This is a genomic window from Streptomyces cavernae (assembly GCF_004023625.1).
GTDB lineage: Bacteria > Actinomycetota > Actinomycetes > Streptomycetales > Streptomycetaceae > Streptomyces > Streptomyces cavernae.
Genome location: NZ_RPDJ01000026.1, coordinates 57672 through 173014, shown reverse-complemented (window position 1 = coordinate 173014; position 115343 = coordinate 57672). Strand labels below are relative to the sequence as shown.

The 115343-nt window shown below is 70.8% G+C and carries 93 protein-coding genes and 4 pseudogenes (1 of these 97 only partly in view); 51 read left to right on the top strand and 46 right to left on the bottom strand.

Annotated features, from left to right (window positions below; genetic code table 11):
* From EF387_RS31405 to biuH, 9 genes are all read right to left on the bottom strand, one after another.
* Positions 1 to 1584, bottom strand: partial view of an allophanate hydrolase gene (locus EF387_RS31405; protein WP_128380079.1) — the 5' portion only. 165 nt of this gene lie to the left of the window's left edge; only the first 1584 of its 1749 coding nucleotides appear in the window; the start codon lies at positions 1582 to 1584; its stop codon lies off the left edge, out of view.
* A gap of 5 nt (positions 1585 to 1589) precedes the next feature.
* On the bottom strand, positions 1590 to 5186 hold the full coding sequence (gene uca / locus EF387_RS31400; RefSeq protein WP_128380021.1) for an urea carboxylase: 3597 nt from the start codon (positions 5184 to 5186) through the stop codon (positions 1590 to 1592).
* Positions 5183 to 6013: an urea amidolyase associated protein UAAP2 gene (locus EF387_RS31395; protein ID WP_338058141.1), complete on the bottom strand. Its 831-nt coding sequence runs from the start codon at positions 6011 to 6013 to the stop codon at positions 5183 to 5185. Before EF387_RS31395 ends, uca begins: the two co-directional genes overlap by 4 nt.
* 1 nt (position 6014) lies before the next feature.
* Positions 6015 to 6965, bottom strand: coding sequence for an urea amidolyase associated protein UAAP1 (locus tag EF387_RS31390; protein ID WP_128380020.1), 951 nt, complete (start codon positions 6963 to 6965; stop codon positions 6015 to 6017).
* A gap of 74 nt (positions 6966 to 7039) precedes the next feature.
* Positions 7040 to 8635 carry an amino acid permease gene (locus tag EF387_RS31385; protein WP_128380019.1) on the bottom strand — a complete coding sequence of 532 codons (1596 nt, stop codon included), beginning with the start codon at positions 8633 to 8635 and terminating at the stop codon, positions 7040 to 7042.
* A gap of 291 nt (positions 8636 to 8926) precedes the next feature.
* The gene (locus EF387_RS31380) at positions 8927 to 9403 is read right to left on the bottom strand and encodes an AtzH-like domain-containing protein (protein ID WP_238431809.1); all 477 of its coding nucleotides are present in this window, start codon (positions 9401 to 9403) and stop codon (positions 8927 to 8929) included.
* A gap of 21 nt (positions 9404 to 9424) precedes the next feature.
* Positions 9425 to 11164 carry a SulP family inorganic anion transporter gene (locus EF387_RS31375; protein WP_128380018.1) on the bottom strand — a complete coding sequence of 580 codons (1740 nt, stop codon included), beginning with the start codon at positions 11162 to 11164 and terminating at the stop codon, positions 9425 to 9427.
* Positions 11165 to 11554: 390 nt separating this feature from the next.
* Complete coding sequence (locus EF387_RS31370) at positions 11555 to 12259, bottom strand: cysteine hydrolase family protein (RefSeq protein ID WP_128380017.1); 705 nt, start codon at positions 12257 to 12259, stop codon at positions 11555 to 11557.
* A 33-nt stretch (positions 12260 to 12292) separates the two neighbouring features.
* The gene (gene biuH / locus EF387_RS31365) at positions 12293 to 13003 is read right to left on the bottom strand and encodes a biuret amidohydrolase (protein ID WP_128380016.1); all 711 of its coding nucleotides are present in this window, start codon (positions 13001 to 13003) and stop codon (positions 12293 to 12295) included.
* Positions 13004 to 13362: 359 nt separating this feature from the next.
* Here biuH and EF387_RS31360 point away from each other — a divergent pair, with 359 nt between their 5' ends.
* The gene (locus tag EF387_RS31360; RefSeq protein WP_128380015.1) at positions 13363 to 14481 is read left to right on the top strand and encodes a substrate-binding domain-containing protein; all 1119 of its coding nucleotides are present in this window, start codon (positions 13363 to 13365) and stop codon (positions 14479 to 14481) included.
* On the opposite strand, the gene EF387_RS31355 is transcribed toward EF387_RS31360, so the two are convergent.
* On the bottom strand, positions 14438 to 14905 hold the full coding sequence (locus EF387_RS31355; protein ID WP_128380014.1) for a MarR family winged helix-turn-helix transcriptional regulator: 468 nt from the start codon (positions 14903 to 14905) through the stop codon (positions 14438 to 14440). The genes EF387_RS31360 and EF387_RS31355 overlap by 44 nt on opposite strands.
* Positions 14906 to 15462: 557 nt before the next feature.
* Between EF387_RS31355 and urtA the strand changes: the two genes are divergently transcribed.
* The 5 genes from urtA to urtE all read left to right on the top strand — a co-directional run bounded on the left by urtA (position 15463) and on the right by urtE (position 20379).
* Positions 15463 to 16713: an urea ABC transporter substrate-binding protein gene (urtA, locus tag EF387_RS31350; RefSeq protein WP_128380013.1), complete on the top strand. Its 1251-nt coding sequence runs from the start codon at positions 15463 to 15465 to the stop codon at positions 16711 to 16713.
* Between the two features lie 115 nt (positions 16714 to 16828).
* Entirely contained in the window at positions 16829 to 17716 is an 888-nt protein-coding gene (gene urtB, locus EF387_RS31345; protein ID WP_128380012.1) for an urea ABC transporter permease subunit UrtB, read from the top strand.
* Entirely contained in the window at positions 17713 to 18837 is a 1125-nt protein-coding gene (gene urtC / locus EF387_RS31340; protein WP_128380011.1) for an urea ABC transporter permease subunit UrtC, read from the top strand. Before urtB ends, urtC begins: the two co-directional genes overlap by 4 nt.
* Positions 18834 to 19652, top strand: a complete 819-nt coding sequence (urtD, locus tag EF387_RS31335; protein WP_128380010.1) for an urea ABC transporter ATP-binding protein UrtD — start codon at positions 18834 to 18836, stop codon at positions 19650 to 19652. The genes urtC and urtD overlap by 4 nt, the downstream gene beginning before the upstream one ends.
* A gap of 4 nt (positions 19653 to 19656) precedes the next feature.
* Positions 19657 to 20379, top strand: coding sequence for an urea ABC transporter ATP-binding subunit UrtE (gene urtE, locus EF387_RS31330; RefSeq protein WP_128380009.1), 723 nt, complete (start codon positions 19657 to 19659; stop codon positions 20377 to 20379).
* A gap of 107 nt (positions 20380 to 20486) precedes the next feature.
* On the opposite strand, the pseudogene EF387_RS31325 reads toward urtE, so the two are convergent.
* Together EF387_RS31325 and EF387_RS31320 are read right to left on the bottom strand one after the other, a co-directional pair.
* A pseudogene (locus EF387_RS31325) lies at positions 20487 to 20798 on the bottom strand (hypothetical protein); the annotation flags it as partial.
* Positions 20799 to 20930: 132 nt separating this feature from the next.
* A complete protein-coding gene (locus tag EF387_RS31320) occupies positions 20931 to 21869 on the bottom strand; it encodes an alpha/beta fold hydrolase (protein WP_128380008.1) in 939 nt (312 codons plus the stop codon).
* Positions 21870 to 21971: 102 nt separating this feature from the next.
* Here EF387_RS31320 and EF387_RS31315 point away from each other — a divergent pair, with 102 nt between their 5' ends.
* Positions 21972 to 22586 (top strand): TetR/AcrR family transcriptional regulator, encoded by a 615-nt coding sequence (locus EF387_RS31315; RefSeq protein ID WP_128380007.1) that lies wholly within the window; start codon positions 21972 to 21974, stop codon positions 22584 to 22586.
* A gap of 54 nt (positions 22587 to 22640) precedes the next feature.
* Here EF387_RS31315 and EF387_RS31310 read toward each other — a convergent pair whose 3' ends face one another.
* The 3 genes from EF387_RS31310 to EF387_RS31300 form a co-directional block, all read right to left on the bottom strand.
* Complete coding sequence (locus EF387_RS31310) at positions 22641 to 23546, bottom strand: helix-turn-helix domain-containing protein (RefSeq protein WP_128380006.1); 906 nt, start codon at positions 23544 to 23546, stop codon at positions 22641 to 22643.
* A gap of 22 nt (positions 23547 to 23568) precedes the next feature.
* Positions 23569 to 23916: a hypothetical protein gene (locus EF387_RS31305; protein ID WP_128380005.1), complete on the bottom strand. Its 348-nt coding sequence runs from the start codon at positions 23914 to 23916 to the stop codon at positions 23569 to 23571.
* A gap of 286 nt (positions 23917 to 24202) precedes the next feature.
* Positions 24203 to 24586 (bottom strand): hypothetical protein, encoded by a 384-nt coding sequence (locus EF387_RS31300; RefSeq protein WP_238431808.1) that lies wholly within the window; start codon positions 24584 to 24586, stop codon positions 24203 to 24205.
* 355 nt (positions 24587 to 24941) lie between these two features.
* Here EF387_RS31300 and kdpF point away from each other — a divergent pair, with 355 nt between their 5' ends.
* From kdpF to EF387_RS31260, 7 genes are all read left to right on the top strand, one after another.
* Positions 24942 to 25031 (top strand): K(+)-transporting ATPase subunit F, encoded by a 90-nt coding sequence (gene kdpF / locus EF387_RS31290; RefSeq protein ID WP_018566520.1) that lies wholly within the window; start codon positions 24942 to 24944, stop codon positions 25029 to 25031.
* Between the two features lie 7 nt (positions 25032 to 25038).
* Entirely contained in the window at positions 25039 to 26700 is a 1662-nt protein-coding gene (gene kdpA, locus EF387_RS31285; protein ID WP_128380003.1) for a potassium-transporting ATPase subunit KdpA, read from the top strand.
* Complete coding sequence (gene kdpB, locus EF387_RS31280) at positions 26700 to 28841, top strand: potassium-transporting ATPase subunit KdpB (RefSeq protein ID WP_128380002.1); 2142 nt, start codon at positions 26700 to 26702, stop codon at positions 28839 to 28841. Before kdpA ends, kdpB begins: the two co-directional genes overlap by 1 nt.
* 5 nt (positions 28842 to 28846) lie before the next feature.
* On the top strand, positions 28847 to 29458 hold the full coding sequence (kdpC, locus tag EF387_RS31275; protein ID WP_128380001.1) for a potassium-transporting ATPase subunit KdpC: 612 nt from the start codon (positions 28847 to 28849) through the stop codon (positions 29456 to 29458).
* A gap of 115 nt (positions 29459 to 29573) precedes the next feature.
* Positions 29574 to 30257, top strand: a complete 684-nt coding sequence (locus tag EF387_RS31270) for a response regulator (RefSeq protein ID WP_128380077.1) — start codon at positions 29574 to 29576, stop codon at positions 30255 to 30257.
* A 22-nt stretch (positions 30258 to 30279) separates the two neighbouring features.
* The gene (locus tag EF387_RS31265) at positions 30280 to 32868 is read left to right on the top strand and encodes a sensor histidine kinase (protein ID WP_128380000.1); all 2589 of its coding nucleotides are present in this window, start codon (positions 30280 to 30282) and stop codon (positions 32866 to 32868) included.
* On the top strand, positions 32865 to 33548 hold the full coding sequence (locus tag EF387_RS31260; RefSeq protein WP_128379999.1) for a response regulator: 684 nt from the start codon (positions 32865 to 32867) through the stop codon (positions 33546 to 33548). The genes EF387_RS31265 and EF387_RS31260 overlap by 4 nt, the downstream gene beginning before the upstream one ends.
* Here EF387_RS31260 and EF387_RS31255 read toward each other — a convergent pair.
* A complete protein-coding gene (locus EF387_RS31255) occupies positions 33530 to 33817 on the bottom strand; it encodes a potassium channel family protein (RefSeq protein WP_238431807.1) in 288 nt (95 codons plus the stop codon). The two genes, EF387_RS31260 and EF387_RS31255, sit on opposite strands and share 19 nt — an antisense overlap.
* A gap of 436 nt (positions 33818 to 34253) precedes the next feature.
* Between EF387_RS31255 and EF387_RS31250 the strand changes: the two genes are divergently transcribed.
* The 6 genes from EF387_RS31250 (at position 34254) to EF387_RS31225 (ending at position 44130) form a co-directional block, all read left to right on the top strand.
* The gene (locus EF387_RS31250; RefSeq protein ID WP_202918421.1) at positions 34254 to 34775 is read left to right on the top strand and encodes a hypothetical protein; all 522 of its coding nucleotides are present in this window, start codon (positions 34254 to 34256) and stop codon (positions 34773 to 34775) included.
* Between the two features lie 76 nt (positions 34776 to 34851).
* Positions 34852 to 36885 (top strand): SPFH domain-containing protein, encoded by a 2034-nt coding sequence (locus EF387_RS31245; protein ID WP_162467241.1) that lies wholly within the window; start codon positions 34852 to 34854, stop codon positions 36883 to 36885.
* 142 nt (positions 36886 to 37027) lie between these two features.
* Positions 37028 to 42007, top strand: a complete 4980-nt coding sequence (locus EF387_RS31240) for a DNA repair ATPase (RefSeq protein WP_128379998.1) — start codon at positions 37028 to 37030, stop codon at positions 42005 to 42007.
* Positions 42004 to 42207, top strand: coding sequence for a hypothetical protein (locus EF387_RS31235; RefSeq protein ID WP_128379997.1), 204 nt, complete (start codon positions 42004 to 42006; stop codon positions 42205 to 42207). Before EF387_RS31240 ends, EF387_RS31235 begins: the two co-directional genes overlap by 4 nt.
* Before the next feature lie 295 nt (positions 42208 to 42502).
* Positions 42503 to 42889: a hypothetical protein gene (locus EF387_RS31230; protein ID WP_128379996.1), complete on the top strand. Its 387-nt coding sequence runs from the start codon at positions 42503 to 42505 to the stop codon at positions 42887 to 42889.
* Between the two features lie 170 nt (positions 42890 to 43059).
* Positions 43060 to 44130: a PucR family transcriptional regulator gene (locus EF387_RS31225; protein ID WP_128379995.1), complete on the top strand. Its 1071-nt coding sequence runs from the start codon at positions 43060 to 43062 to the stop codon at positions 44128 to 44130.
* 260 nt (positions 44131 to 44390) lie between these two features.
* Here EF387_RS31225 and EF387_RS31220 read toward each other — a convergent pair whose 3' ends face one another.
* Positions 44391 to 45548 (bottom strand): magnesium and cobalt transport protein CorA, encoded by a 1158-nt coding sequence (locus EF387_RS31220; RefSeq protein ID WP_128379994.1) that lies wholly within the window; start codon positions 45546 to 45548, stop codon positions 44391 to 44393.
* A gap of 217 nt (positions 45549 to 45765) precedes the next feature.
* Between EF387_RS31220 and EF387_RS31215 the strand changes: the two genes are divergently transcribed.
* Positions 45766 to 46863, top strand: a complete 1098-nt coding sequence (locus tag EF387_RS31215; RefSeq protein WP_128379993.1) for a winged helix DNA-binding domain-containing protein — start codon at positions 45766 to 45768, stop codon at positions 46861 to 46863.
* A gap of 214 nt (positions 46864 to 47077) precedes the next feature.
* Here EF387_RS31215 and EF387_RS31210 read toward each other — a convergent pair whose 3' ends face one another.
* The 3 genes from EF387_RS31210 to EF387_RS31200 all read right to left on the bottom strand — a co-directional run bounded on the left by EF387_RS31210 (position 47078) and on the right by EF387_RS31200 (position 52506).
* On the bottom strand, positions 47078 to 47869 hold the full coding sequence (locus EF387_RS31210) for a S1 family peptidase (RefSeq protein ID WP_128379992.1): 792 nt from the start codon (positions 47867 to 47869) through the stop codon (positions 47078 to 47080).
* A 225-nt stretch (positions 47870 to 48094) separates the two neighbouring features.
* Positions 48095 to 50923 (bottom strand): helix-turn-helix transcriptional regulator, encoded by a 2829-nt coding sequence (locus tag EF387_RS31205; protein ID WP_420802647.1) that lies wholly within the window; start codon positions 50921 to 50923, stop codon positions 48095 to 48097.
* Between the two features lie 740 nt (positions 50924 to 51663).
* Entirely contained in the window at positions 51664 to 52506 is an 843-nt protein-coding gene (locus EF387_RS31200) for a response regulator transcription factor (protein WP_128379991.1), read from the bottom strand.
* Positions 52507 to 52615: 109 nt separating this feature from the next.
* On the opposite strand from EF387_RS31200, the gene EF387_RS31195 reads away from it, so the two are divergent.
* A complete protein-coding gene (locus EF387_RS31195) occupies positions 52616 to 54286 on the top strand; it encodes an AMP-binding protein (protein WP_128379990.1) in 1671 nt (556 codons plus the stop codon).
* A 5-nt stretch (positions 54287 to 54291) separates the two neighbouring features.
* Positions 54292 to 55905, top strand: coding sequence for an AMP-binding protein (locus EF387_RS31190; protein WP_238431815.1), 1614 nt, complete (start codon positions 54292 to 54294; stop codon positions 55903 to 55905).
* A 185-nt stretch (positions 55906 to 56090) separates the two neighbouring features.
* Here the strand turns inward: EF387_RS31190 and EF387_RS31185 are convergent, their stop codons facing one another.
* The 3 genes and pseudogenes from EF387_RS31185 to EF387_RS31175 all read right to left on the bottom strand — a co-directional run.
* Positions 56091 to 56639 (bottom strand): GNAT family N-acetyltransferase, encoded by a 549-nt coding sequence (locus EF387_RS31185; RefSeq protein ID WP_128380074.1) that lies wholly within the window; start codon positions 56637 to 56639, stop codon positions 56091 to 56093.
* Between the two features lie 2 nt (positions 56640 to 56641).
* Positions 56642 to 57037 (bottom strand): annotated as a pseudogene (locus EF387_RS31180) (hypothetical protein); the annotation flags it as partial.
* A 594-nt stretch (positions 57038 to 57631) separates the two neighbouring features.
* A pseudogene (locus EF387_RS31175) lies at positions 57632 to 57889 on the bottom strand (hypothetical protein); the annotation flags it as partial.
* 237 nt (positions 57890 to 58126) lie between these two features.
* Between EF387_RS31175 and gcl the strand changes: the two are divergent.
* The gene (gcl, locus tag EF387_RS31170; protein ID WP_128379988.1) at positions 58127 to 59911 is read left to right on the top strand and encodes a glyoxylate carboligase; all 1785 of its coding nucleotides are present in this window, start codon (positions 58127 to 58129) and stop codon (positions 59909 to 59911) included.
* A gap of 405 nt (positions 59912 to 60316) precedes the next feature.
* Here gcl and EF387_RS31160 read toward each other — a convergent pair whose 3' ends face one another.
* The 6 genes from EF387_RS31160 to EF387_RS31130 form a co-directional block, all read right to left on the bottom strand.
* Positions 60317 to 60898, bottom strand: coding sequence for a hypothetical protein (locus tag EF387_RS31160; protein WP_238431806.1), 582 nt, complete (start codon positions 60896 to 60898; stop codon positions 60317 to 60319).
* The gene (locus tag EF387_RS31155) at positions 60892 to 61545 is read right to left on the bottom strand and encodes a hypothetical protein (protein WP_128379986.1); all 654 of its coding nucleotides are present in this window, start codon (positions 61543 to 61545) and stop codon (positions 60892 to 60894) included. Before EF387_RS31155 ends, EF387_RS31160 begins: the two co-directional genes overlap by 7 nt.
* A gap of 5 nt (positions 61546 to 61550) precedes the next feature.
* A complete protein-coding gene (locus EF387_RS31150) occupies positions 61551 to 62435 on the bottom strand; it encodes a hypothetical protein (RefSeq protein WP_238431805.1) in 885 nt (294 codons plus the stop codon).
* Positions 62402 to 62665, bottom strand: coding sequence for a hypothetical protein (locus EF387_RS31145; RefSeq protein WP_128379985.1), 264 nt, complete (start codon positions 62663 to 62665; stop codon positions 62402 to 62404). The genes EF387_RS31150 and EF387_RS31145 overlap by 34 nt, the downstream gene beginning before the upstream one ends.
* 311 nt (positions 62666 to 62976) lie before the next feature.
* Positions 62977 to 63885 carry a 2-hydroxy-3-oxopropionate reductase gene (locus tag EF387_RS31135; RefSeq protein WP_128379983.1) on the bottom strand — a complete coding sequence of 303 codons (909 nt, stop codon included), beginning with the start codon at positions 63883 to 63885 and terminating at the stop codon, positions 62977 to 62979.
* 149 nt (positions 63886 to 64034) lie between these two features.
* Positions 64035 to 64874 (bottom strand): TIM barrel protein, encoded by an 840-nt coding sequence (locus EF387_RS31130; RefSeq protein WP_128379982.1) that lies wholly within the window; start codon positions 64872 to 64874, stop codon positions 64035 to 64037.
* Positions 64875 to 65045: 171 nt separating this feature from the next.
* Here EF387_RS31130 and EF387_RS31125 point away from each other — a divergent pair, with 171 nt between their 5' ends.
* A complete protein-coding gene (locus EF387_RS31125; protein WP_128379981.1) occupies positions 65046 to 66077 on the top strand; it encodes a universal stress protein in 1032 nt (343 codons plus the stop codon).
* A gap of 171 nt (positions 66078 to 66248) precedes the next feature.
* On the opposite strand, the gene EF387_RS31120 is transcribed toward EF387_RS31125, so the two are convergent.
* Positions 66249 to 67277 carry a 6-phosphofructokinase gene (locus EF387_RS31120; protein ID WP_128379980.1) on the bottom strand — a complete coding sequence of 343 codons (1029 nt, stop codon included), beginning with the start codon at positions 67275 to 67277 and terminating at the stop codon, positions 66249 to 66251.
* Positions 67278 to 67455: 178 nt separating this feature from the next.
* On the opposite strand from EF387_RS31120, the gene EF387_RS31115 reads away from it, so the two are divergent.
* The 6 genes from EF387_RS31115 to EF387_RS31090 all read left to right on the top strand — a co-directional run bounded on the left by EF387_RS31115 (position 67456) and on the right by EF387_RS31090 (position 71376).
* Positions 67456 to 67707 carry a hypothetical protein gene (locus EF387_RS31115; RefSeq protein ID WP_128379979.1) on the top strand — a complete coding sequence of 84 codons (252 nt, stop codon included), beginning with the start codon at positions 67456 to 67458 and terminating at the stop codon, positions 67705 to 67707.
* The gene (locus tag EF387_RS31110; RefSeq protein ID WP_128379978.1) at positions 67704 to 68081 is read left to right on the top strand and encodes a helix-turn-helix domain-containing protein; all 378 of its coding nucleotides are present in this window, start codon (positions 67704 to 67706) and stop codon (positions 68079 to 68081) included. The genes EF387_RS31115 and EF387_RS31110 overlap by 4 nt, the downstream gene beginning before the upstream one ends.
* 118 nt (positions 68082 to 68199) lie before the next feature.
* Positions 68200 to 68724: a 2-oxo-4-hydroxy-4-carboxy-5-ureidoimidazoline decarboxylase gene (uraD, locus tag EF387_RS31105; protein ID WP_128379977.1), complete on the top strand. Its 525-nt coding sequence runs from the start codon at positions 68200 to 68202 to the stop codon at positions 68722 to 68724.
* Positions 68724 to 69074, top strand: coding sequence for a hydroxyisourate hydrolase (gene uraH, locus EF387_RS31100; RefSeq protein WP_128379976.1), 351 nt, complete (start codon positions 68724 to 68726; stop codon positions 69072 to 69074). The genes uraD and uraH overlap by 1 nt, the downstream gene beginning before the upstream one ends.
* Positions 69075 to 69080: 6 nt before the next feature.
* The gene (pucL, locus tag EF387_RS31095) at positions 69081 to 69986 is read left to right on the top strand and encodes a factor-independent urate hydroxylase (RefSeq protein WP_128379975.1); all 906 of its coding nucleotides are present in this window, start codon (positions 69081 to 69083) and stop codon (positions 69984 to 69986) included.
* A 16-nt stretch (positions 69987 to 70002) separates the two neighbouring features.
* The gene (locus tag EF387_RS31090) at positions 70003 to 71376 is read left to right on the top strand and encodes an 8-oxoguanine deaminase (protein WP_202918420.1); all 1374 of its coding nucleotides are present in this window, start codon (positions 70003 to 70005) and stop codon (positions 71374 to 71376) included.
* Between the two features lie 112 nt (positions 71377 to 71488).
* Here the strand turns inward: EF387_RS31090 and EF387_RS31085 are convergent, their stop codons facing one another.
* The 6 genes from EF387_RS31085 to EF387_RS31060 all read right to left on the bottom strand — a co-directional run bounded on the left by EF387_RS31085 (position 71489) and on the right by EF387_RS31060 (position 78173).
* The gene (locus EF387_RS31085; RefSeq protein ID WP_128380071.1) at positions 71489 to 72232 is read right to left on the bottom strand and encodes a chitosanase; all 744 of its coding nucleotides are present in this window, start codon (positions 72230 to 72232) and stop codon (positions 71489 to 71491) included.
* 231 nt (positions 72233 to 72463) lie between these two features.
* Positions 72464 to 74689, bottom strand: coding sequence for an alpha-N-acetylglucosaminidase (locus EF387_RS31080; RefSeq protein ID WP_128379974.1), 2226 nt, complete (start codon positions 74687 to 74689; stop codon positions 72464 to 72466).
* A gap of 304 nt (positions 74690 to 74993) precedes the next feature.
* Complete coding sequence (locus tag EF387_RS31075; RefSeq protein ID WP_128379973.1) at positions 74994 to 75416, bottom strand: acyl-CoA thioesterase; 423 nt, start codon at positions 75414 to 75416, stop codon at positions 74994 to 74996.
* A 144-nt stretch (positions 75417 to 75560) separates the two neighbouring features.
* A complete protein-coding gene (locus EF387_RS31070) occupies positions 75561 to 76211 on the bottom strand; it encodes a hypothetical protein (protein ID WP_128379972.1) in 651 nt (216 codons plus the stop codon).
* Between the two features lie 60 nt (positions 76212 to 76271).
* Positions 76272 to 76871, bottom strand: a complete 600-nt coding sequence (locus EF387_RS31065; protein ID WP_128379971.1) for a histidine phosphatase family protein — start codon at positions 76869 to 76871, stop codon at positions 76272 to 76274.
* 93 nt (positions 76872 to 76964) lie between these two features.
* Positions 76965 to 78173 (bottom strand): pyridoxal phosphate-dependent aminotransferase, encoded by a 1209-nt coding sequence (locus EF387_RS31060; protein WP_128379970.1) that lies wholly within the window; start codon positions 78171 to 78173, stop codon positions 76965 to 76967.
* Positions 78174 to 78258: 85 nt separating this feature from the next.
* On the opposite strand from EF387_RS31060, the gene EF387_RS31055 reads away from it, so the two are divergent.
* A complete protein-coding gene (locus EF387_RS31055) occupies positions 78259 to 78882 on the top strand; it encodes a winged helix-turn-helix transcriptional regulator (RefSeq protein ID WP_128379969.1) in 624 nt (207 codons plus the stop codon).
* Positions 78883 to 79113: 231 nt separating this feature from the next.
* Here EF387_RS31055 and EF387_RS31050 read toward each other — a convergent pair whose 3' ends face one another.
* The gene (locus EF387_RS31050) at positions 79114 to 80625 is read right to left on the bottom strand and encodes an IucA/IucC family protein (RefSeq protein ID WP_128379968.1); all 1512 of its coding nucleotides are present in this window, start codon (positions 80623 to 80625) and stop codon (positions 79114 to 79116) included.
* A 151-nt stretch (positions 80626 to 80776) separates the two neighbouring features.
* Here EF387_RS31050 and EF387_RS31045 point away from each other — a divergent pair, with 151 nt between their 5' ends.
* From EF387_RS31045 to EF387_RS31035, 3 genes are read left to right on the top strand one after another with little or no spacing between them, the layout of a single operon-like run.
* Positions 80777 to 82291 (top strand): IucA/IucC family protein, encoded by a 1515-nt coding sequence (locus EF387_RS31045; RefSeq protein WP_128379967.1) that lies wholly within the window; start codon positions 80777 to 80779, stop codon positions 82289 to 82291.
* A gap of 41 nt (positions 82292 to 82332) precedes the next feature.
* Positions 82333 to 83247: a HipA family kinase gene (locus EF387_RS31040; protein WP_128379966.1), complete on the top strand. Its 915-nt coding sequence runs from the start codon at positions 82333 to 82335 to the stop codon at positions 83245 to 83247.
* A gap of 5 nt (positions 83248 to 83252) precedes the next feature.
* Positions 83253 to 83624, top strand: a complete 372-nt coding sequence (locus EF387_RS31035) for an Rdx family protein (protein WP_420802646.1) — start codon at positions 83253 to 83255, stop codon at positions 83622 to 83624.
* 55 nt (positions 83625 to 83679) lie between these two features.
* Here the strand turns inward: EF387_RS31035 and aceB are convergent, their stop codons facing one another.
* Positions 83680 to 85299 (bottom strand): malate synthase A, encoded by a 1620-nt coding sequence (aceB, locus tag EF387_RS31030; protein ID WP_128379964.1) that lies wholly within the window; start codon positions 85297 to 85299, stop codon positions 83680 to 83682.
* A 251-nt stretch (positions 85300 to 85550) separates the two neighbouring features.
* On the bottom strand, positions 85551 to 86153 hold the full coding sequence (locus tag EF387_RS31025) for a nucleotidyltransferase family protein (protein WP_128380070.1): 603 nt from the start codon (positions 86151 to 86153) through the stop codon (positions 85551 to 85553).
* A gap of 202 nt (positions 86154 to 86355) precedes the next feature.
* Between EF387_RS31025 and EF387_RS31020 the strand changes: the two genes are divergently transcribed.
* Positions 86356 to 86643: a DUF5955 family protein gene (locus EF387_RS31020; protein ID WP_202918419.1), complete on the top strand. Its 288-nt coding sequence runs from the start codon at positions 86356 to 86358 to the stop codon at positions 86641 to 86643.
* A 417-nt stretch (positions 86644 to 87060) separates the two neighbouring features.
* Here EF387_RS31020 and EF387_RS31015 read toward each other — a convergent pair whose 3' ends face one another.
* Entirely contained in the window at positions 87061 to 87861 is an 801-nt protein-coding gene (locus EF387_RS31015; protein ID WP_128379962.1) for an IclR family transcriptional regulator, read from the bottom strand.
* Positions 87862 to 88065: 204 nt separating this feature from the next.
* Between EF387_RS31015 and allB the strand changes: the two genes are divergently transcribed.
* Both allB and alc read left to right on the top strand, forming a co-directional pair.
* Positions 88066 to 89397 (top strand): allantoinase AllB, encoded by a 1332-nt coding sequence (gene allB, locus EF387_RS31010; protein WP_238431803.1) that lies wholly within the window; start codon positions 88066 to 88068, stop codon positions 89395 to 89397.
* A gap of 74 nt (positions 89398 to 89471) precedes the next feature.
* Complete coding sequence (gene alc, locus EF387_RS31005) at positions 89472 to 90593, top strand: allantoicase (protein WP_128379960.1); 1122 nt, start codon at positions 89472 to 89474, stop codon at positions 90591 to 90593.
* A 53-nt stretch (positions 90594 to 90646) separates the two neighbouring features.
* Here the strand turns inward: alc and EF387_RS31000 are convergent, their stop codons facing one another.
* Both EF387_RS31000 and EF387_RS30995 read right to left on the bottom strand, forming a co-directional pair.
* A complete protein-coding gene (locus tag EF387_RS31000) occupies positions 90647 to 91378 on the bottom strand; it encodes an SDR family oxidoreductase (RefSeq protein ID WP_202918418.1) in 732 nt (243 codons plus the stop codon).
* A gap of 132 nt (positions 91379 to 91510) precedes the next feature.
* A complete protein-coding gene (locus EF387_RS30995; protein WP_128379958.1) occupies positions 91511 to 91711 on the bottom strand; it encodes a hypothetical protein in 201 nt (66 codons plus the stop codon).
* A 177-nt stretch (positions 91712 to 91888) separates the two neighbouring features.
* On the opposite strand from EF387_RS30995, the gene EF387_RS30990 reads away from it, so the two are divergent.
* The 3 genes and pseudogenes from EF387_RS30990 to EF387_RS30980 all read left to right on the top strand — a co-directional run bounded on the left by EF387_RS30990 (position 91889) and on the right by EF387_RS30980 (position 95190).
* Positions 91889 to 93136, top strand: a complete 1248-nt coding sequence (locus EF387_RS30990; protein ID WP_128379957.1) for a sensor histidine kinase — start codon at positions 91889 to 91891, stop codon at positions 93134 to 93136.
* Between the two features lie 115 nt (positions 93137 to 93251).
* A complete protein-coding gene (locus EF387_RS30985) occupies positions 93252 to 93923 on the top strand; it encodes a response regulator transcription factor (protein ID WP_128379956.1) in 672 nt (223 codons plus the stop codon).
* A gap of 82 nt (positions 93924 to 94005) precedes the next feature.
* Positions 94006 to 95190 (top strand): annotated as a pseudogene (locus EF387_RS30980) (cytochrome P450 family protein).
* A gap of 75 nt (positions 95191 to 95265) precedes the next feature.
* Here the strand turns inward: EF387_RS30980 and EF387_RS30975 are convergent.
* Positions 95266 to 96336 carry a Gfo/Idh/MocA family protein gene (locus tag EF387_RS30975; RefSeq protein WP_128379955.1) on the bottom strand — a complete coding sequence of 357 codons (1071 nt, stop codon included), beginning with the start codon at positions 96334 to 96336 and terminating at the stop codon, positions 95266 to 95268.
* Between the two features lie 138 nt (positions 96337 to 96474).
* On the opposite strand from EF387_RS30975, the gene EF387_RS30970 reads away from it, so the two are divergent.
* The 8 genes from EF387_RS30970 (at position 96475) to EF387_RS30935 (ending at position 108114) form a co-directional block, all read left to right on the top strand.
* Positions 96475 to 97224, top strand: a complete 750-nt coding sequence (locus EF387_RS30970; RefSeq protein WP_128380069.1) for a GntR family transcriptional regulator — start codon at positions 96475 to 96477, stop codon at positions 97222 to 97224.
* Between the two features lie 101 nt (positions 97225 to 97325).
* Positions 97326 to 98510 (top strand): ROK family glucokinase, encoded by a 1185-nt coding sequence (locus EF387_RS30965; protein WP_128379954.1) that lies wholly within the window; start codon positions 97326 to 97328, stop codon positions 98508 to 98510.
* Between the two features lie 82 nt (positions 98511 to 98592).
* Positions 98593 to 99183 (top strand): sugar kinase, encoded by a 591-nt coding sequence (locus EF387_RS30960; RefSeq protein ID WP_128379953.1) that lies wholly within the window; start codon positions 98593 to 98595, stop codon positions 99181 to 99183.
* A 96-nt stretch (positions 99184 to 99279) separates the two neighbouring features.
* Entirely contained in the window at positions 99280 to 102291 is a 3012-nt protein-coding gene (locus EF387_RS30955; protein ID WP_128380068.1) for a DEAD/DEAH box helicase, read from the top strand.
* 452 nt (positions 102292 to 102743) lie between these two features.
* Positions 102744 to 105029 (top strand): SWIM zinc finger family protein, encoded by a 2286-nt coding sequence (locus EF387_RS30950; protein ID WP_420802648.1) that lies wholly within the window; start codon positions 102744 to 102746, stop codon positions 105027 to 105029.
* 280 nt (positions 105030 to 105309) lie between these two features.
* On the top strand, positions 105310 to 106608 hold the full coding sequence (gene pcaDC, locus EF387_RS30945) for a bifunctional 3-oxoadipate enol-lactonase/4-carboxymuconolactone decarboxylase PcaDC (RefSeq protein WP_128379952.1): 1299 nt from the start codon (positions 105310 to 105312) through the stop codon (positions 106606 to 106608).
* 32 nt (positions 106609 to 106640) lie between these two features.
* Positions 106641 to 107276: an MBL fold metallo-hydrolase gene (locus EF387_RS30940; protein ID WP_128379951.1), complete on the top strand. Its 636-nt coding sequence runs from the start codon at positions 106641 to 106643 to the stop codon at positions 107274 to 107276.
* Between the two features lie 58 nt (positions 107277 to 107334).
* Complete coding sequence (locus EF387_RS30935; RefSeq protein ID WP_128379950.1) at positions 107335 to 108114, top strand: exodeoxyribonuclease III; 780 nt, start codon at positions 107335 to 107337, stop codon at positions 108112 to 108114.
* A 130-nt stretch (positions 108115 to 108244) separates the two neighbouring features.
* On the opposite strand, the gene EF387_RS30930 is transcribed toward EF387_RS30935, so the two are convergent.
* On the bottom strand, positions 108245 to 110008 hold the full coding sequence (locus EF387_RS30930; RefSeq protein ID WP_420802645.1) for an SGNH/GDSL hydrolase family protein: 1764 nt from the start codon (positions 110006 to 110008) through the stop codon (positions 108245 to 108247).
* Positions 110009 to 110189: 181 nt separating this feature from the next.
* Here EF387_RS30930 and EF387_RS30925 point away from each other — a divergent pair, with 181 nt between their 5' ends.
* Positions 110190 to 110630 (top strand): DUF6278 family protein, encoded by a 441-nt coding sequence (locus EF387_RS30925; RefSeq protein ID WP_128379949.1) that lies wholly within the window; start codon positions 110190 to 110192, stop codon positions 110628 to 110630.
* 222 nt (positions 110631 to 110852) lie between these two features.
* On the opposite strand, the gene EF387_RS30920 is transcribed toward EF387_RS30925, so the two are convergent.
* Together EF387_RS30920 and EF387_RS30915 are read right to left on the bottom strand one after the other, a co-directional pair.
* A complete protein-coding gene (locus EF387_RS30920) occupies positions 110853 to 112421 on the bottom strand; it encodes an alpha/beta fold hydrolase (RefSeq protein WP_128379948.1) in 1569 nt (522 codons plus the stop codon).
* A gap of 114 nt (positions 112422 to 112535) precedes the next feature.
* Entirely contained in the window at positions 112536 to 113291 is a 756-nt protein-coding gene (locus EF387_RS30915; RefSeq protein WP_202918417.1) for a hypothetical protein, read from the bottom strand.
* Positions 113292 to 113405: 114 nt separating this feature from the next.
* Between EF387_RS30915 and ggt the strand changes: the two genes are divergently transcribed.
* On the top strand, positions 113406 to 115232 hold the full coding sequence (ggt, locus tag EF387_RS30910) for a gamma-glutamyltransferase (RefSeq protein WP_128379947.1): 1827 nt from the start codon (positions 113406 to 113408) through the stop codon (positions 115230 to 115232).
* Positions 115233 to 115343 lie beyond the last annotated feature (111 nt).

The window sequence follows — 115343 nt, the reverse complement described above, 5'->3', positions numbered from 1 at the left end:
CCCCGCGGCCGGCAGCCTCCAGATCTCGCCCTCGATGCCTGTCTCATGGGCCCCGTCGCCTGCTCCGGCCACGAGGCCCGCCCCGTCGCCTGCTCCGGACCCTTGGCCCGTCCCGTCGCCTGCTCCGGTGCCGTCGTCCGGCCCGCCCTCGGGCACCCGGACCAGTCCCGGCTTGGGCGGCTCGGTGGCCAGGGCGTACAGCCGGTAGCCGCCGGCGGTGCGTGCCGGGCCCGCCAGCGTGCCGCCCGCCTGCACCAACTGCGCGTTGAGTGGCTGCCCCGTGAGGTGGGCGCCGACCACGAACAGGTCGAGTCCCGGGTTGGCCAACCGCTCTGCCAGGGCGGCCAGGGCGCGGTCGGAGAACGCCGGGCCGGTGAACATCACGCCGAACGGCAGGCCGTCCACGAACCCGGCCGGAACGGCGAGCGAGGCACAGTCCAGCAGGTTGGCGAAGTTGGTGAAGCGCCCCATCCGGGCATTGGCGCCGACCGGGTCGGCCGCCACCTCGTCGAGGGTGGGGTGCCAGGTGGTGGTCGGGGTCAGGAGCGCCGCGCAGCCGTCCAGGGCCGCGCGCCCGGCGGCGCCGAGGGCGGCGAGCCGGGCGGTGTCGGCGGCCCAGTCGGCGGCGGTCTTCTCCCGGCCGGCCAGCACGATCGAGGCGACGGTGGGGTCGAGGTCCGTACCGATCAGGTCGCGGTTCTTCTCCAGGTGCTCACCCACGGCGGCATACCGCTCGGCGACGAACGCGCCGCCGTACAGCAGTTGCGCGGCCTCCAGCAGCGGGGTGATGTCGGCCTCGACGATCTCCGCCCCGGTGCTCGCCAGCCGGGCGACCGCGGCGTCGAAGGCCTCGCGCCAGCCGTCGGCCATGCCCTTGAGGTGCCCCGGACCCGGGACGGCGACCCTGGGGCGCGCGGGTGGCGGCGGGAGCTGGGTGCCGGTACGGGACAGCGGGTCGGCCGGGTCGGGGCCCTCGGCGATCTCCGCGGCTATACGGGCGAGCCGCAGGTCGCGGGCGAAGACGGTCACGCAGTCGAGGGTGTAGCAGGCGGGGACCACCCCGGTCACGGGCACCAGGCCCTTGGTGGGCTTGACCCCGACGATGCCGTTGAGCGCGGCGGGCACCCGTCCGGAGCCGGCCGTGTCGGTGCCGAGCGCGATGTCGGCGATGCCCAGCGCGACCGCGACGGCCGAGCCGGAGGACGACCCGCCGGAGATACGGGCCGTGTCCCAGGCGTTGCGTACCGCGCCGAAGGGGCTGCGGGTGCCGACCAGGCCGGTGGCGAACTGGTCGAGGTTGGTCTTCCCGAGCACCACCGCGCCGGCCGCGCGCAGCCGCGCCACCGCGGGCGCGTCGGCCGCCGGCGGATAGCCGTACGACGGGGCGCCCGCGGTCGTGGGCAGGCCGGCCACATCGATGTTGTCCTTGACGGCCGCGACCAGGCCGGCCAGCGGCAGCGCCGGGTCGATCCCGGCCGCCTCGGCGAGCACCTCCTCACGGGGCCTCAAGTGGATCCAGATCTCGGGCCGGCCGGCGCTCTCGATGCGGTCGTAGGCGGCCTCGACGCGTGCGGCCGGTGTCATGGCGCTCATGCCCGCACCGCCGCGAGGACCTGGCCGGGAGCGACCTGTTCACCGGGTCTGACGTAGATCTCCAGCAGTGTCCCGGCGGCGGGGGCGCTCACCTTCGACTCCATCTTCATCGCCTCCAGGGAGAGGATCGGGTCACCCTCGGCGACGACGGCGCCCGGCTCGGCGACGGTCTGCCAGACGGTGGCGGTGAACGGCGCGGTGACCGGGACCGCGCCGTCCGGGACGGCGACCGCGACGGCACTCACGGTCGAGGGTTCGGGACCGTCGTCCCGGTCGAACTCGCCGGCGGCCCGCCAGCGGTCCTTCTCGGCCTCGAACGCGGCGCTCTGCCGCTTCCGGAAGGCGGCGATCGAGTCGGCCTCGGCGGACAGGAAGGCGTTGTACTCGGCGATCGAGAAGGTCCCCTCCTCGGTCTCGAAGACACCGCGGCCGGCGTCGGTCTCGGCGCGCAGTTCGAGCAGTTCCTCCGCCGTGACGGGGTACCACTCGATGCGGTCGAAGAAGCGCAGCGCCCACGGCGCGTCCTGGAACAGCCCGCCCCTGCGGAACCGGTTCCAGATCTGCACGGTGCGGCCGACGAACTGGTAGCCGCCGGGCCCCTCCATGCCGTAGATGCACAGGTAGGCGCCGCCGATGCCCACGGAATTCTCCGCGGTCCAGGTGCGTGCCGGGTTGTACTTGGTGGTCACCAGGCGGTGCCGCGGGTCGAGCGGGGTGGCGACGGGGGCACCGAGATAGACGTCGCCGAGGCCGAGCACCAGGTAGGAGGCGTCGAAGACGGTGCGGTAGACGTCGTCGGCGGTCTCGAGGCCGTTGACGCGGCGGATGAACTCGATGTTCCACGGACACCACGGGGCGTCGTCGCGCACCCCCGCCATGTACCGCTCGATGGCGAGCCGGGTCGCCGGATCGTCCCAGCTCAGTGGCAGCCGCACCGTGCGGGAGGGGACCACCAGTTCGTTGGTGGGCGGGACCTCGTCCTCCAACTCCCGCAGCAGGACGGTGAGATCGCGGGCCTTCAGCCGGCGGGCGTCGGTGTGGACCTGCAGCGAGCGGATGCCCGGGGTGACGTCGACGATGCCGTCGGGCGCGTGCGCGGCGAGGGTCTCCTGCAGGGCGTGCACGCGCATCCGCAGGCCGAGATCGAGTGCCATGGGGCCGTACTCGACGAGGACGTTGTCGTCGCCGTCCCGGCGGTAGGTGACGGAGGGGCGGGCATCGGTGGCCTCCAGACGGCCGAGTACGCCGTCGTCGCCGTCGCCGCCCGCGCTGATCAGGGTGGGCGAGGCACGGCGGGCGTCGAGGGCGGCCGCCTCGGCTTCCCTGACCGGTACGAAGCGGACGGTGTCGCCGGGGCGGAGCTGACCGAGCTTCCACAGTTCGCCGCTGGCGACCACCGCGGGGCAGACGAACCCGCCGAGTGACGGCCCGTCGGGGCCCAGGATGATCGGCGTGTCGCCGGTGAAGTCGAGAGCGCCCACCGCGTACGGCGTGTCGTGGATGTTGGAGGGGTGCAGCCCGGCCTCGCCGCCGTCCTGGCGGGCCCACCGGGGCTTGGGCCCGATCAGGCGGACACCGGTGCGGGCCGAGTTGTGGTGCACGCGATAGTCGGTGGCGTAGAGGGTGTCGATGTCCTCGCGGGTGAAGAACTCGGGCGCCGCGTGCGGGCCTTCGGTGACACCGACCTGCCAGTGCGAGGTGATCGCGGGCCGGCGCTCGGGCGGGGTCGGGCCGCCACCGGCGGCCCCGGCAACCCCCGGCCGCAGGACGTCGCCGGCGAGCAGGGCCCGCCCGCCGTGCCCGCCGAAGCCGCCGAGGGTGAACGTCGAGGCGCTGCCCAGGTATTCGGGTACGTCGACGCCGCCCCGGACGGCCACGTAAGCGCGCAGGCCGGGACCGTGGCAGGCGCCGAGAACCAGGGTGCCACCGGCCGGGACCGGCACCGGCTCCCACAGGGCCGCGGCGGTGCCGTCCACCGTGACCGGGACGGGGGCGCCGGTGACGGCGACCACGCAGGCGGCCGAGAAGCGCAGGGTCAGCCCGCCCGCGGTGACCTCCAGCGCGGGCACTTCGGCCGGGTTGCCGACGGCCAGGTTGGCCTCGGCGAAGGAGACGGGGTCGAAGGGCCCGCTCGGCGGCACGCCCACATGCCAGTAGCCGAGCCGGCCGGGAAGGTCCTGGACGGTGGTCATCGCTCCCGGCACCAGGACGTCGATGCGTGGCTCGGGGTCGGTGGTGGTGGCGAGGGTGCTGGTGCTGTGCACGGCCCCGCGCACCTCGCCCCGCACGGTCAGCGACCGCAGCAGGCCCAGGTTGGTGACGACGCCGTCGACCCGGCTCTCGGCCAGCGCCCGGCCGAGCACGTCGAACGCGGTGTCGCGGTCGGGGCCCTTGGCGATCACCTTGGCGAGCATGGGGTCGTAGTACGGCGAGACCTCCAGTCCGGTCTCGGCGAAGCCGTCGACGCGGACACCGGGGATCTCGTCGGCGCCCTGGCCGGGGAAGACCGCCCGGGTGATCAGGCCCGGGGAAGGAGCTGAGTCCTTTCCGGGGTCCTCGGCGTAGACGCGGGCCTCGACGGCATGTCCGGTGGGCGTCCACTTCCGCTCGAACACCGCGTCGTCGACCCTGCCGTCGCGGGCCAGGGTGAGCATGAGTTCGACGAGGTCGACACCGTACGCCTCCTCGGTCACCGGGTGCTCGACCTGGAGCCGGGTGTTGACCTCCAGGAAGGCGGCCTCCTCGCGCACCGGGTCGTAGACGAACTCCACGGTCCCCGCGCCGCGGTAGCCGACCGAGGCGAGCAGCCGGCGCGACGAGTCCCGCAGCAGTTCGCGGACCCGGGCGGGCAGGGCCGGGGCCGGGGCCTCCTCGATCACCTTCTGATTGCGGCGCTGCAGCGAGCAGTCGCGGTCGCCGAAGACGGCGATCCGGCCGGCGCCGTCGCCGAAGACCTGCACCTCCACATGGCGGGCCGGGCGCACCAGGCGCTCCAGGAACACCCCGCCCGAACCGAAGTTGGACTCGGCGAGCGCCGCCACGCGGGCGAAGGCCTCACGCACCTCGTCGGTGGTGGCGCAGGCCTGCATGCCGATGCCGCCGCCACCGCCCGTGGCCTTGACCATCACGGGCAGCCCGACCGACTCGACCGCGGTGACGGCCTCCTCGGCGCTCGCGAGCAACTCCGTCCCCGCCAGCAGCGGGACTCCGGCCGCCTTGGCCAGGGCGCGGGCGGTGTGCTTCTCGCCGAAGGCGGTGATCTGGTCGGCGGTCGGGCCCGCGAAACGCAGGCCGGCCTCCTCGACGGCACGGGCGAAGGCGGTGTTCTCGGAGAGGAAGCCGTAGCCCGGGTGGATGATTCCGGCGCCATGGGTGAGCGCGGCCTCGATGATCGCGTCGCCGCGCAGATACGAGTCGCGGGCGGGCGCCGGACCCAGGTGGACCGCGTGATCGGCCTCGCGGACGTGCGGGGCGGCCCGGTCGGCGTCGGAGAAGACGGCGACGGTGCCCAGGCCCATCTTCCGGGCGGTGCGGATGACGCGGCGGGCTATCTCACCGCGGTTGGCGACGAGAACGGCGGTGGGGCGGGTCACGCGGCGTCCCCCGGGGTGTGCGGGGTCTGCGTGGACTGTGGGCTGTCCGCTTCGGGGTCCGGGACCCCGGCGCGTGCCGGGTCCGGGTCCGGGTCCACGACGATCATCCGCAGCGGGGTCGGGTTGAAGTCGTTGCACGGGTTGTTCATCTGCGGGCAGTTGGACACCATCACCAGGACGTCCATCTCGGCACGCACGGCGACCCGGCGCCCGGGCGCCGACATGCCGTCCACGATGCCCAGCGCGCCGTCCGCCTCGACGGGCACGTTCATGAACCAGTTGAGGTTGGAGACGATGTCCCGCACCCCGAGACCGCGCCGGCCGGCCTCGGCGAGGAAGTTCTCCCGGCAGCCGTGATGGAACATCACGTGGTGGCCGTAGCGCAGGGTGTTGGACTCCTTGCCGCAGGCGCCGCCGATGGTGTCCTGCCGGTCGATCTCGTTGGCGACGACGGTCATCAGCGGGCGGCCCTCGCTGCTGCGCAGCACGGTGCCGGTGCGCACATAGGCGTTGCCCTGCCAGGCGAGGGTGTCGGGGACGCTGTAGCGCTCCTCGGGTTCGTCGGCGTTGTAGAGCAGGCAGTCGGCCGACTGGTTGCCGCCGACATCGACGATCGTCAGGACGTGTCCCTCCTTCACCACGGCCGACCAGGGCGCGTTGGGGGCCACTTTCTCGTCCCGGACGACGGTGCCCTCGACCAGGCTCGTTCCCCAGTCCAGGGTGGAGCCCTCGGCGTACACGGCGCCGACCGGGACGGTGGAGGCGACGGTGCCGTCCGAGGCGGTCGGGTAGGTGGCCAGGGTGCTCTCGGTCTGAGTGGTCGCCATGTCACAGCCCCCGGGCTTCGCAGTAGTCGACGGTGTTGAGGTACGCCCGGTGCAGCTCGGGCGCGGCGGTGAACCGCGGATCGTCCGGGCCGGTGGCGGTGGAGCGCCAGGCGTGCACCCGCAGCGGCCCGACGACGTAGCCGGGGCGCGGGTCCAACGGGTGGGCGGTGTTGGCGACCAGCATCAACAGGGGCATTTCCGCGACGAGTTCCACATGTGTGCCCGGGCCCGCGCTGCCCCACCAGGAGAGGGCGCCGTCCCCCTCGACGCGTACGCCCTGGAAGAAGGACAGGCTGGGCGGCAGGTCGCGCCGGCTCAGGCCGTGCTTGGCGGCCGCCTTGAGGAACAGTCCCCGGCCGGACGGTGACGGCCCCTCGGGGCGGGCGTCACCGTACTTGTGTTGGTTCCAGGCGTCGGTGGTGGCGCCGCAGAAGGCGTCGTGCCGGCCGGAGGAGTCACCGGTCACCACGGCCAGAACCCGGCCGTCACCGGACAGCAGCGGGTGGTTCTCGCCAAGGTAGGCCTGCCACGGGATCTTCTGGGTGTCGGCGACGTTGAGCCGCTCGACCGGTTCCAGGGCGTTGAACAGCAGCAGGTGGGCGCAGGCGTCACCGGTCGGGTCGTCGAAGCGCAGCCGGGTGCCGCGGGCGAGGACCTTGTGGGTGTAGCCGCCGGGTGCCACCGTCTCCGCCCACACCAGGGCGGCCGGGTCCACGCCCGGCGGGCAGTGCGGGCTGCCGGACGCCGGAAGGTACGGCATCCACTCGCTCGCCTGTCCGCCCTGGGCGCGGGCGTCGTCCCGGGCACTTCGGACAGTGTCGGTCAGGTGCAGATCACGGACTCCGGCGGAGGACTGCTCGCCGGGATCCTGGGCGCCGGCCCCACCGGACGGCTGTCCGGTGGGGTCCTGGGGTTGCGGTGTGATGGCCGTCGGCTCTTCGGCTGTGGACATGGATGTCCCGTCATCCCTTCGTCGGTACGTCAATCAGTGCGCCCGGTCGCGTCGCACGGGCCGCCGGACGGCTCTCAGGCGGGCTCGGCGACGGCCTCGGCCTGGGCAGGCGGCTCGACGTGCGTGTGCGGCACATGCCTCAGCTCGATGCGGTGGTGCAGCCGGCGGGCGAGGAAGTAGGCGGCGCCGACGGCGAGAGTGAGCCCGATGAAGAGCAGGGCGCTCCACCGCAGCCACCATGTGCCCTCAGTGAGGTCGTAGATCTCCGGACGGGGCCAGATCAGATTGACCGTCATACCGGCGCCGTAGAGCACGGCGAGCGTGTTGACCAACAGCCCCCACCGACCCAGCGAGAACAGCGGTCGGCCCGACTCGTCGACGCCCTCCGGGAGCCCCCGGTGTCGTATACGTGCGACCAACTGCGGCAGTGTCACGCCCAGATAGGCCAGATACAGCATGGCGATGCAGAGGCTGGCGAGAGCGGTGAAGATCGCCGCCTGGCGAAGGTTGACCACGAGCGCGATCGCGGCGCCCACGCCCACCACGACCGACGTGATGATCGGCGTACCGGTACGGTCCGAGACCTTGGCGAGGTGTCGGTGGAACGGCAGTGCGCCCTCGCGCGCCATGGAGTAGATCATCCGTGCGCCGGAGGTCTGCACGGCGAGGGTGCAGGCGAACACCGCGACGGCGACGCAGCACAGCAGCAGCCGGCCCAGGACGTCGCCGAGCCTGTCGGTGAGCACCCAGGAAAGGCCGCCGGTGGCCAGGTTTCCGTCGGTCAGGCTGCTCGCGGCCATCAGTCCCGAGAGGATCAGCAGGGCGCCGCCGATGCCCGAGATGATCAGCGCCCGCAGGATGGTCCGGGGAGTGGTCCGGCGCGGGCTGTGGGTCTCCTCCGCCAGTTCGCCCGCCGAGTCGAAGCCGACCATGACGTAGGCCGCCATCAGCGAGGACGCGAGGAAGGCCCCGATGTAGCCGCCGTTGCCCTCCCAGCCGGTGTGGTGGGTCACGACCTGCGGGCCCCGCTCGGGCAGGAAGAAGAGCACCAGCACGAGCGCGATCACACCGACGATCTCGATTGCGACTCCGATGCTGGTGGCGGCGGCCATCTGGCGGATGCCGAGGATGTTCACCACGGTGGTGATGACCAGCAGGACGCAGCCCAGAAGGACCGCGTTCTGCGCGCCGGTCGGGGAGCCGACGGACGGGTCGGCGCCCGCTCCGCCGACGATCTGGAAGCCGGACCAGATGCCCGGCAGCACCGCCTGCGCCGCGATCGCGGCGGCCGCGACGGTGAGGATCTGCCCAATGATCATGGTCCAGCCGACGAACCAGCCCGCCGTGGTGCCGGCCAGCCGGCTCGACCACTGGTAGATCGCCCCCGAGATGGGCCAGCGCGCCGCCAGTTCGGCGAAGCAGAGCGCGACCAGCAGCTGGCCCGCGAAGACCAGCGGCCAGGTCCAGAAGAACGCCGCCCCACCGAGGGCGAAGCCGAGGCCGAAGAGCTGGAAGACAGTGGTGAGTATCGACACGAAGGAGAAGCCCGCAGCGAATGACGCCAAGCTGCCCACCCCCCGGCGAAGTTCCTGCTGGTAGCCGACGGGAGCGGGACTGGTCATGACGCCACCGTCGGGGCTTTGCCCAGGGACGAGTTCAGGCCGGCTCATCACGGCACCTCCGATCGAGCAAGGATTACCTGTCGATTGACAGGTATTGCTGATGGTGGGGCGGACGGATCTCGCGCCTGAGTCGGAGAAGTTAACTTCGTGTGTCCCGGGGCCCCTTTCGGTGCGACCTCCCGTTTCACACCCGCTGTCCGGTTTCCGCCGCCTCCCGTGGCACCGGCCCGGAGGCCCGCCGGCGGGGCTCCGCATGGGTGTTGCCGGGAGCGTTCGGCACGGACAGGTCCGCCGGCCGGAGAGCCGGCCGGCGGACCTGTCCGCGTGCTTCCGGCCCTCTCAGTGGCTCCCCGTGGAGGCGTCGGGGGTGCCGGGGATCTCCGAGACATGGGCGCTGACGATCTTCCAGCCGACGGGGAAGCGCACCCAGGCCTGGGTCTGGCGGCCGACGAGCGTGCTCCCCGGGTAGACGAACAGGGTCGTGACCGTCGCGAAGTCGGTTCCGAACGTGCTGATCCTGGTGTCGAAGAGCTTGCGGCCCGGTGGCAGCGGGGGTTGCTGCCACCGCCAGCGGCGGATCTCCCCGGCACCCGTCTGCCGGTCGGCGATGCCGAAGCGGACCGTGTCGGGGGAGTCCCAGAAGTACCGCGTGATGGCTTCGCGGTCGTCGGAGACCAGGGCCTCCTCGTAGCCGCTGAAGGCCGCCGTCACCTCGGCGATCGTCCGGGGCAGGTCCAGCTCCGTCCGCGGTGTCGATTCCGTCCGCGGTGTCGGCTCCATCCGCTGCGTCGGCTCCATCGGCTGCGTCGGCTCCATCCGCTCGTCGTCCCTCCTTCGTCAGCCGGCGGCCGTCGGCTCGGGCGCCGCTTCGTCCGCCTCGCCCGGTTCGGCGGTGTCGTCCTCCGCGGGTGCGGCGGTGACGGACACGGAGTCCGGGACCGGCTCCGGTTCGGCCTTCGGAGCCGGCTCCGCAACCTCTGCCGCGGCGGGACCGCCGTGCAGTCGGTCGAGTGCGAGCTCCTCGGCGTCCGGGACACGGGGTTCCGGATGCGTCAGGGCGAAGGCGCCGCACAACACGGCGGCCAGGAGGTAGCCGAGGGAGACTCCGCCGTTCTCGTTCCAGCCGACCTGCGGGGCATGGATCAGTCCGACGAAGGAGAGCGCCGCGCCGGCCAGGGCCACGACTCCGGCGGACACGAACCGTTTGTCGATGACGAAGGCGACGAATGCGCCCAGAATCAGACCCGCGAGGATTGCGCCCTGCCCCAGGACCATCAACCCGTGGTAGACGACACCGGATGACTCCAGGCCGGCGTCCCCGACTTTCGCCGCGCTGGTGCCCGCCGCGGCGAGGGCGTTGTCCACCTGACTGACCGCCCAGGAAGCCAGGTTCGGTATCAGGGCGGCGACCACGGCCGCGGCGTGCGCCTTCGGTGAGAACTGGAACGCCTGGGCCCCGATGAGCAGACCGATGTAGAGCAGGATGGGCACGATCGCGGCGACCGGGAAGATCGCACCGAGCAGACCGAACATGCCCACGAAGCACATCAGGGCGATGACCGCGCCCGTGGCGAACGAGTAGCCGGTGCGCCCGCCGGCCGCCTTCCAGCCGGGGTGGCCGACGTAGACGGCGGGCGGGAAGGGCGAGCCCAGAGCGGCTCCGACGACGGCCCCCGCGCCGTCCGCCAGCAGGATGGAGCGCAGGTTGTAGGAGTCACCGGCGGCAGCGGCGCTCTCGACGTTGGTCATGCCCTCGGTGAAGTTGTAGACCCCCAGCGGGATGGCGGTGGCGAGCAGCGGAGCCACGTCGGACAGACCGGAGAACAGTGTGTCGAGGTGGAGTCCCGGCAGTGCGAAGGTGATGTCGTCGACGGCGGCCGAGACCGCCGAGCCGGACATCGCTCCGCCGGCCCAGCCGATCGCGGTGCCCACCAGCAGGGCGGCCAGTCCGATGGGGATGTTGCCGGGGAGTTTGATGTCGGTCATCAGTCCGACGAGAAGCAGCAGGAACACCGGGAGGGCGATCCAGAGCTGGTCCCACATCTGCCCGGCGGGCCGCATGGAGATGAACGAGACGGAGATGCCGGCGAGGGTGCCGAGCAGCGCGGCGCGGGGTGCGTAGCGGCGGATGTACGGGCCGATGAAGGCACCGATGAGCACGATCACGCCGATGATGAATGCCCAGGCGATACCTGCCTTCCATGCGAGCAGGGGGTCCTTGGTCTTGAGGTAGACCGGCAGCATGATGACGAACACGACGATGAACATGTGCGGCACGCTGGGGCCGTAGGGCATCGCGGTGACGTCGGGGCGTCCCTCGCGGCGGGCCAGCCTGCGGCCGAGGTAGGCGTAGTAGACGTTCCCGATGATCAGGGCGATACCGAGGGCCGGCAGGATCGTGTGGAAGACGTCGTCTCCGGGGATCTTGACGACGCCGATGCACAGTCCTGTCAGGGTGAGGACATTGACCAGGACGTTGACGCCGAGCCCGAAGAAGGCGTTGGTGTCACCCCGCACCCACAAGGGGAGGGGCATGAGGTCCTTCTCGGCTGTTGCGGTGCGGCGGAACCGGGGCATGGCGGGGTCACCCTTCGTCGGGCGGAGTGGTGGATGGCGCGGAAGGGAGAGAAACGGAGAACGAACGAGCGGGTACGGAGCGGCCGCTGGGGGCGGCCGGTGGGCGGGGACCGGGGGTTCGGGGCAGTCGGCGGGATGGGACCAGCGGCCTGTGGGGACCGGGGGTTCGGGGCAGTCGGCGGGATGCGGCTTGTGGGCACGGGACCTACTGCGGGCGCGAGGCGGCTTGTGGGGACGGGGACTTGGAGCGGGCGCGAGGCGGCTTGTGGGGACGGGGACTTGGAGCGGGCGCGAGGCGGCTTGTGGGGACGGGGACTTGGAGCGGGCGCGAGGCGGCTTGTGGGGACGGGGACTTGGAGCGGGCGCGAGGCGACCTGTGGGGACGGGGACTCAGACTGGCCGCGAGGTGGCCGGTGCCTCGGCCAGCGCGGCGAGGAAGACTTCGGACGGTGCGGTCCAGCCGAAGATGCCTCCCTGGGCGGCGATCATCTCCAGACCGGCCCGCTGGAACTCGGGGAAGTAGGAGCCGACGCAGTCGGAGAGCACCAGGCACTCGTACCCGCGGTCGTTGGCCTCGCGGACCGTGGTGTGTACGCACACCTCCGTGGTGACACCGGTGACCACGAGCTTGTGGACGCCCTGGGAGATGAGGAGGTCGCCGAACTCGGTGGCGTAGAAGGCGCCCTTGCCCGGCTTGTCGATCACCGGTTCGCCCGGCTCCGGACGGAGTTCGTCGATGATGTCGTGGCCCTCTTCCCCGCGGACCAGGATGCGCCCCTTGGGCCCCGGATCACCGATGCGTGCGCTGGGGCTGCCCCGTAGCAGTTTGGCCGGTGGGCAGTCGGACAGGTCGGGGAGATGACCCTCGCGGGTATGAATGACCGTCATGCCCGCCGCGCGGCAGGCGGCCAGGACGGCGCGCAGGGGGCCGATGACCTTGCGGAGCTGTCCGACGTCGTTGCCGAGGCTTTCCCCGAAACCGCCCGGTTCCAGGAAGTCCCGCTGCATGTCGATGACGACGAGCGCCGTTTCGGCGGGGTCGAAGGAGAACGGGTAGGGGGCGGCCTCGACCGCGAGCGGTTGGCGGACGTCCATGGGCGGTACCTGCCTTCGTCGAGGAGCGGTGCGTCAGGCGAGGGCCGGCGTGGTGGCGGCGATGAGGTCCTCGGACGTGGAGACACATCCGAAGACGCCGCCCTGCATGGTGACCATGTGGAGGGCGGCTTCATGGTTGGACGCGTCGGTCGCGCCGGTGCAGTCCGAAAGGATCAGGCACTCGTATCCGCGGTCGTTGGCCTCGCGCATGGTGGTGTGCACGCAGACGTCCGTGGTGATCCCGGTGAGGACGAGATGGGTGATACCGCGGGTGCGCAGGACGAGGTCCAGGTTGGTCGCGTAGAACGCGCCCTTGCCGGGCTTGTCCACAACCACTTCGCCGGGGGCCGGGGCCACTTCGGGGACGATCTCCCAGCCGGGCTCGCCCTTGATCAGGATGCGTCCGCAGGGGCCCGCTGAACCGATCTCCGCCCCGATCCGCGCCGATCGCCAGCGTTTGTTGGCCGGCAGGTCCGTCAGGTCCGGGTCGTGCCCCTCGCGGGTGTGCACGACGAGCATGCCCGTGCTGCGGGCGTGCGCGAGCAGCTTCTGTGTGGCGGGCAGCCCCGCGCGGCTCAATGAGATGTCGTATCCCATGGCGTCCACGTAGCCGCCGGGACCGCAGAAGTCCGTCTGCCAGTCGATACAGAGGAGGGCGACGCGGTCGGCGGGGACGGAGGTGTCGTACGGCCATGCGTACGGATTGGCGTTGACCGGGCCGATGACAGAGTGTTCGACAGCCATTGCTCCCCCTGGGAAGTAATGCGGGGAATGCGAAGGTGAGGCATGAACTTCGTAAAATCCGTACATCGCATTATTGAGTCGCATATTGCCGCTGATAGCTCAACGACGTTACGGGGCCATGACGCAGAGCGCACAGGCGCGCGGTGGATCAACTCCGCGTGGCTCGGGGGGTCCGGCGGACCTGAGAGGGCTCGTTCCCTCTCGGCCGACACCGAGGTCGTGTGCCGGTCGTCGGCCACGGTCGGCCGTGGCGGACACGAGCCGCCGACCGAGGGTCGCGATCCTGCGCCATGCCTACGAATGGGTTTCGATTCCGGCTGCCGCTTGGGTGCCGGGGGCCGTGCGGCAATCATGGGGCCATGCACCGGCCGCTTCGCTTCCACACCCCCGAGTGGTTCACGGCGGACGATTCAACCCTGAACGTCGCGCTCGTGTACCCGATGCAGGGGCCTGCTGGGATATTCGGTCCCACCTGCGAGGCATGTGCGCAACTGGCCGCCGAGGAGGTCAACCGGGCCGGCGGCGTACTCGGCAAGGAACTGCGGCTGCTGGAGGTCGACGGCGGCGCCGACCCTCGGCAGGTCGCCGAGAACGTCGAGGCCCTGGTGTCCACGGGCATGGTGCACGGAGTCACCGGGTGGCACATCTCGTCGGTTCGGCAGGCGGTGGCACCGAGGATCGCGCACCGGGTGCCGTACGTCTACACGGCGCTGTACGAGGGCGGCGAGCGTACTGAGGGCGTCTTCATGACGAGCGAGACGCCGGACGGGCAACTGCTGCCCGCCATGCGGCTGCTCGCCGAGACCCGACGCGTGCGGCGCTGGTTCGTCGTCGGCAACAACTACGTCTGGCCCCGCCGCACGGCTGTGGCCGCACGGCGCTATGCCCGCGCGTGCGGAGGCGGACGGGTCTGCGGAGAGACGTATCTCCCGCTCGGTACCGAGGACTTCGAGGGTGTGCTGCGGCGGATCGAGCGCACGGACGCGGACGGCGTTCTGATGCTGCTGGTCGGAAGTGACGCCGTGCGCTTCAACCGGGCCTTCGCCGCCTCCGGGCTCGACCAGCGGTGTCTCAGACTGAGCACGCTGATGGACGAGAACATGCTGATGGCCAGCGGCCCCGAGGCGACCGGTGGCCTGTTCAGCACGGCCGGGTTCTTCGCGTCCCTGGCCACCCAGGACACCCTGGACTTCCACGGCCAGTACGCCGCCCGGTTCGGTATCGACGCACCCGCACCGGGCAGCCTGGGCGAGTCCTGCTACGAAGGCGTCCTCCTGCTCGCGGCGCTCGTCGAACGCGCCCGCACCCTGGACGTCTCCGCGATCTCAGCTGCCGCCGACACCGTCTCCTACGAAGGTCCGCGCGGCCTCCTCCATCTCAGGGACCGGCATGTGCGCCAGCGCATCTACCTGGCCGAGGCGGACGGGCTCGACTTCAACGTGCTCGCCCAACTGCGCGCTCCCCAAAACCTGTTGTGACATCGCCTGCCAGGGCCGCAGCCAGCCGCTCCAGCAGGGCCTCCAGCTGCTCTCCGTCCTCGGTGAGGGTGAGGTCCAATTCCGCCCAGTCGGCTCGTACTTCACGGGCCAGCTGCTGCCGGCGCTGTCCGCCCCGTGGGGTGAGGTGAACCAGTATGCGGCGCCGGTCGGCGGGGTCGACGCGACGGTAGACCAGGTTCTGGTCGACGAGCTGGTCCACCAGCTTGGTGAGGCTCGGGGCGGGCAGGCAGGCGCGGTCGGCCAGAGCCGACATGTTGTGCCCCTGCCCGTCCGAGAGCAGGTCCAGGACTCGCCATGCCTCCACCGAGCAGGCGAACTCATCCAGTACGGACTGCACTCGGCGCACGGCGAGGCGCTCGGTCCGCGTCAGCAGGTGGAGCAGTTCCTGGGGCCGCCTCGCCATCGCACTCCTCTTCTCGATCCCTCGGCTCCCCGGGGCGGGGGATGTTCGGAGCCTACCGCCGTTCGCGTTGGGGCGTGACAGCGGAACTCAGGCGCGGCAAGGGAATGCGGCAAACAGATACTTCCCGCAGGAAGCAACAATCGCCATCGCCCGAGATGCCGTCAAGCCTGCCTCGGTAACGACCTCGGTCGTTTCCGCACGTCGGATCATTTCATCTGGAAACTATCCTTCAATTGCGTCGAAACGCCGTTGAAACAGTCTCCTTCCAGGCTGTGGTCGCACTTCAGCAACCAGCCCGGAGGTATCCGGAACGGCTGGGGGACCCGTGCGCCGATGGCGCAGCCTCTGAAGCGCCGTCCACGTATTTCGTCGCGAAGTCCTCAGGTTCTCACCGCAGTCGTCGGACCCTCGTCCTCAGAGCAGCAGTCCTCAGAGCAGCAGTCCTCAGAGCGGCAGTCCTCAGAGTCGCAGTCCTCAGAGTCGCAGTCCTCAGAACCGAAGTTCGCAAAGTCCTTCCGCTTTATTTCGCGTCGCCCTTCGGGGCAAGGAGGTTGTGCATGTCCGGGCTCAGCATCAGCAGACGTGGCCTGTTGGCCGGTGTATCGGCCATCGGTGCGTCCGCCGCCCTCAGCGCCTGCGGCGCCAAGACCGGCAGTGACACATCGTCAGGTTCCGGTGCCACGGCCGACACGTCCGGCAGCACGGTCAAGGTCGGTCTGCTGAACTCGCTGTCCGGCACGATGGCCATCAGCGAAGTCACCGTGCACAACGCGTTGTTGCTGGCCGTCAAGGAGATCAACGCCGCGGGCGGTGTGCTGGGCAAGAAGCTGAAGCCGATCAGCCAGGACGGCGCCTCCGACTGGCCGACCTTCGCGGAGAAGGCGGAGGCCCTGATCAAGAACGACGAGGTCGTGGCGACCTTCGGGTGCTGGACCTCGGCGAGCCGCAAGGCGGTCAAGCCGGTCTTCGAACGGTACAAGTCGCTGCTGTTCTACCCGGTGCAGTACGAAGGCCTGGAGCAGTCTCCGTACATCTTCTACATCGGCGCCACCACCAACCAGCAGATCGTGCCCGCCCTGGACTACCTCAAGAAGCAGGGCCTGACCAAGCTCTACCTGGTCGGCAGCGACTACGTCTTCCCGCGCACCGCCAATAAGATCATCAAGGCGTACGCGAAGGCCAACGGTATGGAGGTGCTGGGCGAGGACTACGCGCCGCTGGGCTCCACGGAGTTCAGCACCATCACCAACAAGGTCAAGGACTCCGGCGCGGACGCCGTGTTCAACACCCTCAACGGCGACAGCAACGTGGCCTTCTTCAAGGAGTACAAGTCCGCCGGTCTCACCGCCAAGAAGATGCCGGTGCTGTCGGTCTCCATCGCGGAGGAGGAGGTCAAGAGCATCGGCACCCAGTATCTTCAGGACCAGCTCACGGCCTGGAACTACTACCAGACCACGCCGGGCGCGGCCAACGAGACGTTCGTCAAGGCGTACCAGGCCGCGTACGGGGCGGGCAAGCCGACCAGTGACCCGATGGAGGCCGCGTACATCTCGGTGTACCTGTGGAAGGCGATGGTCGAGAAGGCCGGCTCCTTCGACGTGGCCAAGGTGAGGGCGGCCGCGGACGGCATCGTCCTCGACGCCCCCGAGGGCAAGGTGACCGTCGACGGCGCGACCCAGCACGTGTACAAGACGGCCCGGATCGGCAAGGTCGGCTCCGACGGACTGATCACCGAGGTGTGGAACTCGGGCAAGCCGGTCAAGCCGGACCCGTACCTGAAGGGCTACTCCTGGGCGAGCGGCCTCTGATCGGGCGATGGCCTCTCCGGAGTCCCATCAGCCAGCCCCGGACGGACCCGGCCCCTGACACAGGGCCGGGTCCCGTCCCGTGCCCGCACCTTCGTCCCCGATCCGGAGCCGCTTCATGACGGTCATCCTCAACCAGTCCTTCACCGGCATCAGCATCGGCGCCGTCCTGCTGCTCATCGCTCTCGGTCTGACCCTCACCTTCGGTCAGATGGGCGTGATCAACATGGCGCACGGCGAGTTCATCATGGCCGGCGCCTACACCACCTACGTCCTCCAGAAGTCCATCAGCAGCGCCGGAGTCTCACTGCTCGTCGCCCTGCCCGTGGCCTTCCTCGTCGCCGGAGCCATGGGCGCACTGCTGGAGTGGCTGCTGATCCGGCGCCTGTACACCCGGCCACTGGACACCCTGCTGGTCACCTGGGGCGTCTCCCTGATGCTGCAGCAACTCGCCCGTGACGTCTTCGGCGCCCCCAACGTGCAGACGCACGCCCCGGATCTGCTCACCGGCAACATCTCGCTGGGCGGCGGCATCACCCTCGCCAACAACCGGCTGTTCATCCTCGGCCTCGCCCTGCTGTGCGTCCTCGGCCTCACTCTCATCCTGCGGCTGACACCGCTCGGCCGCCGCGTGCGGGCCGTCGTGCAGAACCGGGACCTCGCGGAGGTGTCCGGCATCGCCACCGAGCGAGTGGACCGCACGACGTTCTTCATCGGCTCGGGCCTCGCGGGCGTGGCCGGTGTCGCACTCACCCTGGTCGGGCCGATCGGTCCGACGATGGGCACCAACTACATCGTCGACGCCTTCCTGGTCGTCGTCGTGGGCGGCATCGGGCAGTTGAAGGGCAGCGTCATCACCGCCTTCGTACTCGGTGTGCTTCAGTCGGTGCTGGAGTACTCGACGACGGTCAGCGTCGCCAAGGTCGCTGTCCTCGTGGCGATCGTCGCCTTCCTCCAATGGCGACCCCAGGGCCTGTACACACTGCGCACCCGGAGCCTGGCATGACGACATCGACCACATCCCCGGCCAAGAAGGTGTCCGTGGCGCAGCCGCCGGTGTCACCGCTGGAACGCTTCCGGGTACCCGCCGCCTTCCTCGCGGGCGCCGTGCTCCTCCTGGGCATCGCCCCGCTCGTGCTCTCCGACTTCCGCCTCAACCTCCTCGCCAAGTACCTGTGTTACGCGATCGTGGCCGTCGGTGTCAGCCTCGCCTGGGGGCGGGGCGGACTGCTCGTGCTCGGCCAGGGCGTCTTCTTCGGCCTCGGCGGCTACGCCATGGCCATGCACCTCAAGCTCGCCGACGCCGCCGACACCGGCCAGGCCCTGCCCGACTTCATGCAGCTGTACGGCACCTCCGACGCACTGCCCTGGTGGTGGAAACCGTTCGCCAACCCCGCCTTCGCGCTCGCCATGACCGTAGTGCTGCCCATGGCCGTCGCCGCGCTGCTCGGCTTCCTCGTGTTCCGCCGCCGGGTCAAGGGCGCCTACTTCGCCATCCTCAGCCAAGCCCTGGCCGCCGCGCTGTCCATCTGGCTCATCGGGCAGCAGGCCACCACGGGCGGCACCAACGGACTCACCGACATCCAGGGCTTCTTCGGCTACTCGCTCAACGACCCCGTCAACCAGCGCATGGTCTACCTCATCATCGTCGTGGTCCTGCTTCTGCTGATGGCCGCCGCCCGGCAGCTGTTCGTCAGCCGTTACGGCGAACTCCTCGTCGCCGTACGGGACTGCGAGGAGCGGGTGCGCTTCCTCGGCTACAACCCCGCCAACGTGAAACTGATCGCGTACGTCGTCGCGGCCGGTATGGCGGGACTCGCCGGAGCCCTGTTCGTACCGGCCGTCGGCATCATCTCCCCGGCCCTGATCGGGATCGTGCCGTCCATCGGCTTCGTCATCGGCGCGGCGGTCGGCGGCCGGGCGTCACTCGTGGGCGCGGTGCTCGGCGCGATCGCCGTCGCCTGGGCGCAGAGCACGCTGTCCGACGCCTTCCCCGCGGCCTGGACCTATGCGCAGGGGCTGTTGTTCATCGTGGCGGTCGGTTTCCTGCCGGGAGGCCTGGCCTCGCTGCCCACCGTCGTCCGCAACCGCCGTACCACCACGGCTCGTTCAGGAGAAGCAGCATGAGCGGCGAGGGACTGACCATCCGCGACCTCAGGGTCACCTTCGACGGGTTCACCGCCGTCGATGGCGTCAACCTGGACATCCAGCCCGGTGATCTGCGGTTCCTCATCGGCCCGAACGGCGCCGGGAAGACCACCCTCGTCGACGCGGTCACCGGACTGGTGAAGGCGGGCGGCTCGGTGCGCTTCGGCGACGAGGAACTCCTGGGCAGGCCCGTGCATCGCATCGCCCGCCTCGGGATCGGACGCACCTTCCAGACCGCCACCGTCTTCGAGCAGTTGACGGTCCTTCAGAACCTCGACATCGCCGCCGGCGCCGGGCGCGGACCGATGACGATGCTGCGCCGCCGCAAGGGCATCCCGGAGCCGGTGGCGAACGCTCTGCAGACCACTGGCCTGACCGACCTGCGCGACCGCGCGGCCGGAGTCCTGGCGCACGGCCAGAAGCAGTGGCTGGAGATCGGCATGCTCCTGGTCCAGGACGTCAAGCTGCTGCTCCTCGACGAACCGGTCGCCGGCATGAGTCACGAGGAACGCGAGGCGACGGGCGAACTGCTGAGGCGGATCAGCGCGGAGCGCACGGTCGTGGTCATCGAGCACGACATGGACTTCATGCGCTCCTTCGCCCGCAGCGTCAGCGTGCTGCACGCCGGCAAGGTACTCAGCGAAGGCACCGTCGCCGAAGTCCAGGCCGACCCACGGGTTCAGGAGGTCTACCTGGGTCGCGCCTCCGAACCCGAACCGGAACTCGCACCGGAGAGCGAGCCGCAGCCCGAGCCTTCGGCCCCCGCTGCCGCCACCGCCGCAGAGGAGGCATGATCCCATGCTGGACATCAAGACCATCCAGGCAGGCTACGAACGCACCACCGTGCTGCACGGCGTCACCGTCTCCGTCCCGAAGGACGGCGTCGCGGCCGTCCTCGGCCACAACGGCGCCGGCAAGAGCACCCTGCTGCGGGCCGCCATGGGCCTGCTGAAACCCGGCAGCGGCGCTGTGCTCCTGGACGGCGAGGACATCACCCGTCTCGCCCCGCACCAGCGAGTCGCCCGCGGTATGGCGTACGTACCGCAGGGCCAGCAGTCCTTCCCGCACCTCACCACGGCCGAGAACCTCCAACTCGTCGCGGACGGCCGCCTGGGGGTCCGCCCACGCCGTTCAGGCAGTGGGCGAGGCAAGGAGTCCATCGCCGAGGCGCTGGACCTCTTCCCTGCCCTGCGTGAGCTGTCCGGCCGCCGCGCCGGCCTCCTCTCCGGCGGCCAGCGCCAGCAACTCGCCATCGCCCGCGCCCTGATCACCCGCCCCCGGCTCCTCCTCCTCGACGAACCCACCGAGGGCATCCAGCCCTCCGTGGTCGCCGAGATCGAGGAGACGATCCTCGCCCTGACCCGGCGGGGTGGTCTGTCCGTCCTCCTCGTCGAACAACACGTCGGCTTCGCCATGCGCGCTGCCCAGCGCTACTACGTGCTGGAGGCGGGCCGGGTCACCTCCTCCGGCGAGGGAGGGACGAAGTCGGAGCAGACCGTCCGGGCAGCGCTGAGTGTGTGAAGCCGGCGTGAGAGCGAGCCTGACCACCCACTGTGGCGGGTGGTTGGAGAGCGCGCTGGAGGCGTGGATGCACATGTGCCCATGACGTCCGCGCTCCTGAAGGAATGTCAGGTGTGTGAGAGGGCGAAGGAGACCAGGAAGCCACTCACGGTGATCAGTCCGACGGCCAGGTGGGCGTCCTCGAAGGCCTCGGGGATCATCGTGTCGGCGCCCACCGCGCCCACCGCGCCCACCGCGCCCACCGCGGTCACCGCGCCCACCGCGGTCACCGCGCCCACCGCGGTCACCGCGCCCACCGCGGTCACCGCGGCGATCACGGCGGGGGAGAAGGAACCGACCACCGTGTAGCCGAGGACGGCCGACACCGTGGCGGCGGTGGCGATCGTCGCCCAGACGCCGAAGACATAGCGACGGCTGCGGATGATTGCCTGCCGGGGCAGTGGTGTGCCGAACGGCACCTGCCGGGTGCCGGGACGTCGGTGACATCGCGACACGCCTGGCACGTTCCTTGAACGGAATCGACCGGGCTCGTGAGGAGATCTCCTACAGAGTCATGCTTCTGTGCGCCCCGTGTGGTGCAGGATCTCGTCGGCCAGGCGGTCCTCCAGCGCCGTGGGCAGGGTGTGGCCCATGCCCTCGATCATGACGAGGCGGGCGTCGGGGATCGCGGCGGCGGTGGCTTCGGCGTGCGCGGGCGGGAACATCGGGTCTTCGGTGCCGTGCAGGACCAGCGTCGGTGCGGTGACGGACGCCAGGTCCGCCGTGGAGCCCATGCCGGCGGCCCCGGCGAACGTGTGGTTGAGCGCGGCTTGCAGATCGCGCGCCCGCTCGTACACCCGCTGCTCCATGGTGCGGTACTCGTCCTCGTGGAACGGCAGCGCCGGGCCGTGCAGGACACGCCACAGCGGCAGCCGGGCGGCGAGGTACTCCTCCAGGTCCGCCTCCGGCTTGGGGAAGGCCGAGACGAGGGCGGCGAGCAACTCGGGCCTGGGCGGAGGCAGTTCGCCGGGGAGCGGAGGCGCCCCCTCCAGTGCGCGCTGCACTGCTGCTGCCGTGTCCGTGCCGAGTGGCTGGGACGACAGGCTCGTCAGGGTCAGCACCCGGTGCGGGTGTTGGACGGCCAGCCGCTGGGCGATGAGGCCGCCGAGGGACACGCCCACCAGATGAGCTCGCTCAGTCCCGAACGCGTCCAGGACGGCGAGCGCGTCGGAGGCCATGTCGGCGACGGTGTACGGCTGGCTGGCGAAGTCGAGGGTCGAGGACCGTCCGGTGTCGCGGTGGTCGTAGCGGATGACCCGGCGCCCGCCGTCGACCAGGCGACGGACGATGCCGTCGTTCCACTGGACGCCCTGTGCCTGTGCACCCATCACCAACAGCACCGCCGGATGGTCCGGGTTGCCGAAGTCCTCCGCCCACAGCTCGAGGCCGTCTGCGCGGACGATCCGCTCGCGGCCCGTCAGGTACTCGTTCTGCGATCCATTTTCCTGCATGGTCGTTCAAGATAATGCTTTGGCGCGGATCCCGCACCTGCTTTGCCGACGCCGGCACATGTGAGTTGGACGCCGTGGACTCGTCCGGGCACCCTGATCCCCATGGCCGGAATCAAGGGGCAGGTGCAGAAGCGGGGCGTGGAGCGACGGCGCGCCATGGTCGACGCCGCTATCGGGCTGTTCGCACGGCAAGGGGTGCGCGGCACCGGTGTGGCCGCGATCGCCGAGCGCGCCGGCGCCACCCCTTCCGCGCTCATCCATCACTTCGGCAGCAAGGACGGACTCGTACAAGCCGTCCTGGAGGAGGCCGACCGGCGCGCCCTGGAGCGGCTGTCCATCACACCAGGGACCGAACCCACCCTTGACCAGGCGTTCGACTGGTTCGTGAGGGACGCCGAGCACACCGCCGCCACCGAACGGGAGCTGGCCGCCCTGCACACCACGCTCACCGCGGAGAATCTGGAGCCTGGTTCCGTGCTCCACACCTGGTTCCGGGACCGGGGGCGGGCGCTGCGGGCCCAGCTGGTCGCCCTGTTCACGCGCGCCGTGGCCGACGGTTCGGCCCGTGCCGGTCTGGACCCGGAAGTCCTGGCCACGGAGACGGCCGCGTTCATCGAGGGGGCGCACCTGCTGTGGTTGCTGGACCCCGAGCAGGTGGACCTGACCGCCGTGCACCGCAGCTACTTCGAGGGTCTGGCCTCCCGGCTTCGGCCATGACCGGGCCCGGCTCCGGCCGGCGGCCTTCGTCACATGTCACGCCCGTGCCATCGTTCATGCCGCCCGCTGGAGGTCGGCTCGCAGTGCCTGGCCGAGCCAGGTGTAGTCATCCGCGCGAGAGGGGCGCGGCTGGTGCCCCCTGACGACGGAGATGAGCTGCCGGTACCGCTCGGCCCCTGCGGCCAGGCCCACCTCCAGGCACTGCAGGATCGTGCGCCGGTCCGCGTCGCCGAACAGCTCGGACAGCACAGTGAAGGCCTCCGGCGCGTCGGGGGCCACCCCCCTTTCGCGGGCTTCGCCGACGACCTGCACCACGTGCCCGGCGAACCAGATCGAGCCGCCCGCATTCCGCCCGCGCGCACTCAGCTCCAGCAACGTTCGCATCCGGGCACGGAAACCCGGATCCTGGATCAGTTCGGCCAGTTCCAGCCAGGCGTCCACCTGCTCCGCCGTGGGGTTCTCGGGGAGTGCTAGCGGAGAACGTGACAGCCGCTCGCCGATGTCGGGGCCGGCCTCCAGTCCGCCGGCCACCTCTTTCAGGAAGTCCTCGATGATCTTCCTTCGTTCATCGACCGAGAGTCGTGCCAGCTTGTTCATCAGCGCTGTCTCCTTGGCGGTGGAACCGCGTTTCGCAACGGTGGCCAGCACGGCCCGGTTGACCTTCAGGGCGCCGATCCGGGCGTCCAGGGCGACGACATGTCTCGCGGCGACCTCCGCGATCGTCGCCTCGCTTTCCAGGATCTGGCTGATCGCGTCGAGGCCGAGCCCCAGCTCCCGCAGTGTGCGGACGAGCTCGAGACGGGCGATGGCCTCGGCTCCGTAGAGCCGGTAGCCCCCTTCCGTGCGTCCTTCGGGCGGCAGTACGCCGATGTCCGACCAGTAGCGGATGGTGGGGACGGCGACAGCGGTGCGTTCGGCGAGCTGCCCGATGGTGAGTCGGCTGGGCTGTTCGTCTTTCATGCAGAGAGTCTGAAGCCTCAAGTCACTTGAGACTCAAGCCTCGACGATGCTTCCCCGGATTCCGCCCAGCGTGTCCGAGATCAAAGCGCTGCTCGCGGCCATGGTGTTCAAAGTGCTCGACTGGGGCCCCGGCCGGCGGAGTTCCGCTCAGCAGCGGGCTGGTCATGAGCGCCGGGAACCCAGGGGAGGCTCCGGATGCTCGGCCGGTGCCGGGGGCTCGCCGCTGCGTCGCGTACGCCACCGACGACAGCGGGTCGGAGGCGAAGATCGGCAGAGCGAGCCGCTTGGGCAGCAGGGTCTCGTGCAGTTCCTCGCTGCGCATCGCCCGGCCGATCACCAGCCGCTTGAGCATTCCCGTCACGTTGAACACGTGCGCGAGGGTAAGCATGGAGTAGGGGCCTGGTGGAATGCCCGATCCGCCCATCGGGCGTTAAGGAGCCGTTAGGATTTCGCAAGATGCGTACAAATGGCGCATTAGGTCAGAGGTGTCGACAGGGCTACTCCTCCAGCCCGGACACCTTGAAGATCGCCAAAGCCGTCTCGCGGTCCACGGTGGGCCAATTGGTCCAGCACGGTCGAGCCCTCACGCAGGCAGCCTCGGCGCTGCGAGCCCCGGGCATCTGTGTCGAAACGGTGCCAGAGCGATGCGTTGTCGATCAGAACACGCGGGTCGAGCTCGACCCGGCCGCCGAGGGAGTCCCGCAGGACCAGGCGTTGCGCGGTCCTTCCCGTGGTGCGGGCGACACCAGGCGGTCGGTCCGCACCCGGTGGCCGGCCCAGGGCCCGCGCACCACCAGCCACCCCACCCCGGCTGTGATGCGCGGCGGAAAGAGGATGAGGAGAAGCAGCAGCGCGAGCCCGCACGAAAGGGCCGCACGCGTCGGAGTGAGCGTGTCGGCCAGGGCGTCCACCAGCAGCAGGAGGCCGAGGATCGTGCCGGTGCAGCGGATGGTGCTGCGCATCTCCGCGGCCCAGTGGCGGTCGTGGGCCCGGTTCCCGGGCGGCGCCGTGCGTTCGCCGGCCGCCGAGGACGCCGTCATTCCCGTGCCCGTCGACAGGGCGATCCATACCGGTGACGGTAAACCCGCAGAGCTCCCCTTTCGCGTTCACTGACGCGACGCTGACGCGCTGGTGATGCGGCCTTGACGGCTGGTCCCACGGCGCGCGGCTGCCGTCCCGACGCGTCGCGCGTATGGGGTGCGTCAAAGGTGCGCGGAACGCCGTCAGGGTTCCGTTAAGGGGAGTCGAATCCGTCCGGGAGAACAGGTTCCCTCGAGAGGTCCGTTCTTACCCGAACCTCACCCAGGAGCTTGCGATGGCCGATGTGGCCTTCGTCGTCGCCACGATCGCGGTGTTCGCATTGGTGGCTCTCGTCGCCAAGGGGGTGGCGAAGCTGTGACCGCCGAGAACGTCGTCGGCCTGATCGTGGCCGTCGCCCTGCTGGGCTACCTCGTCCTCGCCCTGATCTTCCCGGAGAGGTTCTGAGCACGAGATGAGTCCCGTCCTTGCCGACGTGCTCCTGGTGACCGCGCTGATCGGCGCGCTCGCCCTGGTGCACCGCCCGCTCGGCGACTACATGGCCGCCGTCTTCCAGTCCAGGAAGCACTTCTGGGTGGAGAAGTGGATCTACCGATCGGTGGGTGCCAACCCCGACGCGGAGATGCGCTGGCCCGCCTACCTTCGCGGGGTGCTGGCCTTCTCCGCGTTGAGCGTGCTCTTCCTCTACCTGCTGCAGCGGGTGCAGGACAAGCTGCCGCTGTCGCTCGGGTTCAAGCCGATCACCCCGGACCAGGCGTTCAACACCGCCGCCTCCTTCGTGTCCAACACGAACTGGCAGTCGTACTCGGGCGAGGTGGCGATGAGCCACGTCACCCAGACGATGGGCCTGGCCGTGCAGAACTTCGTGTCCGCCGCGGTCGGTATCGCCGTCGCGGTGGCGTTGGTGCGCGGCTTCGCCCGCTCGCGCACGGGTGACCTGGGCAACTTCTGGGCCGACCTGGTGCGCTGCACCATCCGCATCCTGATCCCGATCTCCGTGATCGCGGCCGTGATCCTGATCGCGGCCGGCGCCATCCAGAACTTCGGCGACATCCACACCGTCACCACGCTCACAGGTGACAAGCAGGCCATCAGCCCCGGTGCGGTCGCCTCCCAGGAGGCCATCAAGGACCTCGGCACCAACGGCGGTGGCTTCTTCAACGCCAACTCCGCCCACCCCTTCGAGAATCCCAACGGTTTCACCAACTGGCTGGAGATCTTCCTGCTCCTGGTGATCCCGTTCTCGCTGCCGCGCACCTTCGGCAAGATGGTCGGCAACGTCAAGCAGGGTTACGCCATCGTCGCCGCGATGGGGATCATCTGGTTCCTCGGCGTGGTCACGGTGACGTGGATCGAGTACGCCCACCCCGGCACCGCCTCGCAGCTGGCGGGCGGCGCGATGGAGGGCAAGGAGCAGCGCTTCGGCGAGGGCCCGTCGTCGTTGTTCGCAGTCTCGACGACCATGACCTCGACCGGCTCGGTCAACTCCTTCCACGACTCCTTCAGCGGACTGTCCGGCGGAGTCCTGCTGCTCGGGATGATGCTGGGCGAGATCGCGCCCGGCGGCGTCGGCTCCGGCCTCTACGGCATGCTGATCATGGCGATCATCGCAGTGTTCATCGCCGGTCTGATGGTGGGCCGTACGCCCGAGTACCTGGGCAAGAAGATCGGCACCCGCGAGATCAAGCTGGCTGCCTGCTACATCCTCATCACCCCGGCCCTGGTGCTGATCGGCACGGCGCTGGCGATGGCGCTGGGCAAGGGTGAGTCGTCGATGACGAACATCGGGGCGCACGGCTTCTCCGAGGTGCTGTACGCCTACACCTCTGCCAGCAACAACAACGGTTCCGCGTTCGCGGGCTTCGCGGCCAACACCGAGTACCACAACACGATGCTCGGCCTGTGCATGGTGCTGGGACGGTTCCTGCCGATGGTGTTCGTGCTGGCGCTGGCCGGCTCGCTCGCCGACCAGAAGCCGGTGCCGGCCACCGCGGGCACCCTGCGCACCGAGAAGCCGCTGTTCACCGGTCTGCTGGTCGGGGCGATCCTGATCATCACCGGTCTGACGTTCTTCCCGGCGCTTGCGCTGGGTCCGCTGGCCGAGGGTTTGGCGTGATGACGACCAACACTCAGAAGACCGACGCAAAGAAGCAGGACTCCATGTCCACTCCCACCCTCGCGCCGCATCAGGACGCGCCCACCGGGCACAAGCCGGACGGGCGGGTCGGCGGCGGGCTGTTCGACCCCAAGCAGCTGCTCAAGTCGCTGCCGGACGCGTTCCGCAAGCTCGACCCGCGGGTGATGGTCAAGTCCCCCGTGATGTTCGTGGTCCTCGTCGGCTCCGTGCTGACGACGTTCTTCTCATTCAAGGACCCGGGTGACTGGTTCGGCTGGACGATCAGCGCCTGGCTGTGGCTGACGGTGATCTTCGCCAACCTGGCGGAGGCGGTCGCCGAGGGCCGTGGCAAGGCGCAGGCCGACACGCTGCGCAAGGCCAAGACCGACACGGTCGCGCGCCGACTGCTCGCGGACGGCACGTCCGAGGAGCAGGTTCCGGGCACCGAGTTGACGATCGGTGACCTGGTGGTCTGCGAGGCGGGCGACATCATCCCCGGCGACGGTGACGTCGTCGAGGGCGTGGCCTCGGTCGACGAGTCGGCGATCACCGGTGAGTCGGCGCCGGTCATCCGTGAGTCGGGTGGCGACCGCTCGGCCGTCACCGGCGGTACGAAGGTGCTGTCCGACCGCATCGTCATCAAGATCACGACGAAGCCGGGCGAGACCTTCATCGACCGGATGATCAACCTCGTGGAGGGTGCGGCCCGGCAGAAGACGCCGAACGAGATCGCACTGAACATCCTGCTGGCGTCGCTGACGATCGTCTTCCTGCTGGCGGTGGCCACCCTGCCGCCGTTCGCCGACTACGCCGGCTCCGAGCTCGGCATGGTCGTCCTGGTGGCGCTGCTGGTCTGCCTCATCCCGACCACGATCGGCGCCCTGCTGTCTGCGATCGGGATCGCGGGCATGGACCGGCTGGTGCAGCGCAACGTGCTGGCGATGTCGGGCCGCGCGGTCGAGGCGGCCGGTGATGTCTCGACGCTGCTGCTGGACAAGACCGGCACCATCACCCTCGGCAACCGCCAGGCGTCCGAGTTCGTGCCGGTGCGGGGCACCACCGAGGCCGAGGTCGCCGACGCCGCCCAGCTCTCCTCGCTGGCGGACGAGACCCCGGAGGGCCGCTCCGTCGTGGTCCTGGCCAAGCAGAAGTACGGGCTGCGCGAGCGACACCAGGGCGAGCTGGCGCACGCCGAGTGGATCGAGTTCACCGCCCAGACTCGCATGTCGGGTGTGGACGTGGACGGCAGAAAGGTGCGCAAGGGCGCCACCGCCTCCGTCATCGCCTGGGTGCGGGAGGAGGGTGGCGAGGTCGCCGACGACGCGGACACGATCGCCAACGGCATCTCCGAGGCGGGCGGCACGCCGCTGCTGGTCGCCGTAAAGGACGAACGGGGCGCTCGCGTCCTGGGTGTCATCCACCTCAAGGACGTCGTCAAGGACGGCATGCGCGAGCGGTTCGAGGAACTGCGCCGCATGGGCATCAAGACCGTCATGATCACGGGTGACAACCCGCTGACCGCCAAGGCGATCGCCGAGGAGGCGGGCGTCGACGACTTCCTCGCGGAGGCGACTCCCGAGGACAAGATGGCGTTGATCAAGCGGGAGCAGGCCGGCGGCAAGCTGGTCGCGATGACCGGTGACGGTACGAACGACGCACCCGCGCTCGCGCAGGCCGACGTCGGCGTGGCGATGAACACCGGTACGTCGGCCGCCAAGGAGGCCGGCAACATGGTCGACCTCGACTCCAACCCGACCAAGCTCATCGAGATCGTCGAGATCGGCAAGCAACTGCTGATCACCCGGGGCGCGTTGACGACGTTCTCCATCGCCAACGACGTCGCGAAGTACTTCGCGATCATCCCGGCGCTGTTCGCGGCCGTGTACCCGGGCTTGGACAAGCTCAACATCATGGGGCTGTCCTCGCCGGACTCCGCGATCCTGGCCGCGGTCATCTTCAACGCGCTGATCATCATCGCCCTGGTGCCGCTGGCCCTGAAGGGCGTGCAGTACCGGCCGGTCAGCGCCGACAAGATGCTGCGTCGCAACCTCACCATCTACGGCCTAGGCGGCCTGATCGCCCCATTCATCGGCATCAAGATCATCGACCTGCTCATCTCGCTCATCCCCGGGATCGGGTGAAGGACATGAACACCTCCGTAGCGAACACCGGGCGCACGCTCTGGGCCGCTCTGCGCATGCTGCTGGTCCTCACCGTCGTGACCGGCATCATCTACCCCCTCGTCGTCACCGGCATCGGCCAGGCCCTGTTCAATGACAAGGCCAACGGATCGATGGTCAAGGTGGACGGCAAGGAGATCGGCTCCAGGCTGATCGGCCAGAGCTGGAACATCAAGGGCACCGACAAGCCGGACCCGAAGTGGTTCCAGGGCCGCCCGTCCAACAGCGGCTACGACCCGCTGACCACCGGCTCCAGCCAGCTGGGCGCCAGTGACCCGACGCTCGTGAAGAACGTCAGGGCTGCCAAGAAGCAGGTCGCCCAGTTCAACGGCGTGCCCGAGTCGGAGGTGCCCAAGGACGCGGTCACGGGATCGGCCTCCGCCATCGACCCGGAGATCTCGCCCGCGTACGCGGACATTCAGGTCAAGCGGGTCGCCGAGGCTAACGGCCTCACTGCCGCGCAGGTCCAGAAGCTGGTCGACGACCACACCGAAGGGCGATCGCTCGGTTTCATGGGCGAGCCGCACGTCAACGTCCTGGAGCTGAACATCGCGCTCAAGGAACTCGCCGAGAAGTAATGGGCTTATGGACACCGACGGCCGGGAGGCGGCGGACCGGGAACTCCGGGCCCGTCGGCTCCCGCCGCCGTACCGACAGCACGGAGCCCACCGACGACAGGAAGGCCGCACGCCGATGACCCGGGTGCTGGTGGTGGAGGACGACCCACAGCTTGTACGGGCTCTTGTGATCAATATGCAGGCCCGGCAGTACGGAGTGGACGCGGCGCCCGACGGCGCCACCGCACTCCGCCTGGCCGCCTCCCGCCAGCCGGACGTGGTGGTACTGGACCTCGGCCTGCCCGACATGGACGGCGTCGACGTCATCAGGTCCCTGCGCGGTTGGACCCGCGTGCCCATCCTGGTGCTGTTCGCGCGCCGGGCCTCGGACGAGAAGGTCGCGGCAATGGACGCGGGCGCCGACGACTACATCACCAAGCCGTTCAGCATGGACGAACTGCTGGCCCGGTTGCGGGCAGCGGTCCGCCGGACCGAGGACGTGCCGCTGGCTCCCGAGACGACACTGGTCGAGACCGACGCGTTCACCATCGACCTGCTGGCGAAGAAGGCGACCCGGGGTGGCCGGGACATCCGGCTCACCCCCACCGAGTGGCATCTGCTGGAGATCCTGGTCACCAACCCTGGCCGGCTCATCACGCAGAAACACCTGCTCCAGGAGGTATGGGGTGCGTCCCAGAGCGGCAAGACCAACTATCTGCGGGTGTACATGGCCCAGCTCCGCCGCAAACTTGAAGCGGACCCGGCCCACCCTCGCTATCTGATCACCGAGCCGGGCATGGGCTACCGCTTCGAAGCATGACGAGACGACAGAGACGACAGATATGGCACGCGGCAAGCTTCGGATCTACCTCGGCGCTGCACCGGGCGTCGGCAAGACGTACGCGATGCTCTCCGAGGCGCACCGGCGGATCGAGCGGGGCACCGACTGCGTGGTCGCGTTCGTGGAGCACCACCACCGGCCACGCACCGAGGTGATGCTCCACGGACTGGAACAGCTACCGCGCCGGGAGCTGGAGTACCGGGGCGGCCTCTTCACCGAGATGGACGTCGACGCCGTCCTCGCCCGCCGCCCCCGGGTGGCGCTGGTAGACGAGCTCGCCCACACCAACGTGCCCGGCTCCCGCAACGCCAAGCGGTGGCAGGACGTGGAGGAACTGCTGGCGGCCGGGATCAACGTCATCTCGACGGTCAACATCCAGCACCTGGAGTCGCTCGGCGATGTCGTCGAGTCGATCACGGGTGTGCGGCAGAAGGAGACGGTGCCGGACGAGGTGGTGCGCCGGGCCGACCAGATAGAGCTGGTGGACATGTCGCCGCAGGCGCTGCGGCGGCGGATGGCGCACGGCAACGTCTACAAGCCGGACAAGGTGGACGCGGCCCTGTCCAACTACTTCCGGCCGGGCAACCTGACCGCACTGCGGGAGCTGGCGCTGCTGTGGGTGGCCGACCGGGTGGATGAGTATCTGCAGCAGTACCGCAGCGAGCATCAGGTGTCGAAGATATGGGGCTCGCGGGAGCGCATCGTGGTCGGGCTGACCGGGGGGCCCGAGGGCCGGACGCTGATCCGGCGGGCCGCCCGCCTGGCCGAGAAGGGCGCCGGCGGTGAGGTGCTGGCCGTCTACATCGCCCGCAGCGACGGGCTGACCTCGGCCTCGCCCAAGGAACTGGCCGTCCAGCGCACGCTGGTGGAGGACCTGGGCGGCACCTTCCACCACGTGGTCGGTGACGACATCCCGGTGGCGCTGCTGGACTTCGCGCGCGGAGTGAACGCCACCCAGATCGTGCTGGGCGTCTCCCGGCGCAAGAGCTGGCAGTACATGTTCGGCCCCGGCGTCGGCGCCACGGTCGCCCGGGACTCCGGACCCGACCTCGACGTCCACCTGATCACCCATGACGAGGCGGGCAAAGGGCGCGGGCTACCGGTCGCCCGCGGCGCGCGGCTCGGCCGGTCACGGATCGTCTGGGGCTGGCTGACCGGTGTGGCGGGACCTGTGCTCCTCACCCTGCTGCTCAAAGGGGTCGTGCCCGACCTGGGCCTGGCCAACGACATGTTGCTGTTCTTGACCCTGACGGTCGCGGCGGCGCTGGTGGGCGGCCTGCTGCCCGCCCTGGCCTCCGCCGTGGTGGGCTCGCTGCTGATCAACTGGTTCTTCACCGAGCCGTTCCACACCCTGACGATCGCCGATCCGAAGAACATCGTCGCCATCGCCGTCTTTGTGGGCGTGGCCGTGTCGGTGGCGTCGGTGGTGGACCTGGCGGCCCGCCGCACCGAACAAGCGTCCCGGCTGCGCGCCGAGTCGGAGATCCTCTCCTTCCTCGCGGGCAGTGTGCTGCGCGGCGAGACCAGCCTGGAGGCGCTGCTGGAACGGGTCCGCGAGACCTTCGGCATGGACTCGGTGGCCCTGCTGGAACGGGAGGACGACATGGCGCCCTGGATCTGCGCAGGCCGCGTCGGCGCGAGCCCCGTGATGGAGCGTCCCGAGGACGCCGATGTGGACGTGCCGGCGGGCGATCACATGGCGCTGGCGCTGTCCGGCCGGGTGCTGCCGGCCTCGGACCGGCGCATACTGGCCGCGTTCGCGGCGCAGGCCGCTGTGGTCCTGGACCGCCAGCGGTTGCAGTCCGAGGCCGAGCAGGCCAAGGAGCTGGCCGAGGGCAACCGCATCCGCACCGCCCTGCTGGCCGCTGTCAGCCACGACCTGCGCACCCCGCTCGCAGGCATCAAGGCGTCGGTGTCCAGCCTGCGTTCGGACGACGTGGAGTGGTCCGAGGAGGACCGGGCAGAACTCCTGGCCGCGATAGAGGAGGGCGCCGACCGCCTCGACCACCTCGTCGGTAACCTCCTCGACATGTCCCGCCTGCAGACCGGCACCGTTGCGCCGCTCATCCGCGAGATCGACCTCGACGAGGTCGTGCCGCTGGCCCTGGGCGGCATCCCTTACCCGGAACTGACCGTCGTCCTGGACATTCCCGAGACCCTCCCCATGGTGGCCACCGACAAGGGGCTGCTGGAGCGCGTGGTCGCCAACGTCGTGGAGAACGCCGTCAAGTACAGCCCCGACGGCGAGCCGGTCCTGGTGGCGGCCAGCGCCATCGCCGACCGGGTGGAACTCCGCGTCGTGGACCGCGGTCCCGGCGTCCCCGACGAGGCCAAGGACCGCATCTTCGCCCCCTTCCAGCGCTACGGCGACGCCCCGCGCGGTGCGGGTGTCGGCCTCGGCCTCGCGGTCGCCCGCGGCTTCGCCGAAGCCATGGGCGGCACCCTCACCGCCGAGGACACCCCCGGCGGCGGCCTCACGATGGTCCTCACCCTCCGTGCGGGAGGATCGGACACCGAGCTCCCGCAGCCCGTACCGGCAGGCACCATGCGCCCGGAAGACCCCGCACAACCCGAAAGGCAATCCTCATGACCCGGGTGCTCGTCATCGACGACGAGCCACAGATCGTGCGCGCGCTCGTGATCAACCTCAAGGCACGCAAGTACGAGGTAGACGCGGCGTTCGACGGTGCCACCGCCCTGCAGCTCGTCGCCGCCCGCCGCCCCGACGTGGTGGTCCTCGACCTGGGCCTGCCCGACATGGACGGAGTCGAGGTGATCAAGGGCCTGCGCGGCTGGACCCGTGTGCCGATCATTGTGCTGTCCGCCCGGCACACCTCCGACGAGAAGGTCGAGGCACTCGACGCGGGCGCCGACGACTATGTCACCAAGCCCTTCGGCATGGACGAGCTGCTCGCCCGGCTGCGGGCAGCCGTCCGCCGCGCCGAGCCCACCGGCGGCGGCGAGGACGACGTCGTCGTGGAGACCGCAGGATTCACCGTCGACCTGGCCGCCAAGAAGGTCAACCGCGGCGGTGTGGACGTACGGCTCACGCCGACCGAGTGGCAGCTGCTCGAGGTGCTCGTGCGCAACACCGGCCGCCTGGTCGGCCAGAAGCAGCTGCTGCAGGAGGTCTGGGGGCCGTCGTACGGAAAGGAGACGAACTACCTCCGGGTCTACATGGCCCAGCTGCGCAGGAAGCTGGAGGCGGACCCGTCGCATCCGAAGCACTTCATCACGGAGCCGGGGATGGGCTATCGCTTCGAGAGGTGAGGTGCGAGGCTGCGAGCGTCCTCACGGTGCGTCTCACTGGTGACGACCGTTTCGGCAGTGGCGTGGGAGAAGTCGGCGCCGGGGCGTTTGATGCCGACGACGGTTACGCCGTACGTGCTGCGCACCCGGGTCTCGCCGAGAGGCACTCCGCCGACCACCTTCGAGGCAAGGGTCTTGATGAGGGCGTAGTCGCTGTCGAACGTGATGAAGTCCAGCATCCGCCCGGTGACCAGATGGGCCACGCGCTCGCCCATGTCGTGCTCGGGCAACACGACGTGATGGGCGCCGATACGTTCCAGGATCTGGGGCCGACGCCGAGCTGCTGCAGCGCGGCGGGATCGGTGCAGTCCGCGGCGGCGGCCTGGGTCAGCTCGTCGCCGCCCAGGAGCCGAACGAGCAACTGCTGCGCCGTGCCTACTCTCTGCGCCACTGGGGCTGTCAGCTCAGGGCGGGGGTCGATTGCAGGAGCCGGTGCGGGATCGCCCGCCGATTCGGCTACTTGCCCTCCTGACGCGCCGGTGACGGTTTCTCAGCGGCCACCGGCATGCAGACGCTGATGAACATTGCCGGAAACCGGCAATGCGCGGCCGGGACCGGATCGTGCAGCATGGCTCGCGGGGAGCACGGCGGATGGTTTTGGTGCCGGACACCGGCAGGTGTCCGGCATCGAGGCCCGGAACGGCCGTGCACCGTCGGAGCCGACTGATGCGCGCCGCGGGCGGAGAGGGGGACCAGGAGATGCGGACGTTTCTGGCAGCGGCCACGGGGCTGCCCACGATCCTGCTGACCGCTGCCCTCGTCGTGGTCGTCTGTTTCTGGCTCCTGGCCGCCGTGGGAGTCGCCGGCGTCGGCAGCTTCGACACGGACATTGACCTTCGGGCGTGGCGCATGGGCGGGGTGCCCGTGACGGTTGCCTTCTCCCTTCTGACGGTGCTCGCCTGGTCCTTGAGCGTGGGAGCGAAGGTTCTGCTGGCCGTGTTCGCGCTCCCCGGACCTGCCGCCGGGATCCTGCACCTCGTCGTACCTGTGGGGGCGCTGCTCGTCGCCTGGGCCGCGACCTGTTTGATCGTTCGGCCGCTGCACCGCCTCTTCCCGGACGAACCGGTGCCGTCCGTGCCGAGCGAGGCTCGCACGGGAGACGCCGAGCCTGCGGATGCCGACAGCCGGAACCCCTACGGGGGCGTGTCGCGCGACCTCGCGCTCGAAACGCGGGACCGCGCCGCCTGAGCCGTGCCGCCGCCGGAGTTCACCTCCGGCCTCTCCTCCTTACGCTCGACTCCCTCATGCCTGAAGGACGTATGCCATGGTTGCCATGATCGTGGGCATCGGCGTGCTCGTCGCCGTCTGCCTGCTCCTCGGACTTGTCGTCGCCCGGTTGTTCCGCAAGGTGGAGCAGGGCAAGGCGCTGATCGTCTCCAAGATGCGCAAGGTGGATGTGACCTTCACCGGGCAGGTAGTGCTGCCGGTGCTGCACAAGGCCGAGGTGATGGACATCTCGGTGAAGACCATCGAGATCACCCGGGCCGGCAAGGAGGGCCTGATCTGCCGGGACAACATCCGCGCGGACATCCGGATCTCGTTCTTCGTGAAGGTCAACAAGACCGTCGAGGACGTCATCAAGGTCGCCCAGGCCGTCGGCACGGCGCGGGCGAGCGACCGGGACACGCTGCAGGAGCTGTTCCACGCGAAGTTCTCCGAGGCGCTGAAGACCGTCGGCAAGCAGCTGGACTTCACCGACCTGTACACCAAGCGCGAGGAACTCCGGTACAAGATCATCGAGTTGATCGGCGTCGACCTCAACGGCTACCACCTGGAGGACGCGGCGATCGACTACCTGGAGCAGACGCCGCTGACCCAGCTCGACCCGGCCAACGTCCTCGACGCCCAGGGCATCCGCAAGATCACCGAGCTGACGGCCGTGGAGCACGTGCGCACCAACGAGGCACAGCGCACCGAGGAGAAGGAGATAACCCGGCAGAACGTCGACGCCCGCGAGGCCATCCTGGAGCTCGAGCGCCGCCAGGCCGACGCCGAGATCAAGCAGCGCCGGGAGATCGACACCGTACGGGCCCGTGAGGAGGCCGAGACCGCACGGGTGATGGAGGAGGAGCGGCTGCGGGCGCAGTCCGCGTTCCTCAGGACCGAGGAACAGCTCGGCATCCAGCGCGAGAACCAGTCCCGCGAGGTCGCCGTCGCCGCCAAGAACCGCGAGCGGGTCATCGCCATCGAGAACGAGCGCATCGAGAAGGACCGCCTCCTCGAGGTCATCGCGCGGGAGCGGGAGACCCAGCTGACGCAGATCGCTGCCTCCAAGGAGGTCGAGGCGGAGAAGCGGGAGATCGCCGAGGTCATCCGCGAGCGCGTGGCTGTGGACCGTACGGTCGCCGAGCAGGAGGAGGCCATCAAGAAGCTGCGGGCCGTGGAGGAGGCCGAGCGCGGCCGGCAGGCTGTGATCATCGCTGCCGAGGCGGAGGCGCAGGAGAAGCTGGTCAAGGACATCAAGGCCGCCGAGGCCGCCGAGCAGGCCGCAGTCCACCGTGCCGCCGAGGAACTCACCCTGGCCGAGGCCCGGTTGAAGAGCGCCGACCTCGACGCACAGGCCAAGCTGCGCCTCGCCGAGGGCATCCAGGCCGAGTCCGCCGCAGAGGGCCTCGCGGCCGTGCAGGTCCGCGACAAGGACGCGGAGGTCATCGAGAAGGCCGGCCGCGCGGAGGCGGAGGCCACCGAAGCGCGTATGCGGGCCGAGGCGGAGGGAGCCCGGGCCAAGGCGCTGGCCGAGGCCGAGGGCATCAGCGGGAAGCTGAAGGCCGAGGCCGCCGGTCTCACCGAGAAGGCCGCGGCGATGGCCGCCCTGGACGACGCCTCCCGCGGTCATGAGGAGTACCGGCTGCGCCTGGAAGCGGAGAAGGACATCCGTCTCGCCGGGCTGGACGTGCAGCGGCAGGTCGCCGAGGCGCAGGCCACGGTGCTCGCCACCGGGCTGGAGAACGCCGACATCAACATCGTCGGCGGCGAGTCGGTCTTCTTCGACCGGCTGGTGTCCTCCATCGCGCTCGGCAAGGGCGTCGACGGCTTCGTCCAGCACTCCGAGACCGCCCAGGCGCTCGCGAAGCCCTGGCTGGACGGCACCTCCAGCTTCACCGACGACCTCATCGGCGTCCTCGGCTCGGTTTCGACGGCCGACGTGCAGAACCTGACCGTCTCCGCCCTGCTGATGAAGCTCATGAACAACGGCGGCGCGAAGGCCGGACAGTTCGAGCAGCTCCTGGACAAGGCGGGCGAGCTGGGTCTCGCCGACACCTCGCTGGCCGCGCTCAACGGCAGCGCCAGGGACTGACCGTCATCCCGGTCTGACCGGCACGCAGGACCTGACGGGCCCGCCAAGGCCCCCCGGCCCGTGATCCGGAGCTGCCGCACAGGGGACGGCAGCTCCGGATCACGTTTCCCCGACTTCTCTCCGACTGTCCGAGAGGGACCCCATGACCACCGGCACCGCCGTTCTGGACACAGGCGTGTATGAGGTGCTGCGCGACCGGCTGACCGCGCAGGCCGCGGAGCTCGCCCGCCGCGCCGAGGCGCTCAACGCCCGCCGGATCGAGGCGTTCGGCTCCATCCGGCTGGAGCTGACGAGCACCGAGCGGCTGCGCACGGAGCACACCTGCGTGCCTCGCGACATCGTCTCCGTCGGCGACACCCTGCTCTTCGGCCACAACGTCTTCCTCGGCCGGGGGCCGGAGACCACGGTGGGCGATGTCTTCGCGCTGTACGACCGCGCCCTGAACCGGCTGCCCGAGGACGCCGTGCCGGGCCTGCTCGACGACCCCGGCTTCGTCCGCGAGTTCGCCGCTCTCTACCGCTACTACCGCCAAGCCCACCTCCTGCAACTCCGCCGTGCCGACGGCAAGTTGCTCGCCGTCTTCCAGACGGGGGAGAAGTCCGGCGACATCCGTGTCCTGCGCTGGGCACTGGCCGACGACGGACAGGCCACCTTCCTCGACGCGCGGGGCGAGCACGGCGAGCACCACAACGTATTCCCGCCCTCCCACGACTTCGCCTGGACACACACGACCCGTGAGCACCACATCCCGGGCCGCCACCCGCATGTCTCCATCGAGGGCGAGATATTCGTCGGGACCGTCGGCGGCACCCTGACCGTCAAGATCGAGGACAACACCGAGACGGGCGAGGGGATTCACACCGAGCCGGTCGCCGAGCCGCTGCAGTCCCTCGCCGACGCCGACATCGCGTACGCGCGCGTGGGCGCCCTCATCCTGGTGGACGTCCTCCCGTACAAGGAGGACGTCCACCGCTGTCTGGTCTTCAACACGCTCACCAAAAGCGTCGTCCGCCTCGACGGCATCTGGCGGGCCTGCCGGACACTGCCCGAGGACCAGGGGATCGTCTTCCCCGGCGGCTACTGCCTCGCCACGGGGACGTACAAGACGTTCGACGGCATCGCCGCCTCCTTGGACATGGCGGCCCTGGAGTTCGAGCGCGTGGTCCGTTCCCCGAACGGCGAGGACGTGCTGTTCGCCTTCCACGCGCGAACGGAGGGCCGCAGTCTGCTGCTGCCGTACAACATGATCCGCAAAGAGGTCGCCACGCCCCTGTCCTGCCACGGCTGGGCCCTCTTCGACGACGGCACACTGTTGGCCCTGCGCGCGGACAACGACGAGCCACAGCGTGTCCACCCGCTCCAGCTGTGGAACTCCCCGTACGTCTCCGACACCCATGCCGCCGCCCAGCCCGTCGGCACCGGCCCTTCCTCAAGCTCTCAGCTTCGTTCGAGCAGCGGAGACCCCATTGCCCGCGTCGGCAACGCCGACCTCGTACGCGGCATCTCCGACTGCCTGTCCATCACGCGCGCCGTCACCGAGACGATCCCGACGAGCGAGGTCTACCAGGCACTGGCCGCCGCCTGCGTGCGGGCCACCGACTCCTACCACTGGCTGGGCGAGCCGGAACTCGGCGACCTGCACACGCCGCTCACGCAGGTCCGGGCCACCGCCGAGCAGGTGCTGGCCGAGTTCGAGACCGTCCAGGCCCTCACCCGCCGGGCCGCCGACGCCCTCACCGCGGCCGCCGCCCGCGTCGCCACGGTCGTCAGGCGCCTGCGCGGCGAGGCCCCGCGCGGCGCCGCGGCCTGGGTCACCGGCCTGACCGAACTGCGCCACGCCCAGGGCCACCTGCTCACCCTCAAGGACATGCGGTACGCGGACACCGCCCGCATCGACGAACTCGCCGCCGCCGCCGAGGCCGATCTCGCCTCCTTCGGCCGACGGGCCGTCGCCCACCTCGCCCGCGAGGACGCCTTCACCGGCCGGCACGCGGAGGTCGAGCGGCTCGTCGCCGACGCAGAGGGGATCGCCACCGTCGCCGAGGCAGCGCCCGTCGCGGCCCGCCTCGACGACCTCGCGGACGGACTGCGCACGGTGACCGAGGTCGTCGCCGGGCTGGACATCGGTGACGCCACCGTCCGTACGTCCATCCTGGAGCGGATCGCCGAGGTCATCGGCGGCGTCAACCGCGCCCGCGCCACCCTCGACGGCCGCCGCCGCGCGCTCCTCGACCGTGAGGGGCGGGCCGAGTTCGCGGCCGGGTTCGCGCTGCTGGGCCAGGCCGTCATCGGTGCGCTCGCGGCCGCCGACAGCCCCGAGGCATGCGACGAGCAACTCGCCCGCATGCTGGTGCAGGTGGAGAACCTGGAGGCGCGGTTCTCGGAGTCTGCCCAGTCCGACGATTTCCTCGGCGAGCTGGCGGACAAGCGCGACGAGATCCACGAGGCGTTCGCCGCCCGCAAACAGACCCTCGCCGACGCCGGTGCCCGCCGCGCCGAGCGCCTGGCGGACTCGGCGAGGCGCGTCCTGCAGACGGTCACCCGCCGCGCCGTCACTCTCGCCGACACGGACGCCGTCGTCACGTACTTCACCTCCGACCCGATGCCCGCCAAGGTCCGCCGCATCGCCGACGACCTGCGCGAACTCGGCGACCAGGTCAGGGCGGAGGAACTGGACGGCCTCCTCAAGTCCGCCCGCCAGGAAGCACTCCGGTTCCTGCGCGACCGCACCGACCTGTACGCCGACGACGGCCGCACCCTCCGCCTGGGCAGCCACCACTTCGCCGTCAACACCCAGCCCCTGGACCTCACCCTGGTCCCGCACGGCGACACTCTCGCCTTCGCGCTCACCGGCACCGACTACCGCTCGCCGGTAACAGACCCCGACTTCGCCGCCACCCGCCCCCACTGGGACCGCTCCCTCGCGTCGGAGTCCTCGGAGGTCTACCGCGCAGAGCACCTCGCCGCCCGGCTGCTCGACGAACACGGCCCGGCCGCGCTCGCGGCGGCCGACCTGCCCGCCCTGGTCTGGCGGGCGGCGGAGGCGGCGTACGACGAGGGCTACCAGCGCGGCGTCCACGACCACGACGCGACCGCGATCCTCGCCGCGCTTCTGCGCCTGCACGAGGGCGCCGGCCTGCTCCGCCACGAGCCCGCCGCGCGCGCCGCCGCCCAACTGGTCTGGGCGCATGGCACAACACCCGAGGAGCGCGAGAACTGGGCCCGGCGGGCGGTATCGCTGGCGCGCGCCCGGGACACGTTCGGACTCGTGCCGGCGATCGCCGACCTGCGGGCCGAACTGGCGAAGGCGATCGGCACACAAGCGGCGGCCGCCTACCTCTTCGAGGAACTGACGAGCGGTCCCGACGGCTTCGTCATCAGCGCCGGCACCCGAACCCTGCTCGACAAGTTCCGCCGTACGGTGGGCACGCCGGCCTACGACGACGACCTCGCCGCACTGGCCGACCTGCCCGCCCGCAAGCAGCTCGTCGAGGCGTGGCTGACGTCGTACGCCACCGCGACCGGCACGGAGATCACTCCGGGCGATCTGGCCGAGGCGGTGGCCGCCGAGCTCTGCCCGGAGCTGCCCCGCTACGTGTCACAAGCACCTCTGAGTGAGAGCGTCGAGGGCCTGCTCGGCACCCACCCGCGCGTCAGCGGTGGCAGGCTCACCGTCCGCATCGACGAACTTCTCGCTCGCACGGAGGAGTTCCGCAACCACGATGTTCCCGCCCACCGCGCCTACCAGCGGCGCCGTACGGCACTGGTGGCCGCCCAGCGCACCCGCCTCCGCCTGGACGAGTACCGGCCGACGGCGATGTCGGCGTTCGTGCGCAGCAAGCTGATCGACGAGGTATACCTGCCGCTGGTCGGAGACAGCCTCGCCAAGCAGCTCGGCACCACGGGCGAGTCGAAGCGCACCGACACCGGCGGTCTCCTGCTGCTCATCTCCCCGCCCGGCTACGGCAAGACCACGCTCATGGAGTACGTCGCCGACCGCCTCGGCCTCCTCCTGGTCAAGGTCAACGGCCCCGCGCTCGGCAACGCGGTGACCTCGCTCGACCCGGCCGAGGCCCCGAACGCGACCGCCCGCCAGGAGGTCGAGAAAATCAACTTCGCGGTAGAGGCGGGCAACAACACCCTCCTGTACCTGGACGACATCCAGCACACCTCCCCCGAACTGCTGCAGAGGTTCATCCCGCTGTGCGACGCCACCCGCCGCATCGAGGGCGTACGGGACGGCGAGCCACGCACGTACGACCTGCGCGGCAAGCGCTTCGCCGTCTGCATGGCAGGCAACCCCTACACCGAGTCCGGCAGCCGCTTCCGCGTGCCCGACATGCTCGCCAACCGCGCCGACGTCTGGAACCTGGGCGACGTCCTGACCGGAAAGGAGGACGCCTTCGCACTCAGCTTCATCGAGAACGCGCTCACCGCCAACCCCGTCCTCGCGCCCCTTGCCGGCCGTGACCGCACCGACCTGGACCTGCTCGTCCGCCTCGCCCAGGGCGACTCGACGGCCCGCGCCGACCGGCTCACCCATCCGTACGCACCGGCCGAGCTGGAGCGAATCCAGTCTGTACTGCGTCATCTGCTCACGACCCGCGAGACGGTTCTGGCGGTCAACGCCGCCTACATCGCGTCCGCCGGCCAGTCCGAGGCCACCCGCACCGAACCGCCCTTCCACCTCCAGGGCTCCTACCGCAACATGAACAAGATCGCCCAGCGCATCCAGCCGGTCATGAACGACACCGAGCTGGCGGCCCTGATCGACGACCACTACACGGCAGAGGCCCAGACCCTCACCACCGGTGCTGAGGCCAACCTGCTCAAGCTGGCGGAGCTGCGCGGCACGATGACGGACCGGCAGACGGCGCGCTGGGCCGAGCTGAAGGCGGCCTACGTGCGCACCCGGACCCTCGGCGGTCCCGAGAACGACCTTCCCCCAACCTCCGGCCGGGCGGACCCCCATCTCGCGGCGCCCGCCCGAGCCATCGCCGCCCTCGGTCTGCTCGCCGACCGCGTGGCCGCGGTCGAGGCCGCCATCACCCGCGCCACCGACCCCCGCACCCTGCTTGCCAACTCTCACGGCCGGCACGCCGCCGGACGCAAGGAGCCATGATGACGCCCTTCCTGATCCCGCTCGCCGCCGCCGTGCTGATCGTGGTGGTCTGCACGGCCGTACTGGTCCGTCGGGACCGGCGCCGCATGGTGGCGAGCGCCGAGAGCCTGCGGATCCAGACCACCGCCACCCGCGGTATTCGCGAGACGCGTCGCCGGACCCACGCCTACGGGAACCGGTTTCTGCGCGAGCGCGAGTGAGGGCCGGGTACACCGAGGAGAATCCGCGCGGCCCCGCGAGTGCCAAGGCTCAGGCCGCGCACCACATGACCTCTGCAGGCCGTGCCGGTTGTGCCACCACGAGCCGATGGCAGCGCCAACGACGTTACGCGCCTTGTCACACCACCGGCTGACATCGTCAGTGGGTCGAGGAGCGAGCCCGGGCGGTTCTGGATCGGCCGGGCTTGCGCGAGAAGGCGCTCCCGACGTGCGGCGCCGCACCGAGTGACAGTGCACGTTCTTCCGCCGCTGGTCTCTTCGCAAGGAGGTGTGTGTTGTGTTCCTGTGGTTCTGGCTGATCGGCTGGTCGGCATTCACCCTGCCCCTGGCCATTTCCTCGCTGCGGGGCTCTGCTTCGAAGCGGGTGAGGCGTCGTACCAGCCCGTGGGGCATCCGCGTCCGGGGGGTGGCGCTACTGGTGATCTGGTTCGGCGGGCTGGTTGTCCCGCTGCTGCGGGCGAGTGACCTGGACGCCGAGGAGGCCGGTTTTCTCGCCTCCCTCATGCAGATGGGGTTCCTGATGTTCGCCTCTGGGCTCATGGCCGGCTCGCAGCTGGGCGAATGGTTCTACCGGCGGGTGATGCGGGACCAGGCCGTCGATCAGCCCCCGGCAGCGGTGGACGGCCGTGGTGATCCGGAGGGGCCCGGCGGCCCCACGCTCTGACCAGCCGGAGCCCCATGCCCTCGAAGCGGCAGTGGCGCCTTGCTCGCGGTCGGCATGTCGCCACCTCCGACAACTGCCGGAAGCAGGCAACGACCCGGCTTGTATGGGTCCCTTGCCGCAGGCATGGTTCAGGAAGATGTCAACAACGGATCAACTTCGGGGAGACCCACATGGCGGGGCGGGACACGTCCGAGGAGTACGACGAGTATCTGAACGGGTACGCCCGCATCCTTGCGGAAGCCTCGGCAACCGGGCGCCGGCTGACCCGGAGTGAACTGGATTCGCGCCGCGCGCTGGGCGAGCAGGCCGCGGAGGCCGGCCTTGGACTGCGCGTCATGGTCGGCGCCCATATGGCCGCCACCCGGGCACACTGGCCGACCGGGGACGGCGTCTCCGTTGACGACGTGCTGGGCGCCGCAGCGCAGGTCGTTGACGCGTTCGCCGAAGGCTATGAACGGGCGCAGCGGCTCGCCGTACGCCAGGAAGAAGCCGCCCGCCGCGAGTTCATCGACGACCTGCTGTACGGCCGCAGCGACCTGGGCCGGCTGGCCCAGCGCGCGGAGCGTTACGGGCTGCGGCTGTCGTACGAGCACGCGGTCGCCGTTGCACGCGGCCCGGTCGCGTACGAGGAAGGGGACACGGTTCTCCGGGAGGTCGAGCGCGCGCTGATCGGCCGGTTCGGCGACCGCAGCATCCTGCTCACCACAAAGGACGGCCGACTGGTGTGCATCGCCCCGGGTGACCAGAGCGAGGTACTCGCCCACTTCGCCAAGCAGGCGTTCGCCGCCACCGGCGGCGGCCAGGTGGGGATCGGCCGCCCGCAACCCGGCGCGGCAGGCGTCGTCCAGTCCTACGAGGAGGCCCTGAACGCCCTCGATCTGGGCGAACGCCTGGAACTCGACGAACCCCTGCTGCACGCAGCCGACCTCCTCGTCTACCCGGTCCTCACCCGCGACCGGCAGGCCATGGACGACCTGGTGGAAAACACACTCGGCCCGCTGCGCGGAGCCCGCGGTGGCGCCCAGCCGCTCCTGGACACCCTCACCGCCTATTTCGACTCCGGGTATGTGGCCGCCGAAGCGGCCCGGCGGCTCTCGCTGAGCGTGCGTGCCTTCACCTACCGCCTGGAGCGCATCCACAAGCTCACCGGCTCGGACCCCTCCGACCCCGTCCATCGCTATGCCCTGCACACCGCGGTGATCGGCGCCCGACTGCTGGACTGGACGACGAAGCCCGGCTGAAGTCCCGGGAGCAGGCCGTGGCCTCGCCCGTACGTGCGGGTTCGTCGTCCGGACGCCGGCCGTGACCAGCAGCCACAGCGGGTCCACCGCCCACCGGTCCGTACCACCACCATCCCCGCACCCGGAACCGCTGCTGCAGGTAGAACACGACCAATCCGGCCACGGCTACCGCCGGCGCGGCGGGGTGCCCCTCGCCGACTGGCCGTGGCCCCCCGATCGGGATACCTTGCCGCCCGCAGGTCCGCTTGCGGGATGACGACTCAGAGCCAGTCCCGCCGCTTGAAGATCACGTACAAGGTGGTGCAGACGATCCCCATCAGGCCGATGGCGAAGGGATACCCGAACGTCCAGCTCAACTCCGGCATGTGCTTGAAGTTCATGCCGTAGATCGTCCCGACCAGCGTCGGAGCAAACAAAATAGCCGCCCATGACGAGATCTTCTTGATCTCCTCGTTCTGCTCGAACCCCGCCTCCGCCAGCGCCCGCATCTCCGCGTTCTGCTGCTGGGTGACCAGGGTCGCGTTCACCGTGAGGATGTCCGTCAGGGCGGAGCGGAAGGAGTCCACGCGTTCGCTGGTGTGGGTGACGTGGTCGGCGACGTCGCGGAGGTAGCGCTGGAGTTCCTCGTCGGTGCCGTACTTCGCGAAGCCCGCCATCAGGCCGTGCAGCATGCCGACGAGGGGGCGGGTGGCGCGCTGGAACTCGACCATTTCACGAGAGAGTTCGTAGATGCGGCGGGAGACCTCGGGGTCGCCGCGGAAGACTTCCGTCTCGATCTCGTCTATGTCGTTCTGGACGCCGGCGACCACCGGGGCGTAGCCGTCCACCACCGCGTCCAGGATCGCGTAGAGGACCGCTTCCGGGCCCAGCCTCAGCAGGTCGGGGCTTTGCTCCATGCGTTGGCGGACCGCGGACAGGTCGGGGGCGGCGCCGTGACGGACCGTGATCACGAAGTCCGGGCCCACGAAGACGTGCAGCTCCCCGAAGTCGACCTCCTCCGGCGCGTCCAGATAGCGCGCGGCGCGCAGTACGACGAAGAGCGTGTCGTCGTAGCGTTCCAGCTTCGGGCGCTGGTGGGCCTCCAGGGCGTCCTCGACGGCCAGCGGGTGGAGATCGAACTCCCCTGCCAGGTTCAGCAGTTCCGCCTCGGGTGGGCGGGCCAGACCGATCCAGGCCATACCGTCGTCCTGCTTGCGCAGTTCGCGGAACGTCTCCGCGAGGGAGCCGGGTGTCGCCACCCGCACTCCGTCCCGGTACAGCGCCGCCTGCACGATCGAGGCCGGTTCGCCGGAGTGCGGGGGAGGCGGGGGCTGCTCCCTCGTCGGAGGTGCCGGGGGCGACGCGGGCGGGGTAGAGGTGCGACGCCAGACGGATCGCCTGGTGCTCTTCGAGGCCGGTCGGACGCGTCGCTCGGACATCGCGGCTGCCTCCCGTGTCCAACGATCGGATCATCTCCCTGACCCGGGGAAGGATATAGGGGCCAAATGGCGTCAGCGTCCGGTCGGAGCCGGAAGAACCCGACCGAACTTGCGGACAGATTTCAGGACAGAAACTGTCCTCAAGTCTCGCTACCGTGCGGAGCATGCCGAACAAGTGGAGTAAGCGGAACGCATGTGACGAGGGGAGCGGGCGATCATGACGAAGGTGACTTCAGTGCTCCGTGCCCGTGAGCTGAACCGGGCCACCCTCGACCGGCAGCTCCTGCTGCGCCGGTCGGACCTGTCCGCGAAGGACGCCGTCGCCCATCTCCTCGGTCTCCAGGCACAGAACGTCAAGCCTCCTTACTACGCGCTCGCTGCCCGCCTCGACGGCTTCGTGCCGGAGGACCTCTCACGGCTGATGGCCGACCGGGAGGTCGTTCGCATCGTCACCCTGCGCTCGACCATCCACACCCACACCGCCGACGACTGCCTCACCCTGCGCCCGCTGGTGCAGGCCGCCCGCGACCGCGAACTCAGCACCTTCCGCAAGGGCCTCGCAGGCGTCGACCTGGACCGGCTCGCCGCTGTCGCCCGCGAGTTGGTCGAGGCGGAGCCGCGCACCATGAAGCAACTGCGCGAGGCACTGCTCGTGGAGTGGCCGAACGCCGATCCGCAGGCCCTGGCGATCGCCGCCCGCTGCAAGCTGCCCCTCGTCCAGGTCACCCCGCGCGGGCTGTGGGGCCGGAGCGGCCAGGTCGAGCTCACGACCGCCGAGCACTGGCTCGGCCGGCCCGCCGAGCCGGTCCCCGCCCCGGACGCCACCGTGCTGCGCTACCTCGCCGCCTTCGGGCCCGCGTCCGTGAAGGACATGCAGATCTGGTCCGGTCTCACCCGGCTGCGCCCGGCCTTCGAACGACTGCGGCCGCAACTCGTCACCTTCCACGACGAGAACGGCGTCGAGCTCTTCGACCTCCCCGACGCACCGCGCCCCGCCGCCGACACCCCGGCCCCGCCCCGCTTCCTGCCCGAGTTCGACAATCTGCTGCTCTCGCACGCCGACCGTTCGCGGGTGGTGCCCACCGAGTACAAGGGCCGCTCCTGGAGCGGCAATCAGGCCTACCGGACCTTCCTCGTCGACGGATTCCTCGCCGGGGTGTGGCAGGTGGAGGGAGGTGTGCTCACCCTCGAACCCTTCGGGGTGCTCACCAGGGCCCAGCGTGGTGAACTGGCCGACGAGGGTGAGCGGTTGCTGCGGATCATGGCGGACGTGACCTCGTACGACATCCGCTTCGGGAGCGTCGTGCGTGCCTGAGGCCGGCTGCCGTGCACACCCCGCGCGCCGGAAACACACATGGACCGGAAACACACATGGAAAGGGGGCGGCGCGGGCGCTTGTGGCAGCCCGTGCCGCCCCCTGTCTGTGGGGGGTGATCAGGTGGGGATCACGGTGTGGGGGGCACCCTGTGGATCAGGGCGGGGATCAGGGTGGGGGGCAAGGGAGGGGGCAGGGGAGGGCAGGTCGTCGGTCAGGAGTTGACCTGCGTCGTCACCAGGCTGGAGAAGGTGGTGAGCCGGGTGTAGACGCCGGGGTAGCCGGCCGTCGCGCAGCCCTCGCCCCAGGACGTGATGCCGGCCAGGACACCACCGATCAGCAGCGGGCCGCCGCTGTCGCCCTGGCAGGTGTCCACGCCGCCCGAGGTGTAGCCGGCGCAGACCATGTCGCCGGCGACGAAGTTCGAGCCGTACGAGCTCGCGCAGCTGGAGTTGGACACGATCGGTACGGTCGCGGTACGCAGCTGGTTGGAGGAGCTGCCGCCCGCGGACGTGGTGCCCCAGCCCAGGATGCGGGCGGTGGTGCCGGCCGCGTACACGCCGGTCTGCGAGGACGTCACGTACGAGGCCGTGGTGTAGGGCATGGACGTGGAGAGGGTGAGCACGGCCACGTCGTCGCCGTTGGTGGCATCGGTGTAGCTGGGGTGGATCCAGATCCTGCTCACTCTGCTGACGGTGCCGTTGGTGCCGTTGCGATACGTACGGCCACCCACGACCCGCACGCTGGAGGTGGTCTCGCCGACCATGCAGTGGGCGGCCGTGACCACCTTGGTGGGCGAGACCAGCGTGCCGCCGCAGAACTGGTTCTGCGAGGCGTCGGTGATCTGCATGATGAACGGGTACGCGGTGGTCGTGGTCGTGGTGCCGCCGACGATCGGGGCCGGCGCGGCGGCGGCGGACGGGGCTGCCACCAGCGCGGTCGCGGCGGCGGCAGCGGTCGCCGCACAGAGCGCGGCGGTCTTCTTGGCACGGCTGAGCAGGGACATGGGTCTCCTCAGGGTTGCCGGTGGGGGTGCGCGAGATGGGGGTGTCCGCGCGTGCGGCACGGCCTGGGCCGACGTCTTCGTCGACGACCGTGGGGGGAAGCGCACCGTCGTGCATGAGGTGCGTGTACATGACACTACGAGCGCACCGTCACCGGCTCAACCAGGGAACCCCCTACGGGAGTCGGGACAGGGAAAACCCTCGGTCGCGACACTCCCCGTGCCCGGTCACCGGTCCCTTTGCCCCGCCGTCAACCGTACGATGTCGACGCGCGACCTGATCCCCAGCTTGCGGTAGACCCGGGTGAGCGTGGCCTCCACGGTCTTGACGCTGATGAACAGCCGTGCGGCGATCTCCCGGTTGGTGGCGCCCTCCATCACCAGTTCCGCGACCTGGCGCTCCATCACGGCGAGCGAAGCCAGCGCATCCAGTGGGTTCCGTTCGACGGGCGCGGGTTCCGCCGGGACCGCCGCCCGCTCCAGCATGACCTGGGTGTCCGCCTCCAACTGCCCGATCCACGGTCGGGCCTGACACCTCCTCAGCAGTCGCGCGGAATCGTCGTAGGCCGCCCGGGCCGCCGCCGGGCCGAGGCGTTCCGCGCGCAGCCGGGCCAGACAGAACGCCGCCCGAGCGGCCTCGAGTCCGTACCCCAGTTTGCCGAGTTGAGCCTGAGCCGACGTCAACTGCGCTTCCGCCTCGTCGTGTTGGCCGCGCGCCGCGAGCACCAGCGCCTCCGCCCGCTCCAGTACGCCGAGCACGCTCTCCCGGCCGAGCCGCACCGCCCGCTCCCGGGCCAGGTCGATGACGTCCTGGGCCTCCGCCAGTTCGCCGACGCGCACCAGCGCCTCCGCCAGATCCCCGTGCCACCGGCCGCGCGCCGGGTCGGAGATGCCGAGACCGCCCTCCAACTCCCGTACGCGACGCAGTGCCCGTACCGCGGCGGCGCCGTCGCCCGCGACCAGATGGGCGTGGCCGAGCGCGCCCAGCGCACGCGAGAGGTACATCAGGTCCCCCTCCTCCTCCGCGTGCCGGGCCGCGTCACCGGCCAGCGCGAGCGCCCGGTCGACATCACCGCCCGCTGCTTCGGCGAGCGAGGTGAACATCGCGGTGGCGGCCTCCCCGATGCCCGTGTCACGGGCGAGCAGCAGGCTCTCCTGCGCCAGGTCCAGGGCGCGTCCGCAGTGTCCGGCGCGCAGTTCCGTCTCGGCGAGCCCGCGCAGATAGTGCACCTCGCTCTCGGCCATGCCCCGGCGGCGCACCTCGCGCAGCAGCCCCGTGACCGTGGTGCGGGCCTCCGCGAGCTGGTCGCTCATGATCTGCCAGCGGAAGCGGGCGTACTGGGCACCGTTGTGGTCGCAGGAGACGCGTTCGTCCTGCGGTTCGCGCAGCGCGCGCTCGATGGTCGACGGGGCGTCGGGGTGGCCCATCAGGGTCTCCGTCTGGGCCTGCAGAGCGAGCGCGAGGAGTTCGGTGCGCCGGTCGGCGGCCTCGGCGGCGAGCCGCGCGGCGCGGGCCGCCTCCTCCCGGCCCTTGGCCATCTCGCCCTCCACCAGCAGGGCGCGCCAGGCGAGTTGGTAGTGCACCAGGGCGAGCAGCCGGGGGTCGTCGCCGGCGTCCGCGAGGGCCTGTGGGAAGACCGCGTCGACCTCGGACATCGCCTGCCCGGCCGCGTCGATCACCACCATCCAGGCGCGCACCCGCTCCGCGGGCTCGGTGGCCCGGCCGAGCACCTCGCGCGCCACGTCCCGGGCGAGATCGGTCTCTCCGGCGGTGAGCGCGTCCTCGGCCGCCTGCAGCCGCCGCTCCTCGGGACCGGCGTCCGGCGGGGTGTGCCGGGCGGCGAGCAGCCCCAGCTCGGCGGCGGTGGACGGGGCACCGCGGTCCCGGGCGAGCGCCGCGGCCCCGGCCAGCCGGGCGGCCACCTCCGGATCGGTGCCGGTGGTGGCGAGGGCCAGGTGGCGGGCACGCTCGATGGGGTCGGAGGCGGTGGTGGACAGCGCGGCGTGCGCGGCCCGCCGCTCCGCCGCGCTTGCCTCCGCGTACAGGGCGGCCGAGATGAGCGGGTGCGCGAACCGTACGCCCGGCGCTTCCGTGGCCAGCAGCCCCAGCGACGCCGCGTGCGCGGTCTCCGCCTCGGCGTTCTCCCGGCCCGCCGCGCGCAGCAGCGCCAGGGTGGGGCGGGCGCCCGCGCTGGCCACCAGCAGGGTCCGGCGGGCCTCGGCGGACAGCTGGTCGAGGCGGCTGAGGACCAGGGCACGCAGCGACGTCGGCACCGGGAGGGGATCGCCGGGGCTCGGCGGGGTGGGGCTCTCGGCGAGCGCACGGCCGAGCTCGATGGCGAACAGGGGGTTGCCGCCGCTGGTGCGGTGGATGTCGCGGACCGTGGAACGGGGCAGGTCCCGGTAGCCGCGGCGGGCGAGCAGTTCGGCGACCTGGGCGCGGGAGAGCGGGGTCATCCGCACGGGGAGGGTGTCCGGCGCTGACGCGCGTAGATACGGCTCATGGTCATGCGCCTCGGTGCGTACCGCGCACAACATCCGCACCGGCATCTCGCCGAGGCGCCGGGCGGCGAAGCCGATCAGTTCGGTGCTGGCGGTGTCCAGCCACTGGAGGTCGTCGGCGACGAGCAGGACGGGGCCCTTGGCGGCGAGGGCGCGCAGGACCGAGAGCACGGCGAGACGCAGGGCGAGGCCGTCGCGTTGCAGGGACGACTCACCACGGCCGGTGAGGGCGGATTCCAGCGCCGTGCGCTGGGGTGCGGGCAGCTGGTCGGAGACTTCGGACACGACCAGGCCGAGGAGGTCGGCCAGGGCGAGGAACGGCAGATGCGACTCGGACTCGGTGGCGGAACACCGCAGAACCGTCCGGGCGGCGGCGGCGTATTCCGCGGCCAGGGCCCGCAGCACGGTCGACTTTCCAATTCCGGCGGGCCCGTGCAAGAGGACGCTGCCGCCTCGGGAGAGCTGGCGCCTGGCCGTGGTGACCAGCTCCTCCCGCCCGATGACCAGCTCGGACCGCTCTCTCACAGGCTCCTCGAAGTCCCGTCCCACGGTCACCGGCCCTTTCGTGTCGTGTTCGGGACAATATTAGGCAGAAAAGCCTTGGGAAACGGGGAGTTGGTGAGTGAGCGTAATAACAAGAAGGCTGTATACGGAATTTCTGTGGGATGGTGAATGAATACGGGCTGATGGCGGTGATGGGCCGGTGAGGGCTGACTGGGGCCGTCATGCTCGGTGAACACGGGCACCAGCATTGGTGGCACGGGATGGAGGCGCAGCCGTTCGACGCTGACCTGCACTCGCGGTGATGTGCTTCCGGCCGGGCAGAGCTATCCGCCGATCACGCTGAACGTCGACGTCTCCTGCGATGCCTCCGGTCGCGTCACCAACACCGCGACCGTCACCGGAGGCGGCGACAGTGCCACCCACACGGCTACCGACCCCACCACCGTCAACGGCAGTGACCGCTGCCACCCCGCGAGCCTCGGCGAAGTCATCGCGAAGAAGGGCCGAACGTGCGTCAGGCGCCCACCACTCGCTCGAAGGTGGTCGGCAGCCTCCGAGCCCACCAGAAAGTCTGGATCAAGTGCAAGGCTGTGGGACAGAAGGTCCAGGGGAACAACGTCCGGTACAACCTTGACCAGCGGCCGTACGGCTGGGGTCTCCGCCCGCTACGTGAAGGTCTTCGGCCCCGTCCGGCGATGCAATGGCTGACTCCCGAAGAGACCGGTACTCGCGGGTCCCTTGGGCCAGTGGGAGCGCGTTGACCGTGTGGCCTGGTGCACACCACGGAGCTCTCAGGGCAGCAGCCCCGCTCTGCGGGCCGCCACGACCGCCTCCAGGCGGGTGTGCGCGTCCAGTTTGCGCATCGCTTCACGCAGGTACGCCTTCACCGTCTCGGGGCGTAGCCCGAGGCGGTGGGCGGTGGCCGCGTTGGTCGCCCCGGAGGCCACGCAGCTGAGGACGTCCAGCTCGCGCGGGGTCAGCCGGACGGCGGCGGGAGCGCCGGGGTCGGCCGCCAACCGGGCGCAGACCGCGGCCAGTTCGGCCCGTACCACCGGATCGACGACACGTGGAGCCAGTGCCCGAAGCGCGGTGTGCGCCTCGCGCACGCGCTCCCACGCGGCGCCCACGTCGCCCTCCCCGAGGCCGCGCACCGGCTCCCGGGCCGCCTCCAGCAGATCGTTCGCCGCGTCCCGTACGACCAGGGCCTGCTCCACGTCCCGCGCCGCGTCGACCGCCGCCGTCAGGGTCCGGTCGCCGAGCGGCTGGGCGGTGCGCAGGGCTCCGTACAGCACCCCGCGGACCCGGCGCCGTACGACGACCGGCACGGCGAGCACGGACCGCAGCCCCTCCGCCGCCACCGCCGCGTCGTACTCGTGGCTGATGTGCCGCGAGGACGAATAGTCGGTGACCGCGAACGGCCGCGCGAGCGCGGCCGTCTTGCCGCCCAGCCCGTTCCCTGCGGACACGGAGAGCGAGGCGAGCGCGGTCGTCGACGTGCCGTTCAGCTCACTGATGCGGAGCGTCTGCCGCCGCGGCTCGACCAGCCCGCCGAAGGCCACCGGCAGCCCGGTGGCACGCCGCAGCCGTACCAGCGCAGCACGCATCTCCACCGCATCGGATCCGTCCGCAGCCACGCGCCCGTCCCTTCCCGCGACACCCCCGTCCGGGGGTGGTGACGCTTCTACCGAGAGTTTCACGATGGGAGTCGGCCACGGCAATGGTGGCGCACCCCGAGGAGGACTGATGACGACGGCGACAGATCGCTTCCGCAGCGCGCGCGACTTCCTGCTGGAGCATCGCGAGGACTACGTCACGGCCTACGAGGGCTTCGTCTGGCCGCGTCCGGAGCACTTCAACTGGGCCCTGGACTGGTTCGACGTCATCGCCCAGGGCAACGACAGGGCGGCGCTGCACCTCGTCGAGGAGGACGTGACCGGAGCCCGGCTCTCCTTCGCGGAGATGTCGGAGCGTTCCTCCCGTGTGGCCAACTGGCTGCGCGCGGAGGGCGTGCGCCCCGGGGACCGGATCCTCGTCATGCTCGGCAACCAGGTCGAGCTGTGGGAGACCGCGCTCGCGGCGATGAAGCTGCGCGCGGTCGTCATCCCGTCGACGCCGCTGCTCGGCCCCGCCGACCTGCGCGACCGCGTCGGACGCGGCGAGGTACGGCATGTCGTCGCCCGCGCCGAGACCACCGTCAAGTTCGCCGAGGTGCCCGGTGAGTACACCCGGATCGCCGTCGGCGCGAACGTCCCCGGATGGCTCTCGTACGAGGACGCCCTCGCCTCCTCCGCGCAGTTCGCGCCCGACGGGCCCACCCGGGCGGACGACCCGCTCCTGCTGTACTTCACCTCGGGCACCACCGCCCGGCCCAAACTGGTCGAGCACACCCACGTCTCGTACCCGATCGGCCACCTCGCGACCATGTACTGGATCGGGCTCAGGCCCGGCGACGTGCACCTCAACATCTCCTCGCCCGGCTGGGCCAAGCACGCCTGGTCCAACCTCTTCGCGCCCTGGAACGCCGAGGCCACCGTCTTCCTGCACAACTACACCCGCTTCGACGCCACCCGGCTCATGGACGAGATGGGCCGTGCCGGCGTCACCACCTTCTGCGCCCCGCCGACCGTGTGGCGCATGCTCATCCAGTCCGACCTCGGCCGGCTCAGCACACCCCCGCGCGAGGCCGTCGCCGCCGGCGAACCACTCAATCCGGAGGTCATCGAGCAGGTCCGGCGCGCCTGGGGCGTCACCATCCGGGACGGCTTCGGACAGACCGAGACCGCCGTCCAGGTGTCCAACAGCCCCGGCCAGCGGCTGAAGACCGGCTCGATGGGACGGCCGAGCCCCGGCTTCCGGGTCGAGCTGCTCGACCCGGTGACGGGCGCGCCCGGCGCCCAGGAGGGCGAGATCGCACTGGACCTCGCCGAGCGCCCGGTGGGCCTGATGACCGGCTACCACGGCGATCCCGAGCGCACCGCCGAGGCGATGGCCGGCGGCTACTACCGCACCGGAGACATCGGCGCCCGCGACGCCGACGGATACATCACCTATGTGGGCCGCGCCGACGACGTCTTCAAGGCGTCCGACTACAAGATCTCACCCTTCGAGCTGGAGAGCGCGCTGCTCGAACACGAGGCGGTGGCCGAGGCGGCCGTCGTGCCCGCGCCCGACGAACTGCGGCTCGCCGTGCCCAAGGCGTACGTCGTGCTCGCCGAAGGGTACGAGCCGGGAAACGACACCGCGAAGCTGCTCTTCGAGCACTCGCGCACCGTCCTCGCCCCCTACAAGCGCATCCGGCGCCTGGAGTTCGCCGACCTGCCCAAGACGGTGTCCGGCAAGATCCGCCGGATCGAACTGCGCGAGGCCACGGCGGCGGGCTCCGAGAACGAGTACCGCGAGGAGGACTTCCGGTGACCTCGGTGGAACCTTCAACGGCGCTCTCGTACAGCCACGGGACGAGTGCCACGCCGCTGCTCGCTGACACCATCGGGGTCAACCTCGACCGAGCCATTGCCGCATTCCCGTCACGGGAAGCGCTGGTGGACGTGCCGTCGGGGCGCCGCTGGACCTACGCGGAGTTCGGCGCGGCCGTCGACGAGGTGGCGCTCGGGCTGCTCGCCAAGGGAGTCATCAAGGGCGATCGCGTCGGCATCTGGGCGGTCAACTGCCCCGAGTGGGTGCTCGTCCAGTACGCCACCGCCCGCATCGGCGCGATCATGGTCAACATCAACCCCGCCTACCGCGCGCACGAGTTGGAGTACGTGCTGAAACAGGCCGGTGTCTCGGTCCTGATCGCGTCCCTCGCGCACAAGAGCAGCGATTACCGGTCCCTGGTCAACCAAGTGCGCGAGAAGTGCCCTCAGTTGCGCGAGACCGTCTACATCGGCGACCCGAGCTGGGGCGCCCTGACGGCGGGCGCGGCCTCGTTGCCGTACGAGCGACTGACGGCCGCGCAGTCCGAGTTGAGCTGTGACGACCCGGTCAACATCCAGTACACCTCGGGCACCACCGGCTTCCCGAAGGGTGCCACGCTCTCGCACCACAACATCCTCAACAACGGCTACTGGGTGGGCCGCACGATCGGCTACGGCGAGCACGACCGGGTGTGCCTGCCCGTGCCCTTCTACCACTGCTTCGGCATGGTGATGGGCAATCTGGGCGCCACCTCGCACGGTGCCTGCATCGTCATCCCGGCGCCGTCCTTCGATCCCGTCGCCACCCTGCGCGCGGTGGAACAGGAGCGCTGCACCTCGCTGTACGGCGTTCCCACCATGTTCATCGCCGAGCTCGGCCTGCCCGATTTCGCGTCCTACGACCTCTCCTCGCTCCGCACGGGGATCATGGCGGGCTCGCCCTGCCCGGTCGAGGTGATGAAGCGGGTGGTGGCCGAGATGCACATGACTGAGGTGTCCATCTGCTACGGCATGACCGAGACCTCACCGGTGTCGCTGCAAACTCGGCGCGACGACGACATCGAGCACCGTACGGGCACGGTCGGCCGGGTGCTGCCGCACATCGAGGTGAAGGTCGTCGACCCGGTGAGCGGGGTGACCCATCCGCGCGGCACGCCGGGTGAGTTGTGCACCCGCGGGTACGGGGTGATGCTCGGCTACTGGGACGAGCCGGAGAGGACCGCCGAGGCCGTCGACCCGGGGCGATGGATGCACACCGGGGATCTGGCCGTCATGCAGGAGGACGGTTACGTCCGGATCGTCGGACGCATCAAGGACATGATCATCCGGGGTGGGGAGAACATCTACCCGCGCGAGATCGAGGAGTTCCTGTACGCGCACCCGAAGATCTGGGACGTCCAGGTGGTCGGGGTACCGCACGAGCGGTACGGCGAGGAGGTGCTGGCCTGCGTCATCCCCCGCGACCACCTCGACCCGCCAAGCCTGGAGGAACTCCGGGCCTTCTGCGACGGTCAGCTGGCGCACTACAAGATCCCGAGCAGGCTGCAGATCCTCGAGACCTTCCCGATGACGGTGTCAGGGAAGGTGCGCAAGGTCGAACTGAGGGAAAAGTACGCCTAGTGCCGCAACAGGCAACGTTCGCCCCGTCGCGACGCCCGGGACGCCCTCTCACCGCACCGGCCGAACGCCCAAGTACGTCCAGTACGAGGACTTGCGGCCGGCACTCCCCCAAGCTCTTCGAACAGGGGGTACCCCCCAGAGGACGGACGCCGCTCCTTGACGGGCAAACGTTGCCTGCCGCGGCACTAGTTGTTGGGCGGTGCGGGGTCGGCTCGGGTGTGCCCGAGCTCCCGGCGCATGCACACCCGCGGCCGGCGGTCGAGGCCGTGCTCGGCCTCCGTGGCGCGGATCTTCCGCAGCCCCGGGGTGAGTTCGGACTCGTCGAGGACCCGGAAGCCGATGCGTTCGTAGTACGGCGCGTTCCACGGGACCTCGCGGAAGGTGGTCAGCGTCAGACCGGCCAGGCCCCCGTCGCGTGCGTGGTCGGCGACGTATGCGATCAGGGCCCGGCCGACACCCCGGCGGGCCGCGCTCCGGTGCACCGACACCTGCTCGATGTGGAAGGAGCCGTCCACCGGTTCACCGATCAGGTACCCGACGACGGGGATGCCGTCCTCCGTGCCCTCGGCCACCCAGCAGCGGCCCGCGCTCCGGTAGCGCTCCAGCACGTCGACGCCGGGCGGTTCGTCGTCGGCGATCTCCGGCATGCCGAGGGCCCGGAAGGGTTCGCCCGCGGAGCGTTCGATGTCCTGGAGCCGGGGGAGATCAGCGGCGACGGCCTGCCGGATGCGCATGCTCAGGCTCCGGTGGCGACGAGTTCGTCGGCCGGGCTGTTGACCGGTTGCGGAGTGCCCGTCAGATCGAGGACGAACAGGGGGATGCGCAGACCGTCGGCGCGGGAGCGGGCCCCGTCGTCGTAGCCGGCGAGCGAGAAGTACACACAACGCGCCGACTCCGTCATGGCGGTCAGCCACAGACACTCGATGTCGCGCAGCGACGCCGGGTTCACCGAGGGGTCCACCTGCGCGAGTATGCCGCGTGCCGCGAGCCCGACGCCGTTGGGGGGCCGCTGGTCGGCTCTGCGGATGTCCTTGTAGCCGAGCCAGCGCAGGTACAGCGCGGCGGCGGTCACCGCGTCGCGGGCGGTGCGGATGGTGATGGGCTGGAACGCGGGCCGGGGCGAGCGAGGTGCCGGTACGTGCGCCGGGAAGTACGGGGGCCCGCCGGGGCGGGGCGCGCGCCGGGCGACGCCCGGAGCCGGCCGGCCCACGCCCGGCCGGTCGTCACCCTTGCGCCGGCCCCCGCCGTCCAGCCCCGGAGGTGTGTCACCGGATCCGCGCAGGACGCCGCCGTCCCGGCGCGCGGATGTGCCGAATGTGTCGCCGCTCGGGCCGGGGGGTGTGTCGCCGCTCGGGCCGGGCGGGGCGGTGTCGGCAGGCCGCGAGAGCTGGGAGTCGGCCGGCAGCGAGGGTGGGTCGGCCGGGGGGTTCGTGCCGGCCTCACTCGCGTCGGGGTGTGTGTCGGCGGGCGGTGTGCCGGCGGTGGATGCCGTGGGCGCGGTGTCGTCCCGGCCGTCGGCCCCGGCCTCCGCGCCGTTTCCTGTGCCACCGGCCTCGTCTTCCGCGCTCGCGGCCAGGTCCTCCGTGTCACCGGCCTTGTGCCCCGCGTCACCGGTGGAGTTGTGCGTGCCGCCGGTTCCGAAGCGCGGGCCCTGTGTGGGGATGAGCCCCCTGCGCCAGGCCCGCAGGCCGGTCGGGTCGTCACCCAGGGCGTCGCCCGGACCTCGGTCGAACGTCGGGACCCGTAGCACCGTTCCGCAGGGGCATCCCAACTCCGGTGCCGGCCACTGGTCTTCGCGACCGCAGGCACCGCAGCGCACGGTGATCCACTCCTCGTCCCACGTCATCTCCGTGACCGGAAACGGGGCCGCCCGGCGGTCGAGTGCCGGTGACACCGGGGCGCCGCAGGCGCACGGATACGACGGTGCCGCGTACAGATGCTCGCGACGACACGCCGGACACCGCACCGGGACGCTTTCGGCCATGGGCCACTCCTGGGGTTCGCCGTGGAACACGCGCTCCCATCGTCCATCAGTGAGCCCCCTCCTGACAGCGAAACGGCCGCTCTTGACGGCCCGTGAGGCCCCACCTACATTGCTTCCAGATAGTAGAAAAACTTTTCCGTAATACGGAATAACGCGCCACAATCCGCAAGCGCGTGGAGCAGCAGGGAACAGCAGTGCAGGGAAGCGCCGGAAAAGCAGCCGAGGCAGGAGTCCCCGATGGCACGTATGACCGCCGCCCGTGCGGCAGTGGAGATCCTCAAACGTGAGGGTGTCACCAACGCGTTCGGTGTCCCGGGTGCGGCGATCAACCCCTTCTACGCGGCCCTCGAAGCCTCCGGCGGCATCAGGCACACCCTCGCCCGTCATGTCGAGGGCGCCTCGCACATGGCCGAGGGCTACACCCGGGCGTGCCCCGGCAACATCGGTGTCTGCGTCGGTACCTCCGGTCCCGCCGGCACCGACATGATCACCGGGCTGTACTCGGCGACCGGCGACTCGATCCCGATCCTGTGCATCACGGGCCAGGCCCCGACCGGCGTGCTCCACAAGGAGGACTTCCAGGCCGTCGACATCGCCTCCATCGCCCGGCCGGTGACGAAGATGGCCGTCACGGTCCTGGAGGCGGCCCAGGTTCCCGGATTCGTCCAGCAGGCCTTCCACCTCATGCGCTCCGGCCGCCCCGGCCCGGTCCTCATCGACCTGCCCCTCGACGTCCAGCTCACCGAGATCGAGTTCGACCCGGAGACGTACGAACCGCTGCCCGTCTACAAGCCGGCCGCGACCCGCGCCCAGATCGAGAAGGCCATGGCCCTCCTCAACGCCGCCGAGCGACCGCTGATCGTCGCCGGCGGCGGCGTCATCAACGCGGACGCCTGCGAACTCCTCGTGGAGTTCGCGGAACTGACGGGCACTCCGGTGGTACCGACCCTGATGGGCTGGGGCGTCCTGCCCGACGACCACGAGCTCAACGCCGGCATGGTGGGCCTGCAGACCTCGCACCGCCACGGAAACGCCACCTTCCTGGAGTCCGACTTCGTCCTCGGCATCGGCAACCGCTGGGCCAACCGGCACACCGGGAAACTCGACGTCTACACGGCGGGCCGTACCTTCGTGCACGTGGACATCGAGCCCACCCAGATCGGCAGGATCTTCGCCCCCGACTACGGGATCGCCTCCGACGCGAAAGCCGCGCTGGAACTCTTCGTCGACGTGGCACGGGAGTTGAAGGCGGCGGCCGCACTGCCGGACCGCGGGGCGTGGGCCGCCGCCGCACAGGAGAGGCGGGCGCGACTGCAGCGCCGTACTCACTTCGACGACATCCCCATCAAACCGCAGCGGGTCTACGAGGAGATGAACAAGGTCTTCGGTCCCGAGACACGCTATGTCTCCACCATCGGCCTCTCGCAGATCGCAGGTGCGCAGATGCTGCATGTGTACCGCCCGCGCCACTGGATCAACTGCGGCCAGGCGGGCCCGCTGGGCTGGACCATCCCGGCGGCCCTCGGTGTCGCCACGGCCGACCCGGAGGGCTCGGTGGTCGCGCTCTCCGGGGACTACGACTTCCAGTTCCTGATCGAGGAACTCGCCGTCGGAGCCCAGCACCGGATCCCCTATGTGCACGTGCTGGTGAACAACTCCTACCTGGGCCTGATCCGCCAGGCGCAGCGCGCCTTCGGTATCGACTTCCAGGTCAATCTGGAGTTCGAGAACATCAACTCGCCCGAACTCGGCGTCTACGGCGTGGACCACGTCAAGGTCGCCGAGGGCCTCGGCTGCAAGGCGATCCGGGTCACCGATCCCGCCGAACTCGGTGCCGCCTTCGAACAGGCCAGGAAACTCGCCGCCCGGCACCGCGTCCCGGTCGTCGTCGAGGCGATCCTCGAACGGGTCACCAACATCTCCATGTCGACGACCAACGACATTGGCGCGGTCGTGGAGTTCGAGGAGATCGCCACGGAGCCCGGCCATGCGCCGACGTCGATCAGGAAGCTCGAGGTCTGACATCCCGGCGGGGCCCGCCGCCCCCGTGCCGGCGGGCCCCCCGGTGTTCCAAGAATGTGCCCTGCCGCCGGGGCGGTTGAAGCCCCCCGGCCCGGGTTCAGAGCTTCCTTTGAGGGTTCCGTAGGCGGGCTACGCCCGGCGGCGTACACAGTGCGCCCAGCGGTTCCGGCCGCGGTTCAGCCCGTCAGAGGTGGTGGCCGTTCCGCCCGAGGGTCTCGACGGGGGTCGCGCCGGGGAGGGTCCACTGCGGCACGGGGCGGCCGGCCGGGCCCCGGTCGGTGGTCCAGGAGTCCGCCGGGTATCGGTAGGTTCGGATATTCGAGACTGCGGAATAGCCCCTTTCCCAGAGCCGCTGAGGACGTCTGGGCGCTCTCAAAGCGGTGATCGTCCGCGTGTAGGCGACTGCTAGTCTGTCTTCGGCTTCGGTGTGGGTGTGGACGTGCCGTTGTTGCAATTGAGTTGAGCGTCGATCTGTGCCGCGGTCATGGGGCCGTAATCGGTCCAGTACTGCCCAGGCTTCAGCTTCGCCGTGGATATTGTGCGCAGGGTGAAGACACCATCGCGCCCGTGACCCGACGGATCCAGGTACCCCACCACCAGGTTCCGTGGGACGGCGGACTTGGCCGGTTCAGGGGCGCGGCGCTCAAATCCGTCGCCGGACCAGAGCTTCACGACTCCCCTCCTGGTCGCCGGTGTCGTGGGGTTGGAGGCCCACCACACGATCTGCGGATAGTTACTGGTGTCGTCGGAGTCCGTGACCTCCACGCGCCGGATCACGTCGGTGGAGCAGAGAGGGAACTTGATGACAATCGTCTCCCCTTCGACTCTGGCACCGGGCACGACGGGCTTGTCCGGGGCGGACATGCTGTAGACGCCGTACACCCACAGGCCGATCGCGGCGAGAGCACCTACGGCGATCAAGATGCCGAGAGTGACGACCAGTTCGACCCTGCGGTGCCCTGGCCTGCGGGTCGCGTCGGTCAGCACGGGTAGTCTCCGTCCTTCCAGTTGGCACGCCGCTCCCACTTGTTGCGGCAAGCGTTGGTTCCGGCCCTCAGGTACATGTATCCGAACCGGAAGCCGTACCGCTTCCACTGGCTTCTGTGGCGTTTCTCGTGCCGCATGAGCGCGGCGTCGGGATTCCTCTTCGGTGTGAAGAAGGTGGTCCCGAGTGTGGCTCCACCCCTGGAATGGAGACCGATGCCGCCGGAGCAGACGCGCATACCGTAGCTGTACCTGCATCGGTAGCCCAGATAGCGGCTGCCGACGTAAGCGAGGCCGACTCCGACGATCCGCGCTTGCCGGCGGGAGCAGAGGAAGGCCACCCGGACGGGGAATACGGGCCGTGGTGGCATGCGCAGTGGATCCCCATCGGCCGTGATCTGGCGGACGAGGTCGTTGGCGTAGTAGGCGTTCTGAGCGCCGCCGGCCTGTGCGGTGGTACGGCCGAAGGCGTCGTAGACAGTACCGGGGGCGATGAGCCGGTCGGCGCTGTCGTAGGTGGAGTTGACCGTGTTGGTGGTGGGTGTGCCTCCGTCGACGTCGTCGATGGTGGTGGTCAGGGCCGTGCGGTTGGTGTTGTCGTCGAAGGCGTAGTCACGGCGGGTGGTGACGCCGGCTTGGGAGTCGTCCACCTTGGTCAGGCGGCCTGCCGCGTCGTAGGTGTACTCCTGGTAGGCGCCGCCTCCGGTGTACGTGGTGCGCGAGATTGGGCATCCCACATCACCGGCGACGGCAGGACCCCCGCGGTCTTGCCCTTCGCGTCGGTGAAGGTGACCGACCCGTCCTCGTGCGCCTTCGCAATCAGCCCCTCGGCCTTCAGGCTGTAGGCGACCTGGCCGTTGGCATCGACAGCGGAACGATCTTTGAGCTCGAGTAACTGCTCATAGCCGGTCCGCGTGGACTCGATCAGCAGGTCGGTCGCCGGCAGCACATCCTTGTACCGGGCGACAGTGTCCTCGGCACCCTCAACCGTGGGCGTAGGCAGCGCGCCGTACCAGCCGAGCTGCATCTGCCGGCCCGCACGATCCTCCATGGTCACCAGCGGCACCGGCGCCGACGCGCTCGGCGCACCGGCCGCCTTCAGGCCCCTCGGAGCAGCATGCCTGCCCGCCAGAGTCAGCCCGTGAGGATGCCCCTTGGCCCTGATCGACCCGTCCTCGGCCTGGGTCAGCGAAGCATCGACATCCTGCCACGAACCGTCATCACCCTTGAAACGGACCGGACCGGCATACGCCTCCTCCGTGACCGTGCCATCGGCATTCACGTAGGTCGTCGAGGTCTCCGTGCGAGCGTCGGTGGCCTCGATCCGGCGGTTCTGGATTTTCGCCTTCAACCGGGCAGCCGCAACGGAAGCCGCTGTGGCGGGTCCAAGTTCCTTGGGCGCTTTGCCGGGTGCGCTCGCCTTCTTTGCGGGCACATCCTGCGGCAGAGCGACAGCCTGGCCCGTGGACTCCACGACCACGGCAGCCTCGAGGGCCATCAGCAGCGTCAGCGCCGCAGCGACCGGGCGCAACCGGCGCATGGAAGAGAGTGGTAACTGAGGCTGCTCAGAGCCAGCGGCCTTGTGCCGCGCGGAATCTTGGGCTTGAAGTGACGATGGAGCCTGCTCGCCGCGAGTGCGCCGATCAGACCACCACCGCTGTAGATGCCGAGCATCATCCCGATGGTGGTGGATGTGGCGCCTTGGTGCTGGGCGAGGACGACCAGGATCAATACGAGGGCCTGGAAGACCAGGTTGCTGACGGCGATCAACAGGATCGCTGCGCGGATGAGGGGGTGGCGTCAGACCCAGCGCAAACCTGCGGTGGTCGCCTGCCACAGCGGTTCCGATGGAGGCTTCGTCTGGTTCTGCAGGTCGCTTCGGATGAACAGCAGCCCGTGTCGAGGGGCGGCGGCAGCCTCAGCGGGGTCCTGTTGAGGCGGAGGGCAACGCCGTTCTCATCGTGAATGACGTGTTCTGTGGTCAAGCGGCAGCTCCTCGCCGGGTACTGGCCATAGGCGCCATCACCGCCCACGGCCTGATCGACATGACCACCGAGAAGGGCCGATGAGCCGCCGGCAACTCACAACCGGGTGCCGGAGAGCCGCTCGACCGAGCGCAGCAGCGCGGAGTGGTCGAGCCCGCCGTCGCCCTGCGCGCGCAGTGAGGCGATCAGCTGGGACACCACGGCGCCGACCGGCAGCGCGGCGCCCACACCGCGGGCCGCGTCGGTGACGATGCCCATGTCCTTGTGGTGCAGATCGATGCGGAAGCCCGGCGCGAAGTCCCGGTTCAGGAAGTTGTCCTTCTTGCGGGTCAGCACCGTGGAGCCGGCGAGACCGCCGTTCAGGACGTCGAGTGCGGCGCTCAGGTCGACCCCCGACCGCTCCAGGAAGACCACGGCCTCCGCGCAGGCCTGGAGGTTCACGGCCACGATCAGCTGGTTGGCGGCCTTCACCGTCTGCCCCGCGCCGTGCGGCCCGCACCGCACGACGGTCCTGCCGAGTACGTCGAAGACCGGCCGCGCGGCGTCGAAGTCGGACTGTTCACCGCCGACCATGATGGACAGCACGGCCTCCACGGCACCGGCCTCACCACCGGAGACCGGGGCGTCCAGCACCCGGATGCCCCTGCCCGCCGCGGCCCTCGCCAGGTCCACGGAGGTCTGCGGGGTGATCGAGGACATGTCGATCAGAAGGGCACCGGACCGGGCGTTCTCCAGGATCCCGTCCGGCCCGTAGCAGACGGCCTCGACCTGCGGGGACGCGGGCACCATCGTGATCACCACATCGGCGTCGCGCACCGCCTCCGCGACCGACCGCGCGGGTGTGCCCCCGGCCGCCGCCAGCCGGTCCAGCTTCTCCGGTTCGAGGGTGTACCCGGTGACGTCGTAACCCGCCTTGACGAGGTTCTCGGACATCGGGGAGCCCATGATGCCCAGGCCTATCCACGCGATCCTGGGGAGCCCGCTGTTCGTCGTGGTGTCGCTCATCGATGTGCTGCTTGTCGCGGTGCTGCCTGTCGTGGTGTCGCTCATGGGGGCCCCGCTTGCCGGGGTGCCGCTTGCCGGGTTGTCGCTCATCGGGTTGTCGCTCACGAGGATGCCTCTCCAACCACTCGGCTCTGTCGGTGAGTTGCCGCTCAGCGAGCGGCGCGGGCCGCCCGGGGCAGCCAGTCGAACGCCTCCGAGCTCGGCCGGTCGCCGGGCTTGTACTCCAGGCCGATCCAGCCCTCGTAGCCCGCCTTGCCCAACCGGTCCAGGAGTTCTTCGAGGGGCAGCGAACCGGTGCCGGGCGCGCCCCGGCCGGGGTTGTCGGCGATCTGCACATGACCGGTCCTGTCCACGTAGGAGGCGATCACCTGCGGCAGGTCCTCGCCGTTCATGGACAGGTGGTAGAGGTCCATCAGGAACCGCGCGTTGCCCAGCCCGGTGGCCGCGTTGACCTTGTCGACGACCGCCACGGCGGCCGGGGCCGACACCAGCGGGCAGTGGGGCGACTCCACCCGGTTGAGTGCCTCGATCAGCAGTACGGCGCCGATCCGGTCGGCCGCCCGTGCGGCGAGCACGAGATTCTCCAGCGCCAGCGCGTCCTGTTCGGCCGGGTCGACGCCGTCGACGCGGTTGCCGTAGAGCGCGTTGAGCGCCGTGCAGCCCAGCGACTCGGCGAAGCCGGCCGCCACGTCGATGTTGGACCGGAACCTCTCCGACTCGTCGCCGGGGACCGACAGGGCTCCCCGGTCCGGCCCCGGCAACCGCCCCGCGTAGAAGTTGAGGCCGGTCAGCCGTACGCCGGCGTCCTCGATCGCCTTCCCGAGCGCGGTGAGTTCGGACCGCTCGGGGGCGGGGGTGTCCACCCAGGGCCACCATAGTTCGACCGCGGTGAACCCCGCCGCGGCGGCGGCAGCGGGGCGCTGAAGGAGAGGGAGTTCCGTGAAGAGGATCGACAGGTTGACGTCGAAGCGCTGGTCCGCGAAACCCATGAGTCAGGCGCTCCCTTCCATATTCCGCATCTCGGAAAATAGCTTTTACTTTATGGAAGACTGCCGCCGAGCGGATGCGCTGTCAAGGTCTCCGGTGGTGGTGCCCGGTCGCGAGGTCGACAATGGTCACCTGCCGCATGTGGGGGTGCCGGGGAGTAGTGAGGAGACGGCATGACCCGCTGTGTCGTGGCCGGGATCGACGGCTCCCGGGAGAGTCTCCTCGCGGCTGAGTGGGCCGCGCGGGAGGCGGTTCTGCGGGGCGTTCCCCTGCGGCTGGTGCACGCCGTGCCGGCCGCCGCGCACGCCGCGGACACCGCCGAACCGTCCGCCGCCCACGCTGCCGAACCGTCCGCCGCCCACGCTGCCGAACCGTCCGCCGCCCACGCTGCCGAACCGTCCGCCGCCCACGCCGCCCACGCCGCCCACGCCGCGCACGCCGCCGAACCGCCCGCCGCCTTCCCCTGGAGACCGCGGGGCGAGGACGTGCTGCGCCGTGCCGCGGCCGACATCGCCCTACGGCACCCCGAGGCCGGCGCTACGACCGCGGAGCCGGTCGCCGACTCCCCGGCGGTCGTGTTGCTGAACGCTTCCGACACGGCCGAACTCCTCGTCCTCGGGGCGCGAGGCGCAGGCGGTTTCGACGGTCTCGTGGTGGGCTCGACCGCACTGGCGACGGCGGACGCCGCGTCCTGCCCGGTCGTGATCGTGCCCCGTGGGCGGGGTTCCGGGCACGGTGAAGGGCCGCGTTCCGAACGCGGGGCCGCGAGGGCCGGCGCGGGGGATGTGGTCCTCGGCGTCGAGGTGCGCGGCGTGGCGGAGCCGGCGGCGGACTTCGCCTTCGGTGCGGCCCGGCTGCACGGCGCCCGACTGCGTGCCGTGTACGCGTGGGCGCTCTCGCTCGACTCTCCGTGGGCCCCGCTCGGCGTGCCCGAGGAGGACCGGGCGACCTGGGAGGACGAGGAGGTCCAGCGGTTGTCGGACGTGCTGGACGTCTGGCGGGAGAAGTGTCCGGAGGTGCCCGTGCTGCCGGACGTCGTCCTGCTCCACCCGGCCTACGCCCTGGTCAACGCCTCGCGACAGGCCGGTCTGCTGGTGCTGGGCCGCCGCTCCGGGCTGCGGACGGCCGAGCGGCGGCTGGGGCCCGTGGCGCACGCGGTGCTGCACCACGCGCTCTGCCCGGTCGCGGTCGTCCCCCACACTTGAGGACCGCCTGCCTCAGGTGACCCGTGAGGGGTTCCGCCCGAGTACGCCCGTGAGGGGTCCCGCCCCAGGTAATCCGTGAGGGGACTCGCCTCACCACTCCCGTGACGGGTCCCGCCTCAGTCCCCCCGTGAGTGGACCCGCCTCACCCGCCCACCTGAGGACCAACCCGCCTCAGGTGCCGAAGAACACCCCGAACTCCGCGTACAGCTCCGGCGGGACCCGCTTGATCCCCCTGGTCGCGTCGTCGAGGGGAACGCGCACGATCTGCGTTCCACGCAGGGCCGTCATCGTGCCGAAAGCGCCGTCCCGGACCGCGTCCACGGCGTGCAGACCGAAGCGGGTGGCGAGCCAGCGGTCGTAGGCGCTCGGTGTGCCGCCACGCTGGATGTGGCCGAGCACGGTCGTGCGCGCGTCCTTCCTGGTACGGCCCTCGATCTCACGGGCCAGCCAGTCGCCGATGCCGGAGAGGCGTACATGACCGAACTGGTCCCGTGACTCGTCCTTGAGCACCATCTGACCGGCCTTGGGGACGGCGCCCTCCGCCACCACCACGATGGGGGCGTAGTTGATCTCGAAGCGTTTCTCCACCCAGGCGCACACCTCGTCGAGGTCGAACTCGAGTTCCGGGATGAGGATGGCGTTCGCGCCGCCGGAGATGCCGGCGTGCAGTGCGATCCAGCCCGAGTGGCGTCCCATCACCTCGACGACGAGGGTGCGCTTGTGGGACTCCGCGGTGGTGTGCAGGCGGTCGATCGCGTCGGTCGCGATGCCGACGGCGGTGTCGAAGCCGAAGGTGTAGTCGGTGCCGCCGACGTCGTTGTCGATGGTCTTGGGCACACCGACCAGGTCGACCCCGGCTTCGGTGAGCGCGGTCGCGACGCCGAGGGTGTCCTCGCCGCCGATGACGACGAGGGCGTCGATCCGGTGCGCGTCGAGGGTGTCCTTGATGCGGTCGATGCCGTGGTCCAGGCGCAGCGGGTTGGTTCGGGAGGAGCCGAGGATCGTCCCACCCAGCGGCAGGATCCCGCGCACGGACCGGACGTCGAGGGCCATGGTCATGTCCTTGACCGCGCCGGCCCACCCGTCCAGGATCCCGGTGAACTCCCAGGCGTACTCCTGCACGCCCTTGCGCACGACGCTGCGGATCACCGCGTTGAGGCCGGGGCAGTCGCCGCCTCCGGTCAGTACTCCCACCCGCATGGCATCTCTCCTCGCCCTGCTGCCCGCTCCGGATGGCGCCGGCTCTATGTCCAGCTTGAACCTGTAGGGGAGGGTATGCACGGCATTCCGTCCCGGGTTCGCGGGCGGCCTCGTCGGCTAGGGTCGCCTCAGTCCCGTGCCGAGGGTGCGGCGCGTGATGGAGTCTGTTGGGGGCCAAGTGCGTTTGAGAGTGGAGTTCACGACCGAGCCCTTCGACCTGGACGAGGTGCCGCGGCACGCGCTGGTCGCCCGGGAGGTCGTCGAGGCGGCCGACCTGGACGCGGTGGACGTGGGCCCGTTCGGCAACACCGCCGAGGGCGGCACGACCGCGGTGCTCGGCGCGGTCGACGCGCTGCTGCGCAGGGCGCTGGACGCCGGCGCCACCCGGATCTCGCTCCAGGTGAACGTCATCGGGGAGGGCGAGAAGTGACCGGCCCCGGTGAGGATCCCTTCGTCGCGGCGGTGAAACCACTGGTGGACGCCATGGGCGGCGAGATGCTGCCTCCGGACCAGGCGGGCGCCGACGACGTCGTGCTCTCCTGGCAGGGCGCGGACGTCGTCGCCGTACGCCTTCCGCAACTCGCCGAGTCCCTGGACCACATCCTGGCCGCCCTGGAACGTAAACACGGCAAGCCCCTCGCCGAACTGGACCGCAGGTCGAAGCAGGAGGTCGTCCGGTCCCTGGAGGCCCGCGGGGCGTTCTCCGTCCGCCATGGAGTGGAAACGGTCGCTACCGCCCTCGGGGTGAGCCGGTTCACCGTCTACAACTACCTGAACAGGGAGAACGCGGCGAAGGGCGGCTGACAGGCCGCGACTCGCGCGTGTCACCCAGAATTTTCAACAAACTGTTGACGTCCGGCTCGCGGCTGACGTTAGCTGGTGCGCAGCCCGTCCAGCGACCAACCAGGCCACGGAGGCTCTCGTGACCGCTTCGACGCCGGGCCTCGCCCGGTTCAACGGCCTTCAGGAGCAGGCGGCCCGCGCCGCCCTCCACGAGATCTGCGCCTCCGAGGCCTGGGGGACCAAGGTGCTCGCCGCGCGTCCCTTCGCCGACGCCGAGGCTCTGCTCGCCGCCGGTGATGCCGCCATGGCCGGGCTTGCCTCCGCCGATCTGGCGGAGGCAATGGCGGGGCACCCACCGATCGGGCGGCCCAAGCCGGGCGACCCCACCTCCGCGCGCGAACAGCGCGGCATGACCGGCGCATCCGAGGAGCTCAAGGCAGAGATGCTGGAGCTGAACCTGGCCTACCAGGAGAAGTTCGGCCATGTCTTCCTGATCTGCGCCACCGGCCTGACCGGGGAGCAGATGCGCGACGCGGTGCGGGCGCGGATCGGCAACACGCCCGAGGCGGAACGCGAGATCGTGCGCGGCGAACTGGGGAAGATCAATCGGATCCGCCTCGCCCGGCTCGTGGAAGAACTCGTGGAAGGAGGGGGCGACAACTGATGAGCACCGCTTCGGTGGCCACCGTGTCCACCCACATCCTGGACACCACCGTCGGCCGCCCCGCCCAGGGCGTGCCCGTCGCGCTGTCGGTGTACGGGAGCGCCGGGTGGACGGCGCTCGCCGCCTCCGCCACGGACGCGGACGGCCGCTGCAAGGACCTCCCCGCAATGCCCGAGGGCACCACCCACGTACGGCTCACCTTCGACACCGCGGCGTACCTCTCCGCGCACCCCGACGCCTGCGCGTTCTTCCCGGAGGTGACGGTCACCTTCGCCGTCGTACCGGGCGAGCACTACCACGTACCCCTGTTGCTCAACCCGTTCGGCTACTCCGTATACCGAGGGAGCTAGCGCACCATGCCCATCCTTGGACCCAACCAGTACGGCAAGGCCGAGAACCGCGTCGTCAAGGTCACGCGCGACGGCACCACCCACCACATCAAGGACCTGAACGTCTCGGTCTCCCTCTCCGGCGCCATGGACGAGGTGCACTACTCCGGCTCGAACGCCAATGTGCTGCCGACGGACACCACCAAGAACACGGTGTACGCCTTCGCCAAGGAGCACGGCATCGAGTCCGCCGAACAGTTCGGCGTCCACCTCGCCCGCCACTTCGTCACCTCCCAGGAGTCCATCCACCGGGCCCGCATCCGCATCGAGGAGTACGCCTGGGAGCGCATCGAGGCCCCGGCCGGCCGGGGGAGGCACTCGTTCGTCCGGCAGGGCCGCGAGACCCGCCTCGCCCAGATCACCTATGACGGTGAGGGGTGGGAGGTGGTCTCCGGGCTGAAGGACCTGGTCGTGATGAACACGACCGACTCCGAGTTCCGGGGCTACGTCAAGGACAAGTACACGACCCTCCCCGAGGCCCACGACCGCATCCTCGCCACCGAGGTGTCCGGCCGCTGGCGGTTCGGCTGGGCGGACGACGAGCAGGAGATGCCCGCCTGGGAGGAGTCCTACGCACAGGTCACCAGGCACCTGCTGGAGGCCTTCGCGGAGACGTACTCGCTCTCGCTGCAGCAGACCCTGTACCAGATGGGCGCACGCGTCATCGACGGGCGGGACGAGATCGACGAGATCCGCCTCTCCCTCCCCAACAAACACCACTTCCTGGTGGACCTGGAGCCCTTCGGTCTGAAGAACGCCACCGAGGACGGGGCCGTCTACTTCGCCGCCGACCGCCCCTACGGGCTGATCGAGGCCACCGTCCTGCGGGACGGCCACGAGGCACGCATCCCGGTCGACCTGACCAACCTCTGAGCGAGAGCGGAGAACCATGATCCGGCGCACCGTCATCGAGAACTGCGCGATCGCCACCGTCGACGCCGACGACACCGAGTACGCCTCGGGTCACGTCGTCGTCGCGGACCAGGTGATCGAGTCCGTCGGTGCCGGGCGGGCGCCCGACGGGCTGGAGAACGTCGTCCGGCGCATCGACGCGAGCGGTCACCTGGTCACCCCGGGCCTGGTCAACACGCACCACCACTTCTACCAGTGGATCACCCGGGGCCTCGCCACCGACCACAACCTCTTCGACTGGCTGGTCGCGCTCTACCCGACCTGGGCGCGCATCGACGAGCCGATGGTGTACGCGGCCGCGCAGGGCTCCCTCGCGATGATGGCCCGCGGCGGTGTCACCACCGCCATGGACCACCACTATGTCTTCCCGAAGGGCACCGGCGACCTGTCCGGCGCGATCATCCGGGCGGCGCGCGAGACGGGCGTCCGCTTCACCCTCGCGCGCGGCTCCATGGACCGCGGTGAGTCGGACGGCGGACTGCCGCCGGACTTCGCCGTGGAGACGCTCGAAGGGGCGCTCGCCGCCACCGAGGCCACCGTCGACGAACACCACGACGCCTCCTTCGGCGCGATGACGCAGATCGCCGTCGCACCCTGCTCACCGTTCTCCGTCTCCACCCAACTCCTCAAGCAGGGCGCGGAGTTGGCCCGCCGTAAGGGGGTGCGCCTGCACACCCACGGCTCCGAGACGGTGGAGGAGGAGAAGTTCTGCCACGAACTGTTCGGCATGGGTCCCACCGACTACTTCGAGACGACGGGGTGGCTGGGCGAGGACGTGTGGATGGCGCACTGCGTCCATATGAACGACTCCGACATCGAGGCGTTCGCCCGCACGGGGACCGGCGTCGCCCACTGTCCGTCCTCCAACGCCCGGCTGGCGGCCGGGATCGCGCGGGTGCCGGACATGCTGGCCGCGGGAGTCCCGGTCGGCCTCGGCGTCGACGGGACCGCGTCCAACGAGTCCGGCGAACTGCACACCGAGTTGCGCAACGCACTGCTCATCAACCGGCTCGGCGCCCACCGTGAGGCCGCCCTGAACGCCCGTCAGGCGCTGCGGCTGGGCACCTTCGGCGGCGCCCGGGTGCTCGGGCGGGCGGGCGAGATCGGCTCCCTCGAGCCGGGCAAGCTCGCCGACCTCGTGCTGTGGCGGATGGACACGCTCGCCCACGCCTCCATCGCCGACCCCGTCACCGCGCTGGTCTTCGGCGCCGCCGCCCCGGTCACCCTGTCGCTCGTGGGCGGCCGGCCGGTCGTCGAGGAGGGGCGGTTGCTGCACGTCGACGAGGACGCGGTCGCCCGCTCCACGAGGTCGCAGGCCCAGCGCCTCGCACGCCTCGCCTCCGGCGGATGACCGGCCCGGCGCGCGGGGCCGGGGAGCCCGTACACAGGGCCGGGTAACCCGTGCTCAGGGCCGGGAAGCCCGTGAAGGGCCGGGAAACCGTCCCCAGGGCCGCGGAACCTCGTCAGGTGAGACGGTAACTGTCCCCGTACACCTTCCACTTGAGCGGCAGGTCCAGGTCCAGGTTGTTCGCCTTGAGGAAGACCCGCTGCGCGCTCTCCACGCGTGAGACATCGAGGTGAGCCCTCTCCTGTTTCATCGCCCACACCCGGGCATCCAGGAACGCGTGCAGATACGCCTTCTCGCGCCCGCCCTGCGCGGGAGTCGCCGCCCTCTTCCGGGCCCGCGCCCGGATGCCGCCGAAGCTGACGGCGTCCGTGCCGGGGCCGTGCATCACCATCGCGTCGTAGTAGGCGAACTGGCCCAACGTGCCGAGGCCGTCCTGTTTGGCCCGGGCGACCGCCGGGTCGAAGTAGACCCGGTCCCGTTCGTCGCGCTGGGCCCTGCGGAACGCCGATGTCGCGGCTGCCGTGCGCCAGGCCTTGCGGAAGCCACGGCCCAGGCCCTTGTGCGAGTCGGTGCCGTTCACCGCGCGCAGCGCCGGAAGGTACCCGGCGAGGGCGTTGTCCGGCTCCCGATCGGTGTACAGCTCGACCAGGGCGAGCATGTCACCCGTACCGGAGCAGAAGCCGATGATGCCTCCCGTGTAGCCGCGCCCGTCGCCGATGTCCTTCAGGTAGGCGTACTGCGCCCGCCAGTCCAGCGACGAGTTCTCGGCGCTGGACACCAGCCGCATGGCTATCTCCTTCTTCGCCGGGTTGGCGAGGCCGGTCGCCGCGGACGCCGCCACCGCTGACACCGTCGTCATCCTCGCGGCCGTGGCCGAGGTGCCCGTCGTGTCGTCCGCCGTTCCCGACGAGTCGGTGGCCACGACGGCCCTCGCCGGGGCGGCCAGCAGTGAGGCGCCGAATAGACCGAGCAGGGCACGACAGGAGGTACGTCGGGAAAACGGCGGCACGTGGTCTCCAAGAGAGCAGCTCTGACGGAGATTCGAGGGTCGCATGTGAAGGGTCGGAATACCGTGGTAATCAGTAGGAAGTCACTGTGCGAGCCGGTCCCTGACAGCTGCGGCCACTTCGTACGTATCGCCCGTCGCACGCGTCGCGAGCTTTCCCGGGTCTCGTGTCCAGCGGTCTTCCAGGGCGAACCAGTCGATCGCCCGCGGAGGACGGCCTTCCGCGAGCGCGGTCCTCAAAGAGGTGAAGTACGTCGACCAGCGCAGCCGGTACAGTCCGCCAACCAGCCCCGCCCACTCGCGGTTGGCGTAGTCCCTGAGGTCGCCCTCGTTCGCGCCCTGTCGGGTGCCCCATACGGTCAGCAACGACAGATTGTCGTACGCGAGCCGGTCCTTCTCCTGCTTCCCCTTGCCCCACTCCCGGGCGCTCGCCACCCAACGGCCCAGCAGATGGCGGGAGTCGGTGGCCATCAACCGTTCCAAAAGGTCCATGAGACCGAGCCAGTCGGCGGTCAGCGCGTCGAAGCGGGCCGCGTCCCGGTCGTCGTAGGCCTTCTTGATCCGGGGCAGCAGGACCCGGCTGCGGTTGGAGAGGGCCTGGCGGGCCACGTCGAGGAGGTCCGTGCGGTACGCGGACGAGTTCCGCAGACCCACGCGCACCTTCAGCAACTCACCCAGCGCGGGCTCGAACTCGGCGGGTTCGTACCGGAGTTGTTTCGGCGACCAGCGCGCCGCCCGCTTGACCGCCAGTCCGGGCCGGGCCCCGAACAGGCCGTCCGCGCCCTCGCTCCACTTGTCGGCGCGCGTGGTGCCGTAGGCCGTCCGGCGCAGGATGTCCCAGGCCGCCTCGGCGTGCGCGTCCGGTCCGCCGTACCGCTGACGAGCCCAGTCGGCGAACCATGCCTTGAGATCCAACTCGCCCTCGCGCCAGGCGAGTTCGGAGAACAGCTCGAAGGCCGCCGCGTTGTTGTCGGCCGCCTCCGGCAGCAGCGCGATACCGCGGAGAGTGCTGCCCTCCTTGGTGCGCCACTTCTCGTACAGCTCCGCCCAGACGGGGGTGTTGGCGCCGAGCGCGGTGTGACCGCCGAAGTTCCAGATGGAGCCGAAGGCGTAGGGGGTGTCCCCCCAGTCGTCCTCGCGGCTGACGATCGTGGGGAAGCGATCCGAGATACCGTCCACCACCAGCATGTGCCGCTTGTCGACCGCGTCCACGATCGCCTTCGGCGGGTTGTGCTGCCAGCCCAGGATCACCCAGGTCGCATCCGGTTGCGCGGTCAGCAGTGCCTTCTCGACACCCCGTGCCGCATCGGCGACCGGTACGTCGCCGGGGCTGCCGCCCTCGTGCAGCAGGTCCATCTTGTAGAGGGTGGAGGCGCCGAACATCTCTCGCTGTGTGCGGTAGAACACCGCGGCCACCTCGGCGAAGTGGTCGGTGCGCGGGTCCAGCCAGTCGGGCCGCGGGAATCCTCCCCAGATGCCCTGCGGCACCGTCTTCGCGCCCGGGTTGCGGTCGCCGAACCGCGGCGGGACAGTGCCGAAGTAACCCGGGAACACCGGCGTCATGCCCAGCTCGCGCGCCCGGTCGGCGATCCGGCGGCCCAGCGCGGCCCGGGCCTCCAGCAGCCGGACCGAGACCGGGTAGGGGAACGACGAGAGGTTCTGCAGCAGCCACCACGGCTGGTGCGCCGGGCCCGGAATCCACTCCCGCAGTTCCTCGTCCGAGTAGCCGAACTTCTGGAACACCCGGTGGTAGAGAGCGTCCGCACCCGTGTACACGAGTACCTCGTTGTAGCCGTGCAGCGCCAGCACGTCGAGCTCCCGCTCCCAGTACGCCCAGTCGTTGTAGGCGTTGGTGTAACCGTCGTTGGTGTCGTTGAGGGCGAAGCGGTGCGGGACGCCCGCGCGGCGGGTGACCGTGCCGTCGACGCCCGGCAGCCGGACCGGGAGGTTCAGCTGCTCGCCGGACCAGGTGATGTTGGCGTTCGCCGTGTGCCGCAAGTACCAGTTCAGGCCGGTGAGTTGGGTCGCGGGGGTGGTGCCGGTGATGGTGATGCGGCCGGTGCTGCCCGACACCTGGAAGGTGTCCCCGCCGGCCGTCCCCGGCGCGCTGTCCCGGAACCGCAGCTGCCGCCAGTGGTGGGGGAGGAGCCTGCGAGCCGCGGCCTGGGCGGGGGACGTCGTCGCGGCCCCGCCCTTGGCGTCCGGTGCGCTGTCGCTCCCGGAGCCGGATGCGGCCATCCCGGAGCAGGCGGCGGCGCTCGCGGAACCGATGGCGAACACGGTCAGGAAGGCGCGACGGGCGAGCGGCATGGGATCTCCGGGTTCGCGGGTGGAGGCGCCCGGTTCGGGACGGCCGTGGAAGGAATACCCACTGGGTGGCGTTCCTCTGCACCCAAACGCGGCCAAGGGTCCGAGGGGAGTAATGGGGGCGAGCGTACGGTTAACGGGGCGGGACGGGACGGGTCACGACCCTTGGCGACACCGGCCGGTCACGACCCTTGGTGGCACCGGCCGGCCACGGCCCCCGCCGGCACCGGTCGTTGTCGATGATTCGTGGTGATTTACCGGTATTCAGATGGTTTTCAGATGTCTTGTCGCGCTGTCACAAGCCGGTTCACAGCCCGAAGCGCTCCGGAGCGGTGGCCAGGGACCTGAAGTGTTCGCGCGGGTCTGCGACCAGCCTTCGCTCCTTCAGGTCCAGCAAGCCGGCCACGCCGCTCAACTCCGCGGCCACCGTGCCGTCGGTCTTCCGGATCACCTGCTCCATACGGAAGGTCTTGCCCTCGCCCCACAGGAAGGCGCATGTCACTTCCGTCTCGTCGCCCGCGCGCAGTTCGCGTTTGTAGCGGATGGTGGTCTCCAGGACCACCGGACCGACACCGCTGGCCCTGAGCTCGGCCTGGCTGATCCCGGCCGCCTCCAGCAGGCACCAGCGGGCGTGCTCCGCGTACTGCAGATAGACGCTCTGGTTGACGTGTCCCTGAACATCGGTCTCATAGCCGCGGACGGTGACGGCGACGGAGAACGGCTCGGCCATGGCGCTGCCCTTTCGACGGTTTCCTCGGTGATCAGGTCAGGCTACTGAGCGGTTGCGTCATGGACACCAACTCCCTTGCCATGACGGGGCGTCCGCCGAGGCGACCGCTGCCGCTGCCCCGCTGCCCCGCCCCATCGGGCTCCCTCACGCCCTGCGCGGCGAGGCCAGCACATACCGCCCCCGATCCCGCCCTCGCGCCTCGGTGTGCTCGCTGACCTGCCACCCCGCCTTCTCCAGGGTGGCGGCGCACGCGCGCAGCGCCTCGGCGTCGGGCTCGTGAACGGCGACCGCCTCCGGCTGCGGGGTCTCGCGCACCCGGTAGCCGTCGCCCTCCGGGCCCGCGGGCCGGTGGCCCGCCGCCTCCAGCGCCAGCGCGGCGGCCCGCACCAGATGCGTACGCTCCCAGCCGCACGGGCGGTCCGTGGCGCCACCTGGATTGGTCATCCGGCGCAGCTCCAGCAGCCCCTGCCAGGCGCTGTGCACCTCCCGCGCCCGGCCCGGCCCCGCCGCGGTGTGCTCCTCGCCGCCGACGCGCGCGGCGAACACCCCTGCGGTTGCGGAGCCGGACGCCACCCCCGGCCCGGCCGGTGACCCGGGCGGCTCCGGCTCCGGCGCCTCACGTACCCGGTGACCGGCCGGGGTCAGGAAGTGGTCGTGCGGCGGGCGCGGGTGCCGGAAGGCGAGCCCCCTGCTGACGAGGGCTGCGAGCTGGGCCTCCGTACCCTTCAGACGCCCGGTCACGGGATCCGCCGCTTCGATGACACGCCGCTGTGCGGCGGTCGGCGGACGTGTCATGACGCACCCCCTCGGTGTCACTCGGGTCCGTTCGACGGGTGGGAGCCGACCCTGCGAAGACTACGACCCGGGTCTGACATTCCAGCTGGCGAGGGCCGGGCGGCCGTGCTCGGAACCGAGCCGGCTCAACGTTCCCGTGTGCAGCTGGAACAGCGCTCCCGCGGACGGGGCCAGCCCCAGATAACGGGCCGTGAGAACCCGCAGGAAGTGCCCGTGCCCGACCAGCAGCACGTCACCGTCGCCCGCGGTGAGCGCCTCGCGCACCTTGGCCAGCATCCGGTCGGCGCGCGCCCCCACCTCCTCAGGGCTCTCGCCGGGGTGCTCGGGCGGGCCGGGGGCGACGCCGTCCGTGAACAGGAACCAGCCCGGGCGGTCGCGCCGGATCGCGGCGGTGGTCGCGCCCTCGTCGCCGCCGTAGTCCCATTCGCGCAGGTCCGCGTCGACCCGGACGTCCTTCAGCCCCGCGAGTTCCGCCGTTTGCCGCGCCCGGTTCATCGGGCTGACGAACACCGCCTGGATCCGGTCCGCGTCGATGAGCGGCGCGACGGCGCGCGCCTGCTCGCGGCCGTTGTCGGTGAGCGGGAGGTCCGTGTAGCTCGTGTGCTGCCCGGACCGCGACCACTCGGTCTCGCCGTGCCGCACGAGGAGCAGGTCACCCATGGCCGCGCCTTCCTTTCGCCTTCCCCGGTCGGTGATCGACCCATGATCGCCAACCGTGGGCCCGGCCCGGGCATTCCCCGCCGAGGCTTGCGCCTACTGGCGGTACCCGCCGAGGAACCGTCCGATCCGGCTGATCGCGGCGTCGAGGTCGTCGGCGTACGGCAGGGTGAGGATGCGGAAGTGGTCGGGGGAGGGCCAGTTGAAGCCCGTGCCCTGGACCACCTGGATCTTCTCCCGCAGCAGCAGGTCCAGCACGAACTTCTCGTCGTCGTGGATCTTGTGCACCTTGGGGTCGAGGCGCGGGAAGGCGTACAGCGCGCCCTTCGGCTTCACGCACGAGACGCCCGGGATCTCGTTGAGTTTCTCCCAGGCCCGGTCCCGCTGCTCGTGCAACCGGCCGCCGGGCGCGGTGAGTTCGCGGATGGACTGCCGTCCGCCGAGCGCGGCCTGGATGGCGTACTGGGCCGGGGCGTTGGCGCACAGCCGCATGGAGGCGAGCATCGTCAGCCCCTCCAGATAGTCGCGCGCGTGCTGGCGCGGGCCGGTCACCACCAGCCAGCCGGAGCGGAAGCCCGCCACGCGGTAGGTCTTCGACAGTCCGCAGAAGGTGAGGACCACGAGGTCGGGGGCGAGCGCGGCGGCCGAATGGTGGACGGCGTCGTCGTAGAGGATCTGGTCGTAGATCTCGTCGGCGAACACCATCAGGCCGTGGCGGCGGGCGAGGTCCAGGATGCCCTCGATGATCTCCTTCGGGTAGACCGCGCCGGTCGGGTTGTTCGGGTTGATGATCACGACGGCCTTGGTCCGGTCGGTGATCTTCGCCGCCAGGTCGTCCAGGTCCGGGTACCAGTCGGCCTGCTCGTCGCAGAGGTAGTGCACGGGCTTTCCGCCCGCGAGCGTGGTCACCGCCGTCCACAGGGGGAAGTCCGGGGCGGGGATGAGGATCTCGTCGCCGTCCTCCACCAGCGCCTGTACCGCCATCGACACCAGCTCCGAGACGCCGTTGCCGAGGAAGACGTCGTCCACGCCGACCTCGAGGCCCCGGTCCTGGTAGCGCTGGGCCACGGCCCGGCGCGCGGAGAGGACACCGCGCGAGTCGGTGTAGCCGTGCGCCTGCGGGAGCATCCGGATCATGTCCTGGACGATCTCCTCCGGCGCCTCGAAACCGAAGAGTGCGGGGTTGCCGGTGTTCAGGCGCAGCACGCTGTGGCCCGCCTCCTCCAGTGCGTCGGCGTGCTCGATCACCGGGCCGCGGATCTCGTAACAGACCTCGCTGAGCTTGCTCGACTGCCGGAACTCCATGCGCTGCGCCCTTCCGGTTGTGGTGTTGCTTGGTTTTACCAAGTACCCGCTTGGAAAGTCCAACAACTTGTTTAGACTGCGTCGCATGTCACCTCGCCGAAGCTACGACCAGTACTGTTCCGCCGCACGCGCGCTCGACACGGTCGGCGACCGCTGGACCCTGCTGATCGTCCGCGAGCTGCTCGCCGGGCCGCGCCGCTACACGGACCTGCACGCGGACCTGCCCGGTGTCAGTACGGACGTGCTCGCCTCCCGGCTGAAGGACATGGAACGCGACGGCCTCGCGACCCGGCGCCGGCTGCCACCGCCCGGGGCCGCGTACGTCTACGAACTCACCCCGCGCGGCAGTGCGTTGCTGCCGGTCCTGCAGGCCCTGGGGGCGTGGGGCGGCCCACTGCTCGCGGAACGGCGCCCGACGGACGCGGTACGCGCCCACTGGTTCGCCCTGCCACTGCTGCGCAGCCTCGCGGAGGTCGGCGAAGGGCTCGTCCAAGTGCACCTGGACGAAGGGGAGTTCCACCTGCGCGTAGGCATCGGCGAACCCGTCTACGGGGACGGCCCCGCACCCCGGACGCCCGACGCCTGGCTCACGCTGGACGCCGGAACGTGCATGGAGGTGACCGCCGGCTCCCTGACCCTGCGGGAGGCCGCACGGCAGGGGCGCATGACGGTGACCGGGGAAGGGCCGATCGCGAAGGCTTTGCTGTGACGCGCTGATGTGACGGAGTCGATCGCGAGGTGCTGATGTAACGCGCTGATGTGACGGGGCCGATCTCGAAGGTGCTGAGGTGACGACCTGATGTGAAGGGGCCGATCGTGAAGGCGTAGATGTGATGCGCTGATGTGATGCGCTGATGTGACGTCACCGTCCGAGTCTCCGGGCCGTTGCCGGGGATGCTTCGGCCCGAACGAGTACCCGGGACCGGCCGACGGCGTGTGGTCACGGCGCGGTGGCGGGCCCCAGCGGGTTGGGGGCGGTGGTCCAGCTGTCGCCCGGCTCCGGCGAAAGACGCATCCTGGTCAGCGCCTTGGTGGGGACGGGGCCCTTCTCGAAGGCGATGAGGTCGGGAGTGCGCGGCAGATCGCGTACCACGGCGTGCAGGGCTTCGGCGAGCGCTGGGGTCGAACCGGCCGTGGCGCCCAGTGTGCCCGTGATCAGTGAGCCGAACAGCTTGCGGCGCAGCGCCGTCTCGTCGTCGGTGATCATCCTGGTGGCCAGGTCCGGTGCCGGAATGCCGTGGTGGGCGAGCCGGGCAGGGCTGACGCGGATGTCCGCGAGATCACGGTAGACCAGCCGCAGGGGCGTGCCGGCGGGGGACAGGACGACCATGAGGTTCTGGCCGTGCGCCTCCAGCGCCACCCCCAGGTCGAGCAGCAGCAGCCCCACCGTCATGGTGAGCCGGGCGAACTCCGCCAGCCAGTGGGCGGATTGGGGCAGATCGGTGGTCGCGAGCGCCGCCACCGGCACCACCCGTTCGCCGGGACCGGCGTAGCCCTCCGGGGCCTCGCGCAGCACCGCGGCCAGATCGGGCGTGCCCGCGGTGGCCGCCCCCAGCGTACGGGTGATGTGCAGCAGTCCGTCCGTACGCGCGGCGAAGGTCTCCGCGAAGTCCGAGACAATCGCCGCCGTCCGCACCGAGCCGATGGAGATGTCGCGCACGGAGGAGGTGAGACGGGCGCTGAGCGAGGTCTTGACGTGCAGACCGTCGGGGGTCGCGAGGGTGCGCAGCGACATCAAGGGGTGGGCGGGGAAGGCGAGTTCGCCGCCCCGCCGCAGGACGTGCGCCGACTGCCAGGGGTGGACCGGGACCAGCACCCGTCGCCCGTCGCGGAACCGGTCGGGCCACTCGCCCCGCACCAGCGCGTCCTCGCCCGCCGGTACCAGGCCCAGCTCCACCACCGGCCGGTGCTCGGGTGCGTAGGCCAGCTGCTCCGCCGCCGAGAACCCGGGCCGCGAACGACAGTTGGGGTGGTACGGATGGCCGTCGACCACCCTTTGTTCCCATTCCCATCCGGTGGCGGGAGTCCCCTCCTTCGCGGGTTGCCCGGCCCGGGACAGGGCCAACGACGCGGTGCTGTGGTCCAGTTCGGCGGCGAAGTCCGCAGCCCGGCCGAGTGCCGTCATCAGCCGGGCAGGCTGGTCGTGCACCTCGCCGTCTAGGTCGAGCTCCGTGACGTAGGGGGCGGTGGCGTACGGATCGGGGCGTGGCCCGTGCAGGCTGCGGCCGTCCGCCAGACGCAGGGTGAGGCCTTCGCGTCCCGGCTCCTTCCGGGTGATCCACGGCAGCGGGTCCAGGGTCAGTCCGCGCCACAGCCGGGTCAGCACGGCGGCCCGGGCGCCGGGGAGTTGGTCCGCGTACGGTGACAGCAGGTCGGGGCGCACGGTGCGCAACTCGCCGGCGAGCGCGGACTCGGCAGCCGTCTCGGCGGAAGCGGGGCGGGAGGGGGGCAAGATCGGGCTCCTTGGACGTGCGAGAGATTAGGCAAGGCTAAGCTGACTCGGTCGGCCCTGCTTGCCGTGCCCATCGGGGCCCTTCGGGGATGGCGCCGCGGGACAATGATCGCCACTGCACCCGCGGACCGACGGTGCAGCCTACGAACGAATGGATCGCATGGAACCCATGCACCCCGTGGACGCCCTCGGACGAGCCGCCGACGGGTACGCGACAGCACCACTTCTCAATTGTCTGCTGCGCGAGGTCGCCGAACAGCTCGACCACGAGCCGAACGTGTACCGACTGCCGGCCGGCGGACGGCTGCTGCGGGTCAGGGCCGGGCGACGGCCCGCGGAGCCCGAGCTGTACACGGCCGGGGAATGGCGCCCTATCAGCCACGCCGAGCTGGTCGAGCTGACCGCGGATGAACTCTGGCGCGGCACCGGCGTCGGCAACGACGAACTGCCGAGGGAGATGACGGACAGCAAAGACGTGGTCGCCACGCTGCTCACGGCCCGCGCCGCGGCGACGGCCCCCGACGACCCGTATCTGCGCTCCGAACAGTCCCTGATCACCGGCCACCCCTGCCACCCCGCGCCCAAGGCACGCGGCGGCGGCCCGGCGGCCGGCTGGCTGCCGTACGCCCCCGAGGCCTACGCCCGCTTCCCGCTGGTCCTGCTCGGAGTGCGGGAGGACGCACTGGTCGAGGAGGGCGACACCCGGAGCCTGGACTGTCTGGGCACACCCCCGCCGGGTTACCGGATCCTGCCCGCCCACCCCTGGCAGCTCGACCTGGTCGGCGCACGGCTGCGGGAGGCCTTCGCGGACGGCCGTCTGATCCGGATCGGCCACACCGAACGCCCCGCCCGGCCGACCGCCGCGATCCGAACCGTCCACCTCCCGGGGGACGGCTTCCCCGAGGAGCTGTTCCTCAAATTCAGCCTCGACGTCCGGATCACCAACGACATCCGCCGACTGTGGCGGCACGACCTGCTGAAACTGCGCCGCACGGACACGGCGGCGGCGACCGCGTTCGCGGCCCTGGACGGGCCTGCGGCCTGGCTGAGCGACCGCGGGTACCGCACCGCCGACTTCGCCTTCGAGGAACTCGCCGTCCTCGTCCGGGATGGACTGCGGCCCCATCTCCTCCCGGGAGCGACACCACTCCTCGCCGCCGCGATCGCCGAGGGCTTCCCCGGCAGCCCGCTGGACGGGCGGGCCGACCCCGGCGCCTGGTGGACGGCGTATCTGCGACAGGTCGTCCCGCCGGCCCTGGAGGCGTTCGCGCGTCACGGCGTCGTACTGGAGGCACACGCCCAGAACACCCTGGTGGCCGTCGACGCGGACGGCATCCCCGTGCAGGTCCTCTACCGGGACGCGGAGGGCGTCAAACTGCTCACGGACGTGCCACGGCAGGCCGGCTGGGAACGCCTCGTGTACTGCCTGCTGGTCAACCACCTCATGGAGATCGCGGGCGCGCTCGCCGAGACCTACCCCGGCACGGACCCGTGGCCCGCCGTGCGCCACGAACTGAGCCGTCATGAACCGATCCTCCCCGAGATCGCCGCCCTGCTGGCCTCTCCCACCCTCCCGGGCAAGACGAACCTCCTGCTGCGCTGGACCCGCGCCGACGGAGCGGACGCCCGCTATCTGCCGCTGCCCAACCCCCTGCGCGGCGCATAAACACCCGGGGTTCGGCGACTCGCTGTTTTACAGTGGCCGGTGTGCTGCGCCAAGTGACCGCCGTTCGATACGTGACCCCGCTGCGGGCCGGCGGCTCCGTGCCCGGAGTCGTCGAGGCCGACGACCTGGGCACCTACGTCGTGAAGTTCACGGGCTCCGCGCAGGGCCGCAAGGCGCTGGTCGCCGAGGTGATTGTCGGGGAACTGGCGCGCGCCCTGGGCCTCAGGTTCCCCGAGCTGGTCCTCGTCCACTTCGACCCGGCGATCGCGGAGCACGAGCCCCACCAGGAGGTACGGGACCTGCTGAACGCCAGTCCGGGCCTCAACCTGGGCATGGACTACCTGTCGGGTGCCGAGGACTTCACCCCGGAGGTCGCGGCGGACTTCGCCGTCGACCCGCTCGAAGCGGGCAGGATCATCTGGCTGGACGCCCTCACCGCCAACGTGGACCGCACCACGCACAGTTCGAACCTGATGGTCTGGCCCACGTTCGGCATCGCGCCTCCGCGCCTGTGGCTCATCGACCACGGCGCCGCCCTCGTCTTCCACCACCGCTGGGACGCGTCGGCGCCCGACAGGGCGTACGACTTCCGCCACCACGCCCTCGGTCACTACGCCCCCGACACCCGGGCCGCCGACGCCGAACTGGCGCCCCGGGTGACCGACGAACTCCTGCGCGCGGTGACCGCCGAGGTCCCGGACGCATGGCTCACGGGCGAGCCCGGATTCGCCACGCCCGACGAGGTCCGCGAGGCGTACGTGAACTATCTTTCCGCGCGAGTGAAGGCGTCCGGGGCCTGGCTGCCCACGGACTTCCCCAGCCGCGCGGAGCTGGCCGCCGAGAACGCCCTCCGCGCGGCGAGGACCCAACGCGGTCGCCCGGACTGGCTGAAACGGGTCCCCGACCTGCATGGCAAACCGGCGGCGGAACAGGATTGGTCGGTGCATCTCGGATGACGGACATGTCTGCTCGGGGACCTGCGGCGCCGGCGCCCCGGCACGTCCAGATCGAGTACTGCACACAGTGCCGCTGGCTGCCGCGTGCCGCCTGGCTGGCGCAGGAACTCCTGACGACGTTCGAGACCGAGCTCACCGAGCTGTCCCTGAAACCCGGCACCGGTGGCGTCTTCGTCGTGCGGGTCGACGACGAGGTGGTGTGGGACCGCCGTGAGCAGGGCTTCCCGGAACCCACGGCGGTCAAGCGCCTCGTACGCGACCGAGTGGCCCCGGGGAAGTCCCTGGGCCACTCGGAGAAGGCCGTGGGCCACACGGAGGGGTCCGTGGGTCGCTCGGAGGAGTCCGTGGGCCGCTCGGAGGAGCCGACCGCGGAATGAGTCAGCCTCTCGTGCGAGCAAGGCGCCTGCGGCACGTACGCGGGCGGGGTATGAGTCAGCCCCTGAGTTGCTCGTACGCGGGCAGCGTCAGGAAGTCCGCGTAGTCCTCGTCCAGCGCCACCTGCAGCAGCAGGTCGTGGGCCTGCTGCCAGTTGCCGGCCGTGAAGGCCTCCTCGCCGATCTCCGCCCTGATGTTCGCGAGTTCCTCCGCGGCGACCCTGCGGGCCAGCTCCGGCGTGGCCTTCTCACCGTCGTCGAACTCGACACCCGCGTTGATCCACTGCCAGATCTGCGAGCGGGAGATCTCGGCGGTGGCCGCGTCCTCCATCAGGTTGAAGATGGCGACCGCGCCGAGACCGCGCAGCCAGGCCTCGATGTAACGGATGCCGACCTGGACGGCATTGACCAGACCCGGGTACGTCGGCTTCGCGTCCAGCGAGTCGATCGCGATCAGGTCGGCCGCCTTGACGTCGACGTCCTCGCGCAACCGGTCCTTCTGGTTGGGCTTCTCACCGAGCACCGCGTCGAAGGAGGCCATCGCGATCGGCACCAGGTCCGGGTGGGCCACCCAGGAGCCGTCGAAACCGTCGTTCGCCTCGCGGTCCTTGTCGGCCTTGACCTTCTCGAAGGCGACCTTGTTGACCTCCTCGTCGCGCCGCGACGGGATGAACGCCGCCATGCCGCCGATCGCGTGCGCGCCGCGCTTGTGGCAGGTGCGGACGAGGAGTTCGGTGTAGGCGCGCATGAACGGAGCGGTCATCGTGACCGCGTTGCGGTCCGGGAGGACGAAGCGCGCACCGCCGTCACGGAAGTTCTTGACGATGGAGAAGAGGTAGTCCCAGCGTCCGGCGTTCAACCCCGAGGCGTGGTCGCGGAGTTCGTAGAGGATCTCCTCCATCTCGTACGCCGCCGTGATCGTCTCGATGAGCACGGTGGCGCGGACGGTGCCCGGCGGGATGCCGACGTAGTCCTGCGCGAAGACGAAGACGTCGTTCCAGAGACGGGCCTCCAGGTGCGACTCCGTCTTGGGGAGGTAGAAGTAGGGGCCTTTGCCGAGGTCCAGCAGGCGCTGGGCGTTGTGGAAGAAGTAGAGGCCGAAGTCGACCAGGGCCCCCGGGACTTGGGCACCATCGACCTGGAGGTGACGCTCGTTCAGGTGCCAGCCTCTGGGACGCATGACGACGGTGGCGAGCTCGTCGTTGTCCTTGAGGGCGTACGACTTGCCGGTGCCCGGGTCGGTGAAGTCGATGTTCCTGGTGTACGCGTCGATCAGGTTGAGCTGGCCGAGGACCACGTTCTCCCAGGTGGGCGCGGAGGCGTCCTCGAAGTCGGCGAGCCAGACCTTCGCGCCGGAGTTGAGGGCGTTGATGGTCATCTTGCGGTCCGTGGGGCCGGTGATCTCCACCCGGCGGTCGTTCAGGGCCGCGGGGGACGGGGCCACCTGCCAGTCACCGGACCGGATGTCCGCGGTCTCCGGGAGGAAGTCGAGGGTGGAGGTGCGCGCGATCTCGGCGCGGCGCTCCGCTCGGCGGGCGAGGAGTTCGTCGCGGCGGGGAGTGAACCGGCGGTGCAGCTCGGCCACGAAGGTGAGGGCCGCCTCGGTGAGGACCTCTTCCTGCCGGGGCAGGGGCTCGGCGTCGACTACGGCCGCCGGGGACGGCGCGGGTGCGGACATGAGCTGTCACTTCCTTCAGACCATCAGCGAGCTGGCTTCTGCGTTTGCTGCTGGGCGGTGTGCGGTGCGGTGCGGGGTGTGCTTTGCGGTGTCGTTGTACGGAGGGCCTGCGGTGTGCTGCTGCTGTGTGCTGTGTGCTGTGTGCTGTGTGCTGTGTGCTGTGCGCTGTGCGCTGTGTGCGGCTGGGCGGTGTGCTGCCGTGCTGCTTTTGCAAGGTGGATGCTAGTTTCCTCATCGTGGAAGTTCAATGGTCACCGGAGGCGGGTCAGGTCGGCTTCGGTGTCGATGTCGTACGGCTCGGCCACGTCCCCGCACTCGACTGGCGTGACCGCGTCGGCGTGGATCCTCAGGTAGGCGCGGGCCCCTTGGTCCCCCACGGCCGCTTCGGCGATCCCCGGCCAGTGGTCGGCGCCGAAGAGCACGGGGTGGCCGCGTTTTCCGTGGTAGGTGGCGGAGGCCAGCGAAGCCGGTGAACGGTACGCGGCCAGGACCCGGGCCACGGCCTCCGGGCCGATGCCCGGCTGGTCCACCAGTGACACCAGGGCGGCCCGTGCCCCCGTGCCCGCCAGTGAGGCGAGTCCCGCGCGCAGCGAGGAGCCCATGCCGTCGGCCCACGCCGGGTTGTCCACCAGTACGCATCCCGCGAGCGCGGCCCGCTCGCGCACGGTTTCGGCGCCCGCTCCGAGCACCACGTGGATCCGGGCGCAGCCGCCGTCGCGCAGGGAACGGACCGCGTGCTCCACGAGTAGGCGGCCGCGGTGTTCGAGGAGCGCCTTGGGGCGGCCGCCGAGGCGCCTGCCGCCGCCTGCGGCCAGCAGGATCGCGGCCACCTCTTGAGTGCCGTTCAGACTCATGTCCCCTGCATACCCGAAGGTCGCGTCCACGGACTGGAATTCGGTCCTCACGACGACTGAAATTCCGTCCGCACTGTGGCGCCCATGGCGTCGGGTGGCGTTTACTTGCCCGCGTCCCTCGGCGTGCCCGACCACCGCCGTGGGGACGGGGGCATAGGACGGGCAGGGGGGAGCTGTGTTGCGGAGCTTGGGGCAGAGGCCAGTGACCGGCAGTGACGAGGATCCACGTGTGACGGAGTTGCGTACGGCGGTGTCCCGGCTGCGCCGGGAACTGGCAGCCCACCCGGCGGAGTTCCCGGACCGGGGCATCGCCGAGGACGAACTCGCCGCGCTCGCCGCGATGGCGGTCAGCGGCGTTCCGGAGATCCCGCGCCTGCGGCGCTCGCTGCTGCTGATCGCGGGCTCGATCGGGTCGGTGAGTGCGCTGGCGCCGGGGTTGGCGGAGGTGCGCAGCGCGGTGGAGCTGTTCGGGGAGCCTCGGCGGGGGTGACCGTGCGGGCGCCTGGCCAGTGTGGCTCGCTGGTGCGCCTGATGTGCGGCGTTTGCTCTGGGCGTGGGCGCCTGCTGGTTGTGGCTTGTGCGCCTGCGGCCGGTTCCTGGGGCGGGGCCGCGCCGGACTCTCCGTCCTCGGTCTGGCGCGTTACGTGTTTCACGGAGAGGCTTGACTGGTCCGAGCGCCAGCCGCTGCGGGCGGAGAGTCCGGCACGTCCCCTTGTGCCGGTTTGCGGCTGCGGTGCTTTGGGGGTCCCGGTGTGCCCTTGTGCCGGTTTGCGGCTGCGGTGCTTTGGGGGGTTGGGTCCCGGTGTGCCCTTGTGCCGGTTTGCGGCTGCGGCGCTTTGGGGGCCCCGGTGTCCCCCTGCGCCGGTTTGCGGCTGCGGGTCGGCGTGGTTTGGGCCGGGGGACTGGCTCAGGTGGTTGCTGTGCCGGGTGTTGTGAGGGAGACGGAGAGATCTCGGGCGACCTGCTGGAGTACGGGGACTATCTTCTCGGTCGCCGCGTCCGTGACGCGTCCCGCCGGGCCTGAGATCGAGATCGCCGCCGCGGTGGGGGAGTCGGGCACCGGCACGGCGAGGCAGCGGACCCCGATCTCCTGTTCGTTGTCGTCGACCGCGTATCCCGCACGGCGTACCTGCGCCAGTGCCGCGAGGAAGGCGTCGGGCGTGGTGATCGTCTTGTCCGTGGCGGCCGGCATGCCCGTGCGGGACAGCAGGGCGCGGACCTCGTCGTCGGGGAAGCCGGCGAGGAGGGCCTTGCCGACGCCGGTGGAGTGGGGGAGGACTCGTCGGCCCACCTCCGTGAACATCCGCATGGAGTGCTTCGACGGAACCTGCGCCACGTAGACGATCTCGTCACCGTCCAGCAGCGCCATGTTCGCCGTCTCGCCCGTCTCCTCGACCAGTCGGGCGAGGTGTGGCCGCGCCCAGGTGCCGAGCAGGCGGGACGCGGACTCGCCCAGGCGGATCAGGCGGGGGCCCAGGGCGTAGCGGCGGTTGGGCTGCTGGCGTACGTAGCCGCAGGCGACCAGGGTGCGCATCAGGCGGTGGATGGTGGGCAGCGGCAGCCCGCCGGACGCGGCGAGTTCGCTGAGCCCGACCTCGCCGCCGGCGTCCGCCATCCGCTCCAGCAGATCGAAAGCGCGCTCGAGGGACTGGACGCCACCGCTCGCGGCGGACGGCTTGTCGGTGGTGCTGGCGTCGGACGTCGGCACGGCGCGTTTCCTTTCGGCTGGCAGGCAGGGCAAGAGCCTACCTGCGGGGTGGTTGCCCGCCTCCGCGCTCTTTGCTGGAATGTTAATTCCGCCTTGTGGAAACGTCCAGAGTGAGCGAAGATCGGGCAGAGTGGACATGCGCGCTCTTGACCGGCAGGAAGTCCAAGTGAACACTCCTTCAACAGATCGTTGAGAGGGGTCCGGGTGTACGAACTGGTGCTGCGCTCGACACGCGTCGTGACGCCCGAAGGGACGCGCGCAGCATGTGTCGCCGTCACCGCGGGCCGTATCGCCCGCGTTCTCCCTCATGACGCCGAGGTGCCGTCCGGCGCACGCCTGGAGGAACTCGGCGACGACGTCCTGCTGCCCGGACTCGTCGACACCCACGTCCATGTGAACGACCCCGGCCGTACGGAGTGGGAGGGCTTCTGGACCGCCACGCGCGCCGCCGCGGCCGGTGGGATCACCACCCTGATCGACATGCCGCTCAACTCACTGCCGCCCACGACCACGGTCGGGAATCTGCAGGTGAAGCGGGAGGTGGCCGCCGCCAAGGCGCACGTCGACGTCGGCTTCTGGGGTGGCGCTCTGCCCGACAACGTCAAGGACCTGCGGCCCCTGCACGACGCCGGTGTCTTCGGCTTCAAGGCGTTCCTGTCGCCCTCCGGGGTCGAGGAGTTCCCGGAGCTGGACCAGGAGCAGCTCTCCAGATCGCTGGCCGAGATCGCCGGTTTCGGCGGGCTGCTGATCGTCCACGCGGAGGACCCGCACCGGCTGGCCGCGGCCCCGCAGCGGGGCGGCGGCCGGTACGCCGACTTCCTCGCCTCGCGCCCGCGTGACGCCGAGGACGCGGCCGTGGCGAGCCTCGTCGCCCAGGCGAAACGCCTCGGCGCCCGTGTACACGTACTGCATCTGTCGTCGAGTGACGCGCTGCCGCTGATCGCCGCCGCCAAGGCCGAGGGCGTCCGTCTCACGGTGGAGACCTGTCCGCACTATCTGACCCTGACCGCCGAGGAAGTCCCGGACGGCGCGAGCGAGTTCAAGTGCTGCCCGCCGATCCGTGAGGCGGCCAACCAGAACCTGCTGTGGCAGGCGCTGGCCGACGGCACCATCGACTGTGTGGTCACCGACCACTCGCCCTCCACGGCCGACCTGAAGACGGACGACTTCGCGACCGCGTGGGGCGGGATCTCCGGTCTGCAGCTGAGCCTCCCGGCCGTCTGGACCGAGGCGCGCAGACGGGGCCACTCGCTCGACGACGTCGTCCGCTGGATGTCCGCACGCACCGCGCGCCTGGCCGGTCTCGACCGCAAGGGAGCCATCGAGGCGGGACGGGACGCCGACTTCGTGGTCCTCGCACCCGAGGAGACCTTCACCGTCGACCCGGCGGCCCTCCAGCACCGCAACCGCGTCACCGCCTACGCGGGCAAGACCCTTTACGGCGTGGTCAGATCCACCTGGCTGCGCGGTGAACGCATCGTGGCAGGGGGTGAGTTCACCGAGCCCAGAGGCGAACTGCTCACCAGAACCACGTAGTCCGGACAACCCTGGTTGGCAGGAGTCCGCCCTCGACGCTCACGCACCGCGGCGGCCGACCCCGAAAGGCAGACCTGATCACCGTGGCGATACCCAGCTTCACCGGCGATGCCGCCCCCTACCGGGGCGGCGACCCGTACGCGGACTACCGGACCGCCGACTTCCCCTTCACGCAGTACGCCGACCTCGCCGACCGGCGGCTCGGTGCCGGCGTCATCGCCGCCAACGACGAGTTCTTCGCCCAGCGCGAGAACCTCCTGGTACCCGAGCGCGCCGAGTTCGACCCGGAGCGATTCGGCCACAAGGGCAAGATCATGGACGGCTGGGAGTCACGACGGCGGCGCGGCGCCTCCGCCGAGCATCCCTGGCCGACGACCGGGGACCACGACTGGGCGCTGGTACGGCTCGGGGCGCCGGGCGTCGTCCGCGGCATCGTGGTCGACACGGCCCACTTCCGCGGCAACTACCCGCAGTCGGTATCGGTCGAGGGCGTCTCGTTCCCCGGCGCGCCGTCCCCCGAGGAACTCCTCGCGGACGACGTGAAGTGGACGACGCTGGTGCCGCGCACCCCGGTCGGCGGACACGCGGCGAACGGCTTCACGGTGTCGGTGGAGCAGTACGTCACCCATCTGCGCGTCCGCCAGTACCCCGACGGGGGCATCGCACGTCTGCGCGTCCACGGCGAGGTCGTACCCGACCCCGGGTGGCTCGCGGTGCTCGGCACCTTCGACGTGGTCGCCCTGGAGAACGGCGGCCAGGTCGAGGACGCCTCCAACCTCTTCTACTCGCCCGCCACGAACACCATCCAGCCCGGCCGCTCCCGCAAGATGGACGACGGCTGGGAGACCCGGCGACGCCGCGACCGGGGCCACGACTGGATCCGCTACCGGCTGGCGGCGCAGTCGCAGGTGCGGGCATTGGAGATCGACACGGCGTATCTGAAGGGGAACGCGGCGGGCTGGGCGTCGGTGTCGCTGAAGGACGGGACCGACGGGGAGTGGACGGAGGTCCTTCCCCGGACCCGGCTCCAGCCCGACACGAACCACCCCTTCGTCCTGGCGACACCGCTCGTGGGCACCCACGCGCGCGTCGACATCTTCCCGGACGGGGGCATCTCCCGGCTGCGCCTGTTCGGCTCCCTCACGCAGGAGGGCGCCTCACGGCTGGCGGCCCGGCACCAGGAACTGGGCGGCTGAGCGGTTCCGCCCGCCCGGAGTCTCGCACCGGGCGGGTGGCGCGGTGGGCGCCCCTACGCCGCGAACCCCCCGTCCACCGCGAACTCCGCCCCCGTGACGTACCCGGCCTCCGGCGCGGCCAGGTAGGCCACGACCGACGCCACCTCCTCCGCGGACCCGAACCGACCCAGCGCGGTCAGGGCGGCCTGGCCGGCGGCGTGCGGACCGTCGGCGGGGTTCATGTCGGTGTCGACCGGCCCGGGGTGCACGATGTTCGCCGTGATGCCCCGGTCACCCAGTTCCCGCGCCAGCGCCTTCGTCAGACCTGTCAGGGCCGACTTGCTCGTGGCGTAGAGGGTCCCGCCGGGACCCGGCACCCGCTGGGTCATGCACGTGCCGATCGTGACGATCCGGCCACCGCGTCGCATGCGGGCGGCAGCCGCCTGCGACGTCAGGAAGACGGCGCGGACGTTCACGGCCAGCACCCGGTCGACGTCCTCCGGCTTCCAGGAGTCCAGCGGGCCGAGCGCACCGACGCCCGCGTTGTTGACCAGTACGTCGAGCCCGCCCAGTGCCTCCACCGTGCGGTCCACCGCGGCGGCGGCTTCGCCCGCGTCCGCCGCGTCCGCCCGCAGGGCCACCCCGCGGCGGCCCAGGGCCTCGATGCTCCGTACGACGTCCTCCGCCGCCTGACCGCCCTGTACATAGGTGACCGCCACATCGGCCCCCTCCCGGGCGAGCCGCAGCGCGGTCGCCGCGCCGATGCCCCGGCTGCCGCCGGTGACCAAGGCCGTCCTGCCGTTCATGGTTCCTTGTGAAGTCATGGTCCCTCGTGAAGTCATGAGCCCATCCCAGCGGGGACACGAGGGGGACGCTGGCGGCAAACGGACGTCCACGTCGGGTGCCTCTCCTCCGCCGGCGCCGGAACCACCGTCCTTTCAACCGGACTTCCGGCTGTCCGCCGCCATGAACAACGCGCACGCCAGCACCACCAGGGTGATGCTCACATAGAGCTCGTAGCCGTCGAACAAGCCGTACCGCTGAATCAGGCCCCAGCGCCAGCCGGTGAACTCGTGCACCAGCCCAACCACGCCCTGGATCAGAGCGAGTACACCGAGCAACTCCAACACGTGCTTCATACCGGGATCCTCGCCCCGTCGGCTTCCCCCACGCATCGGCCGAGCGCCGATGACTCCCTGACCGAAGACTCCACCGCCCCCGCGCCCGCGCGCCGAAAGTCCCGGCACGCGTGACTTTCGTCGACGGCCGTGCGCGAAGGGCGGTGGAACCGTCGCCGGCTGCGTAGATTCGTCGGTGTGAGCAGTGAAGGTTCCACGGTGAAGCCGGAGTTGGGGCCCCGGTGGCTGTTGCCGTCCGCGGTGGTCAAGGAACTGGACTCGGTCCCCACGAGCCGCTCGGGACGGCCCCGGCGCACCGCGCGCGACTGGGTCGTGGACTTCGGCTGCTTCCTGCTCGCCGTGTTCGTGGGACTCGTCGGCATCGACACCTTGTCCAGGGAACCCGGCATCTCCCCGGAGTTCGCAGCCGTCGACCAGCTCCTCGGCGCGATCGCCTGCGCCACGGTCTGGCTGCGCCGCCGCTGGCCGCTCGGCCTCGCGGTCGCGATGCTGCCCGTGGCATTCCTCTCGAACACTGCGGGCGGGGCCGGACTGGTCAGTCTCTTCACGCTCGCCGTGCACCGGCCCTTCAGATACGTCGCCTGGGTCGGCGGAATCACCGTGGCGAGCCTGCCCGTCTTCTTCCGGTTGCGCCCCGACCCCGAAGTGCCGTACGCCGCCTCGGTCGTCGCCACCGTGGTGCTGGTCGCGGCGGTCATCGGCTGGGGCATGTTCGTGCGCTCCAAGCGGCAGCTCCTGAGGAGCCTGCGTGACCAGGTGCGGCGCGCCGAGACCGAAGCGGCCCTGCGCGCGGAGAAGGCGCAGCGGCTCGCCCGTGAAGCCATCGCGCGGGAGATGCACGATGTGCTGGCCCACCGGCTGACGCTGCTCAGCGTGCACGCCGGTGCCCTGGAGTTCCGGCCGGACGCGCCCCGGGAGGAGATCGTCCGGGCGGCCGGGGTCATCCGGGAGAGCGCGCATGAGGCGCTGCAGGACCTGCGCGAGATCATCGGCGTACTGCGGGCCGGCGAACCCGACGACACCGGACGTCCGCAGCCGACGCTGAGCGCGGTCGAAGGGCTGGTGGCGGAGTCCCGCGAGGCGGGTATGAAGATCGCGCTCGACCTCCGCGTCGCGGATCCGGCCCTGGTTCCCGCGTCGGCCGGCCGTACCGCGTACCGCATCGCGCAGGAGGGCCTGACCAACGCCCGCAAGCACGCGCCGGGAGCGGAGGTGACGGTGGAAGTGACGGGCGCGCCCGGCACCGGCCTGACCGTCAGCGTGCTCAACCCGCCCCCGCCCGGCCCCGTTCCCCACGTGCCCGGCTCGGGGCAGGGCCTGATCGGCCTCACCGAACGGGCCACCCTGGCCGGCGGCCGTCTGGACCACGGCCGGCAGCCTGACGGAGGATTCGCGGTGCGGGCATGGCTGCCGTGGGCGGCGTGACCCGCGCCTGGCCGCGGCCGGGGCACCCGGCCCGTGTGCCCGTCCCGTGGCCGGCCCCTCGGCGCCCGGGCCGCGCACGGACCCCCCGCACCGGCAACCTGGTTAGGTAGCGTGCATGACTGCGATCCGACTCCTCCTGGTCGACGACGACCCGCTGGTCAGAGCCGGCCTGTCCTTCATGCTGGGCGGCGCCGACGACATCGAGATCGTCGGTGAGGCCGCCGACGGCAACGAGGTCGAGGCCCTGGTCGACCACACCCGCCCGGACGTCGTACTCATGGACATCCGCATGCCGTCGGTCGACGGCCTCACCGCCACCGAACGGCTGCGCGGCCGCAAGGACGCCCCCCAGGTCGTGGTCCTCACCACCTTCCACGCCGACGACCAGGTCCTGCGGGCGCTGCGCGCGGGCGCCGCCGGCTTCGTCCTCAAGGACACCCCGCCCGTCGAGATCGTCCAGGCCGTACGGCGTGTCGCCGCGGGCGACCCGGTGCTCTCGCCCAGCGTCACCCGCCAGTTGATGGCACACGCCACCGCGAGCGCCGCCGACTCCCGGCGCGACGCCGCACGCAGCCGCCTCGCCCTGCTCAACGACCGCGAACGCGAGGTGGCCGTGGCGGTCGGCAAGGGCCGCGCCAACGCGGAGATCGCCGCCGAGCTCTACATGAGCATCGCCACCGTCAAGGCCCATGTCTCCCGCGTCCTCGCCAAGCTCGACCTCAACAACCGTGTGCAGATAGCCCTGTTGACCTACGACGCCGGACTGCTGGAGGACGAGGGCCGCTGACCCGCCCGGCACCGGTGGGCGGTCTCACGCGTTGTGAGGGGTGAGTGGCCTCCCGGATACTCGGGGCCGAAGGGGGATGGGCATGACGGAACCGATCGAGCTGGGCACGTTCGGACCCGGTTTCACGGAGAATCCGCACCCGGTCTACGCCCGGCTGCGCGAGCGGGGCCCGGTGCACCGGGTACGGCTGCCACCGCCCGACGAACACCAGCAGGTGTGGCTCGTCGTCGGCCACGAGGAGGCACGGGCGGCGCTCGCCGACCCCCGGCTGGCCAAGGACGGCAGCAAGATCGGGATCACCTTCCTGGACGAGGAACTGATCGGCAAGTACCTCCTCGCCGCCGATCCGCCGCAGCACACCCGACTACGAGGGCTCATCGCCCGCGAGTTCACCCCTCGCCGGGTGGCGGCCCTGCGCCCCCGCGTGCAGGAGATCACCGACGCCCTCCTCGACGCGATGCTGCCGCACGGCAGCGCCGACCTCGTCGAGTCGTTCGCCCACCCCCTCCCGCTCATCGTCATCTGCGAGTTGCTCGGGGTGCCGGAGATCGACCGGACGGCGTTCCGGCGGATGTCGACCGAGGCGGTGGCGCCCACCGATTCCCAGACCGGATAGGACGCGATCGTCGAACTCGCCGCCTACCTCACCGAGTTGATCGAGGACAAACGGTGCTCGGCCCCCGCGGACGACCTGTTGAGCGATCTGATCCGCACGACGGCCGAGGACGGCGACCGGCTGTCCCGGGAGGAACTGCGCGGCATGGCGTTCGTGCTGCTCGTGGCGGGCCACGAGACCACGGTCAACCTCATCTCCTCGGGAGTGCACGCCCTGCTCACCCACCCGGAACAACTCGCCGCGCTGCGCGCCGACATGACCCTTCTCGACGGCGCGGTCGAGGAGATGCTGCGCTACGAGGGCCCGGTCGAGAACGCGACGTTCCGGTACGCCGCCGAACCGCTGGAACTGGCCGGCCGCCGCCTCGCGCCCGGCGATTCCGTGATGATCGGCCTCACCGCGGCGGACCGCGACGGCACCCGCTACCCGGAACCGGACCGCTTCGACATCCACCGCGACCCGCGCGGGCATATCGCGTTCGGGCACGGGATCCACTACTGCCTGGGCGCCCCGCTGGCCCGCCTCGAAGCCAAGGTGGCCCTCGCCTCCCTGCTGGAACGCTGTCCGGATCTCGCCGCGGACGGCCCACCCGGTCCCTGGCTGCCGGGCATGCTGATGCGAGGAGTACGGAGCCTGCCGGTGCGCTGGTAGCCGCCGTCGGACGGCCCACCACCTGGACGGCCCGGCCGGTACCCCCGGCGGAGCCCCGGGAAGGGGGACGGAGGATCACCAGGCTCTCCGTCCCCAGCCTCCCGAACCCGCCGCCGCGGCCCCCGCCACCGACCCTTGTTCCGGGCCCCCGGGGATCTCCGCGAGCCGCACCAACCGCCGTTCCCGGCGCGACAGTTCGCAGGCCTCGGCGATGCGCAGGGTCTGCAGGGCCTCGCGGCCGTCGCAGGGGTTGGCGCGCTCGCCGCGGACCACCTCGACGAAGGCGGCGAGCTCCGCCTCGTAGGCGGGGGCGAAACGCTCCAGGAAACCGGTCCAGGGGTTCACCACGGGCGGGGGGCCCGCCGGTTCGGTGGAGGAGATCGGTGTGCGGTCGTCCAGTCCCACCGCGATCTGGTCCAGCTCGCCGGCGAGTTCCATGCGCACGTCGTAGCCGGCTCCGTTGATGCGCCCCGCGGTCGCCGTGGCCAGGGTGCCGTCGTCCAGGGTGAGGATCGCCGCGGCCGTGTCGACGTCCTGCGTCGCACTGAAGATCGGCGGTCCGGCGTCGGACCCGGTCGCGTACACCTCGGTGACCTCGCGCCCCGTCACCCAGCGCACCATGTCGAAGTCATGGACCAGGGTGTCGCGGAAGATGCCGCCGGAGAGCGCGAGGTAGTCCGCCGGGGGCGGCGCCTGGTCGCCGCTGATCGCGCGGACCGTGTGCAGCCGACCCAGCTTGCCGGAGCGCACGGCTTCGCGGGCGGCGGTGTAGCCCACGTCGAAGCGGCGCTGGAAACCCAGCTGGAGGATCGTCCCCGCCGCCTCGACCTCCGCTATCGCGTTCAGCGTGCCCGGCATGTCCACCGCGATCGGCTTCTCACAGAAGACCGGGAGCCCGGCGCGAGCTGCCCGACCGATCAGTTCGCCGTGCGCCGAGGTGTTGGCGGTGATCACCACCGCGTCCACACCCCAGGTGAAGATCTCGTCCACACCGGGCGCCGCCGTCGCGCCCAGCCGGTCGGCGAGGGCCGAGGCCCGCGCGGTGTCGGCATCCGTGACGATGAGATTGCCCACGTCACGGTGGCGGCTGAGAGTGTGGGCGTGGAACGTACCGATGCGACCCGTTCCGATAAGTCCGATGCGCATGACTTCAAAGTCGGCGACGGCCCCGCCCCGTGTCAATGCCAGGCCCTTAGTTTGTCCGGACAATCAGACTTCGAGGTCTCCCGTCATCTTTGCGTCACCTTTGCACAGGGATACCCTCGGCCCGTGCCCAAACCAGAAGTGGATCCCACCGCGCCGCTCCGGCTCAGTGTCGACCGCAGCAGCCCGGTCCCGCTGTACTTCCAGCTGGCGCAGCAGCTGGAGGCCGCCATCGAGCACGGGACGCTCACGCCCGGCAGCCTGCTCGGCAACGAGATCGAACTCGCCGGACGGCTCGGCCTGTCCCGCCCGACCGTGCGCCAGGCCATCCAGTCGCTCGTCGACAAGGGCCTCCTGGTGCGCCGCCGCGGCGTCGGCACCCAGGTCGTGCACAGCCAGGTCAAGCGCCCCCTGGAGCTCAGCAGCCTCTACGACGACCTGGAGGCGGCCGGACAGCGCCCCGCGTCGCAGGTGCTCGTCAACACCCTGGAGCCCGCGTCCGCCGAGGTCGCGGCCGCCCTCGGGGTCGCCGAAGGCACCGAGGTGCACCGCGTCGAACGGCTCCGTCTCGCGCATGGCGAGCCCATGGCGTACCTCTGCAACCACCTGCCCACCGGCCTGTTCGACCTGGACAGCGCCCAACTGGAGGCCACCGGCCTGTACCGGCTGATGCGCGCCGCGGGCATCACCCTGCACAGCGCCCGCCAGTCCGTCGGCGCCCGCGCCGCCACCGCCGACGAGGGCGAGCGCCTCGGCGAACCCGAGGGCGCACCGCTGCTCACCATGCAGCGCACCACCTTCGACGACACCGGCCGCGCCGTCGAGTTCGGCTCCCACACCTACCGGGCCTCGCGCTACTCGTTCGAGTTCCAGCTGCTCGTGCGGCCCTGATCCATCCCGGCGGCGCCGGAGCGACCGGGGCCGCGTACCGACGGCGACAACTGAGGGCTCCGCCATGCGGGGCCGTGACGGCGTGAGGCAGAATCGGCGCGATGAGCACCTACCGCGACTTCACCCTCCAAAGGGCTCTCGGCTCCGCTCGAGCAGGGGGTGCCCCGATCGGCTCCGGGCGGCCCACCGTCCTGCGCACCGTGGGAACCCGTGAGCGCCGATCCCTCTTGACGGCCCCGCGCGTGCCCACCGTGGGCATCGACATCGGCGGCACGAAGGTGATGGCGGGCGTCGTGGACGCCGATGGCAACATCCTGGAGAGGGTCCGCACCGAGACCCCCGACAAGTCCAAGAGCCCCAAGGTCGTCGAGGACACCATCGTCGAGCTGGTCCTGGACCTGTCCGACCGCCACGACGTGCACGCCGTCGGCATCGGAGCGGCGGGCTGGGTCGACGCGGACCGCAACCGCGTGCTGTTCGCGCCCCATCTGTCCTGGCGCAACGAGCCCCTGCGCGACCGCCTCTCCGGGCGGCTGTCCGTGCCGGTTCTGGTGGACAACGACGCCAACACCGCCGCGTGGGCCGAGTGGCGCTTCGGGGCGGGCCGCGGCGAGGACCACCTCGTGATGATCACGCTCGGCACCGGTATCGGTGGCGCCATCCTGGAGGACGGGCAGGTCAAGCGCGGAAAGTACGGTGTGGCGGGCGAGTTCGGCCATATGCAGGTGGTGCCCGGCGGTCACCGCTGCCCGTGCGGCAACCGCGGCTGCTGGGAGCAGTACAGCTCCGGCAACGCCCTGGTCCGCGAGGCCCGCGAACTCGCCGCCGCGGACTCCCCGGTGGCGTACGGCATCATCGAGCGCGTCAAGGGCAACATCCCTGACATCACCGGTCCCTTGATCACCGAACTGGCCCGCGAGGGCGACGCGATGTGCGTCGAGCTGCTGCAGGACATCGGCCAGTGGCTGGGTGTCGGCATCGCCAACCTGGCGGCGGCCCTGGACCCGTCCTGCTTCGTGATCGGCGGCGGTGTCTCGGCCGCGGACGACCTGTTGATCGCCCCCGCGCGGGACGCCTTCCGGCGCCACCTCACCGGGCGCGGCTACCGCCCCGAGGCCCGGATCGCCCGCGCCCAGCTCGGCCCCGAGGCCGGCATGGTGGGTGCCGCGGACCTGGCCCGGCTGGTGGCCCGGCGCTTCCGGCGCGCCAAGCGACGGCGTGTGGAGCGCTATGAACGCTACGAGCGCTACGCCGAGAGCCGCCGGTCGAGCCGGGAGGCGCTGTGATGACGGCCCGCCCCGCACGGGGCCTCCATGTCTCGGTCGTCCATGTCTTCTTCACCTTCCAGTTCTTCGAGGGGGCGGTGTGATGTCGGCTGCCGACCAGCCCGCCGTACCGCGAAAGCCGGTCTCGACGGGAGAGACGGGGACCGCCGAGGGCCGCGGGCACATGATCCGCAGGCGGGCGCTCACCCTGCTCATCATCGTGCTGCTGATCGGCGTCCCGGCCGGCTATCTGGTGATCTCCGCCAACCAGAGCCGTGACAGCGGCAAGGACAAGGAGAAGAAGTACTCGGCGACCGGCCTCACCGCGGGCTGGCCCTCCAAGGTGCAGCGCCGGCTCTACCAGGTGCCGATTCCCGGTTACTCCGAGCAGGTCGCCTACTACGAGACGAACAACTGGCGGACCAGCCGCCTCTACGCCCAGTTCCTCACCTCCCAGAAGGGCCTCGACAAGTTCCTCAAGGGGATCGGCACCAGCCGGGCCGCCCTGGAGAGGGACAAGATCGCGATCAGTGAGCGGGACCAGCGGATCACCGGCTGGGACTTCACCGGCCCCGGTCCCTGGTGGGGCCTGGTCCACAAGCAGAAGAACCCCCAGCCCACCCAGGACGTGCTGGTCAACGGGTCGAACCGGAAGCACCCCATGGTCTACGTGGTCTCCCGCGCGGTCCCCTGACGTTCCCCGCACCACGCGCCGGAGCCGATTGTCAGACCCGGCCTCTACAGTCGTAGACAGCTGACTCGACGAGGAGGGCGGGAGGTGACAGGACGTATGCCCACACAGGCCACATCGGTACGACCGTCCGCGGGCGCGGGCGCCGACTCTGACGCGGACGGGGACCGGCTCGTCCGGTCGGCGGCCGTCTTCCTGCCCGCCGCGCTGCCCCGGAACGGGCGGATCGCCTTCTGGGACCCGGCTGGGGGAGCGCCGGCGCCGGACGAGGGCGACCGGAGCGGGCGAACGGTAGGAACCGGTCGGACTGACCGGGCCGAGGGGTTCCCGCGGACCGACCGGGCCGGCCGAACCGAGCTGACCGACCGAACCGAGCTGACCGACTGGACCCAGCTGGCCGACCGGACCGAGCTGACAGTCGTACGACGTCACGGCGCGAGCGTGCGGCGGGGCTCGGCCGGCGCTGTGCTGCTCGGTGTCACCGAGGCCCTGCCCCTGCTCGTTCGTGCCCGGCGGCACCCGGCCGCCCACCCCGCCACCGCCTGCTGGGGCGCCGCCGCGCTGCACGCGCTGCGGCTCGTCGCACGTGGACGCCTGCTGCCCGGACTGACCGGCGAGGGATACGACGCCTGGCGCGCGGGCCCGCTCGACGCCGAGGACATCGCCCACCTCAGGGCGATCGCCGCCGCGCTGCCCTACGAGGGCCATGCCGTACCGCTGCCCGGCAAGGGCCCGCTCCGACTGCCCGAGCCGGAGGCCCTGGTACGCGCCTTCCTGGACGCGGTGGCGGACAGCCTGCCCCGTACCCCGGCCGCCCCCCACGCCTGCGGACGGCCCTTCGCGGCCGGCGCGGGCACCCGGCTTCCCGACGCCCAGGACTGGGCGGCCGAGGTCGCCGCCGGGATGGACGCGGGGGTACGGATCTCGCTCCGGCTGGACCTCTCCGCGTACGACCTCTTCGAGGGCGTCGACGAGTCCGGTGACGCAGGCGGAGCGGGTGACGGCGAGCGGACGCGCCGGGCGGGGGCCGCCGTCGTCCAGGTGCACAGCCTCGCCGACCCCACCCTGGTCGCGGACGCGGCGTCGCTCTGGTCGGGCGAGGCCGACCTCGGTCCCCGCGCTCGGGTCGACGCCGCCCTCGCCGTACGCCGCGCGGCCCGCGTCTGGCCGCCCCTCGACCGGCTCGCCGAGCAGGAGGTGCCGAACGTACTCGCGCTGTCCGAGCAGGAGTTGTCCGATCTGCTCGGGGTGGCCGCCGGCCGGCTGGGAGCGGCCGGGGTCGCCGTGCACTGGCCGCGCGACCTCGCCCAGGACCTCAGCGCGGCGGCCGTGGTGCGCCCCGCGCCCGGCTCGGCCACGGACGGCACCGGTTTCTTCGAGGGCGAGGAACTGCTTCGGTTCCGCTGGCAGTTGGCGCTCGGCGGGGATCCGCTCACCGAGGCGGAGATGGACGCCCTGGCCGAGGCGCACCGCCCGGTGGTCCGGTTGCGGGACCGCTGGGTGCTTGTCGATCCGGCCCTCGTCCGCAAGGCCCGCAAACGCGAGTTGGGCCTGCTCGACCCGGTGGACGCGCTGGCGGTGGCGCTCACCGGCACCGCGGAGATCGACGGGGAGACGGTGGAGGCGGTGCCGGTCGGCGCGCTGGCCGCGCTGCGTGACCGGCTGACGGCGGGGGTACGGCCCGTCGAGCCACCGGCCGGACTACGGGCCCGGCTGCGGGACTACCAACTCCGCGGCCTGGCCTGGCTGGACCTCATGACCTCCCTCGGCCTCGGCGGCTGCCTCGCCGACGACATGGGCCTCGGCAAGACGGTCACGGTCATCGCACTGCATTTGCGCCGGGCCCGCCCGGAGCCGACGCTGGTGGTCTGCCCGGCGTCGCTGCTCGGCAACTGGCAGCGGGAGATCACCCGGTTCGCGCCGGACGTACCCGTCCGCCGCTACCACGGCCCGGACCGCGACCTGGAGGACCTGACCGGCGGTTTCGTCCTCACCACCTACGGCACCATGCGCTCGGCGGCCCCACGGCTCGGCCAGCAGCCGTGGGGCATGGTGATCGCGGACGAGGCACAGCACGTCAAGAACCCGTACTCCGCCACGGCGAAGGCACTGCGCACGATCCCGGCACCCGCGCGCGTGGCCCTCACCGGCACCCCGGTGGAGAACAACCTCTCCGAACTGTGGGCCCTGCTCGACTGGACGACACCGGGGCTGCTCGGCCCGCTGAAGTCCTTCCGCGCACGGCACGCACGAGCCGTGGAGAACGGCGAGGACGAGGAGGCGGCAGCGCGCCTCGCCCGGCTGGTCCGCCCGTTCCTGCTCCGTCGCAGGAAGTCCGACCCGGGGATCGTGCCGGAGCTGCCGCCCAAGACCGAGACGGACCATCCGGTGCCGCTCACCCGAGAACAGGCCGCGCTCTACGAGGCGGTGGTGCGCGAGTCCATGACGGTGATCGAGGCGGCGGAGGGCATGGTCCGGCGCGGACTGGTCCTGAAGCTCCTCACCTCGCTCAAGCAGATCTGCAACCACCCGGCGCTGTATCTGAAGGAGGACGCGCGGGCGGCGAGGCTGGCCGGGCGCTCCGGCAAACTGGCCCTGCTGGACGAGCTGTTGGACACGCTGCTCGCCGAGGACCGCTCGGCGCTGGTCTTCACGCAGTACGTGGGCATGGCCCGGCTGATCACCGCCCACCTGGGGGCCCGCGCCGTTCCGGTGGAACTGCTCCACGGCGGAACCCCGGTCGCCGACCGGGAACGGATGGTGGACCGCTTCCAGTCCGGTGAGACGCCGGTCTTCCTGCTGTCGCTGAAAGCCGCGGGCACCGGCCTCAACCTGACCCGCGCCGGCCACGTCATCCACTTCGACCGCTGGTGGAACCCGGCGGTGGAGGAACAGGCCACGGACCGTGCCTACCGCATCGGCCAGACCCAGCCGGTGCAGGTGCACCGCCTGATCACCGAGGGCACGGTGGAGGACCGCATCGCGGAGATGCTGCACGCGAAGCGCGCGCTGGCCGACGCGGTCCTGACCCCGTCCGGCCCCGAGTCCGCGCTCACCGACCTGACCGACCGTGAGCTGGCGGACCTGGTCTCGCTGAGGAGGCCGACATGACGCGCCCCGAGGACGGTGCGGCCCACCCCACCGAAGACCGCGCCCCCGCCCCCGCGAACCCCACCGCGCTCCCCGGGCCCGAACGGCAGGCCAAACCTGGACCGCAGGCCGGGCCCGAATCGCTGGCCGGGCCCGAAACGGAGGCAGGGCCCGCTTGGCAGGACGAGCCTGAACGGCAGGCCGGCCCCCAACGGCACGCCGAACTCGAACCGCAGGCCGAGCCCGAACCGAAGGCCGAGCCTGAACGGCGGGCTGAGGTCGAACGGCAGGACGGACCCGAAGGGCACGCTGGGCCCGAAACGGAGGCAGGGCCCGAAATGCAGGCCGGGCCCCAACGGCACGCCGAACTCGAACCGCAGGCTGAACTCGAACCGCAGGCCGGAGCCGGACCGACGGCCCAGTCCGAACCGCAGGCCAAACCCGAGGCGTCCCCCGCTCCCCGGCCCGCCGACGTGGCCCGCCGTGCTCTGCGTGCCGCGAGGCGGGGCGGGAACCGGCCCGAACCGGGGCCGCGGTCGGAACTCGCCGGGCGGGGCGTGCCCGGCGAGCCGGACCACCCCACGCTCCGGTCGCGGCCGGGCCGCACCGCACGGCCGGGCTCCGTGGCACGGCCGGGTGACGTGGCACGTGAGGCCCTGCGCGAGGCACGTCGTACCGCCCCGCGTTCCGAGCCTGCCCCCCGCGGAACCGACACCGGGGCCGCCGCACGCGGGACCGACACCGGGGCCGCCGCACGCGGGACCGACACCGGGGTCGCCGCACGCGGGACCGACGCCGAGCCCGCCCCTCGCGGGACCGACACCGGGGCCGCCGCACGCGGGACCGACACCGGGGCCGCCGCACGCGGGACCGAGACCGGGGTCGCCCCTCGCGGGACCGACACCGGGGCCGTCGCACCGAACGCCGACGCCGAGCACGTACGAGGGGACGACGCCGAGCACGTACAAGGGGCCGACGCCGAGCACGTCCTACGAGGGCCTGTGTCGGAAGTGGCGCCTGCCGGCCGACGCCCGGCAGGCTCCCCCAAGCTCTCCGAGCAGGGGGCACCCCCACTCGGCGCACCGGGCGAAAGCCCAAGTACATCCAGTACGAGGACTTCCGCCCGGCACGCCGAGAGCACGCTCCCCCACTCTCGGCTGCGCTCGAGCGGGGGGACCCCCATGACGCCGCCCGGGCCGCCCTTCGGACGAACGACGCCACTTCCGACACAGACCCTAGGGACCGACGCGGAGGAAACGCAGCGCTCCGGTTCCGGGGACGCGGGCGACCGGGCCAAGGCTCTCCGGGAACTGCTGGCCACCGTGCGCCGCAGCACCACTCCGCCTCCCGCCCGTCCTCACGGTCCGGCTCACCGTGCCCGGACCCGTACGACAAACCCCCGTGGGCCGGACCCCGCCGCGGCCACCACGAAGCCGTCCCAGCGGCCCGGGCCCCGCACGACCTCGACGCGCGGCACCCGTTCCGCCGCGCCGCCCGGTGAGCTCCGGCGTACCTTCCCCCGGCTCCCGGCACATCCCGAGGGGGGAGCGGGCTCCACCTGGTGGGGCAAGGCGTGGATCACCGCACTGGAAGCGGCCGCGCTCGACGCCGCGCGGCTCGGTCGCGGCCGGAAGTACGCCGAGCAGGGCGCCGTGGACGCGATCACCGTTACGCCGGGACTCGTCCTGGCGTACGTGCACGGGAGCAGGCCGCGCCCGTATCGCGTCCAGGTGCGGCTCCGGACGCTGGACGACGAGGACTGGGACCGTTTCCTGGACGCCGCGGTCGAGCGCCCCGGCCATATCGCCGCGCTGCTCGACAAGGACCTGCCGCACTCCCTCGCCGACTGCGGCGTGGACCTCCTCCCGGTCCCGGGAGACCTCGTCCCGCAGTGCAACTGCCCCGATACGGGCCACCCCTGCAAGCACGCCGCCGCCCTCATCTACCAGACGGCCCGCCTCCTGGACGAGGATCCCTTCGTCCTGCTCCTGATGCGCGGCCGCGGCGAACGCGAGCTCCTGGACACGCTCTCCCGCCGCAACGCCACCCGGGCCGCCCGAGCCCAGAGCGCCGGGAGGAGCGAGGACCGCCTCCCGGGCGTACGCGCCACCGAGGCGCTCGTGCCGCGCACCCTGCCGGCCCTCCCGGCCCCGCTGCCCCCGCCCCCGCACCCTCAGGCCCCACCCGCGTACCCGGCCTCACCCGGCGGCCCCGACCCCCTCGCACTCGACCAGCTCGCCACCGACGCGGCCGCCCGCGCCCACGCCCTGCTCACCGCCGAGCGCGACCCGGTGGCCGAGCTGACCCTCTGGCAGGACGCGGTCCGCCTCGCCGCCCACCACCCGGGCTCCGGCCTCACCGCCGCGACCCGCGCCCTGTACTCCTCGCTCGCCACCGCCACCGGCCGCACCCCGGCCGACCTGGCCCGCGCGGTGGCCGCCTGGCGGCAGGGCGGCGCGGAAGGTCTCGCGGCGCTCGAGGACCCCTGGGACCCCCCGGCCGGACGCTTCGACCGCGCCCGCCCCCTCCTCCTCGCCGCCGACCTCCCCGCCTTCCGCCCCTGGCGGAACCGTCTCACCCACCCCGCCGGCCACATACAGCTCCGCCTGGGCCGCGACGGACTCTGGTACGCCTACGAATCGGAACGCGACCAGGACGACTGGTGGCCGCGCGGCACCCCCGACCTCGACCCGGTCGGAGCCCTCACCGGCATAGGCGTCCCGGACGACACCCCTTGGGCTCCTAACCCGGTCGGGTGACCGCGGCCCCGGTGGCGACCGCTTCGTCCACCTGACGGCCGTCCGCCGCCACACACGGGGGAGTGAAACCCGCGACAGGCCCGGCGGGGCGAAGCCGAAGGCGGTCCTTTCCGGTCCTTTTCAGGGTTCCGGGGACGGGCGTCCCCCGTGGCGGTGACCATAGGAGAGCCCGTATGCCCCTCTACCACACGTTCCGACGACATGTGGTGGGCCGGTGCACACCAGGTGCACAATCCGGGCCCCTGTCCGCCCCCACAGTCACGGAAGTTAGCTTGGACCGGTGAGTGACACGCATACCCCTGCCCTTCAGTACCGCTTCGACGGCCCGGAAGACGCACCCGTTCTGATCCTCGCCCCCTCCCTGGGGACCACGTGGCACATGTGGGATCGGCAGGTTCCGGAACTGGCGCAGCAGTGGCGGGTGTTCCGCTTCGATCTGCCGGGGCATGGCGGCGCGCCCGCCCACCCCGCGGGATCCGTGAGCGAGCTCGCCGAGCGGCTGCTGGCGACCCTGGACGCGCTCGGTGTGCAGCGGTTCGGCTACGCCGGGTGCGCATTCGGCGGCGCCATCGGCGCCGAACTCGCGCTGCGCCACCCCGAACGCGTCGCCTCGCTGGTGCTGATCGCCGCCTCTCCGCGTTTCGGCACGGCCGACGAGTTCCGCCAGCGCGGGGTGATCGTCCGCACGAACGGACTCGACCCCATCGCGCGCACGGCACCCGAGCGCTGGTTCACACAGGGGTTCGCCGCCAACCAGCCCGCGATCACGGAGTGGGCGGTGCAGATGGTGCGCACCACCGACCCGGGCTGCTACATCGCGGCGTGCGAGGCGCTCGCCGCGTTCGACATCCGTGCCGAACTGGGCAGCGTCGGTGTCCCCACCCTCGTCCTGGTGGGTTCCGACGACCAGGTCACCGGTCCCGCCGAGGCCCGCACCCTGGTCGCCGGCATCCCGGACGCCCGGCTCGCGGTGGTCCCCGGCGCCTCCCACCTCGTCCCCGTGGAACAGCCCGCCGCCGTCACGGACCTGCTCGTCACGCACTTCACCACGGCCTGGCAGCCCGCCCCCGGCTACGACACCGCCACCGGCCAGATGGCGGTGCCGCCGGTGATGGTCAGGCCCGTACTGGCGCCGCCCGTTCCGGTCGCCCCGGTGGGCGAACTCGCGCCGGCCGTCCAGCCCGAGGCCGTGGGCAGACCCGACCCGTACGACGCGGGCATCAAGGTCCGCCGTGAGGTCCTCGGCGACGCCCATGTGGACCGGGCACTGGCCACGGCGGACGAATTCTCCGGAGACTTCCAGGAGTTCATCACCCGCTACGCCTGGGGCGAGATCTGGGACCGTCCCGGCCTCGACCGGCGCTCGCGGAGCTGCGTCACGCTCACCGCGCTGGTCGCGGGCGGTCATCTGGAGGAGCTGGCCTTCCATACCCGGGCGGCGCTGCGCAACGGCCTGACCCCCGCCGAGATCAAGGAGGTGCTGCTGCACGCCGCCGTCTACTGCGGGGTGCCCGCCGCGAACAGCGCCTTCAAGGTGGCCCAGCAGGTGATCCGGGAGGAGACGACTCCCAGCGAATGAGCGAAAGGGTACCGGGGAGGCAGGATGGAGCCATGAAGCTCACGAAGAAGTCGCACGCCTGCATCCGGCTGGAGAAGGACGGACAGACGCTGGTCATCGACCCCGGCGCCTTCAGCGAGGAGGACGCCGCGGTCGGCGCGGACGCCATCCTGGTCACCCACGAGCACGCCGACCACTTCAGCGAGGAGCGGCTGCGGGCGGGCCTGGAAGCCGACCCGGCCACACAGATCTGGACCCTGAAGTCCGTTGCGGAGAAGATCTCGGCCGCCTTCCCGGGCCGGGTCCACACCGTCGGTCACGGCGACACCTTCACCGCCGCCGGCTTCGACATCCAGGTACACGGCGAACTGCACGCGGTCATTCATCCCGACATCCCGCGCATCACGAACGTCGGCTACCTCGTCGACGGCGGCAAGGTCTTCCACCCCGGGGACGCGCTCACGGTCCCCGACCACGCCGTCGAGACCCTGATGCTGCCCGTCATGGCCCCCTGGAGCAAGATCGCCGAGGTCATCGACTACGTACGCGAGGTCAAGCCGCAGCGCGCCTACGACATCCACGACGCTCTCCTGACCGACCTGGCCCGCCCGATCTACGACAATCAGATCGGCGCGCTCGGCGGAGCGGAGCACCTGAGGCTGGCCCCGGGGGCCTCGGCCGACCTGTGACCGGCGTAGCTGACGGGGCCGGGTGGGACTGTCGGACCCGCCCGGTAGGTTGTGGGGCATGCGCATCGCGACCTGGAACGTGAACTCGATCACCGCCCGTCTGCCGAGGCTGCTGGCCTGGCTGGAGAGCACCGGCACGGATGTGCTGTGCCTGCAGGAGGCCAAGACCACCGAGGAGCAGTTCCCGTCCGAGCAACTGCGCGAACTGGGCTACGAGACGGCGGTCCACGCGACGGGCCGGTGGAACGGCGTGGCGGTGATCTCCCGCGTCGGCATCGAGGACGTGGTCAAGGGCCTGCCCGGCGACCCCGGCTACGAAGGCGTCGTGGAGCCCCGCGCCATCTCCGCGACCTGCGGCCCGGTCCGCGTCTGGTCGGTCTACGTGCCCAACGGCCGCGAGGTGGACCACCCGCACTACGCCTACAAGCTCCAGTGGTTCGAGGCGCTGAAGGCGGCCGTCGCGGGTGACGCCGGGGGCAGCCGCCCCTTCGCGGTGATGGGCGACTACAACGTGGCGCCGACGGACGACGACGTCCACGACGTGGCCGCGTTCGAGGGCCTCACCCACGTCACCCCCGCGGAGCGCGCCGCACTCGCCTCCCTGCGCGAGGCCGGCCTGTCGGACATAGTCCCCCGCCCCCTGAAGTACGACCACCCCTTCACGTACTGGGACTACCGCCAGCTCTGCTTCCCCAAGAACCGCGGTATGCGGATCGACCTGGTGTACGGCAACGCGCCGTTCGGGCAGGCCGTCAAGGACGCGTACGTGGACCGCGAGGAACGCAAGGGCAAGGGTGCGTCGGACCACGCTCCCGTGGTGGTGGACCTGGAGGTGTGACCCGGGGGCTTCGGCCCGCGGGCCGGGCGGAGGTGTATCAGCCCGTCCGGCGTCTGAGGACGAGGCCGTTCAGGCCGATGCGGGGGTCAGGGGTCGGCAGCCCCGGCGGCGCGATGTGTGAAGCCCCGGCTCAACGGACCAGCGCGCGCAGATCCACGGCCGAAGCCAGCGCGGCGAGTCCCGCCTCGCCGGGATGCAGGTGATCCCCGCTGTCATAGGCGGGTAGCAGCCGCGCGGGATGCGCGGGATCCCGCAGCACCGCGTCGAAGTCGAAGAACCCGTCGAAGTCCGCGTTGTCCCGGATCCATGAGTTGACCGCGACGCGCTGTGCGTCGGCCGCCGCCGTGCAGCGCGCCTCCCCCTCGCAGGGGACGATCGTCGCGGCCAGCACCCGCAGCCCGCGCGCCCGGGCCCGCTCCGCGATCTCCCGCAACCCCGCCACGACCTGTTCCGCCGTCGCGCCCCAGCGCACATCGTTGACGCCCTGGAAGACGACCACCGTACGGGCCGAGGTCTGGGCGAGGACATCGCGGTCGAACCGGTCAAGGGCGCTCACCCCGCCGGTGTCGGTGGACACGCCGTCGCCCGGATAGCGGTCGCTGACGACGCGGTTGGCCGAGATGCCGTGGTTGAGGACGCCGTAGCGCGGTACGGCGTCCTGGTTCCGCAGCCGGTCGGCCAGTACGTCGGGCCAGCGACGGTTGGCACCCGGCGTGGACTTCTCGCCGTCGGTGATCGAGTCCCCGAGGAGCACCACCGAACCCGGCCCGCCGCCGACGTCCACGCCGGTCAGCAGGGGCCAGTTGGCGATGGTGGAGGTGTACGCGTCCGGTCCGGCGTCCGCCGTGTGGTCGCCGGGCGTGCTGACGTAGGACCGTTGCACGGCGAGGGCGTGCACCGGCGCCGCCGTCACCGTCTCGGGCAGATGGAAGCTGACGAGCAGATTGGTGTCCGGCGGCACCTCGAAGCCCAGCGGGTCGCTGAACTCCTGGGCCCCGGCAGGGATCCGGGTCCCCGCCGCGCCGCGGAACGACAGCGGCACCGGCGCCCCGAGCGGGGTGGCCCCCGAGGACTGCACGGCCACCGTGGCACTGCCGATCCGCACCGGCGCGGAGGCGAAGGTGTTGTCGAGCCGGATCCGCACCCGCGGTCCGCCCGCCGAGGTGTGCACCACCAGCCGCAGCGTGCGGTCCGTCCACGGCCCGACGGCCGGCTGTCCGGACGTCGATGCGGCCCAACTGCCCGTCCAGCCCCGGGTCTCAGGGCGCACGGACAGCGCGAACACATGCAGCCCCTTCTCGCGCGGCAGCGTGACCGAGGCGACCTCGCGTCCCAGTGCGACAGGCACGGTCACCACGTACAGCCGGGCCTGTTCGGTGAGTTGACCCGTGGGGGTGTTGATGTGCGGCAGTGCGACGGCCTTGGTGGTGAGCGGGCCGGTGCGCCAGTCGGCGGCGGTGAGCCGGTACACGGAGGAGGAGCCGTTGGCGTACCGGACCACCCCGGTGCCGGTCGCGGCGGAGCCGCCGGTGCCGGAGACCAGGAGGGCCAGTGCGTTCCCGCGGCCCCTGACGCGAACCGACTGGCCGTCGGCGCGTACGTTGTCCGGCTCCCCGGGCGAGCTGCGCGGCCAGGTGAGCCGGGCGCCCTGGACGGTCAGTGTGCGCCCCGGTGTCCAGCCCGCGGCGGTCAGGTCCTGCGCCGAGAGCGAGGCGCCCGAGCCGTCGAAGTCCGCCTCGGCGGGGCGGGCGTCGTCGCTGACGGCCGTGTTGTCGTAGAGCCGGTCCAGGGGGAGCGGCTCGGGGCTGCCGGGGGTCCCGGCCTCGGCCGTGCCCAGGCACAGCGAGGCCAGCAGGCCCAGTACCACCGCCGCGCACGCACGTCGGCGCATCATCGTTCCCCCGTTCGCTGACGACCTGACAACTCTGCACCGAGCTCTTTCAGTCTCCGAAAAACCAAGGACGCGACGGGAACGCGACGGCGAGACGTGCGCCAACTGAACTCGAACTTTCCTGGAACGTACGGTTCAGCGTGCCTGTGGTGCGGCGCACGGCAGGAAATGACAGGCTGGACGTATGAACATCCCTTTCCTGGACAACTGGCGCAAGAAGCGGAGCCCCGCCCGCGGTGTCGCGGTCTACTCCGAGGGTGACAGTGACCCCGAGGGTGTTGCCGAACTCCTTTCCGAATGCGAGTTGCTGCGCTCCCAGGCGAGCCGGGCGGGAATCCGACTCGACGACTCCGTGGCCTCGTTGGAGGCGCTCGACCAACTCCTGCCCCGCTGGCGGGAGGACGAGGAGGTGTTGCCCTGGCTGGGCAACGACGCAGGGCTCTATCTGGGCACGGTCATCGTGCGGACGGTGGAGGGGGCGGTGTGGGAGGTGTGGCCCAGTGGCCGGCCGGTGGTGCGGCTGACCTCGGGGCGGGAGATCGATGTGGTCACCTCGGGGCACGAGTGGGCGGCCAGCGGGGTGCCGGAGCTCTCCCAGTTGTACGCGGAGGTCTCCGAGGGATAGACGGATGGCCAGTATGCATAATGTCCGGAAAGTGCGTGTCGTCCCTTAAGTCAATTCTGTGGTGAGTAGTTTGCGGCCATCACGGCACAGCGGTGAGAGTGAGGGGGCTGAGCATTGGGGCTGAGCATCCCTCCCGATCCGCGGTTCGAGCCGCGTGGCGTTCGCCGACACTGTGCGGGGTTGCGCCGGTCCTGAGCGGGCCCGCCCGGCGACAGCCGAAGATCACTTCTTGCGCAGCGGCACCGACACGTACGAGGGGTCGTGCCGCGGCGAGGAGAAGGTCAGCTGCGCGCCGGACGGGTTGTGCTCGATGTACAGCGGGTCGACCGTGTCGACCACCAGGGCGAGGCGATGCCCCGCCGGCACGTCGTAGGCCGTGGAGAACAGGTCCAGGTCCACACTGAACGGCTCGCCGGGAGTCTGTCCGTGGAAGGTGTACGGCGCGTGGCTGACCAGCTTGCCGACGCCGAGCGGACCCACGTCGTAGAGGTAGGCGACGAGGGTGCCGCTCTTCTTCGTCGCGGTGACCGTGGTGTGCAACTTGGCCGTTCCGCGCACCTGTTGTGCCGTGGGGTACTTCCCGGACTGCCACACGGCCGCGTACCGGCGCGGCAACAGGGGGATGGAGGCCATGGGCGGCAGCCGGGTCAGCTGGTCGAGGATGCTGGAGAGGAGGACGACCCCGCCGTCGGCGCCCGAGTCGACGTTGGCCCGGACGGTGGTGGTCCCCGCCAGATCGAACTTCCGCTGTGCCGCGGTGGCCGACTTCCAGTCCGGGTAGCCCTCGTGGCCGCCGCCCGAGCGGGACTTGAGCCGAACGGGCTGTTCCCGGTCGATACCGTTGTCCACGCCCCTGAGGTAGTGGTCGAACCAGCGGACGGTGTCCGTCCAGACGTCGTTGGGCAGTCCGAACAGCCCGGTGATCTCGGGCGTGGCGTGGTCGCCCGGGCGTAGCTCCAGTCGCTTGGGTCCGGTCAGCCGCCCGTAGAAGTCGGCGTACTGGTTGGGCGGGAAGATGCTGTCGCCCCAGGCGCCCGCCAGCATCACGGCCGCGCCGTTGCGGTTGATCCGGTCGACGTAGGCCGCGGGGGAGCGCTTGCGGCCCCAGGCGATCAGTTCCTCCTCCTTGGACAGGTCGGAGGCGAAGAACGCCTTGAGCGTGTCCTGGAACTCGGTGCTTGGGCGGCCGGTGACGTACCCGGCGCCGCCGAGCAGCGCGGCCGACTGCAGGTGCTGAGTGCGGCCGGAGTAGATCGAGTCGATGAGGTCCGCCCAGCCGCTGAGGGAGGCGACGGCCTTGATCCGCTTGTCGTGCGCGGCAGTCAACAGGCTGATGCCCGCCCCGTACGACACCCCGCCCATACCCACCCGGCGGGGGTCGGACGGTGTGTTGGCCAGGGCCCAGTCGATGACCCGGGAGGCGTCCGTGACGTCCGCGGGCCCGGCCACCTCGATGCTCCCGCCCGACTGCCAGAAGCCGCGCACGTTGTAGGTGACCACGACATAGCCGGCCTCGGCCAGCTTCCGGGCCTGGGCGAGGTACTGGACCTGGGGCAGGCCCCAGCTGGTGGGCAGGACGAGCAGCGGGTGGCGGCCCGAACGGTCCGCGGGCGTGACGATGTTCGCCTTCAGGACGGTGCCGCCGTCGCCCGGGATGTCGACGAATCTCACGCCCGGCGCCGTGGGGGTGGCGGCGGGCGTCGCGTGTACGGCGGGGGCGAGCCCCGGGGCGGCACCGGCGATCAACGACGCGGAGACGGCTCCGACGGCGGTGGTGCGCAGATGTCCCACAGGTCACTCCTCGCACGTGTCAATGAAGTGACCCGACGGTAGCTTCGGCCGGCTACCCGAGGTAACCCGTCAGTAAGTTACGTACCAGTAACGATCGTTGAGTCGGCGTGAAATCTATGAGGCGCGATGGGAGCTGCGCGGGGCGACCGCCGGCAGGGGAGTCTGCGCGGCCCGGGTGACATCCGCGACCAGCTCCACCACATCAGGGCCGTACGCCTGGGAGTTGACCACCTTCAGCAGTAGGACGAAGGGGTTGTTGCCGTGCTTGCGAGCCAGCTTCTCGTGGTTGCGGGCCAGATAGCGGGTCGCCGCCTGGTTGGTGATGGCCCGCTGGCCGCAGAAGAGGAAGACGGGTCTGGTTGGACCGGGCTGGCTGGCGGTGAGCCGCGCGAGCAGCACGTACTCGGTCAGACCGGACTCCATGCGGTAGCGCTCGGTGCCTATCTGGAAGGCGAGCCGGTCCGGGCCGGGGTCCGGGTCGGTGTTCACCCGGACCCCGGGAAGCATGGCCTGCATGTGGGCCCACATACGGCGATTCGAGCCCGGGCCGCCGACGCAGAACTCCGTGCGCTCCCCGAAGCCCTGGCGGGCCGCGTCCTGGGTGATGACCTCGGCGTGCGCGTTGCAGTCCTTGATCAGGGCGGCGAGTTCCAGGAGCGCGAACACGTCGTAGCGGTGTACCGCCAGGTCCGGACTGCCGGCGTCGCGGTTGACCACCAGCAGCGACTCCGAGTTGTCGGGCAGCCCGAAGAACGCCTGCTTGCGACGGAGCTTCCGCTTCCACAGGTACGTCCGGGCGATCCAGCCCAGCCCGGCGCTGATGCCGGCCGCCAGCACGCCCAGGACGATATTGCGCACGTCGTCATTCATGGGCGCGCATGCTAGCGCCCCGGCGGATGGTGCTCCGGGACACGGCCCGGCAATCCTGACGGGATCATGGCAACAGCGTTACGCTGCGCGGACGGCTGTTGACTGGAGGTACGCATGCGTCGCCCTGTCGCGCGGAATCTGACGTTATTGGCGGTTTCGGCCGCGGTCGTGTCGGTGGGGGCGGCGCCGCCGCACTCGGATACGGCGGCGGCCGGTCCGGCAGCGGCCGGTATGGCGGTGGTCGAGAAGGTCCCCGTGGCCGTCGGCCACGGCGGCGCCGTCGCCAGCGTCGACGCGGACGCGTCCGCCGCCGGGATCGAGGTCCTGAGGAAGGGCGGCAACGCGGTGGACGCCGCGGTCGCCACCGCCGCCGCCCTCGGTGTCACCGAGCCCTATTCGGCGGGCATCGGCGGAGGCGGCTACTTCGTCTACTACGACGCCAAGTCCCGTACGGTGCACACCATCGACGGTCGCGAGACCGCACCGCTCACGGCGGACGAGAACCTCTTCGTCGAGAACGGCCGACCGGTCCCGTTCGCCGACGCCGTCACCAGCGGACTGGGCGTCGGCACCCCCGGCACGCCTGCCACCTGGAAGACGGCGCTGGCCAGTTGGGGCAGCAAGCGGCTGGACACCCTGCTCAGGCCCGCCGAGCGGCTCGCCCGCGACGGATTCACCGTCGACGCCACCTTCCGCTCGCAGACCGAATCCAACCAGGCCCGGTTCCGGAACTTCCCGGACACCGCGAAGCTGTTCCTGCCGGGCGGCGAACTGCCCGTGGTCGGCTCGACCTTCAAGAACCCCGATCTGGCCCGTACCTACGCCGAGTTGGGCCGCAAGGGCGCGGGCGCCCTGTACCGGGGCAAGCTGGCCGAGGACATCGTCGCCACGGTCAACAAGCCTCCGGTGGATCCGGCTTCGGGGTACTACGCCCGCCCCGGCAAGCTGTCCCTGAAGGACCTGGCGGCCTACCGCACCAAGCGCCAGGCGCCCACGAAGACCTCCTACCGAGGCTTCGGCGTCTACGGGATGGCACCCTCCTCCTCCGGCGGCACCACGGTGGGCGAAGCGCTCAACATCCTTGAGAGGACGGACCTTTCGAAGGCGAGCGACGTTCAGTACCTGCACCGTTACATCGAGGCGAGCCGGATCGCCTTCGCGGACCGCGGACGCTGGGTCGGCGACCCGGCCTTCGAGGACGTGCCGACGACGGAGCTGCTGTCGCAGAAGTACGCCGACTCGCGGGAGTGCCTGATCAAGGACGACGCGGTGCTGACCAGCCCGTTGGCGCCCGGCGACCCGCGTGATCCGGCCGCCTGCTCCACGGCCGGCACGGCGGCCCCGACGACGTACGAGGGCGAGAGCACGACGCACCTGACGACGGCCGACAAGTGGGGCAACGTCGTCGCCTACACGCTCACCATCGAGCAGACCGGAGGCAGCGGCATCACGGTCCCCGGCCGCGGCTTCATCCTCAACAACGAGCTGACGGACTTCTCCTTCACCCCGGCGAACCCGGCCGTCCACGACCCGAACCTCCCCGGCCCGGGCAAGCGGCCGCGCTCGTCGATGTCGCCGACGATCGTGCTCGACCGCAACGCGAAGCCCGTGGTGGCGCTCGGCTCACCGGGCGGCGCGACCATCATCACCACCGTCCTGCAGACCCTGACCGGTCTGCTGGATCGGGGTCTGCCCCTGGTGGACGCGATCGCCGCACCGCGCGCCAGCCAGCGCAACCAGACCACCACCGAACTGGAGCCGGGACTGTGGACCAGTCCGCTGAAGGCCCAACTGGAGGCTCTCGGCCACGGCTTCCGGCAGAACTCGGAGATCGGCGCGGCGACCGGCGTCCAGCGGCTTCCGGACGGCAGGTGGCTCGCGGCGGCGGAGAAGGTGCGCCGGGGCGGCGGATCGGCGATGGTGGTGCGGCCGGCACCGTGACAGTACGGGCGCGCCGCTGCCCAGGCCTGGCGGAAGGCGCCCGCCCCGGTCAGCGCGTCGTTCGAGAGGTGCCACCCCGGGCACCTCGGGCAGCGCGTCGCACCGGGTGGC

Excerpts from the sequence above, each read along its gene's own strand:
- EF387_RS31395 (WP_338058141.1), bottom strand. The coding sequence starts at position 6,013 with ATGGCGACCACTCAGACCGAGAGCACCCTGGCCACCTACCCGACCGCC.
- EF387_RS31390 (WP_128380020.1), bottom strand. The coding sequence starts at position 6,965 with ATGTCCACAGCCGAAGAGCCGACGGCCATCACACCGCAACCCCAGGAC.
- EF387_RS31385 (WP_128380019.1), bottom strand. The coding sequence starts at position 8,635 with ATGAGCCGGCCTGAACTCGTCCCTGGGCAAAGCCCCGACGGTGGCGTC.
- EF387_RS31380 (WP_238431809.1), bottom strand. The coding sequence starts at position 9,403 with ATGGAGCCGACGCAGCCGATGGAGCCGACGCAGCGGATGGAGCCGACA.
- EF387_RS31375 (WP_128380018.1), bottom strand. The coding sequence starts at position 11,164 with ATGCCCCGGTTCCGCCGCACCGCAACAGCCGAGAAGGACCTCATGCCC.
- EF387_RS31370 (WP_128380017.1), bottom strand. The coding sequence starts at position 12,259 with ATGGACGTCCGCCAACCGCTCGCGGTCGAGGCCGCCCCCTACCCGTTC.
- biuH (WP_128380016.1), bottom strand. The coding sequence starts at position 13,003 with ATGGCTGTCGAACACTCTGTCATCGGCCCGGTCAACGCCAATCCGTAC.
- EF387_RS31360 (WP_128380015.1), top strand. The coding sequence starts at position 13,363 with ATGCACCGGCCGCTTCGCTTCCACACCCCCGAGTGGTTCACGGCGGAC.
- EF387_RS31355 (WP_128380014.1), bottom strand. The coding sequence starts at position 14,905 with ATGGCGAGGCGGCCCCAGGAACTGCTCCACCTGCTGACGCGGACCGAG.
- urtA (WP_128380013.1), top strand. The coding sequence starts at position 15,463 with ATGTCCGGGCTCAGCATCAGCAGACGTGGCCTGTTGGCCGGTGTATCG.
- urtB (WP_128380012.1), top strand. The coding sequence starts at position 16,829 with ATGACGGTCATCCTCAACCAGTCCTTCACCGGCATCAGCATCGGCGCC.
- urtC (WP_128380011.1), top strand. The coding sequence starts at position 17,713 with ATGACGACATCGACCACATCCCCGGCCAAGAAGGTGTCCGTGGCGCAG.
- urtD (WP_128380010.1), top strand. The coding sequence starts at position 18,834 with ATGAGCGGCGAGGGACTGACCATCCGCGACCTCAGGGTCACCTTCGAC.
- urtE (WP_128380009.1), top strand. The coding sequence starts at position 19,657 with ATGCTGGACATCAAGACCATCCAGGCAGGCTACGAACGCACCACCGTG.
- EF387_RS31320 (WP_128380008.1), bottom strand. The coding sequence starts at position 21,869 with ATGCAGGAAAATGGATCGCAGAACGAGTACCTGACGGGCCGCGAGCGG.
- EF387_RS31315 (WP_128380007.1), top strand. The coding sequence starts at position 21,972 with ATGGCCGGAATCAAGGGGCAGGTGCAGAAGCGGGGCGTGGAGCGACGG.
- EF387_RS31310 (WP_128380006.1), bottom strand. The coding sequence starts at position 23,546 with ATGAAAGACGAACAGCCCAGCCGACTCACCATCGGGCAGCTCGCCGAA.
- EF387_RS31300 (WP_238431808.1), bottom strand. The coding sequence starts at position 24,586 with ATGACGGCGTCCTCGGCGGCCGGCGAACGCACGGCGCCGCCCGGGAAC.
- kdpA (WP_128380003.1), top strand. The coding sequence starts at position 25,039 with ATGAGTCCCGTCCTTGCCGACGTGCTCCTGGTGACCGCGCTGATCGGC.
- kdpB (WP_128380002.1), top strand. The coding sequence starts at position 26,700 with ATGACGACCAACACTCAGAAGACCGACGCAAAGAAGCAGGACTCCATG.
- kdpC (WP_128380001.1), top strand. The coding sequence starts at position 28,847 with ATGAACACCTCCGTAGCGAACACCGGGCGCACGCTCTGGGCCGCTCTG.
- EF387_RS31270 (WP_128380077.1), top strand. The coding sequence starts at position 29,574 with ATGACCCGGGTGCTGGTGGTGGAGGACGACCCACAGCTTGTACGGGCT.
- EF387_RS31265 (WP_128380000.1), top strand. The coding sequence starts at position 30,280 with ATGGCACGCGGCAAGCTTCGGATCTACCTCGGCGCTGCACCGGGCGTC.
- EF387_RS31260 (WP_128379999.1), top strand. The coding sequence starts at position 32,865 with ATGACCCGGGTGCTCGTCATCGACGACGAGCCACAGATCGTGCGCGCG.
- EF387_RS31250 (WP_202918421.1), top strand. The coding sequence starts at position 34,254 with ATGCGCGCCGCGGGCGGAGAGGGGGACCAGGAGATGCGGACGTTTCTG.
- EF387_RS31245 (WP_162467241.1), top strand. The coding sequence starts at position 34,852 with ATGGTTGCCATGATCGTGGGCATCGGCGTGCTCGTCGCCGTCTGCCTG.
- EF387_RS31240 (WP_128379998.1), top strand. The coding sequence starts at position 37,028 with ATGACCACCGGCACCGCCGTTCTGGACACAGGCGTGTATGAGGTGCTG.
- EF387_RS31235 (WP_128379997.1), top strand. The coding sequence starts at position 42,004 with ATGATGACGCCCTTCCTGATCCCGCTCGCCGCCGCCGTGCTGATCGTG.
- EF387_RS31225 (WP_128379995.1), top strand. The coding sequence starts at position 43,060 with ATGGCGGGGCGGGACACGTCCGAGGAGTACGACGAGTATCTGAACGGG.
- EF387_RS31220 (WP_128379994.1), bottom strand. The coding sequence starts at position 45,548 with ATGTCCGAGCGACGCGTCCGACCGGCCTCGAAGAGCACCAGGCGATCC.
- EF387_RS31215 (WP_128379993.1), top strand. The coding sequence starts at position 45,766 with ATGACGAAGGTGACTTCAGTGCTCCGTGCCCGTGAGCTGAACCGGGCC.
- EF387_RS31210 (WP_128379992.1), bottom strand. The coding sequence starts at position 47,869 with ATGTCCCTGCTCAGCCGTGCCAAGAAGACCGCCGCGCTCTGTGCGGCG.
- EF387_RS31195 (WP_128379990.1), top strand. The coding sequence starts at position 52,616 with ATGACGACGGCGACAGATCGCTTCCGCAGCGCGCGCGACTTCCTGCTG.
- EF387_RS31185 (WP_128380074.1), bottom strand. The coding sequence starts at position 56,639 with ATGCGCATCCGGCAGGCCGTCGCCGCTGATCTCCCCCGGCTCCAGGAC.
- gcl (WP_128379988.1), top strand. The coding sequence starts at position 58,127 with ATGGCACGTATGACCGCCGCCCGTGCGGCAGTGGAGATCCTCAAACGT.
- EF387_RS31150 (WP_238431805.1), bottom strand. The coding sequence starts at position 62,435 with ATGCGCCGGTTGCGCCCGGTCGCTGCGGCGCTGACGCTGCTGATGGCC.
- EF387_RS31135 (WP_128379983.1), bottom strand. The coding sequence starts at position 63,885 with ATGAGCGACACCACGACGAACAGCGGGCTCCCCAGGATCGCGTGGATA.
- EF387_RS31130 (WP_128379982.1), bottom strand. The coding sequence starts at position 64,874 with ATGGGTTTCGCGGACCAGCGCTTCGACGTCAACCTGTCGATCCTCTTC.
- EF387_RS31125 (WP_128379981.1), top strand. The coding sequence starts at position 65,046 with ATGACCCGCTGTGTCGTGGCCGGGATCGACGGCTCCCGGGAGAGTCTC.
- EF387_RS31120 (WP_128379980.1), bottom strand. The coding sequence starts at position 67,277 with ATGCGGGTGGGAGTACTGACCGGAGGCGGCGACTGCCCCGGCCTCAAC.
- uraH (WP_128379976.1), top strand. The coding sequence starts at position 68,724 with ATGAGCACCGCTTCGGTGGCCACCGTGTCCACCCACATCCTGGACACC.
- pucL (WP_128379975.1), top strand. The coding sequence starts at position 69,081 with ATGCCCATCCTTGGACCCAACCAGTACGGCAAGGCCGAGAACCGCGTC.
- EF387_RS31090 (WP_202918420.1), top strand. The coding sequence starts at position 70,003 with ATGATCCGGCGCACCGTCATCGAGAACTGCGCGATCGCCACCGTCGAC.
- EF387_RS31085 (WP_128380071.1), bottom strand. The coding sequence starts at position 72,232 with ATGACGACGGTGTCAGCGGTGGCGGCGTCCGCGGCGACCGGCCTCGCC.
- EF387_RS31080 (WP_128379974.1), bottom strand. The coding sequence starts at position 74,689 with ATGCCGCTCGCCCGTCGCGCCTTCCTGACCGTGTTCGCCATCGGTTCC.
- EF387_RS31075 (WP_128379973.1), bottom strand. The coding sequence starts at position 75,416 with ATGGCCGAGCCGTTCTCCGTCGCCGTCACCGTCCGCGGCTATGAGACC.
- EF387_RS31070 (WP_128379972.1), bottom strand. The coding sequence starts at position 76,211 with ATGACACGTCCGCCGACCGCCGCACAGCGGCGTGTCATCGAAGCGGCG.
- EF387_RS31065 (WP_128379971.1), bottom strand. The coding sequence starts at position 76,871 with ATGGGTGACCTGCTCCTCGTGCGGCACGGCGAGACCGAGTGGTCGCGG.
- EF387_RS31060 (WP_128379970.1), bottom strand. The coding sequence starts at position 78,173 with ATGGAGTTCCGGCAGTCGAGCAAGCTCAGCGAGGTCTGTTACGAGATC.
- EF387_RS31055 (WP_128379969.1), top strand. The coding sequence starts at position 78,259 with ATGTCACCTCGCCGAAGCTACGACCAGTACTGTTCCGCCGCACGCGCG.
- EF387_RS31045 (WP_128379967.1), top strand. The coding sequence starts at position 80,777 with ATGGATCGCATGGAACCCATGCACCCCGTGGACGCCCTCGGACGAGCC.
- EF387_RS31035 (WP_420802646.1), top strand. The coding sequence starts at position 83,253 with ATGTCTGCTCGGGGACCTGCGGCGCCGGCGCCCCGGCACGTCCAGATC.
- aceB (WP_128379964.1), bottom strand. The coding sequence starts at position 85,299 with ATGTCCGCACCCGCGCCGTCCCCGGCGGCCGTAGTCGACGCCGAGCCC.
- EF387_RS31025 (WP_128380070.1), bottom strand. The coding sequence starts at position 86,153 with ATGAGTCTGAACGGCACTCAAGAGGTGGCCGCGATCCTGCTGGCCGCA.
- EF387_RS31000 (WP_202918418.1), bottom strand. The coding sequence starts at position 91,378 with ATGAACGGCAGGACGGCCTTGGTCACCGGCGGCAGCCGGGGCATCGGC.
- EF387_RS30995 (WP_128379958.1), bottom strand. The coding sequence starts at position 91,711 with ATGAAGCACGTGTTGGAGTTGCTCGGTGTACTCGCTCTGATCCAGGGC.
- EF387_RS30985 (WP_128379956.1), top strand. The coding sequence starts at position 93,252 with ATGACTGCGATCCGACTCCTCCTGGTCGACGACGACCCGCTGGTCAGA.
- EF387_RS30975 (WP_128379955.1), bottom strand. The coding sequence starts at position 96,336 with ATGCGCATCGGACTTATCGGAACGGGTCGCATCGGTACGTTCCACGCC.
- EF387_RS30965 (WP_128379954.1), top strand. The coding sequence starts at position 97,326 with ATGAGCACCTACCGCGACTTCACCCTCCAAAGGGCTCTCGGCTCCGCT.
- EF387_RS30960 (WP_128379953.1), top strand. The coding sequence starts at position 98,593 with ATGTCGGCTGCCGACCAGCCCGCCGTACCGCGAAAGCCGGTCTCGACG.
- EF387_RS30955 (WP_128380068.1), top strand. The coding sequence starts at position 99,280 with ATGCCCACACAGGCCACATCGGTACGACCGTCCGCGGGCGCGGGCGCC.
- EF387_RS30940 (WP_128379951.1), top strand. The coding sequence starts at position 106,641 with ATGAAGCTCACGAAGAAGTCGCACGCCTGCATCCGGCTGGAGAAGGAC.
- EF387_RS30935 (WP_128379950.1), top strand. The coding sequence starts at position 107,335 with ATGCGCATCGCGACCTGGAACGTGAACTCGATCACCGCCCGTCTGCCG.
- EF387_RS30930 (WP_420802645.1), bottom strand. The coding sequence starts at position 110,008 with ATGATGCGCCGACGTGCGTGCGCGGCGGTGGTACTGGGCCTGCTGGCC.
- EF387_RS30925 (WP_128379949.1), top strand. The coding sequence starts at position 110,190 with ATGAACATCCCTTTCCTGGACAACTGGCGCAAGAAGCGGAGCCCCGCC.
- EF387_RS30915 (WP_202918417.1), bottom strand. The coding sequence starts at position 113,291 with ATGAATGACGACGTGCGCAATATCGTCCTGGGCGTGCTGGCGGCCGGC.
- ggt (WP_128379947.1), top strand. The coding sequence starts at position 113,406 with ATGCGTCGCCCTGTCGCGCGGAATCTGACGTTATTGGCGGTTTCGGCC.